Origin of the sequence: Sphingobium sp. EM0848 (assembly GCF_013375555.1) — a bacterium.
Lineage (GTDB): Bacteria > Pseudomonadota > Alphaproteobacteria > Sphingomonadales > Sphingomonadaceae > Sphingobium.
This window is the reverse complement of the sequence record NZ_JABXWB010000005.1, coordinates 224,845-337,581: the sequence shown is the minus strand read 5'-3', so window position 1 is coordinate 337,581 and position 112,737 is coordinate 224,845. Positions and strand designations below refer to the sequence as shown.

Annotated in this window: 114 protein-coding genes and 3 pseudogenes (2 of these 117 cut by a window edge); 66 read left to right on the top strand and 51 right to left on the bottom strand. The window is 61.6% G+C overall.

Going from position 1 to position 112,737, the window contains the following annotated elements; all coding sequences use genetic code 11:
* Together HUK73_RS19925 and HUK73_RS19920 are read right to left on the bottom strand one after the other, a co-directional pair.
* On the bottom strand, window positions 1-662 hold the 5' portion of the coding sequence (locus tag HUK73_RS19925; RefSeq protein ID WP_176593598.1) for an acyl-CoA dehydrogenase family protein. It extends 490 nt beyond the left edge of the window; 662 of the gene's 1,152 nt are visible here — the first part of the coding sequence; its start codon is at window positions 660-662; its stop codon lies off the left edge, out of view.
* An 11-nt stretch (window positions 663-673) separates the two neighbouring features.
* Window positions 674-1,855 (bottom strand): acyl-CoA dehydrogenase family protein, encoded by a 1,182-nt coding sequence (locus HUK73_RS19920; RefSeq protein ID WP_176593597.1) that lies wholly within the window; start codon window positions 1,853-1,855, stop codon window positions 674-676.
* Between the two features lie 86 nt (window positions 1,856-1,941).
* Between HUK73_RS19920 and HUK73_RS19915 the strand changes: the two genes are divergently transcribed.
* Window positions 1,942-2,565 carry a glutathione S-transferase family protein gene (locus tag HUK73_RS19915; protein WP_176593596.1) on the top strand — a complete coding sequence of 208 codons (624 nt, stop codon included), beginning with the start codon at window positions 1,942-1,944 and terminating at the stop codon, window positions 2,563-2,565.
* Between the two features lie 42 nt (window positions 2,566-2,607).
* On the opposite strand, the gene HUK73_RS19910 is transcribed toward HUK73_RS19915, so the two are convergent.
* The 5 genes from HUK73_RS19910 to HUK73_RS19890 are packed head-to-tail and all read right to left on the bottom strand — an operon-like array spanning window position 2,608 to window position 8,346.
* The gene (locus HUK73_RS19910) at window positions 2,608-3,876 is read right to left on the bottom strand and encodes an MFS transporter (RefSeq protein WP_176593595.1); all 1,269 of its coding nucleotides are present in this window, start codon (window positions 3,874-3,876) and stop codon (window positions 2,608-2,610) included.
* The gene (locus HUK73_RS19905) at window positions 3,873-4,739 is read right to left on the bottom strand and encodes a MaoC/PaaZ C-terminal domain-containing protein (protein ID WP_176593594.1); all 867 of its coding nucleotides are present in this window, start codon (window positions 4,737-4,739) and stop codon (window positions 3,873-3,875) included. The genes HUK73_RS19910 and HUK73_RS19905 overlap by 4 nt, the downstream gene beginning before the upstream one ends.
* Window positions 4,740-4,749: 10 nt before the next feature.
* Window positions 4,750-5,916 carry an acyl-CoA dehydrogenase family protein gene (locus HUK73_RS19900; RefSeq protein WP_176593593.1) on the bottom strand — a complete coding sequence of 389 codons (1,167 nt, stop codon included), beginning with the start codon at window positions 5,914-5,916 and terminating at the stop codon, window positions 4,750-4,752.
* A gap of 11 nt (window positions 5,917-5,927) precedes the next feature.
* Window positions 5,928-7,076: an acyl-CoA dehydrogenase family protein gene (locus HUK73_RS19895; protein ID WP_369805578.1), complete on the bottom strand. Its 1,149-nt coding sequence runs from the start codon at window positions 7,074-7,076 to the stop codon at window positions 5,928-5,930.
* Between the two features lie 28 nt (window positions 7,077-7,104).
* Window positions 7,105-8,346, bottom strand: a complete 1,242-nt coding sequence (locus HUK73_RS19890) for a hypothetical protein (protein ID WP_176593591.1) — start codon at window positions 8,344-8,346, stop codon at window positions 7,105-7,107.
* A gap of 125 nt (window positions 8,347-8,471) precedes the next feature.
* Between HUK73_RS19890 and HUK73_RS19885 the strand changes: the two genes are divergently transcribed.
* The 10 genes from HUK73_RS19885 (at window position 8,472) to HUK73_RS19840 (ending at window position 20,315) form a co-directional block, all read left to right on the top strand.
* A complete protein-coding gene (locus tag HUK73_RS19885) occupies window positions 8,472-9,374 on the top strand; it encodes an SDR family oxidoreductase (RefSeq protein WP_176593590.1) in 903 nt (300 codons plus the stop codon).
* A gap of 14 nt (window positions 9,375-9,388) precedes the next feature.
* A complete protein-coding gene (locus HUK73_RS19880) occupies window positions 9,389-10,309 on the top strand; it encodes an NADP-dependent oxidoreductase (protein WP_176593589.1) in 921 nt (306 codons plus the stop codon).
* A 93-nt stretch (window positions 10,310-10,402) separates the two neighbouring features.
* On the top strand, window positions 10,403-11,731 hold the full coding sequence (locus HUK73_RS19875; RefSeq protein ID WP_176593588.1) for an aromatic ring-hydroxylating dioxygenase subunit alpha: 1,329 nt from the start codon (window positions 10,403-10,405) through the stop codon (window positions 11,729-11,731).
* A 17-nt stretch (window positions 11,732-11,748) separates the two neighbouring features.
* The gene (locus tag HUK73_RS19870; protein WP_176593587.1) at window positions 11,749-12,237 is read left to right on the top strand and encodes an aromatic-ring-hydroxylating dioxygenase subunit beta; all 489 of its coding nucleotides are present in this window, start codon (window positions 11,749-11,751) and stop codon (window positions 12,235-12,237) included.
* 17 nt (window positions 12,238-12,254) lie between these two features.
* Entirely contained in the window at window positions 12,255-13,166 is a 912-nt protein-coding gene (locus tag HUK73_RS19865) for a VOC family protein (protein ID WP_176593586.1), read from the top strand.
* 4 nt (window positions 13,167-13,170) lie between these two features.
* Entirely contained in the window at window positions 13,171-13,959 is a 789-nt protein-coding gene (locus HUK73_RS19860) for an SDR family NAD(P)-dependent oxidoreductase (protein ID WP_176593585.1), read from the top strand.
* Window positions 13,960-14,955, top strand: a complete 996-nt coding sequence (locus HUK73_RS19855; RefSeq protein ID WP_176593584.1) for an amidohydrolase family protein — start codon at window positions 13,960-13,962, stop codon at window positions 14,953-14,955. It begins immediately after the preceding gene.
* Complete coding sequence (locus HUK73_RS19850) at window positions 14,952-18,440, top strand: indolepyruvate ferredoxin oxidoreductase family protein (protein WP_176593583.1); 3,489 nt, start codon at window positions 14,952-14,954, stop codon at window positions 18,438-18,440. The genes HUK73_RS19855 and HUK73_RS19850 overlap by 4 nt, the downstream gene beginning before the upstream one ends.
* Before the next feature lie 203 nt (window positions 18,441-18,643).
* On the top strand, window positions 18,644-19,486 hold the full coding sequence (locus HUK73_RS19845) for an SDR family NAD(P)-dependent oxidoreductase (RefSeq protein WP_176593582.1): 843 nt from the start codon (window positions 18,644-18,646) through the stop codon (window positions 19,484-19,486).
* A gap of 61 nt (window positions 19,487-19,547) precedes the next feature.
* The gene (locus tag HUK73_RS19840) at window positions 19,548-20,315 is read left to right on the top strand and encodes an enoyl-CoA hydratase-related protein (protein WP_176593581.1); all 768 of its coding nucleotides are present in this window, start codon (window positions 19,548-19,550) and stop codon (window positions 20,313-20,315) included.
* Between the two features lie 92 nt (window positions 20,316-20,407).
* Here HUK73_RS19840 and HUK73_RS19835 read toward each other — a convergent pair whose 3' ends face one another.
* From HUK73_RS19835 to HUK73_RS19825, 3 genes are all read right to left on the bottom strand, one after another.
* On the bottom strand, window positions 20,408-21,544 hold the full coding sequence (locus HUK73_RS19835) for a thiolase family protein (protein ID WP_176593580.1): 1,137 nt from the start codon (window positions 21,542-21,544) through the stop codon (window positions 20,408-20,410).
* 13 nt (window positions 21,545-21,557) lie between these two features.
* Window positions 21,558-21,995, bottom strand: a complete 438-nt coding sequence (locus tag HUK73_RS19830; RefSeq protein ID WP_176593579.1) for a Zn-ribbon domain-containing OB-fold protein — start codon at window positions 21,993-21,995, stop codon at window positions 21,558-21,560.
* Between the two features lie 75 nt (window positions 21,996-22,070).
* The gene (locus HUK73_RS19825; protein WP_176593578.1) at window positions 22,071-23,285 is read right to left on the bottom strand and encodes an acyl-CoA dehydrogenase family protein; all 1,215 of its coding nucleotides are present in this window, start codon (window positions 23,283-23,285) and stop codon (window positions 22,071-22,073) included.
* Window positions 23,286-23,441: 156 nt separating this feature from the next.
* On the opposite strand from HUK73_RS19825, the gene HUK73_RS19820 reads away from it, so the two are divergent.
* The 3 genes from HUK73_RS19820 to HUK73_RS19810 are packed head-to-tail and all read left to right on the top strand — an operon-like array spanning window position 23,442 to window position 28,064.
* Complete coding sequence (locus HUK73_RS19820; RefSeq protein ID WP_176593577.1) at window positions 23,442-24,620, top strand: acyl-CoA dehydrogenase family protein; 1,179 nt, start codon at window positions 23,442-23,444, stop codon at window positions 24,618-24,620.
* Between the two features lie 18 nt (window positions 24,621-24,638).
* Window positions 24,639-26,795, top strand: a complete 2,157-nt coding sequence (locus tag HUK73_RS19815; RefSeq protein ID WP_176593576.1) for a CoA transferase — start codon at window positions 24,639-24,641, stop codon at window positions 26,793-26,795.
* A 27-nt stretch (window positions 26,796-26,822) separates the two neighbouring features.
* Complete coding sequence (locus tag HUK73_RS19810) at window positions 26,823-28,064, top strand: cytochrome P450 (protein ID WP_176593575.1); 1,242 nt, start codon at window positions 26,823-26,825, stop codon at window positions 28,062-28,064.
* A 66-nt stretch (window positions 28,065-28,130) separates the two neighbouring features.
* Here the strand turns inward: HUK73_RS19810 and HUK73_RS19805 are convergent, their stop codons facing one another.
* Window positions 28,131-28,928, bottom strand: a complete 798-nt coding sequence (locus HUK73_RS19805) for an enoyl-CoA hydratase/isomerase family protein (RefSeq protein WP_176593574.1) — start codon at window positions 28,926-28,928, stop codon at window positions 28,131-28,133.
* Between the two features lie 87 nt (window positions 28,929-29,015).
* On the opposite strand from HUK73_RS19805, the gene HUK73_RS19800 reads away from it, so the two are divergent.
* From HUK73_RS19800 to HUK73_RS19785, 4 genes are all read left to right on the top strand, one after another.
* A complete protein-coding gene (locus HUK73_RS19800) occupies window positions 29,016-29,312 on the top strand; it encodes an acyl-CoA dehydrogenase family protein (RefSeq protein WP_176593573.1) in 297 nt (98 codons plus the stop codon).
* A gap of 55 nt (window positions 29,313-29,367) precedes the next feature.
* Complete coding sequence (istA, locus tag HUK73_RS19795; RefSeq protein ID WP_082430708.1) at window positions 29,368-30,864, top strand: IS21 family transposase; 1,497 nt, start codon at window positions 29,368-29,370, stop codon at window positions 30,862-30,864.
* Entirely contained in the window at window positions 30,861-31,628 is a 768-nt protein-coding gene (gene istB, locus HUK73_RS19790) for an IS21-like element helper ATPase IstB (RefSeq protein WP_054944222.1), read from the top strand. Before istA ends, istB begins: the two co-directional genes overlap by 4 nt.
* A 129-nt stretch (window positions 31,629-31,757) precedes the next feature.
* A complete protein-coding gene (locus HUK73_RS19785) occupies window positions 31,758-32,681 on the top strand; it encodes an acyl-CoA dehydrogenase family protein (protein WP_255326592.1) in 924 nt (307 codons plus the stop codon).
* Window positions 32,682-32,925: 244 nt separating this feature from the next.
* Here the strand turns inward: HUK73_RS19785 and HUK73_RS19780 are convergent, their stop codons facing one another.
* Together HUK73_RS19780 and HUK73_RS19775 are read right to left on the bottom strand one after the other, a co-directional pair.
* Window positions 32,926-33,450, bottom strand: coding sequence for a MarR family winged helix-turn-helix transcriptional regulator (locus HUK73_RS19780; RefSeq protein WP_176593571.1), 525 nt, complete (start codon window positions 33,448-33,450; stop codon window positions 32,926-32,928).
* A 191-nt stretch (window positions 33,451-33,641) separates the two neighbouring features.
* The gene (locus tag HUK73_RS19775) at window positions 33,642-34,121 is read right to left on the bottom strand and encodes a MarR family winged helix-turn-helix transcriptional regulator (RefSeq protein ID WP_176593570.1); all 480 of its coding nucleotides are present in this window, start codon (window positions 34,119-34,121) and stop codon (window positions 33,642-33,644) included.
* 169 nt (window positions 34,122-34,290) lie between these two features.
* Between HUK73_RS19775 and HUK73_RS19770 the strand changes: the two genes are divergently transcribed.
* From HUK73_RS19770 to HUK73_RS19750, 5 genes are read left to right on the top strand one after another with little or no spacing between them, the layout of a single operon-like run.
* Window positions 34,291-35,424: a hypothetical protein gene (locus tag HUK73_RS19770; RefSeq protein ID WP_176593569.1), complete on the top strand. Its 1,134-nt coding sequence runs from the start codon at window positions 34,291-34,293 to the stop codon at window positions 35,422-35,424.
* Between the two features lie 10 nt (window positions 35,425-35,434).
* Window positions 35,435-36,487, top strand: coding sequence for a phosphotransferase family protein (locus tag HUK73_RS19765; RefSeq protein WP_176593568.1), 1,053 nt, complete (start codon window positions 35,435-35,437; stop codon window positions 36,485-36,487).
* A gap of 16 nt (window positions 36,488-36,503) precedes the next feature.
* Window positions 36,504-36,977, top strand: a complete 474-nt coding sequence (locus tag HUK73_RS19760) for a hypothetical protein (protein ID WP_176593567.1) — start codon at window positions 36,504-36,506, stop codon at window positions 36,975-36,977.
* Complete coding sequence (locus HUK73_RS19755; protein ID WP_176593566.1) at window positions 36,974-38,209, top strand: phosphotransferase family protein; 1,236 nt, start codon at window positions 36,974-36,976, stop codon at window positions 38,207-38,209. Before HUK73_RS19760 ends, HUK73_RS19755 begins: the two co-directional genes overlap by 4 nt.
* Entirely contained in the window at window positions 38,206-38,988 is a 783-nt protein-coding gene (locus HUK73_RS19750) for an enoyl-CoA hydratase/isomerase family protein (protein ID WP_176593565.1), read from the top strand. The genes HUK73_RS19755 and HUK73_RS19750 overlap by 4 nt, the downstream gene beginning before the upstream one ends.
* A gap of 44 nt (window positions 38,989-39,032) precedes the next feature.
* Here the strand turns inward: HUK73_RS19750 and HUK73_RS19745 are convergent, their stop codons facing one another.
* Window positions 39,033-39,344 (bottom strand): non-heme iron oxygenase ferredoxin subunit, encoded by a 312-nt coding sequence (locus HUK73_RS19745; RefSeq protein ID WP_176593564.1) that lies wholly within the window; start codon window positions 39,342-39,344, stop codon window positions 39,033-39,035.
* A 58-nt stretch (window positions 39,345-39,402) separates the two neighbouring features.
* Here HUK73_RS19745 and HUK73_RS19740 point away from each other — a divergent pair, with 58 nt between their 5' ends.
* The 3 genes from HUK73_RS19740 to HUK73_RS19730 are packed head-to-tail and all read left to right on the top strand — an operon-like array spanning window position 39,403 to window position 42,306.
* Window positions 39,403-40,962, top strand: a complete 1,560-nt coding sequence (locus tag HUK73_RS19740; protein WP_255326445.1) for an AMP-binding protein — start codon at window positions 39,403-39,405, stop codon at window positions 40,960-40,962.
* Between the two features lies 1 nt (window position 40,963).
* On the top strand, window positions 40,964-41,416 hold the full coding sequence (locus HUK73_RS19735; RefSeq protein ID WP_176593563.1) for a MaoC family dehydratase: 453 nt from the start codon (window positions 40,964-40,966) through the stop codon (window positions 41,414-41,416).
* Entirely contained in the window at window positions 41,413-42,306 is an 894-nt protein-coding gene (locus HUK73_RS19730; protein WP_176593562.1) for a CoA ester lyase, read from the top strand. Before HUK73_RS19735 ends, HUK73_RS19730 begins: the two co-directional genes overlap by 4 nt.
* A 182-nt stretch (window positions 42,307-42,488) precedes the next feature.
* Here the strand turns inward: HUK73_RS19730 and HUK73_RS19725 are convergent, their stop codons facing one another.
* Entirely contained in the window at window positions 42,489-43,229 is a 741-nt protein-coding gene (locus tag HUK73_RS19725) for an antibiotic biosynthesis monooxygenase (protein WP_176593561.1), read from the bottom strand.
* 14 nt (window positions 43,230-43,243) lie between these two features.
* Window positions 43,244-44,005, bottom strand: coding sequence for a glucose 1-dehydrogenase (locus HUK73_RS19720; protein WP_176593560.1), 762 nt, complete (start codon window positions 44,003-44,005; stop codon window positions 43,244-43,246).
* A gap of 97 nt (window positions 44,006-44,102) precedes the next feature.
* On the opposite strand from HUK73_RS19720, the gene HUK73_RS19715 reads away from it, so the two are divergent.
* From HUK73_RS19715 to HUK73_RS19700, 4 genes are read left to right on the top strand one after another with little or no spacing between them, the layout of a single operon-like run.
* Entirely contained in the window at window positions 44,103-44,897 is a 795-nt protein-coding gene (locus HUK73_RS19715) for an enoyl-CoA hydratase/isomerase family protein (protein ID WP_176593559.1), read from the top strand.
* 4 nt (window positions 44,898-44,901) lie between these two features.
* A complete protein-coding gene (locus HUK73_RS19710; RefSeq protein ID WP_176593558.1) occupies window positions 44,902-46,413 on the top strand; it encodes an acyl-CoA synthetase in 1,512 nt (503 codons plus the stop codon).
* Window positions 46,406-47,206: an enoyl-CoA hydratase/isomerase family protein gene (locus HUK73_RS19705; protein WP_176593557.1), complete on the top strand. Its 801-nt coding sequence runs from the start codon at window positions 46,406-46,408 to the stop codon at window positions 47,204-47,206. The genes HUK73_RS19710 and HUK73_RS19705 overlap by 8 nt, the downstream gene beginning before the upstream one ends.
* A 1-nt stretch (window position 47,207) precedes the next feature.
* On the top strand, window positions 47,208-48,392 hold the full coding sequence (locus HUK73_RS19700) for a CaiB/BaiF CoA-transferase family protein (RefSeq protein WP_176593556.1): 1,185 nt from the start codon (window positions 47,208-47,210) through the stop codon (window positions 48,390-48,392).
* Between the two features lie 95 nt (window positions 48,393-48,487).
* On the opposite strand, the gene HUK73_RS19695 is transcribed toward HUK73_RS19700, so the two are convergent.
* From HUK73_RS19695 to HUK73_RS19665, 7 genes are read right to left on the bottom strand one after another with little or no spacing between them, the layout of a single operon-like run.
* The gene (locus HUK73_RS19695) at window positions 48,488-49,654 is read right to left on the bottom strand and encodes an epoxide hydrolase family protein (protein WP_176593555.1); all 1,167 of its coding nucleotides are present in this window, start codon (window positions 49,652-49,654) and stop codon (window positions 48,488-48,490) included.
* Window positions 49,651-50,853: a phosphotransferase family protein gene (locus HUK73_RS19690; RefSeq protein ID WP_176593554.1), complete on the bottom strand. Its 1,203-nt coding sequence runs from the start codon at window positions 50,851-50,853 to the stop codon at window positions 49,651-49,653. The genes HUK73_RS19695 and HUK73_RS19690 overlap by 4 nt, the downstream gene beginning before the upstream one ends.
* Window positions 50,850-51,821, bottom strand: coding sequence for a hypothetical protein (locus tag HUK73_RS19685; protein ID WP_176593553.1), 972 nt, complete (start codon window positions 51,819-51,821; stop codon window positions 50,850-50,852). Before HUK73_RS19685 ends, HUK73_RS19690 begins: the two co-directional genes overlap by 4 nt.
* Before the next feature lie 3 nt (window positions 51,822-51,824).
* Window positions 51,825-52,658 (bottom strand): oxidoreductase, encoded by an 834-nt coding sequence (locus HUK73_RS19680; RefSeq protein WP_176593552.1) that lies wholly within the window; start codon window positions 52,656-52,658, stop codon window positions 51,825-51,827.
* Window positions 52,655-53,116, bottom strand: a complete 462-nt coding sequence (locus HUK73_RS19675) for a nuclear transport factor 2 family protein (RefSeq protein WP_176593551.1) — start codon at window positions 53,114-53,116, stop codon at window positions 52,655-52,657. The genes HUK73_RS19680 and HUK73_RS19675 overlap by 4 nt, the downstream gene beginning before the upstream one ends.
* Complete coding sequence (locus HUK73_RS19670; protein WP_176593550.1) at window positions 53,113-54,255, bottom strand: nitronate monooxygenase; 1,143 nt, start codon at window positions 54,253-54,255, stop codon at window positions 53,113-53,115. The genes HUK73_RS19675 and HUK73_RS19670 overlap by 4 nt, the downstream gene beginning before the upstream one ends.
* A gap of 1 nt (window position 54,256) precedes the next feature.
* On the bottom strand, window positions 54,257-55,369 hold the full coding sequence (locus HUK73_RS19665; RefSeq protein ID WP_176593549.1) for a CaiB/BaiF CoA-transferase family protein: 1,113 nt from the start codon (window positions 55,367-55,369) through the stop codon (window positions 54,257-54,259).
* Window positions 55,370-55,469: 100 nt separating this feature from the next.
* On the opposite strand from HUK73_RS19665, the gene HUK73_RS19660 reads away from it, so the two are divergent.
* Genes HUK73_RS19660 through HUK73_RS19650 form a run of 3 tightly spaced genes read left to right on the top strand, consistent with a single transcriptional unit; the run spans window position 55,470 to window position 57,782 of the window.
* The gene (locus tag HUK73_RS19660; RefSeq protein WP_176593548.1) at window positions 55,470-56,594 is read left to right on the top strand and encodes an acyl-CoA dehydrogenase family protein; all 1,125 of its coding nucleotides are present in this window, start codon (window positions 55,470-55,472) and stop codon (window positions 56,592-56,594) included.
* A complete protein-coding gene (locus tag HUK73_RS19655) occupies window positions 56,591-57,028 on the top strand; it encodes a nuclear transport factor 2 family protein (protein WP_176593547.1) in 438 nt (145 codons plus the stop codon). Before HUK73_RS19660 ends, HUK73_RS19655 begins: the two co-directional genes overlap by 4 nt.
* Window positions 57,012-57,782: an enoyl-CoA hydratase/isomerase family protein gene (locus tag HUK73_RS19650; RefSeq protein ID WP_176593546.1), complete on the top strand. Its 771-nt coding sequence runs from the start codon at window positions 57,012-57,014 to the stop codon at window positions 57,780-57,782. Before HUK73_RS19655 ends, HUK73_RS19650 begins: the two co-directional genes overlap by 17 nt.
* Here the strand turns inward: HUK73_RS19650 and HUK73_RS19645 are convergent.
* The gene (locus HUK73_RS19645; RefSeq protein ID WP_176593545.1) at window positions 57,769-58,989 is read right to left on the bottom strand and encodes an MFS transporter; all 1,221 of its coding nucleotides are present in this window, start codon (window positions 58,987-58,989) and stop codon (window positions 57,769-57,771) included. The genes HUK73_RS19650 and HUK73_RS19645 overlap by 14 nt on opposite strands.
* Before the next feature lie 44 nt (window positions 58,990-59,033).
* Window positions 59,034-60,092 (bottom strand): aldo/keto reductase, encoded by a 1,059-nt coding sequence (locus HUK73_RS19640; protein WP_176593544.1) that lies wholly within the window; start codon window positions 60,090-60,092, stop codon window positions 59,034-59,036.
* Between the two features lie 309 nt (window positions 60,093-60,401).
* On the opposite strand from HUK73_RS19640, the gene HUK73_RS19635 reads away from it, so the two are divergent.
* From HUK73_RS19635 to HUK73_RS19625, 3 genes are all read left to right on the top strand, one after another.
* Window positions 60,402-62,735, top strand: a complete 2,334-nt coding sequence (locus tag HUK73_RS19635) for a TonB-dependent receptor (RefSeq protein ID WP_176593543.1) — start codon at window positions 60,402-60,404, stop codon at window positions 62,733-62,735.
* 58 nt (window positions 62,736-62,793) lie between these two features.
* Complete coding sequence (locus HUK73_RS19630) at window positions 62,794-63,573, top strand: enoyl-CoA hydratase-related protein (RefSeq protein WP_176593542.1); 780 nt, start codon at window positions 62,794-62,796, stop codon at window positions 63,571-63,573.
* A 73-nt stretch (window positions 63,574-63,646) separates the two neighbouring features.
* On the top strand, window positions 63,647-64,732 hold the full coding sequence (locus tag HUK73_RS19625; RefSeq protein WP_369805576.1) for an NADH:flavin oxidoreductase: 1,086 nt from the start codon (window positions 63,647-63,649) through the stop codon (window positions 64,730-64,732).
* Window positions 64,733-64,991: 259 nt separating this feature from the next.
* Here HUK73_RS19625 and HUK73_RS19620 read toward each other — a convergent pair whose 3' ends face one another.
* Genes HUK73_RS19620 through HUK73_RS19610 form a run of 3 tightly spaced genes read right to left on the bottom strand, consistent with a single transcriptional unit; the run spans window position 64,992 to window position 67,531 of the window.
* The gene (locus tag HUK73_RS19620; RefSeq protein WP_176593540.1) at window positions 64,992-65,786 is read right to left on the bottom strand and encodes an SDR family NAD(P)-dependent oxidoreductase; all 795 of its coding nucleotides are present in this window, start codon (window positions 65,784-65,786) and stop codon (window positions 64,992-64,994) included.
* A complete protein-coding gene (locus HUK73_RS19615; RefSeq protein WP_176593539.1) occupies window positions 65,783-66,883 on the bottom strand; it encodes an NAD(P)-dependent alcohol dehydrogenase in 1,101 nt (366 codons plus the stop codon). The genes HUK73_RS19620 and HUK73_RS19615 overlap by 4 nt, the downstream gene beginning before the upstream one ends.
* Window positions 66,884-66,898: 15 nt before the next feature.
* Window positions 66,899-67,531: a cysteine hydrolase family protein gene (locus tag HUK73_RS19610; RefSeq protein WP_176593538.1), complete on the bottom strand. Its 633-nt coding sequence runs from the start codon at window positions 67,529-67,531 to the stop codon at window positions 66,899-66,901.
* A 270-nt stretch (window positions 67,532-67,801) separates the two neighbouring features.
* Here HUK73_RS19610 and HUK73_RS19605 point away from each other — a divergent pair, with 270 nt between their 5' ends.
* The 5 genes from HUK73_RS19605 to HUK73_RS19585 are packed head-to-tail and all read left to right on the top strand — an operon-like array spanning window position 67,802 to window position 74,843.
* Window positions 67,802-70,075 carry a TonB-dependent receptor gene (locus HUK73_RS19605; protein ID WP_176593537.1) on the top strand — a complete coding sequence of 758 codons (2,274 nt, stop codon included), beginning with the start codon at window positions 67,802-67,804 and terminating at the stop codon, window positions 70,073-70,075.
* Between the two features lie 12 nt (window positions 70,076-70,087).
* Window positions 70,088-71,488, top strand: a complete 1,401-nt coding sequence (locus HUK73_RS19600) for an aldehyde dehydrogenase family protein (protein ID WP_176593536.1) — start codon at window positions 70,088-70,090, stop codon at window positions 71,486-71,488.
* A 16-nt stretch (window positions 71,489-71,504) separates the two neighbouring features.
* Window positions 71,505-72,728: an NAD(P)/FAD-dependent oxidoreductase gene (locus HUK73_RS19595; RefSeq protein WP_176593535.1), complete on the top strand. Its 1,224-nt coding sequence runs from the start codon at window positions 71,505-71,507 to the stop codon at window positions 72,726-72,728.
* Window positions 72,729-72,771: 43 nt separating this feature from the next.
* Window positions 72,772-73,701: a 3-keto-5-aminohexanoate cleavage protein gene (locus tag HUK73_RS19590; protein WP_176593534.1), complete on the top strand. Its 930-nt coding sequence runs from the start codon at window positions 72,772-72,774 to the stop codon at window positions 73,699-73,701.
* Window positions 73,702-73,727: 26 nt separating this feature from the next.
* The gene (locus tag HUK73_RS19585) at window positions 73,728-74,843 is read left to right on the top strand and encodes a CaiB/BaiF CoA transferase family protein (RefSeq protein ID WP_369805575.1); all 1,116 of its coding nucleotides are present in this window, start codon (window positions 73,728-73,730) and stop codon (window positions 74,841-74,843) included.
* 372 nt (window positions 74,844-75,215) lie between these two features.
* Here HUK73_RS19585 and HUK73_RS19580 read toward each other — a convergent pair whose 3' ends face one another.
* On the bottom strand, window positions 75,216-76,844 hold the full coding sequence (locus HUK73_RS19580) for a transposase (protein ID WP_218036409.1): 1,629 nt from the start codon (window positions 76,842-76,844) through the stop codon (window positions 75,216-75,218).
* A gap of 325 nt (window positions 76,845-77,169) precedes the next feature.
* Here HUK73_RS19580 and HUK73_RS19575 point away from each other — a divergent pair, with 325 nt between their 5' ends.
* On the top strand, window positions 77,170-77,898 hold the full coding sequence (locus tag HUK73_RS19575) for an META and DUF4377 domain-containing protein (protein ID WP_176593533.1): 729 nt from the start codon (window positions 77,170-77,172) through the stop codon (window positions 77,896-77,898).
* 510 nt (window positions 77,899-78,408) lie between these two features.
* Here the strand turns inward: HUK73_RS19575 and HUK73_RS19570 are convergent.
* From HUK73_RS19570 to HUK73_RS19560, 3 genes are read right to left on the bottom strand one after another with little or no spacing between them, the layout of a single operon-like run.
* Window positions 78,409-78,597 (bottom strand): hypothetical protein, encoded by a 189-nt coding sequence (locus tag HUK73_RS19570; RefSeq protein WP_176593532.1) that lies wholly within the window; start codon window positions 78,595-78,597, stop codon window positions 78,409-78,411.
* Window positions 78,594-79,004, bottom strand: a complete 411-nt coding sequence (locus tag HUK73_RS19565; protein WP_176593531.1) for a hypothetical protein — start codon at window positions 79,002-79,004, stop codon at window positions 78,594-78,596. The genes HUK73_RS19570 and HUK73_RS19565 overlap by 4 nt, the downstream gene beginning before the upstream one ends.
* Window positions 78,973-80,757: a chloride channel protein gene (locus HUK73_RS19560; RefSeq protein ID WP_176593530.1), complete on the bottom strand. Its 1,785-nt coding sequence runs from the start codon at window positions 80,755-80,757 to the stop codon at window positions 78,973-78,975. Before HUK73_RS19560 ends, HUK73_RS19565 begins: the two co-directional genes overlap by 32 nt.
* A 73-nt stretch (window positions 80,758-80,830) precedes the next feature.
* Here HUK73_RS19560 and HUK73_RS19555 point away from each other — a divergent pair, with 73 nt between their 5' ends.
* The gene (locus HUK73_RS19555; RefSeq protein ID WP_176593529.1) at window positions 80,831-81,244 is read left to right on the top strand and encodes a MarR family winged helix-turn-helix transcriptional regulator; all 414 of its coding nucleotides are present in this window, start codon (window positions 80,831-80,833) and stop codon (window positions 81,242-81,244) included.
* 499 nt (window positions 81,245-81,743) lie between these two features.
* Here the strand turns inward: HUK73_RS19555 and HUK73_RS19550 are convergent, their stop codons facing one another.
* Window positions 81,744-82,172 (bottom strand): Rrf2 family transcriptional regulator, encoded by a 429-nt coding sequence (locus HUK73_RS19550; RefSeq protein WP_176593528.1) that lies wholly within the window; start codon window positions 82,170-82,172, stop codon window positions 81,744-81,746.
* A 107-nt stretch (window positions 82,173-82,279) separates the two neighbouring features.
* Between HUK73_RS19550 and HUK73_RS19545 the strand changes: the two genes are divergently transcribed.
* The 9 genes from HUK73_RS19545 to HUK73_RS19505 all read left to right on the top strand — a co-directional run bounded on the left by HUK73_RS19545 (window position 82,280) and on the right by HUK73_RS19505 (window position 90,016).
* Window positions 82,280-82,705, top strand: coding sequence for a group III truncated hemoglobin (locus HUK73_RS19545; RefSeq protein ID WP_176593527.1), 426 nt, complete (start codon window positions 82,280-82,282; stop codon window positions 82,703-82,705).
* Window positions 82,698-82,973, top strand: coding sequence for a DUF1971 domain-containing protein (locus HUK73_RS19540; RefSeq protein WP_176593526.1), 276 nt, complete (start codon window positions 82,698-82,700; stop codon window positions 82,971-82,973). The genes HUK73_RS19545 and HUK73_RS19540 overlap by 8 nt, the downstream gene beginning before the upstream one ends.
* A gap of 44 nt (window positions 82,974-83,017) precedes the next feature.
* On the top strand, window positions 83,018-84,229 hold the full coding sequence (hmpA, locus tag HUK73_RS19535) for an NO-inducible flavohemoprotein (protein WP_176593525.1): 1,212 nt from the start codon (window positions 83,018-83,020) through the stop codon (window positions 84,227-84,229).
* 11 nt (window positions 84,230-84,240) lie between these two features.
* On the top strand, window positions 84,241-84,705 hold the full coding sequence (locus tag HUK73_RS19530; RefSeq protein ID WP_176593524.1) for a hypothetical protein: 465 nt from the start codon (window positions 84,241-84,243) through the stop codon (window positions 84,703-84,705).
* A 316-nt stretch (window positions 84,706-85,021) separates the two neighbouring features.
* Entirely contained in the window at window positions 85,022-85,201 is a 180-nt protein-coding gene (locus tag HUK73_RS19525) for a hypothetical protein (RefSeq protein ID WP_255326444.1), read from the top strand.
* Between the two features lie 214 nt (window positions 85,202-85,415).
* Window positions 85,416-87,476, top strand: a complete 2,061-nt coding sequence (locus HUK73_RS19520) for an FUSC family protein (RefSeq protein ID WP_255326443.1) — start codon at window positions 85,416-85,418, stop codon at window positions 87,474-87,476.
* Complete coding sequence (locus HUK73_RS19515; protein ID WP_176593522.1) at window positions 87,473-87,697, top strand: DUF1656 domain-containing protein; 225 nt, start codon at window positions 87,473-87,475, stop codon at window positions 87,695-87,697. The genes HUK73_RS19520 and HUK73_RS19515 overlap by 4 nt, the downstream gene beginning before the upstream one ends.
* 1 nt (window position 87,698) lies before the next feature.
* Window positions 87,699-88,598, top strand: a complete 900-nt coding sequence (locus tag HUK73_RS19510) for an efflux RND transporter periplasmic adaptor subunit (protein ID WP_176593521.1) — start codon at window positions 87,699-87,701, stop codon at window positions 88,596-88,598.
* Entirely contained in the window at window positions 88,592-90,016 is a 1,425-nt protein-coding gene (locus tag HUK73_RS19505) for an efflux transporter outer membrane subunit (RefSeq protein WP_176593520.1), read from the top strand. Before HUK73_RS19510 ends, HUK73_RS19505 begins: the two co-directional genes overlap by 7 nt.
* Window positions 90,017-90,064: 48 nt before the next feature.
* Here HUK73_RS19505 and HUK73_RS19500 read toward each other — a convergent pair whose 3' ends face one another.
* Window positions 90,065-90,436, bottom strand: coding sequence for a hypothetical protein (locus tag HUK73_RS19500; protein WP_218036663.1), 372 nt, complete (start codon window positions 90,434-90,436; stop codon window positions 90,065-90,067).
* A 293-nt stretch (window positions 90,437-90,729) separates the two neighbouring features.
* Here HUK73_RS19500 and HUK73_RS26570 point away from each other — a divergent pair, with 293 nt between their 5' ends.
* Complete coding sequence (locus HUK73_RS26570; protein ID WP_218036791.1) at window positions 90,730-90,894, top strand: hypothetical protein; 165 nt, start codon at window positions 90,730-90,732, stop codon at window positions 90,892-90,894.
* A 26-nt stretch (window positions 90,895-90,920) separates the two neighbouring features.
* On the opposite strand, the pseudogene HUK73_RS27295 reads toward HUK73_RS26570, so the two are convergent.
* The 4 genes and pseudogenes from HUK73_RS27295 to folE all read right to left on the bottom strand — a co-directional run.
* Window positions 90,921-91,040, bottom strand: a pseudogene (locus tag HUK73_RS27295) (hypothetical protein); the annotation flags it as partial.
* A gap of 115 nt (window positions 91,041-91,155) precedes the next feature.
* Window positions 91,156-91,768, bottom strand: a pseudogene (locus tag HUK73_RS19490) (peroxiredoxin).
* Between the two features lie 135 nt (window positions 91,769-91,903).
* Complete coding sequence (locus HUK73_RS19485) at window positions 91,904-92,602, bottom strand: RNA polymerase sigma factor (protein WP_176593517.1); 699 nt, start codon at window positions 92,600-92,602, stop codon at window positions 91,904-91,906.
* Between the two features lie 10 nt (window positions 92,603-92,612).
* The gene (gene folE / locus HUK73_RS19480; RefSeq protein ID WP_176593516.1) at window positions 92,613-93,260 is read right to left on the bottom strand and encodes a GTP cyclohydrolase I FolE; all 648 of its coding nucleotides are present in this window, start codon (window positions 93,258-93,260) and stop codon (window positions 92,613-92,615) included.
* A gap of 163 nt (window positions 93,261-93,423) precedes the next feature.
* On the opposite strand from folE, the gene HUK73_RS19475 reads away from it, so the two are divergent.
* Together HUK73_RS19475 and HUK73_RS19470 are read left to right on the top strand one after the other, a co-directional pair.
* Entirely contained in the window at window positions 93,424-93,951 is a 528-nt protein-coding gene (locus HUK73_RS19475; protein ID WP_176593515.1) for a DUF4142 domain-containing protein, read from the top strand.
* Window positions 93,948-94,295 (top strand): hypothetical protein, encoded by a 348-nt coding sequence (locus HUK73_RS19470; protein ID WP_255326442.1) that lies wholly within the window; start codon window positions 93,948-93,950, stop codon window positions 94,293-94,295. Before HUK73_RS19475 ends, HUK73_RS19470 begins: the two co-directional genes overlap by 4 nt.
* Window positions 94,296-94,388: 93 nt before the next feature.
* Here HUK73_RS19470 and HUK73_RS19465 read toward each other — a convergent pair whose 3' ends face one another.
* Window positions 94,389-94,769 carry a hypothetical protein gene (locus HUK73_RS19465; protein ID WP_176593514.1) on the bottom strand — a complete coding sequence of 127 codons (381 nt, stop codon included), beginning with the start codon at window positions 94,767-94,769 and terminating at the stop codon, window positions 94,389-94,391.
* 140 nt (window positions 94,770-94,909) lie between these two features.
* Between HUK73_RS19465 and HUK73_RS19460 the strand changes: the two genes are divergently transcribed.
* The 3 genes from HUK73_RS19460 (at window position 94,910) to HUK73_RS19450 (ending at window position 97,588) form a co-directional block, all read left to right on the top strand.
* On the top strand, window positions 94,910-95,758 hold the full coding sequence (locus HUK73_RS19460) for a LysR family transcriptional regulator (RefSeq protein WP_176593513.1): 849 nt from the start codon (window positions 94,910-94,912) through the stop codon (window positions 95,756-95,758).
* Window positions 95,755-96,237, top strand: a complete 483-nt coding sequence (locus HUK73_RS19455; protein WP_176593512.1) for a DUF6306 domain-containing protein — start codon at window positions 95,755-95,757, stop codon at window positions 96,235-96,237. Before HUK73_RS19460 ends, HUK73_RS19455 begins: the two co-directional genes overlap by 4 nt.
* 292 nt (window positions 96,238-96,529) lie before the next feature.
* Entirely contained in the window at window positions 96,530-97,588 is a 1,059-nt protein-coding gene (locus tag HUK73_RS19450; RefSeq protein ID WP_255326441.1) for a pepsin/retropepsin-like aspartic protease family protein, read from the top strand.
* A 418-nt stretch (window positions 97,589-98,006) separates the two neighbouring features.
* Here HUK73_RS19450 and HUK73_RS19445 read toward each other — a convergent pair whose 3' ends face one another.
* The 6 genes from HUK73_RS19445 to HUK73_RS19420 form a co-directional block, all read right to left on the bottom strand.
* Complete coding sequence (locus tag HUK73_RS19445) at window positions 98,007-98,771, bottom strand: cation diffusion facilitator family transporter (protein WP_369805572.1); 765 nt, start codon at window positions 98,769-98,771, stop codon at window positions 98,007-98,009.
* A gap of 316 nt (window positions 98,772-99,087) precedes the next feature.
* The gene (locus HUK73_RS19440; RefSeq protein ID WP_176593511.1) at window positions 99,088-99,438 is read right to left on the bottom strand and encodes a hypothetical protein; all 351 of its coding nucleotides are present in this window, start codon (window positions 99,436-99,438) and stop codon (window positions 99,088-99,090) included.
* 72 nt (window positions 99,439-99,510) lie between these two features.
* Entirely contained in the window at window positions 99,511-100,278 is a 768-nt protein-coding gene (locus tag HUK73_RS19435; RefSeq protein WP_176593510.1) for a glucose 1-dehydrogenase, read from the bottom strand.
* Window positions 100,279-100,281: 3 nt separating this feature from the next.
* Window positions 100,282-101,163 (bottom strand): aldo/keto reductase, encoded by an 882-nt coding sequence (locus HUK73_RS19430; RefSeq protein ID WP_218036662.1) that lies wholly within the window; start codon window positions 101,161-101,163, stop codon window positions 100,282-100,284.
* Between the two features lie 2 nt (window positions 101,164-101,165).
* Complete coding sequence (locus HUK73_RS19425) at window positions 101,166-101,420, bottom strand: tautomerase family protein (protein ID WP_176593508.1); 255 nt, start codon at window positions 101,418-101,420, stop codon at window positions 101,166-101,168.
* A gap of 4 nt (window positions 101,421-101,424) precedes the next feature.
* A complete protein-coding gene (locus HUK73_RS19420; RefSeq protein WP_176593507.1) occupies window positions 101,425-101,913 on the bottom strand; it encodes a cupin domain-containing protein in 489 nt (162 codons plus the stop codon).
* Between the two features lie 141 nt (window positions 101,914-102,054).
* Here HUK73_RS19420 and HUK73_RS19415 point away from each other — a divergent pair, with 141 nt between their 5' ends.
* Together HUK73_RS19415 and HUK73_RS19410 are read left to right on the top strand one after the other, a co-directional pair.
* Entirely contained in the window at window positions 102,055-102,966 is a 912-nt protein-coding gene (locus tag HUK73_RS19415; protein ID WP_176593506.1) for a LysR family transcriptional regulator, read from the top strand.
* Between the two features lie 264 nt (window positions 102,967-103,230).
* On the top strand, window positions 103,231-103,566 hold the full coding sequence (locus HUK73_RS19410; protein WP_176593505.1) for a hypothetical protein: 336 nt from the start codon (window positions 103,231-103,233) through the stop codon (window positions 103,564-103,566).
* Between the two features lie 340 nt (window positions 103,567-103,906).
* Here HUK73_RS19410 and HUK73_RS19405 read toward each other — a convergent pair whose 3' ends face one another.
* The 5 genes from HUK73_RS19405 to HUK73_RS19385 form a co-directional block, all read right to left on the bottom strand.
* Window positions 103,907-104,143 (bottom strand): DUF5818 domain-containing protein, encoded by a 237-nt coding sequence (locus HUK73_RS19405; protein ID WP_176593504.1) that lies wholly within the window; start codon window positions 104,141-104,143, stop codon window positions 103,907-103,909.
* A gap of 459 nt (window positions 104,144-104,602) precedes the next feature.
* Window positions 104,603-105,340, bottom strand: a complete 738-nt coding sequence (locus tag HUK73_RS19400; RefSeq protein ID WP_176593503.1) for a glycosyltransferase family 2 protein — start codon at window positions 105,338-105,340, stop codon at window positions 104,603-104,605.
* Between the two features lie 8 nt (window positions 105,341-105,348).
* Window positions 105,349-106,176, bottom strand: coding sequence for a 4,5-DOPA dioxygenase extradiol (ygiD, locus tag HUK73_RS19395; protein ID WP_255326439.1), 828 nt, complete (start codon window positions 106,174-106,176; stop codon window positions 105,349-105,351).
* A 14-nt stretch (window positions 106,177-106,190) separates the two neighbouring features.
* Window positions 106,191-106,778, bottom strand: a complete 588-nt coding sequence (locus tag HUK73_RS19390; RefSeq protein WP_255326438.1) for an ester cyclase — start codon at window positions 106,776-106,778, stop codon at window positions 106,191-106,193.
* Window positions 106,779-107,040: 262 nt separating this feature from the next.
* Entirely contained in the window at window positions 107,041-107,676 is a 636-nt protein-coding gene (locus HUK73_RS19385; protein ID WP_176593502.1) for a TetR/AcrR family transcriptional regulator, read from the bottom strand.
* A gap of 140 nt (window positions 107,677-107,816) precedes the next feature.
* Here HUK73_RS19385 and HUK73_RS19380 point away from each other — a divergent pair, with 140 nt between their 5' ends.
* The 6 genes and pseudogenes from HUK73_RS19380 to HUK73_RS27290 form a co-directional block, all read left to right on the top strand.
* A complete protein-coding gene (locus tag HUK73_RS19380; RefSeq protein ID WP_176593501.1) occupies window positions 107,817-108,824 on the top strand; it encodes an NAD(P)-dependent alcohol dehydrogenase in 1,008 nt (335 codons plus the stop codon).
* An 85-nt stretch (window positions 108,825-108,909) separates the two neighbouring features.
* Window positions 108,910-110,385 carry an aldehyde dehydrogenase family protein gene (locus HUK73_RS19375; protein WP_176593500.1) on the top strand — a complete coding sequence of 492 codons (1,476 nt, stop codon included), beginning with the start codon at window positions 108,910-108,912 and terminating at the stop codon, window positions 110,383-110,385.
* A 42-nt stretch (window positions 110,386-110,427) separates the two neighbouring features.
* Complete coding sequence (locus HUK73_RS19370) at window positions 110,428-110,607, top strand: hypothetical protein (protein WP_176593499.1); 180 nt, start codon at window positions 110,428-110,430, stop codon at window positions 110,605-110,607.
* A 119-nt stretch (window positions 110,608-110,726) separates the two neighbouring features.
* Window positions 110,727-111,293: a carboxymuconolactone decarboxylase family protein gene (locus HUK73_RS19365; RefSeq protein WP_176593498.1), complete on the top strand. Its 567-nt coding sequence runs from the start codon at window positions 110,727-110,729 to the stop codon at window positions 111,291-111,293.
* Between the two features lie 131 nt (window positions 111,294-111,424).
* On the top strand, window positions 111,425-111,643 hold the full coding sequence (locus HUK73_RS19360; protein WP_176593497.1) for a methylated-DNA--[protein]-cysteine S-methyltransferase: 219 nt from the start codon (window positions 111,425-111,427) through the stop codon (window positions 111,641-111,643).
* A gap of 44 nt (window positions 111,644-111,687) precedes the next feature.
* A pseudogene (locus tag HUK73_RS27290) lies at window positions 111,688-111,996 on the top strand (proline hydroxylase); the annotation flags it as partial.
* Between the two features lie 201 nt (window positions 111,997-112,197).
* Here HUK73_RS27290 and HUK73_RS19350 read toward each other — a convergent pair.
* A protein-coding gene (locus HUK73_RS19350) for an oxygenase MpaB family protein (protein WP_176593496.1) crosses the window boundary here: on the bottom strand, window positions 112,198-112,737 show its 3' portion. 318 nt of this gene lie beyond the right edge of the window; the window shows 540 of its 858 coding nt (coding positions 319-858); the start codon falls outside the window, past its right edge — the gene reads right to left on this strand; its stop codon occupies window positions 112,198-112,200.

Sequence of the window (112,737 nt, the reverse complement as noted above, 5' to 3'; positions counted from 1 at the left end):
TCGTCAAAGCTGATTTCGCCCGTGTTGGAGGCATTGACGCCCATCTTCTTGAGTGCCCGCCCGCGCTTGAAGCCGGGCCGGTCGGCCTCGACAATGATCATCGACAGCCCCTTGGAACCCGGCTCGTCCCCGGTGCGGGCGACGACCATGAAGGCGTCGGCGATCGAGGATTGCGAAATATAGGTCTTGGCGCCGGTGATGACATAGTCGTCGCCATCGCGCCGCGCGGTGGTGCGGATGGAGGACACGTCGCTGCCGCTGTCCGGCTCGGTAATGGCGAGGCCGAACAGCATCTCGCCGCGCACCATCGGCGGCAGATATTTCCGCCGCTGCTCCTCATTGGCGGAGCGATAGAGGATTTCACAGGTGCCGTCCGCGATCAGCGATGGTGCCATCGCCGCGCCCGCCGGGCTGTAGCCGATCTCCTCCGCGATCACGAGCCGGTGCAGGAAGTCGCCGCCCGGACCGCCATAGGCTTCGGGAATGTCCACGCCCAAAATGCCAGCTTGCGCCGCCTTCAGCCAGAAGCTGCGGGGAATGGCATGATTCTCCACCCACTGGTCGACATTCGGCTCCACTTCCGTCGCGATGAAGTGGCGCACCGTTTCCCGGAAGATCTGATGTTCCGGGGTCCAGAGGGATTCCGTCGTCTGATAAGCCATGTCCACTCCCTTTATGATGCACCATAGCCAAGCTGCCGCCCGGCCAGATCAAGCAAGATTTCCTCCGACCCGCCGCCGATGGCGACGACGCGGACTTCGCGGTAAATGCGTTCGGTGAGGGTGCCCCGGATGAAGCTGGCACCGCCCAGCACCTGCGCCGCTTCGCGCAGTACCTGTTCGAACATGCGGGTCGCCTGCACTTTCAGCAGGGCAATGTCGGACGCGGAATCGAGTCCTTGGTCAAACTGCCATGTGTTGAGGTCGACCGAAGCCTGCGTCGTGTCGATCCGCCGCTTCATGTCGGCCAGTTTTGACCGGATCACCGGATGCGATCCCAGTTTCTGCCCGAAGGTTTCGCGCTGGTTTGCCCAGTCCACCGCCTCCTCATGCGCGATGCGGGCGAAGGCGGTGCACTGCTGGGCCGCCTGTATCCGCTCCCAATTGAAATTGCGCAGGATCGGCTTGAAGCCCTTATTCTCCTGCCCCAGCAGATGGTGCACGGGTACACGCACATCGTCGAAATGCAGCGTCGCCGTATCGCCCGCATGCCAGCCCATCTTCTTGAGCGACGTGCGAGTCAGGCCGGGGCTATCGCCGGGGATCAGCAGCATGGAGATACCCCCCATGCCGGGGCCACCGGTGCGCACGGCGGTCACGAACCAGTCGGCGCGCATGCCGTTGGAGATGAAGGTCTTTGATCCGTTGACGATGAAGGTATCGCCCTCCCGCCGTACGCCGGTCTTGAGCGCGGCGACATCCGACCCGCCCGAAGGCTCGGTAATAGCGATGGCGAGGATATCCAGCCCGGCCAGGATGCGCGGCGCAACCGATGCGGCGAGGTCCGGATCGCCATGCTCGATCAGCAGCGGCATGGCGACGGCATGGGTGAAGAGGCCGGACTGCACGCCGCCCGACCCGCAGCGCGCGGTTTCATCGACCAGCACCAGCTTGTGGAAACTGTCGATCCCCTCTGCCGTGCCGCCCAGTTGCTCGGGAAAGCCGAGGCCCAGCAAGCCTGCTGCACCCGCTTTCTCGTGAAAGGCGCGGGGCACGATGCCGGCCTCTTCCCAGGCCTCGACATGAGGCGTCGCCTCCCGCGCGATGAAGGCGCGAACGCTGCTGGACAGGGCTTCGTGGGTTTCGCCGTAAAAGGGCGAACGACGGCGCCAATCATCATAGTTGTTGCCGGTCATGCCGGTGCGTCCTCTCCATGGCTGATCTTATTCGCTAGCATATATTAAACCAGCGTGTTAAATCGCGGTCAAGCCGGGAGAGAGACATGCTGACAATTTATGGAACCAAGCCGAGCCGCGTTGCCCGTTGCCTCTGGGCGCTGGAGGAATTGGGGCTGCCCTATACCCAGGTCGCGGTGCCCGACAGCAAGGCGGACAGCTTCCTCGCGCTCAACCCGATGGGCAAGGTGCCGGTGCTGGTCGATGGCGATTTCGTCCTGACCGAGTCGGTCGCGATCACCGCCTATCTGGCGACGCTGACGTCGAATGCTCTGCTGCCGACCGATGCACGGGCGCGGGCGCGGATGGACCAGTGGACCAGCTGGGCGATTACCGAGGTGGAGTTTCATTTCACCGTGATGGTGCGCGAAATCCGCCGCGCCGGGCAGGCGGGCGAAGCGCCTGATGGCGGCCTTGTCGGGGCCTGCCTCAAGGAGGTGGCCGATACGCTGGGCGCGCTGGAAAAGCATCTGGCGGCGGGCAATGCCTATGTTGCCGGGGACAGCTTTACGCTGGGCGACATCAACACGGCTTTCCCGATCGCAGGCATCGCCCCGCGCATTGATATGAGCGCCTTCCCGGTGATCAGCGACTGGCTGGCGCGCTGTACGGCGCGGCCGGCATGGCAGCGGGTACAGGCGATTGACGACAGCGCACTGATGGCGGCGTGACGGGGGTGGAGAACGGACATAGCGTTCAAAGCTCCCCTCCCTTCAGGGAGGGGAGCTGCGCTCATCGAACAACCGCCGCGCATGGCGATATGCAAGGATGAACAGCAGCCCCGATACCAATGTGAAGCCCGTCGCGGCCGTCAGCGCCCAACGCAGGCTTTGCGCGCCGAGAGCGGGCATCAACCCGTCGCTCACCATGCCGACGAACAGCGGGATCAGTCCCTGTCCGATCAGCGCATTCAGCACATTGGAGCAGGCCCCCGCCATGCCGCGCTGGCGCGGCGCGCAGACGCTCTGCATCGTCGCCTGAAAGGCGGGGGCATAGACTACCGCCAGCCCCATGCCGATGAAGCAGGCCAGCAGGGCCAGGCTGGTCGACCGGCTCCACAACATGGTCAGCAATACGGGCACCAGCAACAGATTGGCGGCAATGCAGAGCCACACCGGCGCCGCCAGATGCCGCACCGCCAGCCGGTTGCCCAGCCAGCCGCCGATCACCATGCCGATGATCAGCCCGAAGCTGGCGGCGGGTCCGAAGAGAAAGCCGACCTGTGCCTGATCCATGCCATGCAGGCGGATGAAATATTGCGGAAGCCAGATCAGCATGCCCAGACTGCTGAACACGCCGAAAGACGCGGCCCAGCACAGCCAGACATAGGCTTTGTTATGCCAGAGCTGCGCCATGGTCCGGGCGAAGGGGATGGGCGCCTGCGTCTCACCATCATATTGACCGCGTTGCGCGTCGGGCATGAAGCAGAAGATCAGCACTGCCAGCACCAGCCCTGGCACCGCCCCCACCCAGAAGGCCGCACGCCAGCCATGATGGGCCGCGATCCAGCTCGCCGCCATGAAGCTGGCCAACATGCCAATATTGCCGCCGACCTGGAACAGTGCGAGGGCCAGCGACCGGCGCTGCGGCGGGAAATGATCGCTCAGCAGTGACATGCCCGCCGGATTGGCGCCGCCCTCGCCAATGCCCACGCCCGCGCGTGCCATGGCGAGCAGGGCAAAGCTTTTCGCGAAACCGCAGAGCGCCGTCATCCCGCTCCACAGCGCGATGACGAAGGCGATCAGCCACCGCCGGCCATGGCTGTCGGCCAACCGCCCGAAAAGGAGGCTGGCAACCGCATAGACCAGCACGAAGGCCGGTCCCGTCAGTAGCGCATATTGGGTATCGCTGAGGCTGAATTCCACCCGCAGCGGTTGCGACAGCACGACCACCAGCAGGCGGTCATAATAGTTCATCAGGTTCATCGCCGCGAGCAGGGCCAGGGCGATCCACGGCGCGGCCCGCGTCACGTTGCCCGTCATCCGATCTCAGCGGTACAGCGATCGAGCACCATCAGATTGTCACGATTGGGCACCACCGCCCGGAAGCGGACCGTGCCCGCCCCCCCACTGGACAATCCGCCCCAAAATTCAAAGCGGATGCGATCGCCCGGCAGCACCGGACGGCTGAAGCGCACCGCCATCGATCCCAGCCGCTCGGGCACGAAATCGCAGAAGTGGCGCAGCAGAGCATAGCCCGCCATGCCTTTGGTCGACAGGCCATGCAGGATCGGACGGGGGAAGCCGCCGATCTTCGCGACTTCAGGATCGATATGCAGCGGGTTGAGATCGCCCGAGAGGCGATAGATGAGCGGCTGGATTTCGGTCGCCTGCACCTCCAGCGCGCTGTGGGGCGCTGTTTCGGGCAGCTTTTCCAATTCCGCCGGTACCTCGCCCCAATCGCCGCAACCGCCGTCGCCGCGCATCATCAGCGTGTTGGTGACCGTTGCGATCTTCTCCCCGCTGTTCGCGTCGATCACATATTTGCGCTGATGCACCATCGCCCCGCGCTCGCCCAGATCGCGCACGCCCATGATGAAATGTTTGCCGATGATCCGGCCCTCGGGCGCCAAAGTGCCATGCATTTCCAGCCGCTGTTCGGCGTGGAGCAGCTTCTTCCAGTCAATGCCATAGCGTGGATCGCGCATCCACATGCCCGGATGACCCAGCACATTGGCATAGGTGGGCGATGCCTTCAGCCGCTCCTCGAACAGATAATCAATATGTTTGGGATCAAGCGGTTCCGATCCGAAACCTACGCCCAGCGCGTAGAGGATCGTGTCCTTGGCGCTATAGGCCTGCTCGGTATCGGGAAAGACCCGGGTGACGACTTTCTGAAGATCCATGGGGTCCCTCTCAATAGCTTTTCGGCAGGCCGAGAACTTTCTCGCCGATGAAGCTCATGATCATCTGTTCGGTAACAGGCGCGATGCGCAGCAAGATGCTTTCGCGGAACAGCCGTTCGACCTGATATTCCTTGGAATAGCCCATGCCGCCATGGAACATCACGGCGCGGGTGCAGGCGTCGAACCCGGCGCGGGCAGCCAGGAATTTGGCGCTGTTCGCCTCCGCCCCGCAGCTTTTGCCGTTATCGTAGAGCCAGCCTGCGCGCATCACCATCCAGAAGGCGGATTCCAGCGCCATCCAGCTTTCCGCAAGTGGATGCTGGATGCCCTGATTCATGCCGATTGGCCGCCCGAAAACATGGCGGTCCTGCGCATATTGGGCGATCCGCTTCAGCGCGCCCTGCCCATTGCCCACCGCCTCCGACGCGACAAGGATACGCTCCGGGTTGAGCGAGTGCAGAACGTAATGAAAGCCCTTGCCTTCTTCTCCGATCAAATCTTCATCCGGCACGAAATAATCGTCGATGAAGGTCGCATTGGAATCGACGGCATTGCGGCCCATTTTCGGGATGCGCCGGACCTCGATCTTGCTGTGATCGAGATCGGTGTAGAAGAAGCTCATGCCATCGGTCGGCCGTTTGCACTGATCCTTGGGCGTGGTGCGCGCGAGGATCACGATCTTGTTCGCGACCTGACCCGATGATGTCCAGATTTTTCGCCCGGTGATGCGGTATCCACCCGGCACCTTGGTCGCGAACGTCTTGATGCTGGTCGTATCCAGACCCGCATCGGGTTCGGTCACGCCGAAACAGGCCTTATCGGTCCCGGCGATCAGGGGCTTCAACATCCGCTCCTTCTGTTCCGGCGTACCGAAGACGACGACGGCATGCGGTCCGAAAAGGTTCAAATGGATGGTTGACGCCGCTGAATAACCACCAGAGCCCTGACAGATCCGGTTCATCATGATCGCCGCTTCGGTAACGCCCAGGCCCGATCCGCCCAATTCCTCCGGCATGGTGATGCCCAGATAGCCCGCCTTGGCCAGCGCGGCATGGAATTCATGAGGAAAATCGCCACTCTGGTCGAGTTTCGACCAATATTCGTCGCCAAATTGATCGACGATGCGACCAACGCCGTCGCGGACCGATTGCTGGACTTCATTCAGTTCGATTTCCATGACTGTCCCTCTCAGGAGAAGAGCTTGCGGCTGATGATTTCGCGCATCACCTCGGATGATCCGCCCGCAATTTTGCGGATGCGGCTGTCGATGAAAGCGTGGGCGATGGGATATTCGAGCATATAGCCGGCGCCCCCGTAAAATTGCAGACATTCGTCAGCGATCCGCCATTGCAGTTCGCCCGCCAGCATCTTGGCCATGGCGGCGCTTTCGCCGTCAAGCGTGCCTTCGGTCGCCAGTTCGACACAGCGGTCGACGAACACCTGCATCGCCTGGGTCTGTGCGGCCAGTTCGGCGATCTTGAACCGGGTGTTCTGGAAATCAGACACCGGTTTGCCGAAGATCATTCGATCCTTGGTATAGGCGATGGTCGTGTCCAGCATCCCCTTGCACATGCCGATGGCATGGACGGCGATGGACAGGCGCTCCTCGGCCAGATTGTGCATGGCGATGCCCATGCCTTGTCCCTCCGCGCCGATGCGGTTGGCGACGGGCACGCGGACGTCGGAAAAGAAGAGTTCGGACGTGTCCTGCGCGAGCAGGCCGAATTTCTCCAGATTGCGCCCGCGCGAAAAGCCCGGCCGGTCGGTTTCCACCACGATGAAGGTCATGCCGCGTGCGCCTGCCGCCGGATCGGTTTTGCAGGCAAGGATTACGATGTCGGCGAGCTGACCGTTGGAAATATAGGTCTTCTGCCCGTTGATCACATAATCGTCGCCGTCGCGCACGGCGTTGGTCTTGATGGCCTTGAGGTCGCTGCCCGCGCCTGGTTCGCTAAGACCCAGCGCGGCGATGCATTCACCCGATACCATGCCCGGTATCCAGCGCGCCTTCTGATCCTCGCTCGCAAAATTCAGGATGTAGTTGGCCGCCATGTCCGAATGAACGGCAAAACCCGGCCCGGTCGCCCCGGCATAGCCCAGTTCCTCGGTGAAGACGGCATTATATTTATAGTCCGCCCCCGCGCCGCCGAACTGTTCCGGCGCGTTGGAGCAGAGGAAGCCCGCTGCTCCCGCCTTGCGCCATACCTCCCGCGACACGACGCCATCCTCCTCCCATTGGCGGTGATAGGGGGTGATTTCACTGTCGATGAAACGGCGCACTGCCTCGCGGTACATCTCATGTTCTTCGCCATAGATCGGGCGCGGTAGGGTCTTCACAGGTCTGTCTCCATGTCGGAAAAGCGGGTCAGGCGATGCCTCGCCCAGTGAGGCCGCCGTGATTGCCCTGCGCTTCAAAGCCATAAGGGGCGTAGCGGCCGTTCAGGAACACTTCAAACTGGGCGCGGCCATGGCGCATCCTGCCATCTGGCGCGGTCAGCGTGATGCGGGCATAATGTTCGACGCCATAGACGGTCTTGGTTTCGCCATTGCCGGGGAAGCGATGCTCGCAAGGTTGCTGCGAGAAGTCATATTCGTCCCATTCCATCGCCGGACTGCGGCCGTGCCAGCTATGGATCGTGCCGCCGTCGTGCCAGGCCCCGACATGATAGCCGATCTGGCCCAGCACATGGGGCGGGTGGAGACAGTCGATGGCGACCGTCCAGCTTTCGCCCTTCACATCCTTCAGCGTTACAACGCCATCGGTCACCGACCGGGTGCCCGGCCGCCAGTTGAGCCGATGGTCGTAATCGGTCAGTTCCAGCTTGCCGCCGTCCCAGCCATGGTCGATCGACCCTTCGAACGGCACGCCGAATGCGTCGTTCAGCACGGTCCGCTCGCCATCCGGCCCCTCATGGAAATGGAAATAGGCGGAAAGGTCCTCCGCTTCGAGGAAGCAGGAAAATCTCAGCGCACGGGGAATGCTGGGCACATCGACAGGCGGCAGCCATTGCGGCGCGACGCCCAACGGCGGACGGCTTTCATAAACACCCCAGGACCGGTCGCGCGATCCGCCCCAGGGCTGGCTTTCGGGCATGTCGAACCGTTGGCCGGCGATCTCCATCCAGCCGGTGCAGCGCCCGACCTGATGATAGCGGCTCTGGTCGGTGGTGAAGCGCCCGGCCCGCACCGCGCGGTGATGCATGGCAAGATGGCAGGGGGATAGGCCCCGCCACATGATGTCGAAGGCAATCTGCGATTCATTGGGCTCGCAGATGAGGCGGATGGTCTTTAACGGCTCGACAAATTCGAATCGCAGCGGGCCGATGGCGACCGAAAAATCGTCGCGCCAGATGCGGCTGAGGCGCAATGCGCGCTGCACGCCCCGGATATTGCTGTTCACATAGCCGCCGATGATATTGCTGTTCGGCGCGACCCGCATGCCGGTCCAGATCGATGCGCCCGACTCCAGATCATAGGCCAGGAAATAATAGCCATCGTCCCAGGCCGGGTCGGAGTTGGGAACATAGGACATGGGATAAGGCGTTGCATGGAACGGATATTCGTCCGCCGGCGTCAGCGCCATTTTCTCGAATATCTCTTCGGCCATCTCTCTTCCTCCGGCGCGGCTGCCCGTTGACAGGCCCGTCATGCTCAAATAAGCCGTGATGCATATAGTTTGCAACATTACAATTATGATGTGTCCTATTTTTTGTGAAACGCATGGAGAGGCCAATGGGCATTTGTGAAGGACGGGTGGCGATCGTGACGGGGGCAGGGCGCGGTGTAGGCCGCGCCTATGCGCTCAAGCTGGCGGAGGAAGGCGCGAAGGTCGTCGTCAATGATCTGGGCGGCACGGCGTCGGGCGTGGGTGCCGATCTGAGCCCCGCGCAGGAAGTGGTCGAGGAAATCCGCAAGGCTGGCGGTGAGGCAGTGGTCAACGGCGCCGACGTGTCCGACTGGGAACAGGCGCAGGGCATGATCCAACAGGCCATCGACACGTTCGGCGGGCTGGACATATTGGTCAATAATGCGGGCATTTTGCGCGACCGCATGATGGTCAACATGACCGAGGAAGACTGGGACATGGTGATCAAGGTGCATCTGAAGGGCACTTTCGCGCCCTGCCATCATGCCGCCAATTATTGGCGCCTTGAAAGCAAGGCCGGGCGCCAGCGCGATGCGCGAATCATCAACACCAGCTCCGGTTCTGGGCTGTTCGGCAATATCGGGCAGGCCAATTATGGCGCGGCGAAGGCCGGCATCGCCTCCTTCACACTGATCACCGCGCGCGAGCTGTCGCGCATCGGCGTGACCGTGAATGCGCTCGCGCCTCGCGCCCAGACCCGCATGACCGAAAGCCTGCGCGAAGTGTCCGGCGAAATGCTGGAACGGCGCGACCCTGAATGGATCGCCGCCCTAGTGGCCTTCCTGTCCAGCCCGGCGGCCAGCGACATCACCGGCCGAATCTTCGCGGAGGTCTGGGGCTTTGGCTATACGGTGGGCGATGGCTGGAAACATGGTCCCCGCGCCGCCGCGTCGCGCGATGCGAAGGAGGTTGAAGGCCCGCTGCGCCATGCGCTCGCCGCTGCCGGTTACAATGCCGGCATCGAACGCGACTCTTTCGTCAATCCCTGAAGCGGGAGGTCCCCATGAAGATCATCCGCGCCCATGAGTTCGGCGGACCGGACAGGCTGGTCATTGATGAGGTCGACCAGCAGGAGCCGGGACCGGGCCAGATCCGCCTGCGCGTGCAGGGGATCGGGGTCAATCCGGTGGACTGGAAGCTGTTGAGCGGAAAAGCCCCAGTGCTTCCGCCGCTGCCTCTCGTGCCGGGCGGCGACGTTGCTGGAATCGTGGACGCGGTGGGGGATGGCGTCGAAGGCTGGAGCGAGGGTGATCCGGTCTTTGCCCATCCCGGGCTGATGGGCGGCTATGCCGAGTCGATCCTGGTCGATGCGGCGGCCTGCGCCGTCAGCCCCAAGGGCTTGCGCGCGAGGGAGGCGGCCAGCCTGCCGCTGGTGGCGCTCACCGCCTGGCAGGGATTGCTGGCGGACGGGCGCGACCTCTCCGGCCTGCATGTGCTGGTTCATAATGCGGCGGGCGGTGTGGGGACGGTGGCGGTGCAGATCGTCAAGGCCAAGGGCGGCCGCGTCAGCGGCACAGCCTCGACGGCGAATGCCGCTTATGTCCGGTCGCTCGGCGCTGATGACGTCGTCGACTTCCGCAGCGAGCCGGTCGAGGGCCGGGCGCAGGACGTCGACATCCTGCTCGACCTGGTCGGCAATTCCCAGGAAAGCGGCCTCTGGTCGCTGGTGAAGCCGGGCGGATCGGTTATCCGCATCGCCGGCGGTCCCAAAGCGCCCGATGTCGAGGAGGTCGATGGCGTCCGTGCCTATAAGGTGCGCGTGCGACCCAATGGCGGCCAGTTGCGCGAGATTGCAGTGCTTGTCGAGCAGGGTGCGCTCAAGGTCGAGATTGCGGCGACTTACCCCTTCCCCCAGGCCGCCGACGCCCTGCGTGCCAGCATGGCGGGACATATCCGGGGCAAGATCGTGCTGGCCGTCGATTAATTGAAATAGAGGCCAAAAGCCTGTTGCGAAAAAGGTTCGCATGCGTATCATGTGCGGGTGAATGGTCGGATTCGACCAGATAAGGAGAGAGACATGGCCCTGTATGATCCAGTCCGCGAGGAATTGGTGAAGGCAGATCCTGAAAAGGGTAGTTTTCGCGTCCACCGCAACGCTTATCGCAGCGCAGAGGTTTTCGAGGAGGAGAAGCGGCAGATTTTCTCCAAATGCTGGCTCTATGTCGGCCACGACACGGAATTGAAGAAGAAGGGCGACTATTTCTCCCGCCGGGTCGGCGGACGCGACCTGATCTTCATCCGCGACAAGAAGGGCGATGTGCGCGCCCATTACAACACATGCACCCATCGCGCGGCGAAAGTGTGCCGCGAACGCCATGGCAATGCGCGCAACTTCACCTGCCCCTATCATGGCTGGGTCTTCAGCTCCGAAGGCAATCTGATCTCGCAAAATGCCCAGACCGGCTATGCCGAGGGGATCAATGAGGACGGCCACCTCAACCTGCGTTCGGTCGAGCGGCTGGAGCAATATCGCGGCTTCTGGTTCGTCAATTACAATCCGAAAGCGATCAGCCTCTACGATTATCTGGACGGCGCCCGCGACCAGATCGACGCGCTGATGGACCAGACCGAAGGGCAGCAGATCATCCTGTCGGGCGAGCATACCTATTCGATCCGCGCCAATTACAAGCTGCTCTGCGAGAATAGCTATGACGGCTATCATCTCTTCCCCGTCCATGCCTCTTACTTCGACTATCTGCGCGACCAGATGCTCGGCACGCCGGGCGAAGGGCTGATCGACAAGACGCTGGCGACTTATAACAGCGCCGGTTGCGCGCGGGCGCTGGGCAATGGACATGCAGTGCTGGACAGCTATGTGCCGACCGGCCGCCCGGTGGCGCAATGGCTGCCCTCCATGGGGCCGGACGTCAAGGATGAGATTGAGGCGCGCTACGCCAATCTGGTCAGCCGTCTGGGGGAAGAGCGCGCCAAATATATTGCGGAAACGCAGAAGAATCTGGTGATCTTCCCCAATCTCGTCATCAACGACATTCTGTCCGTCACGGTCCGCATCATCGAGCCGGAATCGGAAAACAAGATTCGCGTCACCGCCTGGGCGATGGGACCGGATGATGAGAGCGAACAGCTTCGTGCGCTGCGGCTCGACAATTTCGTTTCCTTCCTCGGCCCGGCCGGTTTCGGGTCGCCCGACGACATTGAAATGCTGGAAATCTGCCAGGACGCGGCCGACCACACGCCGATTGAATGGAGTGAAATCTCCAAGGGCTTTGGCAAGGCGGCCAACCCGCTCTACGCCGAAGGGCCGCCCGACGATGAGATTCAGATGCAGGCCTATTGGACCATGTGGGATCGCGTGATGCGCGGCATCGACACGCTGGAAGCATAAGCGAACGGATAAGAAAAATGACGATGAACCGCGCAGAGGTAGAGGATTTTCTGTTCCACGAGGCGGAGTTGCTCGACGCCTGGCAGACGGAGGCATGGGCGAACCTCTATACCGAGGATTCGCTCTATGAGGTGACGTCGCCCGCCTGCGACGATCCGGTGGGGGCGGACGCGCGCAACACGCTGTTCCTGATCTCCGACAGGATCGACCGCATCCGGGGCCGCGCCGTCCGCCTGACCAAGAAGACGGCCCACGCCGAATATCCCCGTTCCAAAACCCGGCACATGATTTCCAATGTCCGCGTGCTGGGTGGGGAGGGCGACGAAACCAGGGCGCGGGCCAATTTCGCGGTGTTCCGCACCAAGGAGGATACCAGTACCATCTATATGGGCGAGGCTTTCTTCACCCTCGTCCAGACCGGCGATGGCGTGCGTATTCGCCACAAACGCTGCGTGCTCGATCTCAACAGCCTCTATAATCAGGGGCGGCTTACCATCATCCTGTAACGGCAAAGGGCAATAAAATGGGTGTCGATTTCCGTTACCGCCGTCTCGGCTATCTTGCGCTCAATGTCAGCGACATTGAAAAGTCCACGACCTTCGCGACCGAAGTTTTCGGCATGGACCAGTCGGGGGAGGGCGACAAGGGCGCCCGCTTCTTCCGTATCGGCCCGTCGCATCATGACATCATGCTGATACCGGCGGACCAGCCGGGCTTCGTCCGGTCGGCCTGGGAACTGGAAAGTGAGGAAGATCTGGACAGGGCGCTGGCCCATTATCAGCGCATCGGCCTGTCGCCGCAGCTCATTCCGCAGGAAGAGGCGAACATGCTGGGCCTCGAGCGGGCCTTCCGCATTGTCGAGCCGCAGCTCAATACCGTGTGGGAATATTATGCGCGGATGAACTACACCACCGTCCCGCGCACCAACACCCTCACCAATTTTCAGGGCGGCAAACATTACGGGCTGGTCATTCCCGACTGCAAGGCCGTGACCGACTATATGGTCGAGAATATGGGCTTCCTCGTCTCCGACTATCTGGAGGGGTGGAAGGCATCGCTGCTGCGCGCCTGGCCCAATCCCAACCATCACAGCTTCGCGCCGCTGCAATTCCCGGCACCCCGGCCGACCTTCCATCACCTGGCCTTCATGGTCAATGAGATTGACGACATCGGCAAGCTGTTCAACCGAATCAAGCGATTCGATGTGCAGATTCAGTTCGGCATTGGTCGTCATCCCACATCGGGCAGTATTCACCTTTATATTTACGACCCCGACTATTTCGTATGGGAATATACGCTGGGCATGGAGCAGTTCCCAGAAGACGGCGCGCGCGAACCACGCCGCATGTCGGCGGACCCGGCCAATCTCGACCTGTGGGATGCGGTACCCGAAACCGTTCATGCCGGGAAATTCCCCGGTCTGGTGACGGGCTGACGCGATGGGCAATCTCCAGGAAAAAATCGCCGTCGTCACCGGATCGGCGCGGGGCATTGGCAAGGCCATAGCGACAAGGCTGGCACAGGAGGGCGCTGCGCTCGTCCTGTCGGACATCAACGGCGACGCGCTGGAAGGGCTGTGCGCCGAGCTTGAAGCGGCCGGATCGCCCCGCGCCATCGCCCATGCCGCCGATCTCAGCAAGGAGGAGGGCGCGCAGGCACTGCTCGCCGCGACGCTGGAGGCGCATGGCCGGGCGGACATATTGGTCAATAATGCGGGCGGGGGCGTCATTCGCCCCTTTCTGGAGCATACGGCCGAAACGCTGCGCCAGACGATCGACCGCAACCTCTGGACCACCATCTGGTGCACCCGCGCCTTCCTGCCCGGCATGATCGGGCGGCAGCATGGCCGCGTCATCAATATTGGCGCGGATTCGGTCCACACCGGCACCTACAGCCATGCCGGATACAACGCCGCCAAGGGTGGGGTGCATGCGCTGGTGACGGGGCTGGCCTTCGAGTTCGCCAAGGAGGGCGTGACCTTCAACGTCGTTTCGCCCGGCGGCGTGCTAACCGAGGATTTGCAGGCGATGATGTCCGACGATCCGGCGACGCTCGCCAAATATAAGATGAGCGTCCATCCCCGCGAAGTCGCCAAGCGGGAAATCCCCTCCCAGCGCTTCACCGAAATGCGCGAGGTTGCCGCCTATGTGGCCTTCCTCGCCAGCGACGATGCCGGCGCTGTCAACGGCCAGATTCATTCGATCAACGGCGCACAGTGGATGATGTGAATGGTCATCGACTTTCACACCCATTTCATCCCTGCCGCTTTCCCGGCAAAGCCCGCCGGGATCGCAGAACCCGCTTGGCCGACCCTGCGCCCGGCGGCGGATGGCGGCGCGACCCTGTTCGTGGGGGATAGCAAGTTCCGCGATTTCGAACCGCTCTATTGGGATGTGGATCGGCGGATCGCCGCCATGGATGCGGCCGGTGTCGATGTACAGGTCATCTCGCCGCTGCCCGAACTTTTCTCCTATTGGCTCGCGCCGGAAGCTGGCCTGATCCTGACCGACGCGATCAACCGGGCGGGCGCGGACATGGCGGCCCGTTCGGGCGGGCGGATCAAGGCCATGGGCATCCTCGCCCTGCAAGACCCGGCGCGGGCGGCGGCACAGGTGGCAGAGGTCGCGGCGCTCGGCCTGTCGGGGATTTTCCTTGGCAGCCATGTGAACGGCCAGTCCATCGCCGCAGAATGCTTCCATCCGGTGCTGGAACAGGCGCAGCGCCACAATCTTCCCCTCTTCATCCACGGCATCAAGCCGGGCGGGCTGGAGCGGATCGAAGGTCCGGCGCTGATGGGCGCGGTGGTAGGCATCCCCTATGAAGGGACGATGGCGCTCGCCGGGTTCATGGCGACCGACATTTTCGCGCGCTTCCCCCATCTTCAGATCGTCTTCGCCCATGGCGGCGGCATGATCGGTTCGGTAATTGACCGGATGGAACTGGTCTGGCGCAAATTCCCCGGTGCCATGCAATCGGCGCTCAAGGAACCGCCGACCGCCTATGCCCGGCGTTTCTGGTACGACACGGTCGTCTTCTCGCCCGAAAATCTTGCCTATCTGGCCGCCCGCTTCGGCGCGGACCGGATCATCGCAGGCAGCGATGGTCCCACCGAAATCGGCCAGACCGACCTTCCCGGCTTCCTCGCGGCCACCGGACTATCGCAGGCCGATCGCAAAGCCATTCTCGGCGGCAATGCCGCCCGCTTGCTGGACATAACGACATGACAAAGACTGCTGCCGTCCGTCTCGACGACAAATATACGCAGGATGAAGGGAGGATCTACATCTCCTCCAACCAGGCGCTGGTGCGCCTGCCGATGATGCAGCGCCAGCGCGATCTGGCGGCGGGGCTGAACACGGCAGGCTATATCACCGGTTATCGTGGTTCGCCGCTCGGCATTTACGACAGCAATCTCTGGGCCGCCTCCGCGTTGCTCAAGGAAAATCATATCCGCTTCCAGCCCGGCGTGAACGAGGAACTGGCGCTGACCTCGATCCGCGGTACCCAATGGCTGCATTATTATAACCAGGCCAAATATGATGGCATCTTCGCCATCTGGTATGCAAAGAATCTGGGCGTCGACCGCGGCTTTGAGGTGATGCGCCAGGCCAATCTGGAGGGCAGCGCCAAGCATGGCGGCGTGCTGGTCATCGGCGGCGATGACACAGGCGGGAAGTCCACCGTCACCGCCACCTCCTCCGACCCGGTGTGGAAGGCGGCGCTGATGCCCATCCTCTACCCGGCGAATACGCAGGAATATCTGGACTATGGTCTGCTTGGCTGGGGCCTGTCGCGCTTCGCGGGTGTCTATACCGCCTTCAAGGTCGTGACCGACACGATCGAGCGGACCTCAACTGTCGATGTCGATCCTGCCCGCTCGCTGCCGGTCCTGCCCGATTTCGACATGCCTCCCGGCGGCGTCAACAAGATCAAGGGCGATATCATGCCGCTGCCTATCGAGCGGCGCCTGGTGGAATATAAGCTGCCCGCCGCGCAGGCATTTGCCCGCGCCAATGGTTTCGACAAGATCATTTTCGATAGCGACCGGCGCGAACTGGGCATCGTCACGGCGGGTAAGCCTTATCTCGACGTGCGCGAGGCACTGAACGAACTGGGTATTGATGAAAACCGGGCGCGGGCGCTTGGCATCCGCCTCTACAAGCTCGGCATGACTTTCCCGATCGAGCCGGAGGGCACGACCGCCTTCGCTCGCCGCCATCGCGAGGTGCTGGTGGTCGAGGAAAAGAGCGCCTTCATCGAGGAGCAGCTGATATCGCTGCTCTATGCGATGCGGGCGGATGAACGTCCCGGAATCACCGGCAAAGCCGACCCCAGCGGCGCGCGGCTGATCCCCGATTTCGGCGAAACCACGGTCCATCTTGTCATCGATGTGCTGATCGCTCGCATTGAGGCGCTGGGCATTGCCGACGAGGCACTGAAGGAGCGCATCACCCGCATCCGCGAGGCCAAGTCGAAAGTGCACGCCATCAAGCCGACCGGCCTGATGCGCACCGCCTTCTTCTGCTCCGGTTGCCCGCATAACACCTCGACCCGCACGGTGGATGGTAGCCTGACCTTCGCGGGCGTCGGTTGCCATGGCCTTTCCGCCATGTTCATGCCGGATCGTCCCACCGAATGGTCGGCGCAGATGGGCGGGGAGGGGATGCTCTGGGCGGGGCTGCACCCCTTCATCGACGTGCCGCACGCCTTCCAGAATATCGGGGACGGCACCTATTTCCATTCAGGGCTTCTGGCCATCCGCGCCGCCGTCGCGAGCGGGGCGAAGATGACCTACAAGCTGCTGTACAATGACGCGGTCGCCATGACCGGCGGTCAGCCGGTGGACGGCACGCTGACAGTCGAATCCATGGCGAACCAGGTCTATTGGGAGGGTGTGAAGCCCATCGTCATCGTCACGGACGAGCCGGACAAATATCCCGCCGGCATCCGCTGGCCCGAAGGCACCACCATCCGCCACCGCCGCGAACTGGAGGAGGTCCAGCGCGAGATGCAGCAGATGCCCGGCGTCTCCGCGATCATATACGACCAGACCTGCGCGGCGGAAAAGCGGCGCCGGCGCAAGCGGGGCAAATTCCCCAACCCGCCCAAGCGCGTCTTCATCAACCAGGAGGTGTGCGAAGGCTGCGGCGATTGCAGCAAGAAATCCAACTGCGTCTCGGTCCAGCCGGTCGACACCGAATTCGGCCGCAAGCGCAAGATCGACCAGTCCCAGTGCAACAAGGATTTCTCCTGCCAGGACGGCTTCTGCCCCTCCTTCGTCAGTGTGCTGGGCGGCGAACCGCGCAAGTTCGGCGCGGCCTTCCGCGATGAGGAACTGGTCAGCGTCTTCGGCGTCATCCCGGCGCCCGCTAAAGCACGGCATGACGATGTCTACAACATCCTGCTGACCGGTATTGGCGGCACCGGCGTCCTCACCGTCGCGGCGATTGCGGGCATGGCCGCGCATCTCGATAACAAGGGCGCATCGGTGATGGACATGACCGGCATGGCGCAAAAGGGTGGCGGTGTTCTCAGCCACATCCGCATCGCGCCCTCGCCCGAACAGCTGCATGCGCCGCGCCTTTGGAACCAGTCGGCAGATCTCGTCATCGGCTGCGACATGGTGGTCACCACTAGCCCCGCGACGTTGGATATGGTCGCGCCCGACACGCAGATCATCGTCAACACCGAAGTCGTGCCGACCGCGCAGTTCCAGTCGAACAACGCCATCAATTTCGGTCCGGAAAAGCAGCTCGAAGTCCTGCGCAGCGTCGTGGGCGATCATGTCGAGGGCATCGACGCCACCCAGATCGCGACCAAGCTGATGGGCGACAGCATCACCACCAACATGTTCATGCTGGGCTATGCGGTGCAGAAGGGCTTCGTGCCGCTCAGCATCGCGTCGATCGAGGAAGCGATCAAGCTCAACGGATCGCAGGTGAAATCGACGCTTCAGGTGTTCAACTGGGGGCGGTTGGCGGCCCATGATCCGGCGCGCTTGCAGGACTATATCGCCCGCACCGGCATCCATTCGACGCAGGAACCGTTGTCGCAGGATCTCGACAGCCTGCTTGCCCGTCGCATCCAGCATCTGACCGACTATCAGAATGCCGCCTATGCGCAGGGCTATGCCGATTTCGTCGCCCGCGTCCGCGCGGCGGAAACGGCGGCGGGGCTTGGCGGCGACCTCAAGGTCACGACGGCTGTGGCGCGCACTCTCTCCAAACTCATGTCCTACAAGGATGAATATGAGGTCGCCCGCCTCTACAGCGCGCCAGAGTTTCGCGAGCGGCTGGAACAGAGCTTCGAGGGCGATTATAAGCTCAAGGTCCAGCTCGCCCCGCCGCTGATCGCGCGCCCGGCCAAGCCCGGCGGCGAACCGAAGAAGATAGAGTTTGGCCCATGGATCTTCACTGGCTTCAAACTGCTGGCGAAGATGAAGGGCCTGCGCGGCGGTGCTTTTGACATTTTCGGCAAGACCGCCGAGCGCAGGATGGAGCGCCGCCTGATCACCGACTATCGCACGCTGATCGAAGGGCTGCTGCCGCGCCTCTCGCCCGGTTCGCAGGCACAGATCGCCGCCATCGCCGAACTGCCCGACATGGTGAAGGGCTATGGCCATGTGAAGGACGCCAATGTCGCGCTCTATGAGGCGGAAATCGCCAAGCAGGTCGCCGCACTGGACGCGCCGGTCGCAGCCGCCGCCTAGAGCATTTTTTAGTCAGATGGGATCATCTGACGACTCGGAAAATGCGGAAAACAAAAGATAATGAGAGCATGGTGCGATTCAATCTGATCGGAACATGCTCTAGCCTGTCGCACGACCTACTCCTGCGAAAGCAGGAGTCCAGTCCTGCCGTCTGAACTGGATTCCTGCCGCGCAGGAACACAATGAATTGAGGAGGCGCCATCATGAGCCGCACAGTTCTACTAACCGGCGGCGGCCGGGGACTGGGGCGCGTCATGGCCCATGCGCTGGCGAGGGATGGGCACAGCCTGCTCCTCTCCTCCCGCAGCGAAGATACGCTGATCGCGACCGCTGCCGAATGCCGCGCATTGGGCGTGGCGAAGGTTGATTATGTCCTTGCCGACCTCGCCGTGGCGGGGGAGGCGGAACGGCTGGCCGATGTCGCGCTCGACCGTTTCGGCACGATTGACATTCTCGTCAACAATGCCGGCATCGCGATCAACGAGGTGTCGAAGGACTATCTCACCAATCCCTATCGCTTCTGGCGGTCGGACCGGACGATCATCGAGCGCTATCTGGCGATCAACACGGTGGCGCCCATGATCCTCGCGATCCGGCTGGTGGATCAGATGAAAGCGCGCGGTTGGGGTCGGATCGTTGCGAACACGACCAGCCTCGATACGATGCTGCGCAGCTCGCTCTACGGCGCGTCCAAATCGGGGCTGGAGGCAGAAACGGCGATCATGGCCAATGACCTTGCGGGCAGCGGCGTGACCGCCAATGTCCTGGTTCCCGGCGGCGGCTGCGGGTCGCGGATGACCGATGAAATGGGCTTACCCCGGAAGGCGGTGCTGCCGCCGGAGATTATGGGGCCGCCCATGGCGTTCCTCGCCTCGGATGCGTCCGACGGGATCAACGGCCGCCGCATTCAGGCGCGGCTCTGGGATGCGGCCCTGCCGCCGCTCGAAGCGATGGAACAGGCCGGCGACGTCATTGCCTGGACCGGCTGCGGTATCCAGGGCGTCCAGCCCGCCGCCACGAAGCTGAGCGCACCCGGCCGTTATTGAAATGGCCAAACCTCCGCTCGAAGCGAACCGAGGTGGTTTCAATCTGATAGGGGAGCCGGTGATGGACTATTGCCTGATCGAGCGCGACGGGCCGATCCTGATCGTGACGATGAACTATCCGGAAAAGCTGAATGCGCTGGTTCCCGAATCGCACGAACAGATGGCCGCGATCTTTCGCGATTATGAGGCTGACCCGGCTCTGCGCGTCGCGATCTTGACCGGCGCGGGCCGCGCCTTTTGTGCCGGATCGGATATCTCGGCCTATGTCGCGGGCACCAATCGTCCGCTGCCGCCGGAGGGTGGGGGAGGGCTGACCCACAACCGCGCCCGGACCAAGCCGGTGATTGCCGCCGTCAATGGTCTGGCGATGGGCGGCGGCTTCGAGATTGCTTTGGCCTGCGACATCATCGTCGCTGATGAGCGCGCCGCCTTCGCGCTCCCCGAACCCAGGGTTGGCGCAGCCGCCATGGGTGGCGGCCTTACGCAACTGGCGCGCAAGCTGCCCGCCTCCATCGCCATGCAACTCGCGCTGACCGGCGAGCGGATCGATGCGGCCCGCGCCTATGCGCTGGGTCTGGTGTCGGAACTGGCGCCCGCAGGTGAGGCGCTCTCCGTCGCGCGCAGGCTCGCGGGTCAGATGCTGGAGGGCGCCCCGCTCGCGGTTACAGCCTCCCGCCGGATCGTCCAGATGACCCTTGAAGGCGCCTCGCTGGAGGAGCTCGACCGGCAGGAAGCCGCACTGCGTACCCAGGTCATGGCCAGCGCTGATTTCGCCGAGGGCATGGCCGCCTTCATGGAGAAGCGCAGGCCGCAATGGACGGAGCGCTGAATAGGGAATCGTCGTTCCCGCGCGGGCGGGAACCCATTTCCTGAGCGTTTATGGGAGATGGATCCCCGCCTTCGCGGGGATGACGTTACGCTTTACGCTTTCTCGAAAATATGCACCGCCGCGCTGGTGCCGAGGCCAACCACATGGGTCATGCCGATCTTCGCGCCCTTGACCTGACGCTCGCCCGCCTGACCGCGCAGGTGGAGGGCGATCTCATACATGTTCGCGATGCCCGTTGCCGCGATCGGATGCCCCTTTGACAGCAGCCCGCCCGACGCATTGACCGGGATCGAACCGGCCAGCTCGGTCGACCCGTCACGGATCATCCGCACGCCTTCGCCCTCGCCGCACAGCCCCAGATTCTCATAATGCTGCAACTCGACCGAGGCGAAGCAGTCATGCAGCTCGACCAGATCGAGATCCTTGGGATCGACCCCTGCCATCGCATAGGCTTTCTGCGCCGCCAGTCGGGTCGGCCCGTTGACATCGTGCATGATCGGATCGCGCTCCTGCCACGGCGCCGAAGCCATGGCCGAGCCACGGATGCGGATCGCGCGATCCATCAGCCCGCGCCGTTTCACCTGCTCCTCCGACATGACCACTGCCGCCGCCGCGCCGTCGACATTGACCGAGCACATCAGCTTGGTCAGCGGCCAAGCGATCGTCTCCGCCTCCAGCACCATGTCGAGCGGCGTTTCCTTGCGCAGGAAGGCCTTGGGATTCATCGTCGCATTGTGATGGTTCTTGACCGCCACCTGCGCGAAGTCCGCCTGGGCTGCGCCAGTGCGCGCCATATATTCGACGCCCGATTCCCCGAATACCGCGGGCATGGTGGCCGATCCCAAAATCCCCTCGGTCGGGATCGCGCCCGGCGCCGCCCCGCCCAGCATGCCCAGCCCCGTCATCTGCTCGACGCCGAAGCAAAGCACTGTGTCGAACTCGCCCGCCTTGATCGCCGTATAGGCCATGCGCACCGCCGAAGCGCCGGTCGAGCAGGCATTGACCAGATTGACGATCTGCACGCCGGTCTGGCCGATCTGCTGCAACACGCGCTGACCGATCATCGTTGTGTAATTGCTGCCCGAAAAGACCGCCTGCACGTCCTTGATGGTGATGCCGGCCTCGTCCAGCGCCTCCAGCGCCGCCTGCGCGCCCAGTTGCGCGGGCGTGCGATGGGGGTAGCGACCGAAATCGATCATGTGGATGCCCACAATGTAAATGTCACTCATGAAAGGGCACTCCTCAGGCCGAGACCGGTTCGAAATAATGGGCGATATAGCTGTTGCCGTCCTTGTCCTTGCGGCCCAGCGCATCGTCGAAACACACCCGCACGCGCTGGCCGGGGGCGGCATGTTCCGGTTCGAACCCGGCGGTGTGACGCAGCGTACCCTTCACCGTTGGCCCGCCGTCCAGATCGACCACGGCGGAGATGAAGGGCACCTCCACCCCCGGAAAGCCGCGCCGCACGATCACCGCCGAATGCAGCACGCCCTCTGAGGCGGGAATGAAGCTCTCCAGCACATCGGCCCGCCCGCCGCAGCGTCCGCAGGCGACCCGCTCGCTATCGGCATAGGTCGCGCCGCAGGCAGTGCATTTCTGGGCGATCAGGCTGGGCTGGCCCGCCGCATCGATGGTGATGAAGGGAAAGGCCGGACGCGGCGCATCAGTGCTGAGGCTCATAGGCTCGACTCTCGATTTGCATGTTTATGATACACATACGAACTATATGGGCAAATGCGTGCCCGTCAACAGGAATCACTTCCAGCCACGGGCAGCACGCCATTCGGCCTGCCGCTTCAGTTCCACCTTGGCGATGGTTTCGCGATGCACCTCGTCGGCGCCTTCGCCGATCCGCACGGTGCGCATATGCGCCCACATTTCCGGCAGCGGCGTGTCATAGCTGAGACCCGCGCCGCCATGGAACTGCATCGCCCGGTCCAGCACCTTCAGCGCCACATCGGGCGCCATCACCTTCAATTGCGCGATCTCGCCGCGCACCGCCTTCATGCCCTGCTCCTGCATCCGCCGCGCAGTCTGCACGATGAAGGCGCGGCAGGCGTCGATCTCGATGCGGCTGCGGGCAATGGCATCGGTCACGACCTGCCGCTCGACCAGCGGACGGCCGCCGATGATGCGCTTTTCCACCCAGCTGCACATTTCCATCATCGCCCGTTCCGCCGCGCCGATCGCGCCCATGCCGAGCTGGATGCGCCCGACGCCCAGCGTCGCTTGCATCATCAGAAAGCCTTCGCCTTCCTTGCCGATCAGGTTGCTGGCGGGAATGCGGACATTGTCGAAGATCAGGTCGCAATGGCCAAAGGGTGCGTCATCATAGCCCATCACCGTCTCGATCCGGCCGAGGCTGAGGCCCGCCGCCTCGCGCGGCACCAGCACCATCGAATGGCGCGCATGGCGCGGTGCGTTCACATCGGTCGCGCCCAACACCAGGAAGAAGCGGCATTCGTCCATCGCCCCGCCGGTCGCCCAGCTCTTGACCCCGTTCAACACATAGTCGTCACCCTCGCGCCTGATCTCGAATTTGAGGTCGGTGGGGTCGGACGAAGGCACGTTGCGCTCGGTGATGGAGATGCAGGACCGGATATCCCCCGCCACCAGAGGCTTCAGATAGCGCTCCTTGAGTTCCGCCGACGCATGGTTGTTCATGGCGGTGCTGTTGGAAATGGTGCCGGTATAGCAGTTGAAGATTTCCGGCCCGTGATTGCACCAGTTCATGATCTCGCAGATCGGCGCATAATCCATCAGCGACAGGCCGCGCCCGCCCAGCTCGACCGGCATGGGGAACAGCCACAGCCCCTTTTCCTTCGCTTCCGCCCGCAGCTGGCGCATGATCGGCGTATAGGTCCAGCGATTTTCCGCCGCCTGCAGCTGCTGATGATGCTCATGCTCTGTCGGGATCACCCGCTCCAGCATGAAGGCTTCTACCTGCCGGACCAGATCTTCATTCGCCATGGCTCGCTCTCCCAAGTGATTTTCATATTGCGCTAGCGTATCATCTGCTACATCACAATAGTGAAACCGCGTCGAGGGAATCAGCCGGACCAGTTCGTGCGTCCATCGACCGGCAAAACATGACCGATACCTGCGTATCGGCAATGGAGGATGAGGATGAGCGGCGTTTTCCTGAAGCTGGACCCCCGGAATTTCGAGACCGAAGACAGCCCCTATGGCGAAGAAATGGAGATGTTCCGCGCCACCGTGCGCGCCTATTTCGAGCGGGAGGTGGAGCCGCGCTATCGCGAATTCGAAGAATCCGGGACCGACCGCGCGATCTGGAACAAGGCGGGCGAATATGGGATCCTGGGCGCCACCATCCCCGAAGCCTATGGCGGCCCCGGCGCGAATCGCTTCTCGATCATGGTCGCGGCGGAAGAACTGGGCTATTCCCCGGCGGGTGCGACGGCCGGCTCCTTTATCGGCACGGACATCTGCACCAATTTCCTGGTCGACTATGGTACGGAGGAGCAGAAGCAGACCTATTTTCCCCGCATCATGACCGGCGACTGCGTGCAGGCCATGGGCATGACGGAGGCGGAATCGGGCTCGGACGCTTTTGCCGCGCGCACCACGGCGGTTCGCGATGGCGACGAATGGGTCATCAACGGCAGCAAGATCTACATTTCCAACGGCGCCAAGGCCGATATCGTCTATGTCCTGTGCAAGACCGCCCCGGAGTTGAAGGCCAAGGGCATGAGCATGATCATCGTGGAAAAGGGCACGCCCGGCTTCACCCAGCACCGCATGATCACGCAGGGTTACAAGGGCGGCGACACGGGCGAATTGTTCTTCGACGATGTGCGCGTGCCTGTGAGCAATCTGGTCGGCCCGGAAAATGGTGCGGCGGCGATGTTCGTACCCAATATGGCGCTCGACCGGTTGCAGATCGTCGCCCGCTCCATCGGCGCGGCGCAGCGGGCGTTCGAAATGACGCTGGAACATTGCCAGAATCGCAAGCTGTTCGGTCAGCGGCTGATCGACTTCCAGAACACCCAGTTCGTCCTTGCCCAGATGGAGACGGAAATCCGCGTCGGCCGCGCCTTCTATAATTCTCTGCTGCGCAAGGTCGTGAACAACAGCATCACCGATGCCGAAAGCTCGATGGCGAAGATCTGGTTGACGGAACTGGAATTCCGCACGCTCGACAATTGTGTGCAGCTCTGGGGCGGACAGGCGTGGATGGACGATCATCCGATCAGCCGCATGTTCACCGCCGCGCGCGTGCAGCGCATCTTCGCCGGCGCGACCGAATTGATGAAGGATGTTCTGGGCCGCCGCTACACGCGCTGATCGAGGGGAGGAAGTCTGATGAGCGCAGCCGGTTTGCTGGAAGGCCTCAAGATCGTCGATCTGGGCGTGGGTATGGCCCCCGCGCTGACGGCGAAGATGCTCGCCGAACTCGGCGCGAGCGTCACCCGGATCGAGCCGCAGGGCGGAGACCCTTTTGCGGCCATCTATCCCGCCTATGCGGTCTGGCACGGCAAGGCCGCCCGCGCCGCGCCGGACGCGCTGGAAGGGTTGTTGGCGCAGGCCGATGCCTGCCTGATCGGCGGGGAGGATCATCCCGACCTGCCCCGCCGTCGCGATGCCGCCGACCTGGTGGCGCGGCATCCGCATCTGGTCGTCCTTGACATGACGGACGGCCCTGCGGACACAGCCTATGTCGGCCCATCGACCGAATTGCTGGCGCAGGTGCGCAGCGGGCTGGTGTGGGAACAGGAACCGGACCGGCCGATCATCAACGCCTTCGAGCCCGGCACCTATGGCGCGGCCCTGTACGGGTTGGTCGGCCTCCTCGGCGCGCTGTTCGAGCGGGAGGCATCGGGGCAGGGGCAGCTCGTCACCACATCGCTCTTCGAAGGGGCGCTGCCCTGGATCGGCACCTATTGGGCGAAACTGGAAAAGCCGACCCCCATGGCCGATTTCGTCATCCCGCGCGGCGTCGCGCCGCTCATCTTCCGCACCCGCGACGATCGCTTCATCCATATGGCGATCGGCGGGGCGGGGTCAAAATATGGCTTCTATCAGGCGCTGGAGATTGATGATCCCACCGTCCTGCCCGGCGACAGCGGCATGCCCAAACCGGGCGGCAGCCGGAAGGATTTCTTCGGCGATTACGATCTGCTGGCCGCTCATGTGGCGAAGAAGGATTGCGACGATCTGCTCGCCCGCATCTGGGAACGCGGCCTGCCCGCCGAGGAGGTGCAGTTGCCCGGCGCCTGCTGGTCCGACCCGCAGGTCATCCATAACCGCATCATCGTAGCGGAAGCGGACGGCACCCGTCATGTCGGCCTGCCCTTCGCCGCCGTGCCGCTGGGCGAGGGCGCGGCCAAGCGCGCGCAAAAGGGCCGCAAGCCGCTCGAAGGGCTGAGGGTCGTCGATTGCGGCGCCTTTGTCGCAGGGCCGCTCGCGGGCGTGGCGCTGGCTGATCTGGGCGCTGACGTGGTCAAGGTCGAGGCCAAGCAGGGCGATCCCAACCGCTCGATCTTCAAATCCTTCGCCGTTGCAAACCATGCCAAGCGGGTGATCGGCGTCGACCTGAAACATGCCGATGGGCTGAAGGTGGTGCGGCAACTGTGCGCGGGCGCGGATGTGGTGATGAACAATTTCCGCCCTGGCGTCGCAAGGCGGCTGGGTGTCGATCCGCAGAGCCTCAGCCAGGTCAATCCCGCGCTGATCGCGCTGGAGGCGCCTGCCTTCGGCAATGAAGGTCCCGCCGCCGCCAAGGCCGGGTTCGACATGGTGATGCAGGCCTGGACCGGTCATGAGGTGAAGGCGGCGGGTGCGGGCAATGATCCGCGCTGGAACCGCACCAATCTGGTCGACATTGCGGGCGGCATGATCGGCGCGGTCGCGGTGATGGCGGCGCTGCTCCACCGTGAGCGCACCGGGCGCAGCGTCTCGCTGGAATCGCCGCTGTGCAATGCGGGCATCTATACGCTGTCCGAACTGATCCAGCGCCCCGATGGCAGCTTTGCCGGCATCCCGGCGCTGAGCGCGAGCCTTAGCGGTTATACTCCGCTCGAATGCCTGTATGAAGCGGCGGACGGCTGGGTCGCCATCGTCGCACGGGGGGAGCGGGCCGTCGCCGGCCTGCGCAACGCCCTCGACCTGCCCGAGCTGGAGGAAGGGCTGATCGCCGCCCGTGTCGGCCGGCTGGACCATGCTCAGCTCAAGGTCGCGCTCGAACCCCATGGTGTCTGGGTGGAGGCCTGCCGCGACGGCAAGGAACAGCAGATATTAACTGACCCGGACCTGATCGCTCGCGGCACCATCCGCGCGACACAGCATGCCGCCTTCGGCCAGATCAACGAGATCGGCACCGCTTTCTCCCTATCGCGTTCGGCTCTGGGCAATGACCTGCCCGCGCCGATGCCGGGGGCGCATACGCGGGAAATGCTGGCCGCGCTTGGCTATGCGGAGGAGTCGATCGAGAGCCTCTACACAGAGCAGGCCGTGGCGTGACAGGATAAGAAAAGGGAAGGGATGAAGATGAACGTGCAGGACTATGTGGATGTCGACCTGACCAACGCCCCGCGTGAGCGCGGCAAGGCGATGATCGACGATCTCGACCATATTCGCGACCAGACGCCGGTCTTCTGGAGCGAGCAGTCGCGATGCTGGTTCATCACCCGCCATGCCGATGTGGTCGATGCCTTCCAGCGGCGCATCCCGGTCACCAATGATGGGCGCATGTTCCCGGTCTTTCACCTGATCCCGCCGGAGCAATGGGACGCGCGCATTCCCACGCTCGTCAAATATTCGGACCTCTGGATCACCAGCACCGAGGGCGAGCGCCATGCCCGCCTGCGCTCGTTGCTGATGAAGGCGCTGAACCGCAAGATCGTCGAGGGCTTCCGCCCCTTTGCCCGCGCCCGTGCGGAATCGCTGGTCGACAAGATGATTGCCGAGGGCGAGCTGGAGTTCAACGAGGGCATATCGCGCGCCATGACCGGCGACGTGTTGTTCCAGCTGCTCGGCATGCCGCCCGAACTGACGCCGGAGCTGCGCAACTGGGCGACCTGGCTGATGGAAGGGGTGGGGGCGACCGTACCGACCGCCGAACGGCTGGAGAAGGCCAATTTGGCGCTCGAAAAGATGAACGAGGCGGTCGCCATCGAACTGGAAAAGCGCCGCACCGATCCGAAAGAGGATTTCCTCACCGGCCTGCTCAATGCGTCGGAGGGGGAGGACCGCCTTTCCTATGACGAGATATTGGCGCAGATGCATGTCGCGATCGTAGCGGGCCATGACACGACGATGAACACCATCACCCTGTCGGTCGAGGCTCTGGCGCGCGACCCCGAAGCCTGGGCCTGGGTCGAGGGCAATCAGGACAAGATGCTCGACATCGTGACCGAGCTTCAGCGCCATATCGCCATGGTCGGCGGCCAGCCGCGCCTCGTCTATGAGGATTTCGAGCTATATGGCCACAAGATCCGGAAGGGCGACATGATCGCCGTGCTGATCGCCACGGCCAATCGCGACCCGGCGGTGTTCCAGAATGCGGACCGGATCGACTTCACCCGCGACAATCGCGGATCGATGGTGTTCGCGCCGGGCGTGCATTTCTGCCTCGGTCATCATCTCGCCAAGATGCAGCTCACTGAATTTCTCGGCGCGCTGGTGCGCAAGGTGAAGACCATTGAGGTGCTGGACGAAGCGCTCGATTTCCTTCCGGTATGGGTCTTCCGCGGTGTGTATCAGATGAACGTTCGCGTGACGGCGCGATAACACCCTATTCCGTAAAATAAGGGAGTGCTCCTGCCTGCGCAGGAGCACGAAACCTGCAGAAACCGATCAGCACCCCCCGAAAACCGGGGGGCGCTTCTCTGTAAAAGCAGTGATCGCCTCGACGAAATCCTCCTGCATGGCGACCTTGCCCAGCATGGCGATCTCCGCGTCCAGTGCTTCGGCCAGCGTGCGCTGCTGCCCGCTCTGGAACAACGCCTTTGCCCCCTGCGCCGCCGCCGCCGGTCTGCTCGCGATCCGCCGCGCCACCTCCTCCGTGCGCGGCTCCAGCGCCTCGTCCGCCACTACCCAGTTCACCAGATTGTAGCGCTCCGCCGTCGCCGCATCGATCCGCTCGGCCATCAGCGACATCTGCATGGCGCGGGCGAGGCCGATCTTGCGCGTCAAGGCCCAGCTCTCGCCATGGTCGGGTGTATGGGCCAGATCGAGCTGCGGCAGGCTGAACTTCGCACTATCCGACGCGACCACCAGATCGGCCAGCAGAACGATCTGCAGCGCCACACCAATGGCGTGCCCGCGCACCGAGGCGATCACCGGCTGCGGCACACGCTGCATCGCCAGCGCCAGCGGCTTGGACAGGCTGCTGACCGCCTGCGTGAACCGATCATACCGGACCTGCGGATCGGGCGAGAGCCAGTCAGCGATATTGCCGATGTCGCCGCCGGCGGAGAAATGCTTGCCCTTGCCCGCGATCACCACCACCCGCGTCGCTCCATCCTCGGCCAGCGCCTCGAAAATCTCCGTCAGCCGCCGCGTCATCGCGTCATCGATGGCATTCATCCGGTCGGGCCGGTCGATCATGATCGTGCAGATGCCTTCGCCGTGCTCGATGGAAATCCGATCCATATCCCTCTCCCTTTTCGCTTGTCGGTCCCGGTCGGGCCATGTAGTGATCAAGCATATTATCATAAAGCGAACAAGATCGGAGAGGCCATGCCGTTAAATATCGATCCCGACATTTTCACTGACGGGCATGAGACGTTTCGCCGCACCGTCCGCCATTTCTTCGAGACGCAGGCCGATCCCTTCGCGGAACAATGGGATGAGGATCACGCCATCCCGCGCAGCTTCTGGTTGAAGGCGGGTGAGGCGGGAATACTCGGCATCGGCGTGCCGGAGGAATTTGGCGGCCCCGGCGGCGATTTCCTCGACCGTGTCGTGATGACTGAGAACGGCGGTGCAAAATTAGACCACGGTGGCGGCGGCGAAGTGCTGCTGCGGGCGGCGTAAAAGTCGTCCACTTTGCCTTCTTTGCGCGAGCAGGGAGGGCGTGGAGATATATACCGTGGATCTTTACCTGAAGGTGCGTCTTGCTTGCGCGGGCGGCATGAGCCAGCGTGAGGCGGCGAAGCATTTCAACGTATCGCGCGACACGGTCCGCAAGATGCTGTCGTATTCGGAGCCCCCCGGTTACCGCCGGACGGCGGCGGTGCGGCGGCCCAAGCTGGAAGCGTTCGTTCCGATCATCGATGCATGGCTTGATGGTGACCGTCAGGTTCCGCGCAAGCAGCGTCATACGGCGAAGCGGGTATTTGACCGCCTTCGCGAAGAGCACGGTTTCACCGGCGGCTACACGATCATCAAGGATTACATCCGACAGCGCGAGCAGCGCAGCCGGGAGATGTTCGTGCCGCTGGCGCATGCGCCCGGCCATGCCCAGGCAGATTTTGGTGAGGCCATGGTCGAGATCGGCGGTGTTGTGCAGAAGGCGCATTTCTTCGTGCTCGATCTACCGCACAGCGACGCCTGCTACGTGCGCGCCTATCCCGCTGCCGTTGCCGAGGCATGGATGGACGGCCACGTGCACGCCTTCGCGTTTTTCGGCGCGGTGCCGCTGTCGATCGTCTACGATAACGACCGCTGCCTGGTCTCGAAGATCCTGCCCGACGGCACGAGGCAGCGCGCCCGGCTGTTCAGCGGCTTCCTGTCGCATTACCTGATCCGCGATCGTTACGGCCGTCCCGGCAGGGGGAACGACAAAGGCAGTGTTGAAGGGCTGGTCGGTTATGCTCGCCGCAACTTCATGGTGCCGATCCCCCGGTTCGCGACGTGGGAGGCGTTCAACCTGTGGCTCGAGGAGCAATGCCGCAAGCGTCAGAACGACCGGCTGCGGGGCGAGAGCGAGACGATCGGCGAGAGGCTGAAGCGCGATCTGGCGGCGATGCAGGAACTGCCGGCTGCCCCGTTCGAGGCTTGTGACCAGACCAGCGGCCAGGTCTCGTCGCAGGCGCTGGTGCGTTACCGGACCAATGATTACTCGGTGCCGGTGCGCTTCGGCCATCAGGAGGTATGGATCCGGGGCTATGTCGGCGAGGTGGTGATCGGCTGCCGGGGCGAGGTCATTGCCCGTCATGTGCGCAGCTACGAGCGCGAGGACGTGATCTTCGATCCCATCCATTACCTTCCCCTGATCGAACAGAAGATCAATGCGCTCGATCAGGCAGCGCCCCTGCAAGGCTGGCACCTGCCCGAAGCGTTTGCAACGCTGCGCCGCCTCATGGAAGCTCGTATGGGCAAGCATGGTCGGCGCGAGTATGTGCAGGTGCTGCGTCTGCTGGAGAGCTTCACGCTTGCCGATCTGCATGCGGCCGTAAAGCAGGCTCTCGATATCGGGGCGATCGGCTTTGATGCCGTGAAGCATCTCCTGCTGTGCCGGGTGGAGCGCCGACCACCCCGATTGGACATGGCGATCTATCCCTATCTGCCCAGAGCCAGGGTGGAGACGACATCGGCGCGCTCCTACATGCAGTTGCTCTCGGGCGATGCGAAGGATGCGGCATGAGCAGTCCGTCCCCCGAGCTGTTACTGGCCAGCCACCTCAAGACGCTCAAGCTACCAACCTTCCTGCGCGAGCATGACAAGCTGGCCCGGCGATGCGCGGCCGAGGGCGCAGATCACGTCCGCTACCTTGCCCGGCTTGTCGAACTGGAGCTGATCGACCGGGAACGCCGGATGGTCGAGCGCCGGATCAAGGCTGCGAAGTTCCCGGCCGCCAAGAGCCTCGACAGCTTCGACTTTGCCGCGATCCCCAAGCTCAACAAGATGCAGGTGCTGGAACTGGCACGCTGCGACTGGATCAACCGCCGCGAGAACGTCATAGCCCTTGGTCCCTCGGGAACCGGCAAGACCCATGTGGCGATCGGCCTCGGCCTTGCCGCCTGCCAGAAGGGCCTGACGGTCGGCTTCACCACCGCGTCCGCGCTGGTCAGCGCGATGATGGAGGCACGCGACGAACGCCGCCTTCTGCGCCTCCACAAGCAAATGGCCGGATACAAGCTCCTCATCATCGATGAACTGGGGTTCGTGCCGCTCTCGAAAACCGGCGCGGAACTGCTGTTCGAGCTGATCTCGCAGCGTTACGAGCGCGGCTCGACGCTGATCACCAGCAACTTGCCGTTCGACGAGTGGACCGAAACGTTCGGCTCCGAGCGCCTGACAGGCGCGCTCCTCGACCGGCTTACCCACCACGTCTCCATACTCGAGATGAACGGAGAGAGCTATCGTCTGGCCCAAAGCCAGGCGCGCAAGGCACGCTCCAACCCCTGACAGAAAAGACCATCCGTGTGTTGGCGACCCCCACTCGGGCTACGCCCTCGCGGCGCTCGCCAGCACACGGATCACCCGGCCTGATTTTGCGCCGCCCAATGGCCGACTTTTACTCCGCCGTTGACAGTGATGACGCAGGAAATGGGCTATTCCATCTCCGGCGCCAGCATCGGCCCAGCCTTCCAGCGCGACCAGATGTGCGAACAGTTGATGGACTTCGGCACGGAAGAACAGAAACGTCAATGGCTGCCGAAAATGGTACGCGGGGAATGCCTGCTCGCCTTCACCGTGACCGAGCCGGATTCGGGCAGCGACCTTGCCTCGATCCGCACGACGGCGGTGCGCGACGGCGACGATTATGTAATCAACGGCGCCAAGACCTATATTAGCGGGATCGCCGACGCCGACCTGTTCATGGTCGCGTGCAAGACTGATCCGTCGGCCGGATCGCGCGGCATTTCGATCTTCCTTGTCGAGCGTGACCTACCGGGCCTGGGCATCGGGCGCATCCTCAGGAAAATGGGCTGCCATGCCTCCAATAACGGCGAACTGCTGTTCGACAATGTGCGCGTGCCGGCGAGCAATCTGTTCGGCCCCATGAATGGCGGGTTCAAGGTGCTGGTGAAAAGCCTCAACCGTGACCGGCTGATGTGGAGCATCATTGCCCATGCCGCCGCGACCCGCGCCTTCGACCTGACCGTCGAGTTCGTCAAGAACCGCCGGGCTTTCGGCCAGACCATCTTCGACTTCCAGAATACCCAGTTCAAGTTGGCCGACATGAAGGCGGAACTCGACGTCGGCCAAGCCTATATCGACCATTGCCTGCGCACCTACGAGCGCAAGGGAGAGGTCGACATGGGCGAGGCGACCGTCGCGAAACTATGGCTGCCGGAAATGGAAGGGCGTGTACTCGACCAGTGCGTCCAGCTTCATGGCGGGGCGGGCTATATGCATGAATATCCGGTGTCCCGCCTGTTCACCGCAGGCCGCCTGCATCGCATTTTCGCGGGGACGGCGGAGATCATGCGGCTTCAGATCGGGCGGGCGCTATAGACCCGTTCTTCGTTACCTCAAGGGCATGATCCGAGAGATTGGGCCGGATCATGCCCTTCCACCTTTGCAGGCCGACTGGTCCTAGTGTGGTGGATTTGAAATGCGCTTCATTATAGCGGCCAGATGGGGAGCGTATTTCAAATCCATAAACCACACTGGAAACATATATTTGCTAGTGACCCTGACGAATCTGAAGTTCGTTTAGCGCCCGCCCAATAGTGTGACGAACTTCAGCTTCGGGTCACTAGAGGGGAGAAGGCTCCTCCGCTTCCTGTGGGTTCTCCTTGCCGGTCCGCCGTTTCCGGTAATGATCATCCATCTCGATGAGATTGCGCTTCATCCGGTGCAACACATCCTCGGCAAAGAGGATTTCTTCCGCGGTCACACAGTCCATCATGTCCCGGTTGAGGGCGGTCGACCGGCTTTGCATGCCGTCGAGCAAAGCCTGTCCCTTGGCTGTGATCGCGACCCGCTTGGCGCGGCGGTCGACCGGATCGGCCTTCCGCTCGACATAGCCGGAGGCTTCCATCCGGTCGAGCAATCCCCCCAGCGCCACCTTGCCGATATCCAATATCTGGGCCAACTCGGTCTGCATCATCTCGTGATTGGAATCGCTCAACAGGTTGGTGAGTACCCACCATTGGGACCGGGTAATGCCCAGCGGCCGCATGACCTTGTCCACAATGGTCCGGCGCAGTCGTGATACATCATGCAGCAGAAACCCAAGACGGTAACGATTGGCATCAGGGGGCGTCGGCAGATCGTCCATATTCTGTCCTTCCGCTGCCGCTGGGGCAGGGGGTCCTCCGCAATATTGCGGATATAAGACCAATACATCCGCACCAAAATAATACGCAAGCGAAATTTATGGATACGCAATATAGCGGACAAGCCTCATCGCACGGGCGATCAGCTCGCGTGCCTGCTATGTATATGAAAGTTGAAGAAAAAGGGAAACGCTCAGCCGCCGCTGTTGCGCAGTTCCGCATCCATTTCGATCAGCCGCTTCTTCATGCGGTGCATGATATCCTCGGCCAGCCGGACCTCTTCCTCGCTGATGTCGCGCAGGGTTTCGCGATTGAGGTCAGCGCCCTGCTCCTGCATCTGTTCCAGCACTTCCTCGCCCTTGCGGGTCATGACCACGCGCTTGGCGCGGCGGTCGGCCGGATCGGCCTTGCGCTCGATATAGCCCGACGCCTCCAGCCGGTCGAGCAGCCCGCCCAGCGCTACCTTGCCGATGTCCAGCACATTGGCGAGTTCGGTCTGCACCATTTCATGACTGCTGTTGCGCGACAGATTGCTGAGGACCCACCATTGCGAGCGCGTGATCCCCAGGGGTTTCAGCGCCTTGTCGATGACCGTGCGGCGCAGGCGCGACACGTCATGGATCAGGAAACCCAGGCGAAACTGGCTGGCGACCGGCGTGTCCGTATAGTCCATCGTGCGAAAAGTCCGAAAAATTACCCTCTTGGCATGAGGTTCGCCGCCTATTCTGTCAAGAAAATTGCGCGGATGCAATATATACACATGCAGATGGTATGCATACGAACTTCTATTGACCTGACCTTTCTTCGCCCATATGCCTTGGAGCATAATGAGGGAGAGAGATGTGCTGACTCCGCTGGACGAGACGCTGCACCATCAGGCGCCGCTGACCTTCGACCATGTCCATTCGACCGATCACCGATTCTATGACCGTCAGCTGATGGGCGGCTTCCGCGCCGATGGCGAGATCGCCTTTCTGGCCGGCATCACCATCTTCAAGAATATGAATGTGATGGAGGGCTTCGCCATGGTGCAGGCCCGGTCGAATCGTCAATATAATGTCCGCCTGACCCGCCAGCTCCGCCCCATGCCGGACAGCGAGGCGCGGATCGGTCCGCTGTCGCTCACCGTCATCGAAGCCTTCAAGACGCTGTGTTACGAGCTGGAGTCGGGCGACTATCCCATCTCGCTCGATATGCGTTTCGATGCGATGCTCCCGCCGCGGCTGGAACATCCTCATGTCTCGCGCGGCGACGGGCGGCTGCACACAGACTATCTGCGCTACAACCAGCTTGGCCGGGTCAGCGGCCATATCATGGTGGAGGGCGAGCGGTTCGAGGCAGGCGACTGGTTCGGCTGGCGCGACCATAGCTGGGGCGTGCGGCCCGGCGTCGGCGGCTTCGAACCGATGACCGGCACGCCCAGCGCGGGTGGCGTTGCGTCCGCCTCGCGCACCGGCGGCAAGGGGCTGTTCCTTGTCCATGCGGGTTTCCGCGCGGGGAAGCTCGGCGGCGCGGTCCAACTGATCGAGGATGGCGAGGGCAAGCGCATCTACACAGAGGGCGAAGTGCGCGAAGGGGAGGGCGATCCCATCGAAGTCACCGACATCGCGCATGACGTGATCTTCAAGCCCGGCACTCGCGTCTTCGACCGGATGGCGCTCGACCTGACGCTGGCCGACGGCCGCCATATCCCGATCGAGGCACAAGCGGTCGGCCGTCCCTGGGTCTATCGCGGTGGCGGCTTCGACGGCGGTTTCACGGACGGGCAGGGGCAGGGTGTCTGGCGTTCGCGCGATCTGGCGTTCGAAATCGACAGCTACGACATCAGCGACCCGGAAGCCGTCATCCTGCCCGATGGTAGCAGCGCCACCCCCAAGCATCGCGAGCAGCTTGCCACCTGCAAGATCGGTGGCGAATCCGGCAACGCCTATATCCCGATGTTCGTCATCGGCCCCCAGCCGCGTTTCGGCTTTTGAGGGACAGCATATGATCGACCAAACATCCCTATCCGACTATTTCGCCGCCCATATGGGCACGGGCGTCCGTGTCACCCGCTTCAAACGCACCTTCCCCGGCATCAGCCGCGAAACCTTCCTGGTCTGGACCGACGAAGGTGGGAAGGAAGGCGGCTATGTCTTTCGCACCGATGCGCTGGGTGGCCCTATCTGCCCGGTGCCGCTGGAATATGAATATCGTATCATCAAGGGCCTTTATGCGACCGCCGTGCCGGTGGCCGAGCCGCTCTGGTTCGACGCCGCGCCGGCGCTGACGGAAGGGCGCCCGGTCATGGTCCGTCGCATGGTTGACGGCAGCAACGACCTGCCCGGTCTCTATGATGAGGGCTCGGAGGCCGCCGCCCGCCGCCAGCGTGTCGCGCTCGACCATGCCGAAAAGCTGGCCACGCTCCATTCGCTCGACCTCGAAGCGACCGGCTTCACCGCCTTTGTCGACATGCCCGCCTCTGCCGCGGATTGCGCGCGTTTCGACTTCGATCGCTGGATGGGCATTTTCCGCGAGGTTCGCACAGATCCCTTCCCCCTCGTGACCGAGGCCGCCTATTGGCTGAAGGAGCATCTGCCCACCACCGCCCCGCGCATTTCGCTGTGCAAGGGCAATAATGGCATGGGCGAGGAAATCTGGAAGGACGACAAGATCGTTGCCCTGTCCGACTGGGAACTGGCCTTTGCCGGCGACCCGGCGCAGGACTGGGCTCTCTCGCAGGGCATGCTGACGCTGGGCGACGCGGAAACCACGCTGCGCCATTATGAGGACGTCGCGGGCTTTCGTATCGATCGATCCAGCCTCGATTTCTACCGCGTCTGGGAAGTGTGGAAGGCGGTGCCGACGCTCAACAATGGTCTGCGTCCCTTCCTGTCGGGCGAAAATCCGCGTGTGCCCCGGCTCAATCTCGGCTTTGGGCGGGTGAAGCTGTTCGAACAGCTGCTCGCCATGATGATTGGCAAGCCGATCGACGAAGCCGCCCATATCGTCGCGGAGTGGCGCAAAAGCCCCTACCGCCCCGAAAATGCAGCCAATTGAAGGGAGAGCGGACGCCATGATGCCGACAACCCAGCAGATGCTCGCGGCGGTGCAACTCGCCCTTCAGGAGCATGTCGCGCCGAAGATCGACGACCAATGGGCGCAAAGCGCACTGCGCAGCGTCGACGTGATCCTGAATCACCTCCAGGCGCGCGTGCCGGTCGAAGGGCCGATGCTGCATGAGGACAGTCGTGAACTGGTCGCGCTGCTCGCTTCCGCCCGCGATCGACTATCCTATGACGAGCCGGCGCTCGCCGCTTTCCTGAGCGAAGCGCCCGCCCTGCTCGACGGCTATGCCCGCGTAGACGCGCTTCAGCTGCTCAACCATAAGGGCCGCGAAGCCGTCGACGCGTTGCTGCACCATTGCCATGCCCGAAAGGGCGATGCCGCCGCGGCCGCCGTCCATGCCGATCTCCATGCCTGGCTGCTCAAACATGCCGACAGGGAAAGCGGCTTCTTCTTCCCGACCTATGTGGGGAGGCCGGTGTGAACGATCCTCTGTTGGGTGAGAAGCTGCGCAGTATCCTCGCCGCCGTCCGCGCCGACCTGAAGCCGCAGCTTCCCCAAGGCAATCCCAGCCTGCGCTGCGACCTCATTGAAATGATGCTCGCCCGCCTCGCGGTGGAGGCGGAGGAAATCGCAGGCCCAACCCCCGGCGTCGCCGCCGAAGCCGACTGGCGCAATGCCCATGAGGCGAAGATCGCCGCCATCCTCGCTGCGCCCGTCACCTCCGCCGGATCGGGCGCCGAACTGGAAATCCCCGCCGAAACCTTCACCTGCTGGTTCGCGGACAAGGACCCGTCGATTCGGATCGACAGGGTGACGACGGTTCCCGGCGGCCGGTCCAAGGGTACGATCCTGCTGGATAGCGCGGATGGCCGCCAACTGGTCATCCGCCGCGACTTCGCCGCCGCTGTAACCGGCACCTCCGTCACCGAGGAATTTCCGGTGATCAAGGCGGTCCATGGCAAGGGCCTGCGGGTCCCCGAACCGCTCTGGCTGGAGGATAGCCCGCAAGCCATTGGCGGCCGCTTCATCGTCTTTGAACGGCTCGCCGGTTCCTCGATGGGCACCCTCTTCTCGACCGACGCGACGCCCGCCTTTTGTCGCGACTTCGCCGCCGAACTGGCGAAGCTCCACAGCCTCGACATTGACGCGCTGGACCTTGCCGATAGCCTGCTCTACGGCCGCGCGGAGCATCCGGTTCGCGCCCATGTCGAAAGCTATGAGCGCCGTTATCGCAACGGCATGGCGCCCGTACCGCTGATCGACGCGGCCTTCGCCTGGCTCCATGAGCAGCTGCCCCGGATCGGCCATGAACGCCGCCTCGTCCATGGCGATGCGGGCTTGCACAACACGCTGGGGGAGGGGGACCGGCTCACCGGCCTGCTCGACTGGGAGTTCACCCATGCCGGCGACCCCGCGGAGGATCTGGCCTATTGCCGCTTCCTCGTCTCCCGCGTGCTGCCATGGGAGGAATTCATGGCCGCCTATCGCGACGCGGGTGGCCCCCCGGTCAGCGAGGTGCGCATGGCCTTCTTCACCGTCTGGCGCACACTGTTGCTCTCGGTGCTGACCGGCTTTGCGCGGCACAGCTATGACAGCGGCGTGGACCGCGACCTGCGCATCGCCTCCATCGGCTGCAACACTTTCCCCAAGCAGTTGCGCGACCTCGCCAATGATCTCGCCCCAATGATTGCGAAAACGGAGATGCAAGCATGAGCGACCCCGAACTGAGCTTCGTCATCGACGGTCCCATCGCCCGCGCGACGATCAACCGGCCGCATGCCATGAACGCGATGAAGAACGGCATGTGGGAGACTTTGGGCGACCATCTGCGCGCCATCGAATTCAACCGCGACGTGCGCGTGGTGCTGATCACCGGCGCGGGCGACAATTTCTGCGCGGGTGGCGACGTCAAGGAATTTTCGACCACGCTGGGCATGACTGATCTGGAACGCGCCAATCACTGGATGACCAGCGGCGACAAGGGCAACCAGCTTTTTACCATGATCGAGCGCATTCCCCAGCCGGTGGTGACGCGCATCCGGGGCATGGCGGCGGGCGGGGGGCTTGCCATGGTGGCGGCGGCGGACCTCGCCATCGCCTCGGACAAGAGTCGGTTCCTTGCCGCCCAGATACGGGTGGGTGTCATCCCGGACTCAGCACTCAGCTATAATCTGGTGCGCAATATCGGCCCGAAGCGCGCCAAGCAGATTGCCTATCTGGGGGATATTTTCGGGCCAGGCGAGGCGCTGGATTTCGGCCTCATCAACTGGGTCGTTTCCGATGAAGAACTGGATATCCATACTGAAAAGCTACTCGCCCGTATCGCACAACTGCCACAGGAGGCACTCGGCCGTACCAAGCGTGCCATGAACATTGCCCATCGCATTTCGGTGGTCGATCATCTGGCGCAGGAAACCATCGACATCGGCGCGGTGGTTGCCCATCCCGATTATGCGGAGCGGGTCACAGCCTTCATGGAACGCCAGCGCTAAGCCAAATCTCTAACGTGTTCCTGCCCTCGCAGGAACACGAAATCTCATAAATCCACAAAGACCTCATCCCCTTCGATCCGAATCGGGAAAGTCTTGAGCGGATCCATGCAGGGCAGGCGGCACGGCTCACCGGTCTTGATGTTGAAAGCGCCGTCATGCCAGGAACAGATGACCTGCCCGTTCTCGATATAGCCGTCTTCGGACAGGCTTGCCTCGCCATGGGTGCAGATATCGGACGTGGCGAACACTTCATCACCGATCATGTAAAGCGCCAGCGCCGGATGGTCCGCAACCTGCGCCTTGAAGATTTCCCCATCCTCCAGATCGGACAGCTGGCACGCCTTCACCAAACCCATTTGCAACGCCTCTCCAAAGATACTATTCTGCATTATGCACTAGCGAACTATACGCATCATGCTAGAAGAGTTCAACGGTAAAACCATGCACAGCCATCCCGACCAGCATCCCCGCAAATGGGCGAAATCCGACCCCGATCGGCCAGCGATCCTCTACCCCTCACTGGATGTGACGATTCGCTATGGCGAGCTGGATGCGCGCGCCAATCGCTGCGCCCATCTGCTCCGGGCGAGAGGACTCAAGCGCGGCGATCATTTCGCGATGCTGGTGGAAAATCTGCCGGTCTTTCATGAACTGGTCTGGGCCGGGCATAATGCGGGCCTCTATTACACCGCGATCAGTTGGCGTTTCCATGAGGATGAGATCGCCTTCATCATCGGCAATTGCGGTGCGCGGCTGGTCTTTTACAGCGCCCGGCAGGCAGCGCTGGTCGACCGGCTGAAACCCCGCTTCCCCGACCTTGCCTTCATCGATGTCAGCGACGGCAGCTATGCGGCGGACTTCCCCGCGACCCCCATCGCCGATGAAAGCCGCGGATCGGACATGCTCTACAGCTCCGGCTCCACCGGCCGGCCCAAGGGCATCAAGCAACATTTGCCCGACAGCGGCATAGACGGGCTGTCGAAGATGTTCGCCCTCTATGCGGACCGCTATGGCTGGGGGGAGGACACGGTCTATCTGATGCCCTGTCCGCTCTATCATAGCGGCCCGATGCGCTTTGCCATGGCAATGCAGCAGATCGGCGCGACGCTGATCGTGATGGAGGCGTTCGACGCGGAGCAGGCGCTGGATCTTGTCGCGCGCCACGGCGTCACCCATGCCCATTGGGTGCCAACGATGCTGGTGCGCCTGCTGAAACTGCCCGCGGAGGTGAAGGCGCGCTATGACCTCTCCTCGATCCGTACCATCATCCACGGCGCGGCCCCCATCGCTCCGGACGTCAAGCGCGCCGCGCTCGACTGGTTCGGTCCGATCCTGGAGGAAAGCTATGGCGGGACGGAGGGCAACGGCCTCACCATGATCAGCTCGACGGAATGGCTGGCCCATCCCGGATCGGTCGGCCGCCCCTTTCTGGGCGCGGTGCATATCCTGGACGATGAAGGCTGCGAAGTCCCGACGGGACAGGTCGGCACAGTCTGGTTCTCCGGGGGCCCCGGTTTCGCCTATCATCAGGACCCGGACCGCACGGCGGACGCCCATGATGCGGACGGGCGCAGCACGCTGGGCGACATCGGCTATGTCGATGCAGAGGGCTATCTTTATCTCACCGACCGGCGCGCCAGCATGGCGATCTCCGGCGGGGTCAATATTTTCCCGCAGGAGGCGGAAAACCGCCTGATCTCCCATCCCGCCGTGGCGGACGCCAGCGTCTTCGCCGTGCCGGACGAGGATATGGGGGAGGTGCTGCACGCCGTTATCCAGCCTTTGGACCCAGCCGCCGACACCGGCGCGCTGACGGACGACCTCCGCGCATGGTGCCGCGCCGGGCTGGCTTCGATCAAATGCCCACGCAGTTGGGAATATCGTGCCCACCTGCCGCGCCACGACACCGGGAAAATCTATGCGCGCCACCTCAAGGATGAATGGCTGGCGCGCCACGGCAAAAAAGGAGGATGACATGGCAGGAATCTGGTTCGACGACATGGTGGTGGGGCAGCGGTTCGATCATCCCATCCGCCGCACGGTGACGGAAACGGACAATGTCCTCTTCACCGCGATGACGCACAATCCCGCGCTGCTGCATCTGGACGAGGAATATATGAAAGGCACCGAATTCGGCGCCCGCATCGTCAATTCGGCCTTCACCCTGGGCCTGATGGTCGGCATTTCGGTGGGCGACACGACGCTGGGCACCGCCGTCGCCAATCTTGGCTGGGACGAGGTGCGCTTCCCCAAGCCCCTGTTCCACGGCGACACGATCAATGTGGTCACGGAAGTCATCGACCTGCGCGAGTCCAAGTCGCGCCCCGAAGCCGGGATCGTCACCTTCCTGCATCAGGCCTTCAACCAGCATGGCGACCTTGTGGCTTCCTGCAAACGCTCCGGCCTGCAAAGGCGGAGGCCCGCATGAGCCTGCCTCTTCGCTCGATGCTGTTCATCCCCGGCGACAGCGAAAAGAAGATGGCAAAGGCGCCGACATGCGGTGCCGATGCGGTCATTCTCGATCTGGAGGATTCGGTCAGCCCGGAAAACAAGCCGCTCGCGCGCAGGCTGGTTCCGGACTTCCTGCGTACCACGCCGCGAGGACAGCGGACGGTGCAATATTGGGTGCGGGTCAACCCGTTCGACACTGGCCTGACGCTGGACGATCTCGCCGCGATCATGCCCGGCGCGCCCGACGGCATCATGCAGCCCAAGACCAATGACCCGGGGGATGTGCGCCGCCTGTCCCACTATCTCGACGCGCTGGAGGCGGTGCACGGGCTGGAACGCGGATCGGTGAAAATCCTTCCCGTCGCCACCGAAACGGCCATCGCCCCCTTCACCCTCGGCCAGTTCGCCACGGCCGGTCTGGATCGGCTCGCGGGCCTCACCTGGGGCGCCGAAGACCTGTCCGCCGCGCTCGGCGCCAGCACCAATGTCGATGCCAGCGGCGAATGGGCCTTCACCTATAAAATGGCGCGCTCGCTCTGTTTGCTGGCTGCCCATGCTTCGGGCGTGCAGGCGATCGATACCCTCTACGTCGACTTTCGCAACGAGGAGGGGCTGCGCGCCTCCTGTCGCGCCGCCCGTGCCGAAGGCTTCACCGGCCGCATCGCCATCCACCCGGCCCAGGTCGCGGGGATCAACGAAGGCTTCATGCCCTCCCCGGAGGAGGTGGACCACGCCCGCCGTGTCCTCCAAGCCTTCGCCGCCCATCCGGGCGCGGGCACGGTGGGGCTGGATGGCAAGATGGTCGACATTCCCCATCGCAAACAGGCTGAACGCACCCTTGCCCAAGCGAGAGCCTTTTCGCCGTGAGCGAAAAGGCTCTCGCTTATTGCTGTCGCATTTTCCGGGCCGTTGACCGTCAACGGTCAACTTGAAAATGCTCTAATGCCTTTGGTGGCGCCTAGAGTTTGAGCGCCACCGCCGTTCGTTTCGAGCAAGGACCGAGAAACATCCAGTTTTGCCGGTTTCTCCCCTTAGCTCGAAACGAACGGCTATCCAATCCCATGCAGTCGCCGGGGAAAGCGCGTGATCCCCAGCTCCGGTCGCAGCCGCCCCTCAATCTGCGGTGGCAGCGCCCCGAACACGATGGTCCGGCTGTCCGCGACCTGCAAGATCTGCCCCATGACCGGCCCACAATTGCCCATATGCGCGAGCATTGCGTCGGGATCGCGATACACGTCCAGCGCCACGCAATTGCCGTCGGGATCGAAGAACCACTCATAACCCAAAGTCCCCGGATCACGCTCGCAGGCACGCTCATGGGATTGCCGCGCCAGTTCCCGGAACGCCTCCGCCTTGCCCGCATGCGGCCGGAACCAGGCGAGCGCGCAGACCCGCTCGTCCCCCGCTGGCGGCACGCGATGCGGCACCGGCTCATTCATCCGCCCGAAGGCCCGAGGCCCCACATAATCGACCGTGCCCAGCTTCAGCCGCATCCGCTCGCGCACCGCATCTGGCACATCGCCGGCAAAGCTGATCCGCAGATCGGCCTGCTCCATCACGCCCGACACGCGCCCATCCAGCATCTTTCCATGCAGCGCCATGGCGGGGGGATCGTCATAGACCTCGATCACATAGGCCTGCTGTCCATCCGCGCTCAGATACCACTCATAATAATGCGTCCCTGTAATGTCGGGCAAAATTGCCTCATGGCAGGCCCGCGCCGCCGTAACGAAAGCGTCCGTCCGCCCCTCATGCACCGTGATCGACACGAAGCCGTATATCTTCTCCATATTGCCCCTCCCGCTCAGACCGCCGTGCCGCCGTCGACCGGCAAGGCTACGCCGTTGATGAAACTCGCCTCATCAGAAGCCAGCCACAGCACCGCGTCGGCCACTTCATGTGGCCGTCCGGTGCGCTGCGCGGGAATGCGCGCGGTCAGCATCGCGAGCTTGTCCTGCGCCTGCGCGAAGCCCGACTCGACCAGATCGGTCATCACCAGCCCCGGACAGACCGCATTGACGCGAATCCCCCGCGCCGCATTTTCCAGCGCCACGCATTTGGTCATGCCCAGCACCGCATGCTTGCTGCCATAATAGGCGCTGCACCCCGGACTGCCGCGCAAGCCCGCCACCGACCCGCAATTGACGATGGCTCCGCCGCCGGACGCCAATATCGCGGACACCTCATATTTCATCGCCAGCCAGGTGCCCGTGACGTTGATCGCCATCACCTGCTCGAACATGGAAAGCGCCGCATCCTCGACGAACAGATTCACCGTCCCGGTAATGCCCGCATTATTATAGGCGACATGCAGCCCGCCAAAGGCCTCCACGGTCCTCACCACCATCGCCTCGACCGACTCGGCCTGGGTGATATCGGTCCGCACAAAGTCCGCCACGCCGCCCGTCGCGCGGATCGACTCGACACCCTCCAGCCCCTCCGTCTCGCGCCGCCCCGCGATCATCACCTTCGCGCCCTCGGCGGCAAAGGCCTGCGCCGTCGCCAGGCCGATTCCGGACGTGCCACCCACCACCAAAGCCACCTGCCCGGCAAAGCGATTTCGCATATTGTCTCTCCATGGTCCGTTTCCCACGACGATACGGATTGCAAAATAAGTTCGCAACATTATCATACACAGGCAATCAAATTCGGAGAGGGGCCAAATGGCAAGCGATTTCACGTCCATCATCTATGCCGAGGAAGGCGAGGTCGCGACGCTGACGCTGAACCGCCCGGACGTGCTCAATTCGATGGACGAGGTGATGACCGGCGAAATCGTCTCGGTCGTCGAACGGCTCCGCCGCCCCGGCAAGCTGCGTGCCCTCGTCATCGCCTCGACCGGGCGCTGCTTTTCCGCAGGCGGCAATTTCGACGAAATCCATCGGCTGATCGAAGATTATGACGCCCGCATGGACGCCTATGACAATGGCCGCCGCGTCATCCACGGCATGGCGGAAATCGCCGTCCCCGTGGTCGTCGCGCTGCAAGGCGATGTCTATGGCCTCGGCACCTCGCTCGCTCTGTCGGCGGACATCATCATCGCCTCGCGCAATGTCCGGATCGGCGACCCGCATGTGAAGGTCGGGCTGGTCGCCGGGGACGGCGGCACGCTGGTCTGGCCCGCCGCCTTCGGCATGCTCAAGTCCAAGCGCCACCTGCTCACGGGCGATCCGATCGGCGCGGAGGAAGCCCATCGGCTGGGCGCCATCAGCGAATTGGTGGACGATCCCGAACAGGTCTTGCCCCTGGCGCGGCAACTGGCGGCCAAGGTCGCCGCGCTTCCCCCGCTCGCCGTCCAATATACCAAGCGGGCGCTCAACCATTCGATGCAGCGCGCCGCGCTCGACCATTTCGAATTCGCCATGGCGCTGGAGCAATATGCCATGACCAGCGAGGATCTGAAGGAAGCCCTCGCTGCGCTCAAGGAGAAGCGCGAAGCCCGCTTCCAGAACCGCTGATCCCATGCATCCGCGCGATCACAGCCATGACAGCCGCCCCGCCATCATCATGGCGGACAGTGGCGGGACGGTCAGCTTTGCGGAGCTGGACGCCCGCGCCAACCGCGTGTCGCACCTGCTGCGCGCACGCGGGCTGCAAGCGGGCGACCGCATCGCGCTCTGGATCGACAACAGCCCTTATTATCATGAAATTGCCTGGGGCGCCTATAATGCGGGCCTGCTCTTCGTTCCCATCAGCACCCGCCTGAAAGCGGAGGAAGCCGCTTATATCGTCCGCGACAGCGGTTCGGCCCTCCTCTTCGCCTCGCCCTCGGTCGATTGCGCGGGAATGGCAGCGATCCTTGGGGAAGAAGTCGAGATGCTGATCCTCGGCGACAGCTATGACCGTGCCGTGGCGCCGCTGCCGACGACGCCTATCCCCGACGAAACCCGTGGCAGCGCCATGGTCTATTCCGCCGGAACCACCGGCCGTCCCAAGGGCATCACCCCCCATCTGACGCCCGCCCCGATCGGGGAACCGCACCCGCTCACCACCACCCTCATCGACCTGTTCCAGCTCGACGCGAACACCATCTACCTGTCCCCCGCGCCACTCTACCACACCGCGCCGCTCAAATGGACGATGGCGGTGCAGCAGGCGGGGGGCACCGCCGTCATCATGGAAAAATTCGACGCTGCCGCAGCCCTGCGCGCGCTCGAAACCCACCGTGTCACCCATAGCCAATGGGTCGCGACCATGTTCGTGCGCATGCTGCAACTGGATGAGCAGCAGCGCCGCTTCGACAACAGCGCTCACCGCTTCGCCATCCACTCCGCCGCGCCCTGCCCGGTGCCGGTCAAGGAAGCGATGATGGATTGGTGGGGACCGATCCTGCATGAATATTATGGCGGCTCGGAATCCGTCGGCCAGACCGCCATCGGTCCGCAGGAATGGCTGCAAAGAAAAGGCTCGGTCGGCCGCGCCACGCGGGGTATCCTTCACATCGTCGACGAAGCGGGCCATGAACTCGGCCCCCACCAGACCGGCCTTGTGATGTTCGAGGGCTGTGGCGGCTTCACCTATCATAACGATCCGGAAAAGACCGGCCGCGCCTATGATGCGCGCGGCTGGGCGACCTTTGGCGACATCGGCCATGTCGATGAGGATGGCTATCTCTTCCTCACCGACCGGCGCGACTATGTCATCAATGCGGGCGGGGTGAATATCTATCCGCAGGAGGCGGAAAATCTGCTCAGCACCCATCCCGCCGTGCAGGACGTCGCCGTCTTCGGCGTCCCCAATGCCGAATATGGCGAGGAGGTGAAGGCGGTCGTCCAGCCCCGTGACCCGGCGGCGGCTGGTCCGGCGCTGGCCGGGGAACTGATCGACTGGTGCCGCGCCCGCCTCGCCACCAACAAATGCCCGCGCAGCATCGACTTTGAAGCCGACATGCCGCGCGAACCCACCGGCAAGCTGCTGAAACGCTTGTTGAAGGCACGCTACTGGCCGCAGCCTTCAGGAGAAAATCATGTCTGAGCCTGAATTGCTCACCCAAATCGATGAGGGCATTGCCCGCATCAGCTTCAACCGCCCCCATGCCCGCAACGCGCTGACGCCAGCCATGGTGCAGGCGATGATCGCCTTCCTGCGGGAGTGTGAGCGCCGCGACGATGTGCGCGTCATCCTGCTGACCGGGACGGGCGACCATTTCATGGCGGGCGGCGACGTCAAGGCCTTCGCGCAGGCCGCCGACGCTGCGCCGGAGGATCGTCGCAGCCAGTTCGAAACGCTCGCGCTCGACACGTTGCCGCTGTTCGCGCTGATGGAACGGATCGCCAAGCCCATCGTCGCCAAGGTGCGCGGCGCCTGCGCGGGGGCCAGTGTCGGCTATGTCGCCGCCGCCGATTTCGTGGCGGTGTCGGACACGGCGCTGTTCATGGTCGCCAATGCCGCCATCGGCACCAGCCCGGACGGCGCGACCAGCTGGCACCTTCCCCGCATCGTGGGCCTGCGCAAGGCGAAGCAGATGTGCCTGCTGGGCGACCGGCTGACCGCGCAGCAGGCGTTGGAATGCAGCCTCGCCAACTGGCTCCATCCCGATGCGGAACTGGACGCGGCGGTGGAAAAATTGCTCCGCCGCCTCGCCAATGCGCCGACCGTGGCGCTGGGGCAGGCCAAGCTGCTGCTCAATGCGGCGCCGGGCAATGCGCTGATCGACCAGCTGGCGCTCGAAGGACAGGCGGCGGGGCTGTGCTGCGCGACACAGGATTTCGCGGAGGGCGTTACCGCCTTTGTCGAGAAACGCGCACCGAACTTCAGGGGATATTGAGATGGCGGGGATGTTGGAGGGGATCAGGGTGCTGGACGTGACCCGCTTTGTCGCGGGCCCGGCGGCGACCGTTCTGCTGGCGGATCTCGGCGCGGATGTGATCCGCATCGAGTCCCCTGGCGGTGCTGAGGATCGCAGCACCTTGCCCTTCAAGGAGGGCTTTCATGGCGGGGTCGGCTTCACCCAGCTTGGCCGCAACAAGCGCGGCCTGTCGCTCGATCTGTCCAAAGAGCAGGGCAGGGCGGTGTTCGACCGACTGCTCACCACCGCCGACATTGTCGTCGCCAATCTGCCGCGCAGGACGGCGGCCTCGCTTGGCCTTGACTATGAGCGGATGGCGGCGATCAAGCCCGACATCATCTTCGTCCATATGACGACCTTCGGCAATGACGGACCCTATGCCGATCGGCTGGGCTTCGACGCGATCGCGCAGGTGATGAGCGGCCTCACCGCCATTTCCGGCGAACCGGGCAAGCCGATGAAGCACAACTCAGCCTGGGTCGACATGAGCACTGGCTTCCTCGCCGCCTTCGGCGCCATGGCCGCGCTGCATCACCGCAACCGCACGGGGGAAGGGCAGAAGGTCGAAACCAACCTGCTGCAAACCGCGATGACGGTCGGCAATTATTTCCTGTTCGACCAATATTTCAACGCGACCAATCGCACCGGCACCGGCAACCGCGCGCAATCGGGCGGCCCGGCGGACCTGATTCAGACGAAGGATGGCTGGGTCTATATGGTTGCGCTGGGCGACCCCATGTTCCGCCGTTTCATGCGGATGATCGGGCGGGAGGATTTGCTGGACGACCCGCGCTTCGCCAATGATGATCTCCGCGCCGACAATGGCGCGGCCTTGAGCGAGATTGTGACGGCATGGGCGCGGCAATATAGCAACGCCGAAATCCTGCCCATCCTGGAAGCCAACCGCATCCCCGCCGGTCCTCTGCTGACCCCGCAGGAAGCGCTGGACGACCCCCATGTCCGCGACCAGTTCATCGTGGAGGTGCCGGTCGATGGCCTCTCCAGACCCGCACCCTATATCAAGCCGCCCGTCACCTTCAGCAAGACGCCTGGCATCATCCGCAAAGGCCCCCCACGCCCCGGCGAAGATGCCGGCAATGTGTTGAAGGAAGCCGGTTTCACCCCGGAGGAAATCACCGCCCTGCGCGATCAGAAGATCATCTGAAATCGGCTTCCTGCCGTCGTCACATTGCATCCGTTCGCTCGAAGCGAACGGATGCAATGTGACTCCACTATAGAGTCAACTATGTCGCCCAAATTCTAACGTAGGCTCTGCAACCCCGCCCGGACCTCCGCGACAAAATGCTCCGGCTGCTCGAACGCCGCGAAATGCCCGCCCTTGGCCGCGCGATTCCAATAGATGATGTCGGAAAACACCCGCTCCGCCCAGCGTCGGGGCGGCCGCCGCATCTCCCTGGGGAAGATACTGCACGCGACCGGCAGGCTGATCGGCGCATTGCCGAAAGCGCTGCGAAAACTCTCCCAATAGAGCCGTGCCGAAGCGGCTGCGCTGTCGGTCAGCCAGTAGAGCATGATGGTATCGAGCATCGCATCCCGGCTCAGCGCCTGCTCCGGCTCTCCTTCATTGTCTGTCCATGCCTGGAATTTCTCGTAAATCCATGCCGCCTGCCCGACCGGCGAGTCCGCCAATGCATAGCCCAGAGTCTGCGGCCTTGTGCTTTGCTGGGTGGAATAGCCCAGCCCACTCTGCTTGTGGGCCTCCGCGACATCCCGCGCCTCTCGCGCTTGCGCGTCGGCAAAATCTTCATCCTCCGGCGGAAAGCACACCACCATGTTGAGGTGGATGCCCACCAGCCCCGGCAGCTTCTGCGCCGCCATGGCCCGCGTGATCGCCGACCCCCAGTCGCCCCCCTGCGCGACATAGCGATCATAGCTGAGGCGCTGCATCAGCGTTCCCCAGGCCTGCGCGATCCGCTCGACGGTCCATCCGGTCGCGACCGGCTTGTCCGACAGCCCATAGCCGGGCAGCGAGGGGATCACGAGATGAAAGGCATCCTCCGCCCGCCCGCCAAAACGGGTCGGATCGGTAAGCGGTCCGATCACCGCCAGAAACTCCAGAAACGTCCCTGGCCAGCCATGGCTCAATATCATCGGCATGGCCCCTTCATGGGGCGACCGGACATGCAGGAAATGGATGCCGAGGCCGTCGATCAGCGTCCGATATTGGGGCCAGCCGTTGATCTCCGCCTCGCATCGCCGCCATTCATAGCCGCTCCGCCAATAGTCGACCAAGGATCGCATCCGGTCGAGCGGCACCCCTTGCGACCAGTCATCGACCGTCTCCTTCTCTGGCCAGCGCGTCCGTTCCAGACGCAAGGCCAGATCATCCAGCGCGGCCTGCGGCACATCGAGGGTGAAGGGCAGGATCGCTTCACCCAGCGCTGGGTCGAGTGGCGGCAGAATCATGACTCTCCTCCCAATCTTTCGAGCAGTTCGGCAAGGCGGAACAGCGCTTGCCGCCGATGCCAGCGCGCCATGCCGAAGCGCACATCGTCGAAATGCCCTTCCTCCAGATTGCGCACCGCCTTGTGACCCATCACCCCCAGCCGCAGCTGCCCCCAGAGCAGATAGAAATCGATCTGCTCTTTCGGCGGCAGCCATCCCCCGGCATGTTCATAGGCCGCCAGAAAATCGGCAAAGCTGCCCATACTCCACGCCGCATACCAAAGATAGGCGAGGTCCGCCGCCGGTGTCCCGACATGCGCGAACTCCCAGTCCAGCACCGCCGACACCCGGTCGCCCTCGACCAGCATATTATTATAGTTGAAATCGTCATGCGTCAGCGCGGCCGGCCCATAGGCCCGATCCCGATGTCGGTCGATCCAGTGGAAACAAGCGTCCATGATCGGATTGCCTTCCTCCAGCGCTCGCCAGTCCGCCCAATATTCGGCAAATTGCGCATCGAAAAAAGCGTCGCCTTGTGGCTGATCCCTTCGCGGCCAGTCGTCCACCGGCACCGCATGTACCTTCGCCATGCAGGCGGCGGTATCGGCCAGCAGCGCTGGATTGGGACCGGGCGGCACATAGATGCTCCCGACCGGTGCCCCGGAAACGCGGGCAAAGACAATGAAGGGATCGCCGAGGACCCCGCCCGTCGGTTCAAGGGCAAAGGGCTGCGGAATCCGCGCCCCATTGTCCCAGAGCAGCCGCAACGGCCCCCACTCATCGACAACGGTGGTGCCCAGATAATTGTTCGCGCTTCGATCGACCCGCAATGCCAGATCGGCGGGCAAAGCTCTCGCACCCTCCAGCGTGACGAGCACGGTCTTCTTCGACATGCCCCGTGACACGGTTTGCGCGGACTGCACGCGAATATCGCCTTCCCCCGACACCGCATGGTTGAGGAAATCGGCCAGCCTCTCGCGGTCCAGAACATCCTCCATGGCGGTCCGCGGCCGGAAGTCGCGCTCCGTCAGGGCAGCGGCTTCAAAGGCCTGCTGATAGGCATTTTCCTGCGCCACCGATCCGCGCGGCAGAGCGAGAGTCTCCTGCGCAATGACTTCGCCCAGCAGGACCGCGATGGAATCCTTGGCCGCCGCATCTGCATCCAGTCGTCCCACCGCGTCGCGTATCAGTCGCAATTGATTGGCCGTCGCCGTACTCATCTATATGGCCCTCCCAGGCTGGAACTGCGCCCGATCTCGACCAGCCCTTCGCCCGCTTCCCCGGTTTCTATCAGGCGGAGCGGGCAGAAATTCTCGACGATGTGGAACGCAGCCTTGCCGCCCGGCGCTTCGGACAGCAGCGGCACATGGGCATAACGCCTCGCCACGTCGCTCTCGATCGTATAGCGACTGCCGAAGATATCCTCGACTTCATGGATCAACCGGGCGCACAGCCCGTCCGCCATCTCGCCTTCGCTGCGCACCTCGATATGGCGCAGCGCACGAGGCCCTTCGGCGTCGACCACATAACCTTCCTTCGCTACCAAGCCGGGGCGATGGGTGGTGGAAATGGTCTTGATACCGAAACTGCGGCCGGGAAAATTCATCCCGCACCAGTTATGCGTGAGCCCACCGGAATCGCAGCGCATGACCCAGCTATGGTCGCGATAGCCGCTGCCGCTGATGCTCTGTTCGCTTCCATCCGCGAAGCGGACGCGGCCATGCGTGTTCAGCGCCTGCTGCTGGTGATTATAGGGCAGGTTGAGGCCCAGAGTCATCACCTCCTGAAAGGACGGGGCAGGATTGCCCGCGGTCCGGCAGGCGACATAGTCGAAAGTCGGCTGCCGCGCGGTGAAGACCAGTTCCAGATCAATCTCGCCCGTCCTCAACGCCAGGTCGAAACGCTTGTGCGGTTCCGCAAAGTGCAGCGACAGTGCGCCATCTCCGATCGTCCGCGCATATTCATAGTTCGCCGGAAAGGCCGTCATATTGGCATAGCGGATCGAGCGCCCGGCAATTTCCAGATTGGCGGTATAGCGCGCCCGGTCATGCCCCGGCTCATGATTCAAATGGATCACGGCAAAGGCGTCGCTTTCCGGCGCGATCAGGATGAAGAAATAATTCTCCTTGTAACGCAACTGGGCGAAGGCGGGGACCGGGTGAGGCAGGTCGTCATGAATGGTCGTCATGGATCATTCACCTTCGGGGAAATCGGCCAGCGGGGCGACCTGTTCGCTCCAGCCAAGGTCAGCGATCTTGGCCTCCAGTGACTTCACGATGGTCGGCCAGGCCTGCCCGCCCAGCACCAGACGCAGGGGCGGCGTATCGCCCAGCACCGTATCGACGATGATCCTCGCACCCCGCGCCGGATCGCCGCGCTGCTGGCCGTTGCTGGCGGCATAGGAGCGGCGCTGCGCCATGGTCGTCGCATAGTCGGCAATCTCGCTGGCGGGGAGGTTGATCGACCGGCCGAAGAAATCGGTGCGGAACGGTCCGGGGCAGACGATCATCGCCCGAACGCCCAATTCCGCCGCTTCCGCCGCCAGCGCTTCGGTCAGCGCTTCGAGCGCGGCCTTGCTGGCGGAATAATAGCCCGACCCGGCAAAGCCCCGTGCCCCGGCGGTAGAGGAAATGTTGACGATGAAACCGGAGCGGCGCGCCCGCATCTCCGGCAGCACAGCGCGCATCAAGGCGGCGGGACCGAACAGATTGGTATTGAATTGCCGCTGGACTGCCTCTTCATCAGCCTCCTCAATGGTGGATAAAAAGCCATAGCCCGCATTGTTGATCAGCACGTCGATTGCGCCGAAACGATCAAGCGCGGCGGTGATACTGGCTTTGATCTCCTGTGCGTTCGTGACATCAAGCTGGACGGGAAGAAGCCGTTCTACAGAGATTTCCGCGAGCATGGCGACATCTTTGGGCTGACGCGCGGCGGCGACGACCTGATCGCCGCGCGCCAATATCTCCTGGACCAGCGCGCGGCCGAAACCGGAAGAGGCGCCGGTGACAAACCAGGTTTTCATACGACCTCTCCTCCCGCCAAGGTGTAAAGGCGCGGGCTGGAACCATGTTCATGCGTGATCCGCCAGCGGCCGTCGTCACCGCGTATCCAGATCAGCGTCATGCGGAACTGCTTGGCGAAATCATCGCCACTTTTGGATTTACCGAACCAGTCGGCGCTGACCGACATCCAGGCGACATCGCCCTTTCGGAATATCCGTGGCTCTTCACGAAAGACGAAACGGATTTCGCTATATTTCTCGAGGACTTTGTACCAGCCGACCGCATATTGATCCCAGCCGATATAACCTTCCAGCGGCGGAGCGACATCATAGGCGGTGAAGGCATCGTCCATCTGGTAGAGATGCTCGACCTTCGACCGGTCGAGCGTGCCGCCGCTTCCATCATATTGGCGCCGATACTCCTCCAGCAGCGCGGCCAGCACCGCCAGTTCCGGATCGTCCTGAATGCCCTGGTTCATGCGTCCATCCAGCCGTGCATCCGGTCGAGCGCGTCCGCGAAATCCTCCATGAATTCCTGAACGACGGTGCGGGCCGACTTGGCGCTGGTGACAAGGCCGATGCCCTGACCCACGCCTTCGGTCAGCAGCGCGCGCGCCGCTTCATTGCCGCCGTCGACCGCCTTTTCCGCCAGTTGCAGCGCGCGGTTGGTCAGCAAATGCTGAAAAGGCATGGGAAGCGCGCCGGGGCTTTCCGGCCCCTCCCATGCCTCGTTCCAGGCCGACTTCAACTGGCGAGCGGTCTTGCCGGTCATTGCCCGCGAGCGCAGCGTGTCGCGCGACCGGGCCGCGAGCAGCCTTTCGCGCACCGCCGGATGCACATCGCTTTCGGCCGTGGTGAGCCAGACCGACCCGGTCCACGCCCCGGCTGCGCCCATGGTCATCGCCGCCGCCATCTGCCGCCCGGTGACGATGCCGCCGGCAGCCAGCACGGGAATATCCTGGCCGCTTTCCTCCAGCATGCGGACGACTTCGGGTACCAGCACCATGGTCGACACCTCGCCGCAATGGGCAGCGGCTTCCGTGCCTTGGGCGACCAGTACATCGACGCCTGCGTCGATCTGGCGCAGGGCATGGTCCTTGGAACCGATCAGTGCGCCCACGGGCACACCTGCCGCCTTGCATTTGTCGATCATGAACCGGGGTGGCTTGCCCAGTGCGTTGACGAACAATTTGATCGGATGGCGCAGCCCTTCGTCCACCATGCGTTCGGCGGTATCGAGGAAATGGCTGATTTCCCGGTCCTCGTCGGCGTCGACGGGGGTGTGGGTGTCGATGCCATATCGGCCGAGCAGATTATCGACGAACTGGCGGTGCCCTTCGGGAATCTGGGCTTCCAGCATGTGGGTGGTGACGGCATGCGCGTCCCGGTCGGCCATATTCTCCGGCACGGCGATGTCGAGACCATAGGGCTTGCCATCGACATGGGCGTCGATCCAGTCCAACTCGATCTTCAACTGATCCGGCGTCATCTTGCCGTTGGTCGCGCCGAACACGCCGAAGCCACCCGCGCGGCTGACAGCGGCCACCACGTCGCGGCAATGGCTGAAAGCGACCAAGGGGAATTCCACCCCGACCAGATCGCAAAAGCGGTTCTTCATCTCACTCCACTCCCCATATTTTCATGATGTCGTCGATGTCCTGGCCGGGCTGCGGCGGCGGATGCGCGATGGCGCCGGGTGTCCGGCTGAATTTCGGACCGGGCGCCGCCTGAAGCTGGCCGTCGAGAATGGTAAAGCTGCCGCGCTGCGTCAGATGCGGATCATCGGCCAGTTCGTCGCTGGCGAGAACGGGCGCGACGCAGGCTTCCCCTGTAAAGCTGCGGTCCCATTCGTCGCGCGTCCGCTGGGCGATGATGGCGGACACTTTCTGTTTGAGGCGGGGCCATGCATCCGGGTCCATCTGACGGTCGAAATCGGGATCGTGCGCCACGCCCAGCCCTTCGCGAAAGGCGCGGTAGAATTGCGGCTCTATCGCGCCGACCGAGAGGAATTTGCCGTCCTTCGTCCGATAGACATTGTAGAAATGCGAAGCCCCGTCAGAATAATGGCTGGCGCGCCGGTCGGTGAAGAGGCCGTTCGCCTTCATCGTCAGCGACCCCATCAGCTGGAGCGCGGCCCCTTCGATCATCGCGGCGTCGACCACCTGCCCCTTGCCGGAGCGTTGCGCTTCATAGACGGCCGCCAATATGCCGAAGGCAAGATACAGCCCGCCGCCGCCCATATCCCCGACGAAATTATTGGGGATGGTGGGCACGTCATCCGCCGGGCCGATGCTGTGCAGCGCACCAGAGAGGGCGATATAATTGATGTCATGTCCCGCATGATGGGCACGCGGGCCGGTCTGCCCCCAGCCGGTGATGCGGCCATAGACGATCCTGGGATTGCGGGCGAGGCAGATTTCGGGCCCGACGCCCAGCCTCTCAGCGACACCGGGACGGTTGGGTTCGATGACCGCATCGGCCTTCTCGATCAGGCGGAGGACGGCTTCGACGCCGGCGGGGTCCTTGAGATCGATCACGGCTGAAAGCCGCCCCCGATGCAGAAGGTTGCGGCGCGGATCAAGGCCATAATGGGCGGTCGATCCGTTCGGCCGGTCGATCTGCACCACCTGCGCGCCGAGGTCGGCCAGCAGCATGCCGCAAAACGGCCCCGGCCCCAGACCGGCGAATTCCACAACGCGCAGGCCTTTCAGCGGCCCCTGTCTGTCGCTCATCGAATCGCTCTCCTGTCGTTGATTTTTGTCTCGACCCAGTTAGATCGCAAGCATATAATGCTCTACATAACGATTTGTGACGAAAGAGGAGAGAAATAGGATGGCGCGTATGGGCTATGGTGAGGAGCATGACGCCTTCCGGCATACGGTGCGGAGCTTCCTGGATCGCGAGCATGAACCTCATTTGCGCCACTATGAAAGCATGGGTGGGCTGGATCACGCATTCTGGAAGAAGGCTGGCGCAGCCGGATTGCTGGGCCTGGCCCACACTGGCGAGGGCGATTTCACTTATTATGCGATCATGGCCGAGGAACTGGGCCGGACGGCGGGTAGCGCCACGACCGGCAGTTCGCTGATGTCCGATGTCGCGACCTATATCCTCGTCGGCCATGGGACCGAGGCGCAGAAGGAAAAATATCTGCCCGGCGTGCTGACCGGAGAATGGACGCAGGCCATGCCGCTGACCGAGCCGGGGGTGGGCAGCGATGCGACCGCCATCACCGCCACGGCGATCCGGGACGGCGATGATTATGTCATCAATGGCGAGAAATATTTCATCTCCAACGGTGCCAGCGCCAATCTTCTCTATGTCGTTGCCAAGACCGATCCGTCCAAGGGCGGGCGTGGCATGAGCGTGATCATCGTCGAAGCGGATACGCCCGGCGTCACCCAGGCCAAGATCCCGATGATCGGCTGGCGGCAGGGCGACACTGGCGCGCTCAATTTCGACAATGTGCGGGTGCCCGCCACCAATCTGGTCGGCGTCGAAGGCGGCGCCATGAAAATCCTGATGGACACGTTTCTGGAGGATCGCATCCAGATCGCGGCGCGCTGTCTGGGGGCAGCGTCGAAGGCGCTGGAACTGACGCTCGACTATGTGAAGCAGCGCAAGGTGTTCGACCAGCGTGTCATCGATTTCCAGAACAGCCAGTTCATGCTGGCCGATTGCCGCGCCGATATCCGCATCACCGAAACCTTGGTGGACACCGCGATGATCCGGCTGCGGAACAAGGAGTTCAGCTTTGAGGATGGCGCGATCCTGAAATTATGGGCGACGCAGATGGAGGGGCGCGTGCTGGATCGCTGCGTGCAGCTTTTCGGTGGCGCGGGGTTGATGGATGAAAATCCGATTGCCCGTATGTGGACGGCCTCGCGCATCCAGCGCATCTATGCCGGGACCGACGAATTGCAGAAAGTCGCCATAGCGCGGGGCCTGCTCGCATGAGCGGTGAGACTATTGCGGCCTTCGCGCGCCGCTATGGCGATGCCTGGGCCAATCCGGATAGTGAACTGTTCGTTGCGCTGTTCGCGCCCGACGCGACCTATCGCGATGATCAGGTGGGGCGGTTCAGTGCCGGCCATGCGGAACTGCGCGCCTTCCATAGCCATTTCGTGTCGGCCATTTCCGATATTCGCATGGACTTTCCCCGTGCCTTCGGATCGGGTTCTGATCTCTGCCTGGAATGGACATTTTCGGGGCAGCAGACCGGCATCTATCATGGCCGCCCGCCGACCGGCATCGCCTTTTCGGGCGTGGGCGTGGCGGTCATGCGCTTGACGGAGGATGGTCTGATCCGTTCAGTGGTTGATTATTATGACAGCGGCGCCGTCAGGCGGCAGCTGAGCGAGGAAAGGGCAGGGGATGACGGTCAGGGTTGAATGGCACGATGCCGTGGCGGTGATTATGCTGGACCGCCCGCAAACCAAAAATGCCATTACCGACGAGATGCGGCGGCAGCTCTGGGAAGCCTATGAGGATGCCGCGCTGGATGCTTCGGTGCGTGCGGTGGTACTGACGGGAGCGGGCGGGGACTTTTGCTCGGGCGCCGATGTCGCGAGCTTTGGCGGCGGCGGGATGCCGGGATCGCTGGGGCGGATGCATGAGCTGGGGCGGATCAACCGGGCCATCTATCATTTGAAGAAGCCGACCATCGCTGCCGTTTCGGGCGTCTGCGCGGGAATGGCCTGGGGCTTTGCCTTGAGCTGCGATTTCGTCTTTGCGTCGGAAAATACGAAATTCGTGCAGGTTTTCCGCAATGTCGCGCTGGCGCCCGATGGTGGGTCTGTGTGGTTGCTCAACCGGCTGGTGGGGCCGATGCGGACCAAGGAGCTTTGCTATAGCGGCCGCCCGGTGCGCGCCGATGAGGCGCTGCGTTTGGGGCTGGTACTGGAGGTGCTGCCGCGGGAGGAATTGCTGCCGCGTGCCTTGGCCTTTGCGCAGGATATGGCCAATGGTCCCGGCATCTCGATCGCCTTGACCAAGCGGCAGGCCGATCTGGCGGCGACCCTGTCCTTCGACCAGTTTCTGGAGGCGGAGCATGTGATGCAGCCCGTCGCCAGTCGGTCGGAGGATCATGCGGAAGGCGTCGCCGCCTTCTGCGAAAAGCGCAAGCCATCCTTCAAAAGTGCATGAGGTCGGGGCGGTCCTGCGCGACCAGTCGCCGCGCCCGGATGAACATCAGGCCTGACAGGAGGCAGGTCACCATGCCTGCCATCATCGCATAGCGCAGGCTGTCCGCACCGAAGACGGGCTTCCAGTGATCGCTGAGCGCGCCGACGAGAAAAGTCGTCAGCGCGCCGCCAATGACCGCATTGGCGCAATTGGAAATGCCCGCCGCTGTGCCGCGAGTATGCGGTGCGCTGACCGCCTGATAGGCGGCGGAAAAGCAGGGGGAATAAAGGACGCTGACGCCGGTGCCAAGGAAAGTCGCGGCCAGCGCCAGTTCCTTAGATGGCGCCAGGAAGATCATCAGATAGAGCGGAAACAGGCTGAAGGCGTTCCAGATGGAAAAGCGGATCAGCGCGTCCGTGCCCTTGTCCGCCAGCCTGTTGCCGATCCAGCCGCCGCCGATCAGCCCCAAGGCCATGCCTGCCGCCATCAGCGGCCCGAAGATCAGGCCGACTTCCCGCACGGTCATGCCATGGCTGCGGATGAAGAAGCTGCCGAGCTGATTGACGAGGCCGACATTGACGAAAGTGACGACCGATCCGGCAGCGATCAGCCAGACCAGTGGCCGGTTGCGCCAGACATCGGCAAAGGTCGAGCCGCGTCTCTCCGCCAGTCGCTGGATAGCCATGCGTTTGGGCTCCCGGCCTTTCCAGAGGATCAACAGGGCGAGGAGAAGGCCGGGCGGTCCGGCGACGAGAAAGGCGGGTCGCCAGCCATATTCCGATGTGATCCAGCCGCCGATTGTCCACGCCAGCAATATGCCTGCCATGCCCCCGGCATAGAAAATGCCCATGGCCAGCGGGCGCTTTCGCGGCGGGTAGCTGTCGCTGATCAGTGACATGGCGGCGGGGACGATGGCGGACTCGCCTGCTCCCACGGCGGCGCGGGCGAGGGCGAGTTGCGGGAAGCTCCCGGCAAAGCCGCAGCCGATGGTGAAGATGCTCCAGAGACCCAGCGATCCCGCGACCAGCCGGGATCGGTTCCATCTGTCGAGCAGCCAGCCCGACACCATGCCCAATATGCCATAGATGAGGACGAAGGCGGCCCCGGTCAGCAGGAACAGCTGCGTGTCGGACAGATGGAACTCCGCCTTCACCGGTTCCGCCACAACGGCCATCATCAGCCGGTCGACATAGGCGAGGCCGTAGGCGGTAGACAGCAGCGTCAGCATCAGCGGCCCCCCCATCGTTCGGGGCTGTATATCCGCGCGCATGATCAGCGGGCCGACCGGGTGAAGCTCTGCCCATTGATGGTCAGGCCGGAATAGCTGTTGGCGACGGCCATGGGCAGGAACTCCGCCGGGAAATTGAGCGAAGGTTGTGAGGCCGCATCGAGCCGGGCGATGGCCGCAGGGTCGAGCGACAGGTCAAGCGCGGCCAGATTATTGTCCAGTTGCGCCATGGTGCGGGCGCCGATGATCGGCGCCGCGACGCCCGGCCGGACCAGCAGCCATGCCAGTGCCACACAGGCCGGCGTCGCGCCATGGGCGTCGGCGATGGCCTTCACCAGATCGACGACTTCGAAGGCATGGTCGCTGAAATGCCGCGCCAGACTGTTCGCCCGGCCAGCGGATTCGGCTTGCCGGTTGTCACGGTCATATTTGCCGCTCAGCAGCCCGGATCGCAGTGGTGACCAGGGCGTGATGCCCAGATTCATCGCCTGTGCCATCGGCACCAGTTCGCCTTCGACCGTCCGTTCGAGCAGGGAATATTCGATTTGCAAAGCAATCAGCGGCGCCCAGCCTCTCAACCGGGCGATCGTCTGTGCTTCGGCCACTTTCCATGCGGGTGTATCGGAAAAGCCGATATAACGGACCTTGCCCGCGCGCACGAGGTCGTCAAGTGCGGCCATGGTTTCCTCGATCGGGGTGAAGGGGTCCGCCCAATGCTGCCAATAGAGGTCGATATAGTCTGTACGCAGCCGCCGCAGGGACGCCTCGCAGGAGGCTATGATCGCCCGACGACTTGCCCCGCCGCCATTAGGGTTGCCGGGCTCCATATTGCCGCTGAACTTGGTCGCGAGAATGATTCTGTCGCGACGACCGGCATCGAGGGCGAACCAATCGCCGATGATCGTTTCGGAATTGCCGCCGGTGTAGATATTGGCGGTATCGATGAAGTTGCCACCTCGGTCGACATAGGCATCCAATATGGCGCCGGCATCCTTCGTCTCGCTGCCAAAACCCCATTCGGTGCCGAATGTCATGGCACCGAGGCAGAAAGGACTGACCTTCAGGCCAGATCGGCCCAGCGTTACATAATGGTCAAGCGGCATCGCACCTCTCCTTGTGCTTCGTGATTATTTCTTGATCCCAGGGCTTTGGTGAAAGAAGGCGAATCAGAAAGTTCCTCTTCTCGCGGTCTTCGCCTGGCCCGCTTTTGTCGGAACAGTCGTTCCATCCGGGCACGATCACCCGGCATTGGCGGAAAATCCCAATAAATATGTTTATATTCAAATATTTAAATTAGTTTTGCCTTTGCATTTGCAAAGCGTCACGAAAACGGTCATCTTATATATAGTCAGCGAGCGTACCGAACTGACAGTTATAATCAATACAGATTACCAAATCAGGAGGAGGATGGGATGAGGCGGTTCAAACCCGTGCATGCTTTGGCCATGACGACGTGCTGGGCAAGCGTCGCGCCGGCTTTTGCACAGGATCAGGCACCCCAGGCCAATGTGGGGGTGGCCGATATCATCGTGACGGCCAACCGGCGTGCGCAAAATCAGCAGGATGTTCCGATCGCGGTGAGCGCCGTGACCAGCGAAATGGCGGCAAAGCTGGGCGTCACCGATATTGCGACGCTGACCAATGTCGTGCCCGGCTTTACTTTCAATCGGCAGAGTTCGGGCGCGCAGCCCTTTATTCGCGGTGTCGGCAACCAATCGGCAACAATCGGCAACGAACCGTCCGTGGCCATGTTCGTGGACGACGTCTATATTCCGACCAGCAACGCGGCGATCTTCGAATTCAACAATATCGATTCGGTCGAAGTGCTGAAGGGACCACAGGGCACGCTGTTTGGCCGCAACGCGACGGGTGGCGTGGTCCACGTCCATACGCGTGAGCCGTCGACCAGCAAGGCATCCACCGATTTCGAACTGGGATATAGCAATTACGACACGGTGACCGCCAAGGCCTATGTCAACCTGCCGGTGACGGACAGCGTCGCGGTGAATGTCGCGGCCTACCGGGTCAATCAGGGCGAAGGCTGGGGTCACGACATCTATACCGGCGACGATATCTTCACGCGTCAGGCCTGGGGTGTCAGGGGTAAGCTTCTGTTCAATATTGGCGAGAAGACGGAACTGCTGCTGTCGGGTGGCTATAATTATCAAAAGGGCACGGCAGGCATGTCGTTCCGCACGGTCGAGGGCTTTGCCGGCCGCGCGGGCATCACGCCGGAACAGGCTGGCGCTGGTTTCTATGACGGCATGACCGGAATCGGGGACTATTATAAGGCGAAGTTCGCCATGGGGTCAGCAAAGCTGACCCATGAACTGGGCGATGTACGCTTTGTCAGCATCACGGCCTATACCGATACCAAAAACCCGAACCATTATGACATCTCGGCCTTTCGCGGCAATTTGACCGCTGACTACAGGCAAGAGGAGTGGGCCTTCACTCAGGAAGTCCAGCTCATGTCATCGGAATCGTCGAAACTGCAATGGATCGTCGGCGGATTCTATCTGAAGGATGCGGCGCTGTTCGATGGCATCTTCACCGGTCAGGGACCGGCGGCGGGAACGGCGCAAGGCGGAAGGAATCTGGGACCGGCGGTTCCGGCCGGCCGCTATTCCAGTTCTCATGCGCGGCAGCGGACCGAATCCCTGTCGGCCTTTGGGCAGGCAAGCATGGAAATCCTGCCCGCGCTGACAGCGACCCTTGGTCTGCGCTATACTTCCGACAAACGCTCCATCGAGGATAATGGCGGTGAATTCGGCATCATCGGGGGCGCCGTGCTGGCTTCTTCCGGGCCTTTCCCCGACAGCCGCCGGTTCAACAAGCTGACAGGCCGCTTTTCGCTGGACTATAAGATCAACGATGATCTGATGGTCTATGCCGCCTTCAACCGTGGTTTCAAGAGCGGCGTCTATTCGACCTCCAGCTATAATAGCAGCACGCGCGCAGTCGTGGCGGCGGTTCTGCCGGAAACGCTCGATGCCTATAGCGGTGGCTTCAAGAGCGAATGGTTCGACCGCATGGTGCGGCTCAATGTCGAGGGTTTCTATTACAAGATCAGCAATGCCCAGTTGCAGAATAACCTGACCAACCAGGCCGGCACGGAAATCCGCAATGCGGGCAAATCCCGTCTCTACGGCTTCGAAGCTGAACTGACGGTGCAGCCAACTTCCGCCCTGACGATCATGGGCAGCGTGTCGGTGGTGAACGGCAAATATACTTCCTTCCCCGGCGGGCCGACCTATTTCCCGCAGGCGCCCAATGCGCAGATTCCGATCCCTCAGGGGTGCGCGAGCAATCCGCTGATTTTCCCGGCGGGCGGGGGTGGCCCTGTCTATCCCACATCGGCCAGCGCGCCTTTGGTGGCGGTAGCGGGAGGATGTGACCTCAGCGGCAACAAGACCTTGCAGACCATTCCCTTCGCCAGCAATCTAAGCATCATCTACTCCATCCCACTCGGACAAGGCTCGGTTGATCTGTCAGGCAACTGGCTGCACACCGATCCCTATTATTTCGAGCCGGACAACAATCCCTATACCCGGCAAGGACAGGTGGATCTCATCAACAGCGCGATCACCTGGAACAGTGGCAGCGGATTGGGCGTGCGGCTGTGGGTGAACAATCTGACCGACAAGAAATATTATTCCTACATCGCCAATAGCGGCACATCCGGCGTCAAGGGATCGCCGGCGGCGCCGCGCACCTATGGCGTCACGCTGACCGGCCGTTTCTAAGGGGGACGGGCAGGGGGAGTGTTGTGGCACTTCCCCTGTTTTTTTAAAAGGAGCGCGCATGCAATTTGTCGACGTCAAACGGGACGGAGCCGTCACCACTGTCACGCTGAACCGTCCCGACGTGATGAACGCCATCAATATCGAGATGCATCATGAGTTGCAGGCTGCCTTCGATGCTTTTGCAGTCGATCCCGATCAATATGTCTGCATCGTGACCGGGGCAGGGGAGCGGGCCTTTTGCGCCGGGTCCGATCTCAAGGCGGCCGCAGAAAGTGGATTGCCGCCCGAATATCCCCACAGCGGCTATGCCGGGCTGATCGAGCGGTTCGACTGCCCCAAACCCTTCATCGCGGCGGTCAACGGTGTGGCGCTGGGCGGCGGGTTCGAGGTGGCGCTGGCCTGCGACATCATCGTTGCGTCGGACAAGGCGAGTTTCGGCTTACCGGAGCCGCTGGTCGGCGCGGTGGCGCTGGGTGGTGGGTTGCATCGCCTTGCCCGGCAAATTCCGTTGAAACAGGCCATGGCGACCATATTGGCGTCGCGTCGCGTTTCCGCCGCCGACGGTCTGCGCATGGGCTTTGTCAACGAGGTCGTGCCCGCATCGGATTTGGCCGCCGCCACCCAGTGTTGGGTGGACGATATCTTGCGCGCCTCCCCGGTGTCGGTGCGGACATCCAAGGCGGTGGTCCATCGCGGCTTGCAGGAGGACAGCGTTGAAACGGCGATGCGCCATCAGAAACATTATCCTGAATTCATCGCCTGGCGCGCGAGCGAGGACATTAAGGAAGGTCCGCGTGCCTTTGCCGAAAAGTGCAAGCCCGTCTGGACCGGACGCTGAGGCGAAGAAAGTCATTGCCAGTAATTGGTTCGCTAGATTACTAATGATTCGAATCTGAATGGAGTCTCAAACCGTGTCCGCCATCCTTGCCGATCCGATTGCCTTTCCTCGTGGACCGGCCTGGCGTAATCGCATTGCCCTTGCCCCGCTGACCAACTGGCAAAGCCATGATGACGGCACGTTGGGGCAGGATGAATATGATTTCCTGACCAAGCGGGCCGAGGGCGGCTTTGGTCTGGTGATGACCTGCGCGGCGGCAGTGCAGAAGAACGGCATTTCCTTTCCGGGCCAGCTTGCAGTCTATTCCGATGATCATGTCGAGGGGCTGGCGCGGCTGGCCGAGGGGATCAGAGCGCGAGGGGCGGTGTCGGCGGTCCAGCTGCAACATGCCGGATCGCGCAGCAATCCCGAAATCAGCGGGGAGCAGGCGGTGTCGCCCTTCGCCTATGCCAAGCGCAATGTGCGGGCGATGACCACGGCCGAGGTCGAAGCGCTGATCGAGGATTTCGTGACGGCGGCAGTGCGCTGCGAAAAAGCGGGCATCGATGGTGTGGAGCTGCATGGCGCCCATGGTTACCTGCTGTGCCAGTTCCTGAATGCTCAGGAAAATCATCGGGATGACGGCTTTGGTGGTAGCTATCAGAACCGCACGCGCATCTATCGGGAGATCATATCGGGCATTCGTGCGGTCACGGGGCCGGATTTTCAGCTGGGGGTTCGCCTCTCGCCGGAAAAATATGCCTATGCGACGGGCGAAGCGATCGCCTTTGCCGAGGAGCTTCTGGGCGGTGGGCAGATCGACTATCTCGACATGTCGCTATGGGACAGTTTCAAGCTGCCCGACGACAGCCAATATCATCCTGCACGGCTGGTTGATCTGTTCGGTCATATGCCTCGCAGCGGCGGTACGAAATTGGGTGTGGCTGGGCATATATTCTCGTCCAGCGATGCGCAGGACTGTTTGAACAGCGGCGCCGATTTCGTGTTTTTCGGTCGTGGGGCGATATTGCATCACGATATGGCGCGGCGGGCCATGGAAGAGCCGAATTTCGTGTCCAAGACCTTTCCCGTGACGCGGGCCTATCTGGCGGAGCAGGGGGTAGGGCCAGCCTTCCAGAAATATCTGGCGACTGGCTGGTCCAACTATGTTTCGGATTAGAGTGATTTCAAGTCAGGTGGAGCATCTGACGGCTCGGAAATCACCGAAAAAAAGAAAATTAGAGCATATCTTGATTCGGACTAATCGAGATATGCTCTAGCGACCCGAATCTGAAGTTCGTCACACTATTGGGCAGGCGCTGAACGAACTTCAGATTCATCAGGGTCACTAGCAACTATATGTTTCTAATGTGGTTTATGGATTTGAAATACGCTCCCCACCTGGCCGCTATAATGAGGCCTATTTCAAATCCACTACACTAGGTGAGCAGGTTGGCAGGGGGCAGGAAAGCGTCCTGATTGGTGGCCGACAGGCCGCCATCGACGACCAGCAAATGACCGCTGACCTTGCGCGCGCCAGCGCTTGCCAGAAACAGGGCAGGGCCGACCATGTCTTCGGGCTGGGTCCAGCCCTTGATCGGGGCGATATCGCCATAAAAGTCGAACAAAGCTTGGTTGTCTGGCAGGAAGTCGGTTGTCATCCGTGTGAGAACCGGTCCCGGCAAGATCGCGTTGATCCTGATACCCACCGGCCCCAGTTCGCAGGCCAGCGTCTTCACCATCTGGTTGAGCGCGGCCTTGGACGATCCATAGGCGCCGCCATAGGGCGTGCCGCCCTGCCCCCGGATGGACGACAGGATGATGATATTGCTGCCGGGCCGTTTGGTCATGCCCGGCGCCAGAGCCTTGACCAGCAGCAGCGTCGCGCCTGCATTCACCATGAAGGTCTGGCGCCACACATCCATCGGCAGGTCGATCAGGCTTGACGGTGGTGGCGAAAAGGCGGCGTTGCTGATCAATATGTCGATCAAACCTCGCTCCAGCGCCTTGGCTGCCAGCGCTTCGACGGCCTGCTGATCACCCAGATCGGTGGGGACCGCGAGCGCCTGACGGCCTGTTGCTCTCACCTCGCATGCCACCACTTCCAACTCATCGGCAGAGCGGGCGGCGAGGACCAGATCGGCCCCCTCCTCCGCAAAGGCAAGCGCGATGGCGCGGCCTATGCCACGACCGGCCCCCGTAATGAGGACGCGCTTGCCCATGAGCGCGCTCAAGGCTGCTCTCCGAAAGTCAGGATCGGCTTGATCGTCTTGCCGGAATTGGAATCCGCTACCGCCTCATTGATCCGATCGAGCGGGTAGAAGGCCGACAGCCGGTCGATCGGGAAGCGGCCTTCCAGATACCAGTCGACCAGTTGGCGAATGAGGAGCGCCGGGTCGCAATCCCCATTCACCACGCCGCGGATGACGCGCCCGCTGATCAGCGGGAGGATATTGAGCGTCACTTCCTGCTGCTTCGATGCGCCAAGCAGGACGCAGGTGCCGCGCTCCTTGAGCGCGCCGACGGCTGCCGCGATCAGTGCGGGCACGCCCGATGTGTCGACGGCCTGATCGACTCCGCCCAGCGCTTGCAGGGTTTGCGCCAGATCCTCGCGCGAGGTGTCGATCGTGTCGGTAGCACCCAGTTCGCGGGCGAGCGTGAGACGGGATTCGACGCGGTCGATGGCAACGATGCGGCCCGCGCCCAGAGCCTTTGCGGCCATGACCGCCGACATGCCGACCGCACCGGTGCCGAAGACGGCGATGCTGGTCTGCGGGCCGGGTTTCAGCACGTTGATGACCGTTCCGGCGCCGGTGGAAAGCCCGCAGCCGAGCGGGCCAAGCAGTTCCAAGGGCGCATCCTGCCGGACCTTGATGGTGTTGCGCGGGCTGGACAGGGCATAGGTGGCGAAGGAGGATTGGCCGAAAAAGGTACTGCCCAGTACCTTCCCCCCTGCGTCGTGAAGTGTCGCCGATCCATCCGGGCGGGCACCGCGAAAGTTGAGCAGCGGATAATTTTGGCAATAGGCCGGATGATGTTCCGTACAGGGCGCGCATTCGCCGCAAGTGTTGAAAGTCAGGACGACATGATCGCCGGGCCCAAAGCCGATGACATGGGCGCCGACAGCCTCGACGATGCCTGCGCCTTCATGCCCCAGAACATGGGGCAAGGGCAGCGGCATGATCTGTTCGATGATGGCGAGATCGGTATGACATATGCCCGTCGCGACCAGCCGGACCAGTATCTCATCGGGATTGGGGGCGACCAGGTCGACATCTTCGACCGTGAATGCACCATGGGGCTGGCGGGCGACGGCGGCTTTGATTTTCATGGCGGTTTACTCTCCCTAAATGGCTGGGTCTGCTGCCTCGGAAAATTGCTGGATGGCTGCGTCTGTCGTGATGACTTCGCCGATCACCGCCGCGGCATTCAGCAGGGCGGCGGCATGTTCTTCGTCGGTCAGGGCGGCGGTCGCATCGGACAGGAATCGGACACGATAGTCGCGCATGGCCGCGTCGCGGGCGGTGCTTTCGCAGCAGCAATTGCTGATGGTGCCGGCCACGAAAATATCCTCCACGCCTCTTTCGCGCAGCCAGCCATCCAGATCGATCGCGGCGTTCACGAAACAGCTGAAGCGATATTTGTCGAAGACCAGATCCTCGTTGGCAACGTCCAGGCCTTCATAAAGGCGATGGCCTGACGCCTGCGGGTGGAGATGCGCCGCGCTCTGAGAGGACAGGCTGGACTCGAAGCGTTGCCAGTCGGGCTGGCGCGCGCGGCCATGATCGACAACGCTATGGCGCGACCAGCAGATGGCGGCTCCCGCGCGCCGGGCGTTGCTCACGATTCGGTTGATGGCAGGCACGATTTCGAGCGCGTGAACATTGGGGAAGAGGGCCTGTTCACCGACAAAGGCCGATTGCATGTCGACCACGATGATCGCGGCGCGCTTGGGATTGAGCGCCGGGAAACGATTCATCAGGCCGCTGCGAGCCGATGCCCAATCCGGAATGTGGAGTGGATGCATGGCTTGGATCAACGCCGATAAGGTGTTTTGCAGGGCTGCGCTATGCCCGATGAACAGTCATAGGTCCGCGAAATCCCGCCCGAATTGCCGATCATGTGGCTCTCCTGCTTCACTCGATAGGTTTTCCATTTTATTGTAATACAGCGTATTATTATTCAGTTGACAATATGCTGCTTTTAGAGTGATTGCTACTGGAAATAAACGACTGTTGGGAGGATGCTCATGCTTAAACATGTGCTGTTGACGTCGGCTTCGCTCTGCGCCGTGATGGTTCCGCAATTCGCTTTAGCCCAAGCCAATCCGCCGGCCATTGCGGACATCATCGTGACGGCTCAGAAGCGCGCGGAAAATATGCAGGATGTGCCGATCGCGATCTCGGCGGTTCCAGCCAGCGCGCTTGCCGAGTCGGGCATCCGGTCGACTCAGGATCTGGCGCAGTCGGTCGCAGGCCTGAATGTCACGCGCACCACCGAAGCGACGGTATTTACCCTGCGCGGCATCGGGACGCAGGGCGGTTCGACCGGGCAGGATGGCGCGGTCGCGACCTTCATCGACGGCGTCTATATGCCTTCCATGGCGGGTGCCACCTTCGCGCTCAACAATATCGAACGGATCGAAGTGCTGAAGGGACCGCAGGGAACGCTCTACGGTCGCAACGCGACGGGCGGCGCGGTCAATGTTATCACCCGGACACCGCAGCAGAAATTCTCGATGGATGCGTCCATCGGCTACGGCAATCTTGAGACAATGGAAGGCAATCTTTACGCCACGGGTGGTCTGGCCAAGGGTGTCGCGGCAGACATCGCGGTCTATTATCGTAATCAGGACAAGGGGTTTGGCGAGAACCGCGTCATCGGAACGGACGTCAATAAATCGCGAGACTTCATCGTTCGTAGCAAATTGCTGTTCGAACTTGGTCCAGATACGAGTCTGACCCTGGCGGGAGATTACGGGCATACCAAGGGATCGCTCGCTATCGCCTATCGTCCGGTGCCGACATCCCAGCTGGTGGATGGGACCGGTTACGCGCAGTTTGTTGCCAATGGGAACGGCTATTACGATTCGCAAAGCGAATTCAATCCGGTGGTGGACACCAAATCGTTCGGCGGGTCGGCAAAATTCCAGCATGGCTTTGGTGATTTCACATTCACCAATATTCTTGCCTATCGCGGTGCTAAGGGTTTCCAGCGGGTTGATGTGGATGCAACGGCTCTGAAGATTGTCGATGCGCCGCTCTATAACAAGGAAAAGCAGTGGACGGAGGAGCTTCAGCTTTCCTATGACAGCGGCCCGATCAAGGCGATCGCCGGTTTCTTCTACATGGACGCGAAGAGTCAATATGATCCCTTCCAGATCGCGGGGCTCGCCATCAGCGGAGAGACGGGGGGGCTTTCTGACCGGCTGGTGATCTATTCCGCGCAAAAGACCCGTTCCTATGCCGGTTTTGGCCAGCTTACCTGGGAATTTGCGACCGATACCAATCTGACGCTGGGTGCCCGCTATACGGTGGACAAGCGGAGGCTCCACGCGGATCAATATTTTGGCATCGGCATTCCGCTGCCGGACGCCTATTGCTCGGCCTATTGCCGTCCTGACGGCACGCTGTTCCCGCTGGGGACGATCGATCAGGCCAAGACGTTCAAGAAACCGACCTGGCGTATTGCGCTCGATCATCAATTCGGCCGCGATCTCATGGTCTATGCAAGCTATAGCCGGGGGTTCAAGAGCGGCGTCTATAATCTGACCTCTCCGGCCGACGCGCCGGCACGGCCGGAAACACTGGATGCGGGTGAACTGGGTTTCAAATCGACGCTGATGAACCGTATCCGGTTCAATGCTGCTGCCTTCTATTATAAATATCAGAATATTCAGGCATTCCAGGTCAATGGTGCCAGCACGACGCTGACCAATGCCGCTTCGGCTAAGATCTATGGCTTCGACTTTGATTTCCAGGCGGAGATTGGTGCAGGCTTCTCCCTGTCCGGCAGTGGCGCCTATTTGCATCACCGCTATGGTGATTTCCCGGTGGCGACCATTTCCTACCTCCAGCAGCCGGCCGGTGCGCCGACCTATGCAGGTTATACGCCGGGGCTGGGCAATTATGTCTATCCCAATTGCAGCAGCGCTGCGGACAGGGGGCAATTTTATTGCTCGGCCACTGGTAACAAGCTGGTCAATACGCCGGATTTCACGCTCAATCTGACGCTCAATCATCAGGTTGAACTGGCGGGCGGCACGCTCAAGAGCAACTTTAACTGGTCCTATAATAGCGGCTTCTACTGGGCCGTGGATAATCGGTTGAAGCAGCCCAAGTTCAGCCTGTTCAACGCCCAGATGATGTGGGTCGCGCCGGAGGAACGGTGGAACATCCGTGGCTGGGTCCGCAATCTCACCAACAAGAAATATCTCTTGTCGTTGAACGAAAATGGCACGGGGGATGAGGCTGTTCCTGCACCTGGACGCACCTATGGCGTATCCCTGGGCTTCCATTTTTAAGAGGTGAGACTGATGGATAGCTTTCATCTGGTGATTGACGGAAAGCTGGTCGATGGCGCGCAGACGATGCCCGTCATCAACCCCGCGACGGAGGCGTCCATCGCTCATTGTCCGCGCGCCGACGAGGTTCAGTTGAACGCGGCGGTCGCGGCGGCCAAGGCGGCTTTCCCGGCCTGGTCCGGTTTACCGATCGAGGAACGGCGCGCCGGGCTGATCAAGGTTGCTGATGAAATGGAGGCGCGGCTGGACGAGCTCAGCCGCCTGCTGACGGCGGAACAGGGCAAGCCGCTTGACAAGGCGGTGGAGGAAATCGCCGGTTCCGCCTTCATCCTGCGCGCGCTCGCCAACCTCGACCTGCCCGAACGGACGGTGCAGGAGGATGAAAAAGGCCGCTTCGTCGAGCAGCGCTATCCCCTCGGCGTGGTCGCGGCGATCACGCCCTGGAATTTCCCGATCTCGCTGCTGCTGGTGAAGGTTCCGCCGGCCCTGCTGGCGGGCAATACAGTCGTCGCCAAGCCCGCGCCGACCACGCCGCTGACTTCGCTGCGGATTGCGGAGATGTTCAACCGTCACCTACCGGCAGGCGTGTTCAACATGATCGTTGATGCCAATGATCTGGGCAGTGCGCTGACCGCTCATCCCGATGTCGCCAAGGTGTCTTTCACCGGCTCGACCGCGACGGGGAAGAAGGTGATGGCCAGCGTGTCGAGCTTGCTCAAGCGCATCACGCTGGAACTGGGCGGCAATGATGCGGCCATTGTGCTGGACGATGTCGATCCCAAGGAAGTGGCGAAAAATCTGTTCGAAGGGGCGATGGTCAATTCCGGGCAGGTCTGTCTGGCGATCAAGCGCGCCTATGTGCATGCGTCGCAATATGATGCGGTCTGCGACGAGCTGGCGGAACTGGCGCGGCTGGCCGTGGTCGACGAAGGGACGCAGCAGGGCGCGCAATATGGCCCGCTCCAGAACAAGGCGCAGTATGACAAGGTGCGCGAAATGATTGCCGAGGCCGCCGATCACGGCAGGGTCATCGGCGGTGAGACGCTGGATCGGCCCGGCTATTTCATCCGTCCGGCCATTGTGCGCGATATCGACGATGATGCCCGCATAGTGCGGGAGGAGCAGTTCGGGCCGGTGCTGCCGGTGCTGCGCTATACGGAACTGGACGACGCTATCGCCCGCGCCAACGACACGGACCAGGGGCTGGGCGGCACGGTGTGGGCCAAGGACAAGGCGCGCGCGCTGGATGTCGCCGGTCGGCTGGAAACCGGCATGGTGTGGATCAATAGCCATATGAACATCAATCCTTTCATCTCCATGGGCGGTGCCAAGCAATCGGGCATGGGGCAGGAATTGGGGCAAAGCGGGCTGGAGGAATTCACCCAGCGCCGGCTGGTCTTCGTGCCTGCCTGAGCCTTTGGAGAGCAAGATGACCTATGATGTGGTGATTGTCGGCGGCGGCCAGGGTGGGGCGAGCGCGGCGGTGCTGCTCCGGCAACTGGGCTTTGCCGGCAGCATCGCGATTATCGGCCGGGAACAGGAAGCGCCCTATGAACGGCCGCCCTTGTCCAAGGAATATATGCTGGGTCAAAAGAGCTTCGATCGGCTTTTGATCCGTCCGGTGGACTATTGGGCGGACCATCATATCGACCTGTTGCTCGGCTGCGAGGCGGTGGCGCTCGATCCGGCGGCAAGGCAGGTGAGGCTGCGCGATGGACGGTCGGTTGGTTATGGCGACCTGATCTGGGCAGCGGGGGGCGATCCCCGGCCGATGAACTGCCCCGGCAGCGACCTGCCCGGCATCCATGCTGTACGCGACCGGGCGCATATCGACGCGATCCTGTCGGAACTGCCCGATGTGGAGCGGGTCGCCATTGTTGGCGGGGGCTATATCGGGCTGGAGGCCGCGGCGGCGCTGCGGGCGATGAGCAAGCACGTGACGCTGCTCGAAGTGCTGCCACGCGTGTTGGCGCGCGTGGCGGGGCCGCAGCTTTCGGCCTTTTTCGAGCAGGAGCATCGAGCACAGGGTGTCGACCTGCGCACTGGAACGGGTGTGACCGCCTTCGAGGGCCATGGCCGGCTGGAGGGATTGCGGTTCACCGACGAAAGCCTTGTCCCAGCGCAACTGGCGATTGTCGGCATTGGCATCATCCCGGTTGTTGGTCCGCTGCTCGCGGCGGGGGCGGAGGGGCATAATGGCGTGGAAGTGGATGAGCATTGCTGCACCAGCCTGCCCCATGTCTATGCGATCGGTGATTGTGCGGCCCATGCCAATCCCTTTGCCGATGGCACGGTGATCCGAGTGGAGTCGGTCCAGAACGCCAATGATCAGGCGACATGCGCAGTGAAGGCGATCATGGGTGAGCCCCATCCTTATCGTGCCACGCCCTGGTTCTGGTCCAACCAATATGATCTGCGCCTTCAGACGGTGGGTATTTCCGCCACGCATGACCAGACGGTGCTGCGCGGCGATCCAGCGACGCGCAGCTTTTCGGTCGCCTATCTGAAGGAGGGGCGCATCATTGCCCTCGACTGCGTCAATCAGGTGAAGGATTATGTGCAGGGCCGCAAGCTGGTGGAGGCGGGCGCCCATATCGCTGCGGAAGATCTGGCCGATGTTTCACGGCAATTGAAAAGCCTGTCGCCGGCCTGACAATGCGACAGGACGCATCACCGGCTTCAAGAGGATAGGAATAGTGGCAAGAGGTAAAGTCATCATCAGCTGCGCCGTGACGGGTGCGATCCATACGCCAAGCATGTCGCCGCATCTGCCTGTCACGGCCGCGGAGATCGCCGAGTCCGCCATCGGCGCGGCCGAAGCCGGGGCGGCGATCATCCATCTGCATGCGCGCAATCCCCTGGACGGCAGGCCGGACCAGAATCCCGACCTGTTCGAACCCTTTCTGAAGGTGATCAAGCAGCGCAGCGATGCCGTGATCAACCTGACCACCGGCGGCCATCCGTCCATGACCCTGGAGGAACGGCTGCGTCCGGCGACCCGGTTCCAGCCGGAGGTCGCCTCGCTTAACATGGGGACCATGGGCTTTGGTCTGTTTCCGATGCTGAACCGGTACAAGGACTGGAAATATGACTGGGAACCGCAGGTGCTGGAAGCCTCGCGCGATCTGGTGTTCAAGAACACCTACAAGGATATAGAGGGGCTGCTGGCGTTGCTGACGCCGCTGGGTACGCGGTTCGAGTTCGAATGCTACGACACCAGCCATCTCTATAATCTGGCGCATTTCCTGGACCGGGGATTGGTGAAGGCGCCGCTGTTCGTTCAAACCTGCTTTGGCATATTGGGCGGGATCGGCAGTCATCCCGACGATGTCATGCATATGAAGCGGACCGCTGACCGGCTGTTCGGCGATCAATATGAATGGTCGGTCCTGGGCGCGGGTGCGCGCCAGATGGGCATTGTCGCCATGGCGGCGTCGATGGGCGGCAATGTGCGCGTCGGACTGGAGGACTCGCTGTGGGGTGGTCCGGGTAGGCTGGCCGAAACCAATGCCGAGCAGGTGCAGCGTGCGCGGGAGATCATCGAAGGTATGGGCCTGTCGGTGGCGACACCCGATGAGGCGCGGGAAATTCTGAAACTCAAGGGGGGCGACCGCACCGCCATTTGAGCGCGGCGGTTTCGGATGGGAATGACGTGACGAAAGCAAGAAGCGGTCCGCTGATCGGCGTGAAGATTTTGGAAATGGGCGGCGTGGGTCCCGGCCCCTTTTGCGCGATGATGCTGGCGGACATGGGGGCGACCGTGTTGCGGGTCGAACGGACCGGCGCGCCGCCCGCCATCCCGCCGATCGATCCGGCAAAGAATCTGCTCCATCGCGGGCGTGAGATCATCAGCCTCGACCTCAAGGCAGCGGACGGCATCGAAAAGCTGCTGTCTCTGGTCGATGCGGCCGATGTGCTGCTGGAAGGGTTCCGGCCGGGGGTGATGGAAAGGCTGGGGCTGGGACCGGACATCTGCCTCGCGCGTAATCCTGCGCTGGTCTATGCGCGCATGACGGGCTGGGGGCAGGATGGCCCGATGGCGCATCTTGCCGGGCACGACATCAACTATTTCGCTATGTCGGGCAGCCTGATGCTGTGCGGACGGAAAGATGAAATTCCCTCGCCCAACCTCAATCTGGTCGCCGATATGGGCGGTGGCGGCATGTTGATGGCCTACGGTATCGTTTGCGGCGTGCTGGAGGCGCGATCAAGCGGGAAAGGGCAGATCGTCGATGCCGCGATGACCGAGGGGACGGCGCTGCTGGCGGCGATGATCCATGGCTATCGCGCCATGGGACGCTGGACCGACGATCGGGGCGTCAATCTGCTCGACAGCGGGGCACCCTTCTACGACGTCTATCAGACGGCGGATGGCCAATATATGGCCGTGGGGTCGATCGAACCCAAATTCTACGCGGAACTGATCGCGGGGCTGTCGATCGATCCGTCGGCTTTTCCGGGCCAGCATGACAAGCAAGCCTGGCCCGCGATGAAGGCGCGTTTCGCGGAGGTTTTTGCGGGCAAAACCCGCGCGGAGTGGGAAGGCATCTTCGCGGACCGCGATGCCTGCGTCACGCCGGTCCTCTCTCCCGACGAGGCGGCGACGCACGCCCATTCCAGGGCTCGGGGCATGTTCGGGCATCGGGAAGGGGTTCTTCAGCCCATGCCTGCCCCCCGCTTCAGTCGCACGCCCGGAGCTATCGCCTCGCCACCACCCGCGAATGAAACGGAATGGTGTGAAATCGACAGATGCTGGTTCGGAGAGTAAATAACGCACCAGGAAGGTGAGAATTCCTGTACTTTACAGCAGTCGTCAATGTACATGATAAATCGTTATGAACCGCTGTCCCCAGTTTACTACAATCTTTTCCACAAAAACGTGGATGGATTCCGCGATGCAGGTCTATTCGATAATCCAATGTTCGCGGAAGAGAAGCTACTTCATTTTCATGGGCGGTCCCGCCGTCTGCGTTTCGTCTTTGATCGATATCCGTTCAGAGCGCGTAGTCTATCTGCACCCAGAATTTCCTCATGTTCGCGTTGTCGGTGAAGCTTGCAATGCCTTGGCGCTCATAGTCTGTTGATAGGCAGCGAAGCAGGCCCTTGGCCAGATACGTAAGCGGGGCAAACTCCCGGGCGGTCAGGCGGGAGCGGCGCTGACGAGGTCCGGCAGCCATGGAACGGATGGCGCGCCGGGAACGGCGAAGCGATCACCGAGGAATTGGTAGAAGGAGACGCCAAGCTTGGCACAGGTTTTGATCAGGCCGAGCATGATGTCGCGAGCGATCCGTCCTTGTTCGCTAACGGTGCCACCGGAAATTTTGCGCTTGGTGACAAAGCTGCGGATATCGTTTTCCGAACCGTTGGTATGCAACGGGATTTCGGGACGTGTCAGAACGCGCAGGAGATCGTTTTTCTGGCGGTAGAGGCGTGCCAATTGCCGATCGAGCATCACAAAGCCGGTTTTGCGGGCAAAGATCCGGTCAAAACGAACCCTGAGGGCACGGCCCCGTTTGGGATCCGGATGCTTTTGCCAGGCTTTGAGATCGGCGTAGAACCACCAGATCAACGTGCGGATGAGTTCGAGCGCTTCACGATCTTTCTTCGAGCGGGGATGGAGTTTGTGGACCAGCCTTTCTGCATGTACCCAGCACAACGCATGGTTGCTGCCGACGCGGAACTGACCGGCGCCATCGGAGACGATAGCTGTGTCGCCGAGCAGACCTTGTTCGCAAAGGGCGCCCCATAGCGCGCCTTCGGTCGCGACCTTGGTGGGATCGGGCGTGACGCTCAACTTGTCAAAGCCCAGCGCGCAAAGATGCGCCTGCCACGCCTCGGGGCTCTCAAAATGCTTGGCTTCGTGGGCTTCCAGCACGGCAATCGGTTCGGACGCGAGGTTCATCTCGCGCATTTTGGCTAGCGCTTCGTCGTTGACGACAAAATGGCTGATGCCCGCCTGAAGAAGATTGAGAAAATTGCGCCGCGATTTGGAAAAGCTGCTGCGAAACACCGCGAAGCGCCGATCCCCAAGATGGGTGACATACCCATTCTTGCGAGCATGCGGAGCGGAAGTGTCGTCGACATTGATCCATTGCGCCGTGGAAATCCCCGTGGCTAAAATCGCCCGATCTTCGGCAACCAGATCGTCGAGCCCACGGCTGAGCAGTCGTACGACCTGGCGTTTGGAAATGGCCAAACCCATCCCGTTCAACATCGAGCACAGCCGTTCGCTGGTGATCTGACCTTGGAAATGACCCGCCGTGATAAAGCGCCGTAGCTCGGGGCCAAAGCCTCCCAAAATGCCCGCCGGCAACTCTGCTGCGATCCGCTTACCATCAGGACCCCGCCAAATCTCGCGACGATAGCGGATGACGTCAACTTCAAGCCGAAGATCCTGCACCAAGACGTCTTCGTAACCCTTGAAACGTGAGCCATCAGGAACTGCCGCTTTCAGCGTCACATCCCGGCTGACGGTGAGCTTCGATTGCACCGCCCCACGCCTCCGCTTGCTCCGCTTCTTCCCCGGTGTCGGTGACGTCGACTTCTCCATCCCCGATGGCTTCGACTTGAAGCGGGGACGCGGCGGATCGCCCTTCAATCGCGCAATCTCGTCCCGTAATGCCTGGATCTCCAGCTTGTCAGCCGCCCTCTCGATCAGCAGATCCTGGTTCGTCGCTTCCAGACGGTCGCAACGCTCAACCAGCGCAGCAACAACCCGACGAATATCCTCCTCGCCTCTTGTACCGCCAATGTCGTTGCCCGAAGTCATCGGCAGTGTGAATCACGCCAAACCAACCTTGTCCAGTCCCCCTGCCCGGAAATTTGCCCCGCTTACGCCAGATACCGCGCATCCCTATGAAATAGCGTCGAAAACCGAAAATTGACTGGGGTCGCGATAGGTGCCTATTATAACCCCATGGAAACATCGAAATCAACGTAATTTCAATTGCGTATGGATGATCCCGTGGGGATCTGCGTCGACGCCGATCGGCACCCGCGACTCCTGCGATCCTGTCAATCGTACAACATTAATGACATATTCGGTTCAGTCCTTATTCTCCAAAGGGGCAGGCAACAACGATAGGGAGTTTTTGATGATCTTTGACTACCGGGTTGCTCGAACGGCCATTGGGCTGGCGGTCTTATGCTCGGCTGCTGTTGCCACAGCCGCGACCAAACCCGCCTCGCAACCGCGTAACATTTTCGCGCTTGCCGCCAATCATTGGGATCTGGTGGAATGGACAGGAGGGCAGGTGCCCCAGGGCAAGCGGCTCCGGCTCGATTTCGATGCCAAGAGGGGCAGCTTCTCCACCGAGACGATGTGCAACCGTGCGGGCGGCGCTTATCGGGTGAAGGGGAAGACGATCCGCTTGGGCAACGCCAAGGGGCAATTCGCCAGCACAATGATGGCTTGTCCCGAACCGGCGATGACCGTGGAGCGGGCCTATACGCAGAGCCTTGCCGCTGTTCGGACCTACAGGATCGAGGGTAACCGGCTTGTGTTGCGCACTGCCAAGGGGGAGAGCCTGACCTATCAGGCTGCGCACAAGCCCGCCGCTGATGCGCCGCGCAAGCTCATCTACGTTTCCGCCGATACGAAGCCATGCACCGGTGTTGCTCCGATGACCTGTCTCCAGGTCCGCGAGAAGGAGACCGACGCCTGGCAGCTTCATTATAGCGGGATCGTCGATTTCGATCCGCAGCCGGGCATCGAGTACCGCCTTCGGATCGTGGAGGAGAAACTAGCCAACCCACCTGCGGACGCATCCTCTATCCGTTGGACTCTGGATCAGGTGATTGAGCAGCGGGTCGTGAACCGGTAAATGGCGTGTACCTCTCGTTGCATATGGCGGCGAGAGGCGTTCGGTGCGCGCGCTTATTTGTTCACCTCTATCCTGCTCTGTGTTAGCGTTCGGCCCTGGACCAAATGCCCGTGAAAGAGCCGAAATCTGTCGATCGGCGTCGACGCAGATCCCTACGGGATCATCCATACGCAATTGGAATTACGTTGATTTCGATGTTTCCATGGTATCATAATAGATGTCTATCGCGACCCCCCGTCAATTTTCGGTTTTCGACGCTATTTCATAGGGATGTGCGGTATCTGGCTAAGGGCCTGCTTCACTGCCTATCAGCAGGCTGGAGGTTGGGGATGTCGACTCTTTGTGGTCGTTTGGCTGCCAATTTTCTGCTCTCTGCTGCGGACCGTCCCCTTTTCCTATCCGAAGGTTCCCGATTGGCCGTTTCCAGAACCACGGCGCGGCGGTAAGCGACTTAGGAAAGCAGCCACATCGGGTTGAAGAACGCCGCCGTGCCGCAGATGGTTGGGACCGTCAGGGCGTCAATATGATATTGATCGCAAGCCGTACATGCTGGCGGCTCTGCGCCGGTTCACTGATGCCCGGGAATGCTTCGCGTCGCAACCGTCGCACCAGAATGCGCAACGCCGCCCGGTCAGGCTTCTGGCGTGCACCGACGATAGCGAGCAAGGCAGGATAGTTCCATCCCGGCGCAGCCATCATCTGCCGCTCCGCTTGGCGCTGTCAGCTGATCCTTCCGGATTGCCGCTGGAGAACCACAGAAATAGTGTACCGAACAAGGCGCATAGTGCGCTCAGCCTGACAAACTCGCTGCGGGTCAGGCCGCTCAGGAACAGGATCGATAACAGGGTTAAGACGATGAGCGCCGCCCAGGCGGGATGATGCAGCCTGCTGGCAAAGGTGGACGCGAGCCAGCACAGCACGCCAGCAGCCAAGGCGCTTGCGGCCACAAGGGCGATGGACTGGACGATGATCGCGATGACAAACATCGGCAGCGTCTCCTTGTTCAGACGCTGCCGCCGCCCCAGCGCCGGCAGCATCTTCTCGAGACATTTATATCGTATTACGATATAAATGTCAAAGCGGGCGGTTTGCCATGGATTTTCCAATTGGCCGTATCCGTTCCGTTTCGCTGTTGCGACGCTTGTGCCGCGCCTTGAGCAGATCCTGCCGCGTCAAAATGCCAATCACCTTTCGACTGTCTCGCTCTACGATCGGGATGCGGCCAATGCCGGATTGGACGATCATGTCCGCGACCAGGCCGCTCGTGCTATCGGGAAAGGCGACGGGTTGCGATGCATCCGATAGACTTTCCGCCAGGGTAACGGGCCGGGCAATGCCTTCCACCTGCCAGCGCAATATGTCGCTGCGCGATACCAGCCCAAACAGGCGACCCGCCCCATCCACGACCGGATAGCTGCGGTGCCGAGCCCGCTCCTCAAAAAAGCCGATTGCCGCTTCAACCGTCATGTCGCCCGAAAGCGTATCGGGGCGCGTCGTCATCAATTCGCGCACCTGCATCAGGTCGAGCGCATCGACGCTATATTCCTGCAGGATATGCCGTCCGCGTCGCGCGATCTTCTCGGTCAGGATCGACCGGCGCATCAACAGGACGCTGACGGCATAGGCGCTCACAGAGCCGGCGACGCACAGCGGCAGGGCCTCAAAATGGCCAGTCAACTCGGCAGCGAACAGTGCCCCCGTCAACGGTGCACGCATGGCGCCGCTCATGATGCCCGCCATGCCGATCATCGCCCAGAACCCGGCATCGCCCGGCAAATAATGGCCCACCAGGCAACCGAGCGCGCCGCCCAGGATCAGGAGCGGAGCCAAGACGCCGCCCGATGTTCCCGACCCCAGCGCAATCAGCCAGACCAGCGCCTTGATCAGCAGAAGCGTTATGACCGCCCGAACCTCAAGGCTGTTTTCCAACAAGGCATGAATATTGGCATAGCCCGCCCCCAGCACATGGGGATCGATGAGGCCGCCCAGCCCCACCACCGCCGATCCCAGCGCGGGCCACCACATCCAATGGATCGGCAGGCGATGAAAGCTGTCCTCGATCCGGTACAGCGCCTTCGACAGCAGGGATGCTTCTGCGCCCAGAAGCATCCCCAGCCCGAGAGCACAGCCGAGCGGCAGGAGGCCACCGGGCGTATGCAGATCGGCCGCGAACATCGGGCCGCTTCCGATGAGCCAGGGCCGCCAGGCGAAGGATGTCAGCACCGCCAGTACGACAGGCACGAAGCTGCGCGGTTTCCATTCAAACAACAGCACTTCGATCGCAAGCAATATGGCTGCAAGCGGCGTCCCGAAAATCGCCGCCATCCCGGCCGCTGCTCCTGCAACCAGCAACGTCTTGCGCTCAGCCGCGCTGAGATGGAAGCATTGGGCGAACAGCGATCCGATCGCGCCGCCCGTCATGATGATTGGCCCTTCCGCGCCGAAGGGACCCCCGCTGCCTATGGAAATGGCGGAAGAAAGCGGTTTGAGGATGGCGACCTTCAGGGAAAGCCGGCTTTCCCCGAACAGAATTGTCTCGATCGCTTCGGGAATGCCATGGCCGCGAATCTTCTCCGACCCAAAGCGCGCCATGAGGCCGACGGCAAGGCTGCCGATCAGGGGGATGACAAGAACAGCGAAACCAGCGGCAAAGTCCGCCATGTCGACATCCTGCACCGACAGGCGCCCGCGCCAGAAGATGTTGGTGGCGAGCGCAATGAGCTTGAGCAGGACCCAGGCCCCGGCCGCTCCACCACTTCCAGCGACGAGCGCCATCGCGGCCAGCATGATCATCCGGCGATCCGCGCTGTGATCGCCAAGATGAGCCTCTTCAGTGGAAGCGGAGGCTTCCCGAATCATGCGAAATCCTTCTTTGTGGAACAGGTGCAATGCAATTATATCGTAATACGATATATATCAAGAGAAGGTGATCATGGAGGTTGATAACGCCGCCCTGAAGGACGAAGATTATGAGGCGCTGGCAGAATTCCGATTTGCACTGCGCCAGTTTCAGGCGTTCAGCGACGAACGCGCGACCGAGATGGGGCTGACGCCGCAACAGCATCAGGCCCTGCTTGCCCTGCGCGCTGCACCTGCGGAGGATGCGACGGTCGGCTTCGTGGCAAAGCGTTTGCTGCTGAAACCGCACAGCGCCACGGGCCTTGTCGATCGGCTGGAGAAATCGGGTCTGGTGACGCGTCACGCAACGGCAACGGATCGGCGTCAGGCCCGATTACAATTGACGCCAAGCGCCCTGGAATTGCTGGCCGGCCTGTCAGCAACGCACAGGGAGGAAATCAGGCGCTTGCGCCCGCTGTTGCAGAATTTGCTGGCGCGCTTTGGATGAACTCAAGCGACAATTGACCGATGCCGATTTTTCCGGCTTCAGTTTACGGCAATCCACGTCTGAGCGACCGGCTTTGGCGCTCTACCGAACAGCCGCTGCTTGCCCTGACCTAGCTGATTCGAGAATGTCGACTTGGCGGAGAACAACGCAGGAAAGCTGGCGTACCTCAAGGGGAAAAGCCTCCGCCCTTTACCCGACAAACACTGCAATTGTAGAACAGCCTTAGGCTGAACACTTAGTCCACAACAAAAAGGCCCGTCTTTTGGCCGCAGGGCTTGCTGCAAAGCCATTCGTTGCAGAGCGCGTCATTGTCGGAAGCATGGTTCTCCTCGCAGTCGATATGATGTCGCTGAATGATGGGTCTTCACTGAGCAGTTCTTCCAATAGGTAAAACGCATGCGTCAAAGTGCAACGCCACCGTGTGGAATGGGTCGGCTCCACTTCTTACGGCTATCTCGCAGACGCTGGCTCCAGCTCCATTGGGATGACCGGCGACGCACTATCGTGAGTCGATCGAATCGAAGATGTCCTTGAATCGGGCAGGTTCCGTTACGAGATCCGCAAGCGTGTAACGATCGAGCACGGCCAGAAAGGCGTCTAGGGCTTCTTTCAGAACGCCGGTCAATCGACAGGCCGGCGCAATGACGCAGTTCCCGCAATCCACCAGATCGAAACCCCCTTCGGTATGGCGCACCAGCTCGCCCAGATTGATTTCCGCCGGTTTCCTCCCGAGGCGGATTCCGCCTCCGCGTCCTCTGAGACTCTCGATATATCCGGCTCGCGCCAGGTCGTTCACGACCTTCATCAGATGGTTCTGCGAAATGTCATAGGCCTGTGCGACCTCTGCGATTGAAGACAGGCGGTCCGGTCGTGCGGCGAGATAGAGCAGCACGCGCATCGAATAGTCCGTGAAGAGCGTCAGCTTCATGACCGATTCGGCCCATTTTCAATCATGTCTGGATAATATGCATCAGCATTGCATCTTTCAAATGGATGTTATAGATGCATTTACAATACATGATTGGAGCTTGAGTCGTGAATGGCCTTTCACGTATCGACGAAAGGGGTCTGCAGAGCCTGGTGGAGGCTTTCTACGCCCGCGTTCGAGCCGATGCCGAGCTTGGCCCGATTTTCAACGATGCGGTGCTTGACTGGCCGGAGCATCTGAAGAAGTTGACCGCCTTCTGGTCGTCGGTGATGCTCGCAAGCGGGCGCTATAAGGGGCAACCCGTTGCCGCGCACCAGAGGCATATGGCGCGGATTTCGCCAGAACTTTTCGATCGCTGGCTGTTGCTCTGGAGGCAGGCGACCGATGAGATGATGGCCGCGAACGCTGCCGCAGCCCTTCAGGCCAAGGCGGCGCAGATTGCCGAAAGTTTGCAGCTCGCCATGTTCTTTCGGCTGTCCCGCGATCCAGTGCCAGACGAGGATCGGCAAGAAGGGAAAGCGCGTCATGGCTGATGTCCGACCCTATCGGTCCACGCCCGTCTTCGATCAGGATACGCTTCCTGCCGCTCTGCGCGCCCGCCATGCCACGAAGGCGGGTGTATGGGGGGTGATAAGGGTCCTGGAGGGGCGCCTTCAATTTACCTGTCTGGATCCTGCGTCGGAATCCGTCCTGACCCCCGGCAGCCCGGGTGTCGTGTTTCCCCAGCAACCGCATTTCGTGACGCCTCTCGGCCCCATGAAGATGCAGATCGACTTCTACGATCAGGCGCCCTTTCCCTGACCGGCCAATTCGCAACGCCAATTTCAGCACAGGAGGAGATATCGATGTCGCAGCCCCTCAGCGAACAGACAATTGCCCTTGTCAAAGCCACGGTGCCCGCGCTGGAGGCTCATGGTCTGGATATCGTTCATGAGATGTATTCGCGCATGTTCCAGAACCCGGATATCCGCGATCTTTTCAATCAGTCGCACCATGGCGATGCGGGTTCTCAGCCCCGCGCCCTGACCGGGGCCATTCTGGCCTATGCCAGCAATATCGACAATCTCGGCGCACTCGTTCCGGCCGTCGAACGGATCGCGCAGAAGCATGTGGGCTTGCAGATCCTGCCGGAGCACTATCCCCATGTGGCTGAAGCGTTGCTGGGCGCGATCAAGGCGGTACTCGGGGATGCGGCCACGGAGGAGATTTTGGGCGCCTGGGGCGAGGCCTACTGGTTCCTCGCCAACATCCTGATCGCGCGTGAAGAACGCGTCTATACCGAGCAGAAGGAGACGATCGGGGGCTGGAACGGATGGCGCGATTTCCGCGTGGAGGAGGTCGTCCGGGAGAGCAGTGTGATCAACTCCTTCGTGTTGCGTCCTGTCGATGGCAATCCCGTCATGGCGCACCGGCCAGGGCAATATCTGACCTTCTGGTTCGAGATTCCCGGCCATCCACCGGTCAAGCGCAACTATTCGATCTCGGCTGCTTCCAACGGCCAGACCTACCGGATTTCGGTCAAGCGCGAGCCATTGGGACTTGCCTCCGGCTGGCTCCATGATGAAGTGAGGGTCGGAACCATTCTCAAAGTGGCTGCACCTGCCGGTGAATTCTTCCTGGCCGACCATGTCGAACGGCCGGTGGTGCTGCTTTCGGGCGGTGTAGGCCTGACTCCGATGGTGGCCATGCTCGAGGCGCTGGTCGCAGGCGGGGCCGAGGCTCCCATCTACTATATCCACGGCACCCACGACCGGGAGACGCACGCGATGCGCGACCATGTCCGTGCCGTTGCTGCCGAGGGCAAGACGGTCAAGGTGACAGACTTTCACCAGACCCCGCTCGCCGATGAGGTTGAAGGCCGCGACTATGATGCGGCCGGAATCATCACCGATGAATGGTTGGTCGCCAACACGCCGGTCGCCGACGCCGACTATTACATTTGCGGTCCGCGTCCGTTCCTGCGCCACGCGGTCTCTACGCTTTCGCTGACCGGTGTTCCGTCGGCACGCATCCACTATGAGTTCTTCGGTCCTGCCGATGAATTGCTGGTGGCCTGAGTGAAAGGACGATGGACGACATCACCATAGCGCGGACCATCCACGTCATCGCGATCCTGCTCTGGATCGGGGGTGTCGCGTTCGTCACGCTCGTGGTGATGCCGTCCATTCATGGCAGCAATCCACCGGAGGAGCGGCTCAGCGCCTTCCACCGGCTGGAAGGGCGCTTCGCCATGCAGGCGCGCATCTGGATATTGCTTGCAGGAAGCAGCGGTTTCTGGATGATCTATCGAGCGCAGATGTGGGAGCGGTTCGCTGATCCGCACTATTGGTGGATGTATGCCATGCTGTGTGTCTGGCTCATCTTTGCTGTGATGCTTTTTCTGATCGAGCCGCTGTTCCTGCATCGGCGCATGAAGCGGTCCGTTCGGTCCGTTGCCGATTTCAGGCGCATGGAGTGGATGCATCGCCTGCTACTGGTCTTCGCGCTCATCACGGTAGCTGGTGCGGTGGCGGGCAGTCATGGATTGATCTGATCCCCCCTTCCATAGCTGATCTGTCGTTCGGAGCACGAGAACTCTTGGATATTCGGGCTGATGTCCGATCGGCAGGACTGCGACTCTCGCGCGGGGGCTCTTCAAAATGTTCGATCACAGGTTTTGAAGTCAGCCTGCAAAAACATTCGTTTGCGCGATGCGTAAAGGTCGGCCAACATCGCGAACCAGGCCGTCATAGTGAAGACCGCTTCGAAGGCTGTTCCTGGAGGAGAGGATGCCCATGAAGGGGCAGCGATCGAAGCCGTCAGATACACACCCACCTTCTAACCGGCACCATGTGGTGTGGACTCTCATTATGGCGGCCGCAGCCTATGGCATATACTTCCTGCATCAGCATCGCGTCGTGACGGAAGAGCAACTGATGCTGTTCATCTTCGTCCTGGTGCCGACTGCAGCCTTTCTGCTTTCGGGACATGGTCAGGACCAGTCCAATGACGAAGAGGTCGTCCGGAAGGACAGATCTGGAAGCCGATAATCTTCATCCATTGTGATCCGGGCTTCGCGGATGCCGTTCTGCAATCTCCATTTTGAGGGAGTGCATTGCGGTGGTGCAATATTATTGCAGTCAGCCATAAATATTTTGATCTATGGATTGGTGACGAGCATCATTAGGCAGGCCGATGCAAAGGGGGTCATGAGCACGATCATGCTCGATCGTGACAATGTCCATTATGTCACGGTTGCCAGAAATGACGATGACGCTCACGGGCGAAAAGAGGCCCCTGCAATTCCCTGCACTGCACATCGACCCGCAGAAGCTGCTCTTTTCGCTGAGCAGCTTTCTGGCGGCGGCGATCACTTTGGCCATTGCCTTCTCCGCCAGTCTGCCGCGACCCTGGTGGGCGCTGTTGACGGTCTATGTGACGGCGCAGCCCATGGCGGGGGCGTTCAGGCCCAAGGCTCTCTACAGGCTGGGGGGTATCGTCGCGGGCGCGGGCGTCACCATCCTGCTGGTGCCCAATCTGCAAAATTCGCCGGAATTGCTTGTCCTGTGCCTCGCCGCCTGGACCGGATTCTGTATCTATCTGGCTGTGCTGGACCGGACGCCGCGGGCCTTCCTCTTCCAGATGGCGGCGTTCAGCTCGGCAGTCATCAGCTTTCCCTATCTGGACGATCCCGGCAACATTTTCGACACGACCATCGCGCGGGTCGAGGAAATGACGGTGGCGATCCTGTGCGTCACGGCTGTTCACGCGCTGCTCCAGCCGTGGAGCGCGACACCGGTCATCCGCGCCCGCGCGCAATCCTTTCTGGGGCATGCCCGCCGCTGGACTGCCGAGGCGCTCGGCAGCCATCATAGCCGGCTGGAGAATGAGCACCGGCGGATGCTGGCGGCGGACGTAACCGAATTGGGGATGATCGCCGTTCACCTGCCCTTCGATCAGCGCTGGGCGCCAGCAACGCGGCGGCGGGTGATGGCGTTGCAGCAACATCTGGCCAATATCCTGCCGCTGGCTTCGGCGGCGGCGAACAGGCTCGATCTGCTGCGGGAAAATGCTGCGATCCCTACGGAACAGGCCTTACTGCTGGACGATATTATCGATTGGCTGGTGAGCGGGGACGCCAGCCTTCAGCAGCTTCGGCCATTGCTGCAACGGTGCGAGGCGATGGCTGTCACGGCGGAGGGGCCGGGTGACTGGACGTCCCTGCTGACGGCGAGCGCCTGCGCGCGCATCGCGGAATTTCTGGTCGAACTGGCGGCGAGCCACCGGCTTGTACAAAGGATCGGCGCGCCGGGACGGCCCGCATTAAGGGCTGAGCCCTCTTCGTTCGCGCTAGCCCGCGACCATGGTGTGGCGGCGCTGGCCGGCCTTGCCACCGCGACGGCGCTCATCATCTATTGCGCGGTCTGGATCCTGCTTGCCTGGCCGAATGGATCGGCAACGGCTGCTTTCGCGGCGCTCATCACCTGCTCCTTTGCGGCCCAGGATGATCCGGCCCCGGTGATCGGCCGTTATCTGCTCGCGACGCTCAAGACCTTTCCGCTGGCCGCCCTCTATCTCTTCGTCATCCTCCCCAGGGTCGATGGCTATGAGATGCTCATTATGACCCTCGCTCCGGCCTTGCTGTGGATGGGCTATATTCAGGCGGATCCGAAGCGGTCGCCCCAGGCGCTGCCGATGTTTTCCTGCTTCATCGTCGCCATGGGTTTCCTCGCCCGCTTTCAGGCAGATTTCGCGCTGTTCGTGAATACCGGGCTGGCGCAGCTTGGGGGCATCGTCACCACCCTGGCGGTCACGCGGCTGTTCCGGTCGGTCAATGCGCTGTGGACGGCGCGGCGCATCCTGCGCGCCAATTGGGGCGATCTGGCACAGCTGGCCGATATTCGTCGTCCGTTCCGGCCCGAACGCTGGACCGCCATGGCCATCGACCGGCTGGGACAGGTCGCCGCTCGCATGGCCGTTGCCGCGCCGGGGGATGCGCTGCATAGCGCAGATGGCCTGGCAGACCTGCGCATCGGGCGCAATATCATCCCGATCCGCCGAGCGCTGCCCCATGTACCGCATGATGCGCGCCATCGGCTCGGCACTGTATTGGCCGGGTTAGCGACCTTCTATGGCCTGCGCTGGAGGGAGGGGCATGCCAATCCTCCACCGGCAAGCCTGTTGGAACCGATTGACCGTGCGCTGCAGGCGTTGCTCGCCCTTCCGCTGGATGAGGCGCGCCGCCGCGCGCTGCGTGCGCTGGTGGGGATGCGCTGCAACCTTTTCCCGAAGGCTGGTCCTTTGACGATGGAGGGCGGGGGGTGATCGAGGAGATCCACCTGCTGGGCGTCTACATGCCCGCCGCACTCGCCTGGGGTGTATTGGCGGCGGTGTCTGTCTATCTGCTGCGCGCGCCCCTCCAACGGCTACCGATCGCCCGGTTGCTCTGGCATCCCAGCCTGTTGGAACTCGCGCTCTTCATCCTGTTCTGGTGGGGGCTGTCCGCCTTTGCCGATGCCTTTCTCTATCGATGGTTCGCTTCCTGATATGCTGCATCGCCAAAATCTCCTGCGTTCGATCGTGACGCTGCTCGTCCTGCTCGTCATTCTGGGGGGCATCTATGCATTATGGCTGCGTTATCAGGTCGAGCCAGTCACCCGCGACGGCAAGGTGCGCGCTGACATGGTGCCGGTGGCGGCGGATGTGAGTGGCCTCGTCACGGACGTGCGTGTCAGCGACAATCAGCCCGTGGAAAGGGGTGACATCCTGCTCGTGATCGACCGTCCGCGCTATCAGCTGGCACTCGAACAGGCGGTGGCAAATGTCGCCAGCCAGCAAGCGGCACTGGCCCAGGCGATCCGCGAAGACAAGCGTAATCATGCCATGGCGGAGGTAATCGCGGTGGAAGTCGTCGAACAGGGGAGGGCGCGTGTTGATCAGTTGCGGGCGGGCATCGGCCAGGCGATCGCTGCCCGCAACCTCGCTCGCTTCAATCTCGACCGCACTTTCGTTCGCGCGCCGGTCGATGGAACGGTCGCCAATATGTCGCTGCAACCTGGCGTCTACCTCACCGCAGGCAAGCCGGCGCTCGCTTTGGTCTATGGCAAGTCCATGCGGGTGGAGGGCTATTTCGAGGAAACCAAGCTGCCGGCCATTCGCGTCGGCGATCCCGCCAGCATCTATCTGATGGGTGTTGCCGACGAGGTTGAAGGCCATGTCCAGAGCATCGCCGGCGGTGTTGAGGATCGCGAGCGCGGCGGGGTCGATGGGCAGCTCGCTAATGTGAACCCGTCCTTCACCTGGGTTCGGCTGGCGCAGCGCATCCCGGTTCGGGTCACGATCGACAGGATCCCGCCGCAGGTGCGGATGATTCCCGGGCAGACGGCGACGGTGATCGTCCATCCCCGCAATGATGGACGCAGCGTCCACAGGAGCCTGCCATGGTGAGGCGGGTTTCTCCTCTCCTCCTTGCGGCCATGCTGGCGGGCTGTGCGACCGTCGGGCCGGACTATCATGTTCCCGAAGCCGCTATGGTCAACGCACCGGGCGCGCAGGGCCATTTCCTCTCCGGCACACAGGTTACCAATATGGCCCCGCTGCCTGATCATTGGTGGAAGCTCTATGACGATCCGGTGCTGGATGATCTGATCGCCAGGGCGTTGGAAGCGAACACTGATCTCCGCGTGGCGGAGGCCAATCTCCAGCGCACGCTCGCCTTGCTGGATGCCCGAGGTGCGAGCCGGGAGATTCAGGGCAGTCTGACCGCGGAAACCAGCTATGCGCAAAGATCGGCCGAAGCCGAGTTGCAGCATGTCCAGCCGCCAACCCGGCAGATATACAATGCCGGTATTGCAGTCAGCTATGACCTCGACCTGTTCGGCGGTCTCAGGCGGGGAATCGAGGCGGCGAGCGCCGATACTGAAGCCGCCATCGCGGCTCGCGATCTGGTGCGTATCAATGTCGCGGCGGAAACGGCGCGTGCCTATGCTGACCTGTGCAACAGCGGCTTTCAGCTCGATGTGCTGGGACGTTCCATCGCCCTTCAGGAAAGGGGGGTGCGTCTGACCGGGGTGTTGATCCGTTACGGTCGTGCCGCACCCTACGAGCTGGATCGCCGGAAGGGCGCGCTGGACAGCAACAAGGCGCGCCTGCCTCGCCTGGCGGCCCGCCAACGCAATGCGGTCTTTCGCCTTGCCGCCTTGCAGGGGCGGACGCCAGATCAGGCTGATATGGAGCTGCTCGGCTGCCGCCATCCGCTGGAACTGGCGGATGTCCTGCCCGTCGGTGACGGTCAGGCGCTGCTGAAACGCAGGCCCGACATTCGTATGGCAGAGCGCCGTCTGGCCGCCTCCACCGCACGCATAGGTGTCGAAACGGCGGCGCTTTATCCCGATATCCGCCTGGGGGCGTCAGCCGGATCGACCGGTGCAGCGGTCGACTTTCTTTCGCCGCTCACCAACCGCTTCGGCTTCGGCCCCCTCATAAGCTGGACACTCAATCGCCATGCCGCCCGTGCTAGGATTGCCGCTGCGCAGGCGCAGAGCAGCGCTGATCTCGCAGGTTTCGATGGCGTGGTCGTCAAGGCGTTGCGCGAGGTGGAAACGGCACTCAGCAATTATGCGGCGGGGATCGACCAGCAGCAAAGCCTCAAGCAGGCCCGGGACGAGGCCGCACGGATGGCACAGCGTACGATCCAGCTTCGCCGCGGCGGGAAGATCGCCGAGCTTCCCGCGCTGGAGGCCGAGCGCGATCTGATCGCGGCTGAGCAGGCGGTGGCCGAAAGTCGGGCGGCGATAAACGAGGATCAGATCACGCTGTTCCTCGCCCTGGGCGGCGGCTGGGCGGACATATCCGCAAAGGAGTGAAACGTCCTTGATCCAATAGAGGAACAGCTCGGTGGTTCATGAAGCGTGTCAGCGTTCGTCTATATCGCGGCTTATTGTGGCGTTGACTGCCTTCCCGTCCTCCAGATGCAACAGCACCGTCCAGACCGCGTCTGCGGGGTAATAGTCGTTTAGGACGATCCGCTCGGAATAGGTGCATCTGGCCAGCCGGGGGTCGCGGTTATCGCCCGAGCATCGTGCGCCGGCGTTCTGGAGGGTATCGAGGGCATTCCAGAACAGCGTTCCTGGTGGTACGGCGCGCACGAGAACCGCATCCGTGTTACGAATATCGGCATACCATCGATAGTCGCTCTCGAGTCTCTCGAACGTGAATGGATGGGTCGGCGTGGAGTTCGCCTGAAGTGCAGGCGATGCTGTCACAAGTAGCAGCGACATGAGCATTCGATATTTCATGGGCTATCAGCTTTTCGTTGGAATTTATGACCATTGTTGATCTGGAGCAGCCCGGAGTGAGGAGCTTTTTTCCTACTCTCGGGAACTGGCGCTTATTCATCGGATAATCGCGCCTGCAACGCTGCGATGCAGATTGCGATGGCGTCGGTCCGATGTGTTCCGGTCCACTCACCTCGCTCGCCGCAGACATGAATGTCATCTCCATGCGCCTCGATCCAGCAGCCTGCGGGAACAAGTGTCATCGCCGCAAATCTCGAGCCTGAATATCGCAGGGCGCGTGCGTGAGTTCCATCACACTGACGCCAAACGCCTACCGCAATCATCTCTACCATGAGGTTCAGGCCGCGATCGGCGGTCGTTACCTCTACGTCTCGATGAAGGGGTTCTTCACAGGACGGCAGACCGTTTGCATTCGACCATCGCCGATCGCGTACACCCATCCGTGAAGCGTGAACTCCTTCGACCCCTCCCAGGCATGACGCACGATCGGATTTGCCGACAAGGCACTGTTTTGCGTTCTGACGTCGCATTTGCAAAGATCGTTCGGGCTGATCGGCTTTGGTCCGTTTTGGCATTTGCGACCCCGGTACACCTCCCGGATCGGCGCCAGCCAATGGCCGATTGCGGTCGAACAGTGAGGCAAGATCGATAGCGTCCGGCTCAAGGTCTGGGAGCTCGCGTGCCTCGCCTTTCCCCATTCGTCCAGCCTATTTCTGCAGGTCAACGATGCGGAGGTACGGCTTGAGCGTCCTGTAGCCCTGGGGGAACTGGCGGACAGCCTCCTCCTCGGACAGCTTGGGAGAGATCACGACGGGAACTCCCGGTGACCAGTTCACGGGGGTTGCAATGCTGCGCGCATCGGTGAGTTGAAGGCTGTCGATCGCGCGCAGAATTTCCGAGAAATTGCGACCCGTGCTCGGAGGATAGGTGAGGATCAACCGGACCTTTTTTGGAAGGATCGATCACGAACACCGATCGAACCGTCACGGTGGGATCGCTTTCGGGGTGGATCATGTCATAAAGCGTCGAAACTCGCGCGTCGGGATCGGCGATCATGGGGAAATCGAGGACCGCGTCCTGCGTTTCACGAATGTCTTCCTCTGGGTCGACGGAGAGGCCGATGGGCTTGATCTGCCGCCTGTCCCATTCGGGACGAAGCCTGGCGACTTCGCCCAGCTCGGTGGTGCAGACCGGCGTGAAGTTCTTGGGATGGCTGAACAGCACGCACCAGTTCGACCCGAGCCAGTCGTGGAAGCGGATGCGACCGTGCGTGGATTCCTGCTCGAAGTCGGGGGCGATCTGTCCGAGTTGTATCGTCATGGTGCCTCCATCATTCGCGGCTAGAATGAGGCAGGTGGATCAATCAAACAAGCGAATGTTATTTATAGTTAAAGACAATAATATTGTTCTGTGAAGATCGTTTCTTGGGAGTCCGCCTGCGGTCCTGAAAGGACCTTAGCCCGATGCGGGCGTACGGTCGCACAAGACGGCAATGACACGCTCGGTCAGTGACGCGCAATGGATACCCGCGAAGGGGAAAGCACCGACCAGGCTCGCCCGCAGTTCCGGGGCAAGCGCCTCGCGCAAACGGCGTCGCGCCCGGAGCAGCCGCGTCTTTACCGTGCCAGGCGGGATATCGAGCGTTTCCGCAACTTCATCAACCGTCATCCCCTCGACCTCGCGCATGACGAAGACGAGCCGGAAATCAGGGGGCAGAGTTCCGATCGCGACCTCCAATATCCCGCGCATCTGCTTGATCGCCATCGCGGCCTCTGGCCCCTTTTCCTTCGATCCGTTCATCAGCCTGTCCCGATAGACATCGAGGTCGGTTACCGATTCCGCATCGAGCCGCGCAAGGCGGCGGCGCGCCGCCCGCGCGCGGCCCAGTGCTTCGTTGATGACGATCCGTGTAAGCCAGGTCGACAGCGACGCCTGACCGGCGAACCTGTCGATCGCGGCAAAAGCATGGAGATAACCACTCTGGACGGCGTCCTCCGCTTCGGCGCGGTTGCCCAGAATGCTCCACGCCGCGCGAAACAGGCGTTGATTGTTGCGTTCGGTCATGAGCCGGACGGCGGCAGGGTCTCGCATCCCGACACGCCGCGCCAGGTCGATGTCGGTCAGTGCCGCGATATACAATGCCGAAGCCGTCATCACCTTCCTCCTAACGCGTGCACCGCGCGAGCGGGAGCGTTTCCAGCAGTTCGCGGCGCAAGTCCGCATCCGCATCAAAATCACCGAGCCAGCATTGCGACACCATCGAAACGCCGTGCTGGTTGACGCCGCGGCTCGACATGCAACCATGCGCCGCCTCGATCACGACGGCAACGCCACGCGGCTTCAGAGCGCCATTCAGCGTATGCGCGATCTGGCTGGTCAATCGCTCCTGTAACTGCAGGCGCCGCGCATAGGCATCGACCAGCCGCGAGAGCTTCGAGATTCCGACCACGCGACCATTCGGCCGGTAGGCGACATGCGCCACGCCGGTGATCGGCGCGAGGTGATGCTCGCATGTCGAAACCAGCGGGATCGACCGGAGCGCAATCACGCCCTGATAATCCGCCGCTTCGGTGAAGGTGCGCTCCAGCAGCGTCGCTGGGTCGATCGTATAGCCGGCAAACCATTCGCGCCACGCCCGGGCGACCCGAGCGGGCGTGTCAGCCAGGCCTTCGCGATCGGGGTCTTCGCCCGTCGCGATGATCAGCGCGCGAACAGCCCGCTCGATGGGGGAGCGTCGCGGCCGAACCAGCGGCAGTGAAGTGGCCGTATCCGTAACAGGTTCGTCGGTGATGGCGTCATCATAATAGTCCATGCAAAATAATCCCGCTGCTGTGGCTGTCTATTGGATGCCGCAGTCGCGGCCAGGTTCCCCGATCACATTCATGCCGCGTACCGGGAACCTTGCTGCCCGCGCGGCATCCAATATCGCATGCGCCCGGAATCGTTCCGTCGCGCCAGGACTGGGGACAGGACAGATGCGGAACACAATCTCACTCATGCTCGGTGCCATCGGTCTGGCGACAGTTTCCAGCGTCGCGCTATCACAGGACGGACATATCAACGACGCGCAGATTGCGCACATCGCCTATACAGCTGGCGCGATCGACGTCGAAGCGGGGCGTCAGGCGCTGGCGAAATCAAAAAATACCACGGTACGCGCATTCGCCTCGACAATGGTCCGCGACCATCAGGCGGTGAACGACCAGGCGCTCGCACTGGTCAAGAAGCTCGGCGTCACGCCCGAAGGGAACGCGACCAGCACTGCGTTGACCAAACAGGCGGCCAGGGAGCATGAGGCGCTGGCAGGGCTAAGCGGCGCCCAATTCGATCACGCCTATATTGCGAATGAGGTGGCCTATCATCGCATCGTGAACGGCGCGCTCCGCGACACGCTGATTCCAGGAGTCCGGAATCCCGAGCTCAAATCGCTGCTTCAGACCGGTTTGACCTTGTTCGGCGAGCATCAGGCTCATGCCGAGCATCTCGCGGCCAGCCTGAAATGACGCCCGGTGCCGGCATGGCGGGGCCGCATCTCGCCGCCATGCTGGCGGTCGTCCCACTCTTTCTTGGGACGACCGCCACGGCGCGGGACACGCACAGGACGCACATGGTCGTCATCGAGAGGATGAAATTCGGTGCAATGCCGGCCGGGTTGCGCGTCGGCGATACGCTTCTGTGGGTCAACCGGGACATGTTTCGCCACACTGCCACCGCGCGCGACAAGAGCTTCAATGTCGATCTGATGGCCGGGAAAAGCGGGACGATAGTGCTGAAACGGCCGGGGACGGTGGCGTTCTACTGCACCTTTCATCCGGGAATGCAGGGCCTGCTCAGCATCGCGCGTTGAAGCCACATAATTTAATAAGGATCTGTAATTTGCAGTCGTTTGGTGGTCGTCCCTCGGGCCCCGTTCCAGGACCTTGCATGCCGCTGTTTCGATTCATGGTCCAGGCTTCCTTGGCCGGTACAACCTGCCTTTCCACTTGCGCGCCGGCTCTGGTTTTCCGGTTTTGTTAGTTAGTTGGATAGTCAACGGCCATGCGCTGTAGATCTCTGGTGGCGGATCGACCTCATCATAATGTTGATAAGGCCTGCGCGATGCTTGCTGCTCGATGTCTACAGCGATGAATGCGCCCATGGCCACCGCGACGACGAAGCAGATCATGGAGGGCATCAGGCCGTCACTGATATACCCTCGCCGATGGAGGATCGCGATGCCTGTAGCCAGGCCAATCGTCAGCAGCGTTAGCGAGATGGCAAGCCAAGAATACACTCTTCTTGAATGGAAGGGTTCTGGCCTGAATGGACCTTGATGTTTCATGGCTGGCTCACGTCGAAGGTCGAAATATTGCGGGGTTAGTTGCTGCCATTGCCGTCTCTCCTTGTGGCCTCATCATCTTCTTGCTAGTACACATGAAGCAAATGAATATTATTGTGCTTTGAGTGCAAGGATCTGCATAAATGGACATCAGCATCGCCCGCACCTTCCTCGAGGTGGTGAAGACGGGCAGCTTCGTGGGTGCCGCCAATAATCTTCATCTCACGCAGACCGCTGTCAGCGCTCGCATCCGGGTTCTTGAGGAGCAGCTTGATCGACCGGTCTTCATTCGCAACAAGGCCGGGGCTAAGCTGACGCCGGCTGGCGAACAGTTTCTTCGCTTCGCCACGACCCTTGTGCAGGTCTGGGCGCGTGCGCAGCGTGCGGTTGCGCTCCCTCCGGGTCGTGAAACGGTCGTCACGGTCGGGGCTGAACTCAGCCTCTGGAGTCCATTGCTGCGGCACTGGCTGTTGTGGATGCGGCGCGAGTGCGCCGAAATCGCCGTGAGCACGCATATTGAGGCCTCTGAGCGCTTGATGGAGCAGGTCCAGGATGGAACGCTCGACGTGGCGGTACTCTATGCGGCCCCCAGCAGGCCGGGTGTCGTCGCTGAGTTGCTTTTCGAGGAGAAACTGGTGCTCGTCAGGACGACCCCGACTCATGCGTCGCTGGCCCCCGAGGATCATGTGCTGATCGACTGGGGCGAGGAATTCGCTGCCAGCTATCAGGCCGCTTATCCCGATCAGCCCAATGCGGTCGTGTCGATCAGCTATGGCCCCCTGGCGCTGGATTATATCCTGGCGACGGGCGGCAGCGGCTATTTCCGGAAGGGCTTCATCCGCCCTTATCTGGAGGAGGGGCGGCTCGCGCTGGTGCCGGGGAGCCCCGAATTCTCCTATTCGGCCTATATGGTGCACTCGACCAAGGCGGATCCCGGCGTGATGGATCGTGTCCGGGCGGGACTTCATGCGGCAGCGGCGATAGCGATATGACGAACGAACCCTCTTCTCCAGTATGTTACGGTGCTGGTGCGGACGACAGCTATATGGGCTATGCGTCGCGCGACGAGATACTGGCGGCATTGAACGAACTGCTTGAGGCTGAGCGGGCAGGGGCTCGTGTCGCACTGGCCAGTAGAAAGTCGATGCAGGACGTCCGCTTTTCAGAGCTGATGCGGATCGTTCGCGCAGATGAAGCGCGCTGGTGCGCCATGCTGTCGCGTCAGATCCGGCGACTTGGCGCCCTCCCGTCCCGTCGAACTGGCGCATTTTATGGCAGGGCGATGGACATCGACGATCCTCGTGAACGCACCATCTTCCTCAATCGCGGTCAATCCTGGGTGGTGCGCAAGCTCGACGCCCTGATGCCGCGGGTCAGGGACGAAGTGCTGCATGCGAACTTGCGCAAAATGGCTGAAAAACATCGGACGAACATCGATCTGGCAGAAGCCGTCATTCAAGAGGCTGGTTGATCGGTCCGTAGGATATGTCGCATCATATGCGGTCGGCAATCACGTTCGGGTGGATCAGGATTGCGAACGGTTTTATCGTGAAAACGGAATATTCAACAATAATAGCTATATAAAAGTGCAATAATATTCATTTGATTTAGTGAATGGCTTCGACAAATAGCATCCACGATCAGAAAATAAGATCGACGGGGGATGCAATTTGTTGAGACGGTTTTTCAGTAGATCGACTTTGCATGTAAAGGATGCTGCCGTACGCCGAGCGGAAGGAGCGATCGACGATGCCTGGGGGGTAATGGACCTGCCGAAACGTCGAATGATCTTCGCGCCAGTGAAATTGAATGATCGGACGATCGCTGCTCTGGTCGACAGTGGTACCTCTCGAACCATCATCAACGGCGGTCTGGCCAAGGAATTGGGGCTGGTGCCGCTGGGCGAGACGTCCGTCACCTCCTTCACACGCAGGGTCGCTGGCCTGTGTTATCGTGCCGAAAGGATCGAACTGGCTGGCATGGTCCTGAAGGATTTCGTTTTCGACAGCTATGGAACGGCGGAAATCGAGGCGCTGTCGCGCCAGCGCATCCCTTTGATATTGGGTCGGGACATACTGGGGAAGGTCGATGCGGAGGTCGACTTCGTCAAGGATCGCGTTCGTTGGGTTTCGATGGAAGCAAGGCGAGGTTTCCAGGCGGATCTTATATTACCCTTGCATGGAGAGCGGGCTGCCTTTCCATCGATCGATGTGACCCTTGAAAAAATGCCGCGAGAAAGGGCACTGCTCGACCTGGGTAGCGACACGCCAATTACCATGGCGGCGGATTTTGCCCATGAGCACGGCCTACTCAAAGAAAGACGCCAATCTTCGGCAGTATCCATAGGTCTGGAAGGCGTACTCACCAATATCACATTTTCGCTTCGGAACGTGAAGATTGGTGACTTCGAACTGCGTGATGTTCCGGTACACGCAGTCGAGAACTGGAAGCTTGCTCAGCCTATATCTCTGGGATGGCCTTTGTTTCAGGCATTCCGCATGGTCCTGAGTTTGGGTACAAAGACTTTGGACATGAAGGTGGACAGACATATCCTCGTTTCCGAAATCCCGAGAGACAGGCTGGGAATTTCGGGCCGCCGTGAGGAGCAGCGGCTTGTTATATCCCACGTCGCGCCATGGAGTCCTGCCTGGCACGCCGGATTACGGGCAGGTGATGTGGTGGTCAGTGTCGATGATCGCGCGATCAGCAGGGATTACCCGGGCCTTGGAGAGCGTATTGGCTTTCGCGCTGCAGGGAGCAATATTCGCCTTGGCCTTGCCGGGGGGCGGGATATCGATCTGATGTTGATAGATTATTTCTGACGATCAGGGCGGGCACTGCTGAGCGACGGATGCGCGCAGATCTTCGCTGTTAAAGTCGTCGACGGTTGCATCTTGATTGGCGAAGTCGCTGCCCCGCCGCTATGGTGATGATATCGGGGATGAAGCGATGATTCTTCAGCGTCAATTGGATCACCTGGGGTGCCGGGGCGGAGTCGGCCAGAGCCGCCGGGGCTACGAAAAGCGCGACAGTTCCGGCGAGCATATATCTGATCATGCTTTACTCCGTCGATGGCCCGCCTTGACGCACTCACAATCGAGACGTGAGCAGCGTGCGCCTGCGGTCGCTCCTGCCCCAAAACAGGCAAGCTGGAAATCAGGCGATCCAAAGTTTGGTGAAATGTAATATAATGATCGAGTGACGCGATATTCCTACGCGGTCCAGCCCGCAGCAGCCGGGTCAAGTTCGACTGCTCGCTTTTGCCGTTCGCGCCTCGCTCAATATTTCGAAAGCTTCCTTGATGACATAGGCGCCAATGGCAGCGCCAACAGCCAGATCGAAGTAATGAATCTGCGTCGCCAGCACGGCGATGCCCGAAAGGATCACAGCGGCATTGGCGATGATGTCAGCCCTGGTGAATATCCATGCCGCTCGCATATGAACCTCTTTGCTGCGCTGCCTTGCCAGGAGCCGCAGCACAATGATGTTCACGGCCAGCGCCGGAAGCGAAATGGCAATCATCCAGGCGCCCTGCGGCGAACCACCTTCGAACAGTCGCCGGATCACGTCGATCACAAGGCCCGCGCCGAGAAGGAGAAGCATGAAACCGCTGATCGTGGCCGCGTTCGCCTTGAAGCGGCTGCTTCGGCCAATGGCCGCGAGGGCGATCGCATAGACGCAGGCATCGGACAGCATATCCAGACCATCGGCCACGAGGCCCGTCGAATTGATGGTGATCCCGCCGCCAACTTCCATCGCGAACATCAGTGCGTTCAGCGCAAGCGCCGTCCAAAGCGTGGGGCGCTGGTCTTGCGTGTCAGCCGGGATCGGTTCGCATCCGCAGTTTGTCATGCCACTATCCATATTGATTTGACCGGAATGGGCAATGGCGCTGCGGTTTCGCAGCAATAGGCTGAATAGCTGCGATTGACGATGGCCTATAAGGAGTTCGATGAATACAGTCGAACGCGGCCAGCGTTCATTTGCATATCGCTTGCGCGCCACAGGTCGTATCTCCTTGTTTCGATAGTATATATGCAAGCTCAGAAGATGTTATGTGCATTTTCCCATGCCTCGCGATCGCTGTTGCGCTTGGCTTGGCAATGATGTTTTCTTCGGTAGTCGTCCGGGCGCAGTCAACCCGACTGGACGACCTGGTAGGAACTCGCGCGGTACAGGGGGAGGGAGAACTCCAACGTCGCGGCTACCGAAACGTCGGTGGCGAGAAAAGCGACGACCGCAACCATTCCTATTGGTGGAACGACGCTCGTCGCCAATGTGTCTCGATCGTGACGATAAATGGCCGGTACAGCTGATCACTTCAACCCCCATCACGGATTGCGGACGGCGTGCGGTTCGCTGGGAACGCCGTCCTTTCCGCCCTGATCGCCGTGATCGTCCGGCTGCTGGTTATGTGGCGCCCGATGAACTGTCGCGTGCCTGCCGCAACGAAGCTGCGGCGGCCTTCGACCGACGAATCGGGGAGATAACGGCTAACACGCTGATCAGACAGTCCAGCGGCTATCTGGTACAAGGTTGACACGATCGCCGGGACAGCAAGAAAGGCACCAGATTCTTCAATTGCCGTTTTGATGAAGACGGCAGATTTCTTGGTGTTGGCTGAACGGGCAGTCACGGCGATACAACTGCGCTGGCGCTGCCAGCGACCCATTAGAGACGCTCAGTACTCGGCCTCGCGTTACTGGGAGCGGACCTTCCGCAAAGGACGGTAGGCCCGCCCAACTCAGTGTGCGGTAAAGCCGCCATCGACCGGAAGTCCCACGCCGATCACGAAGCTCGCGCCTGGGCTGCATAGCCACAGCACTGCTGCGGCTATCTCGTCGGCACGGCCTGGCCGTCCGATCGGCTGCTGCTTCATGATCTCGGCCATGGCGTCAGACTGGTCGGCAAGCATATCCTGCACCATTGGTGTGTCGATCGTGCCAGGGCAGACGGCGTTGATGCGGATGCCTCGCGGTGCATATTCCACGCCAGCGCTTTTGGTCATGCCGAGCACCGCATGCTTGGTGCCATGATAGGAGGCGCGCTCCGGCAATCCTACCAATCCGCCAAGTGATGAGCAGTTCACGATCGCCCCCGAGCCCTGCTCTCGCATCACGCGAAGCTCATGCTTCATGCACGCCCATACGCCTCGCTGGTTGACAGCAGTGACTCGCTCGTAATTGTCCAGAGGTTCGTCAGCGGCATCGGACGGTGGCACCTGGATGCCGGCATTGTTGAACGCCATGTCAAGCCGGCCAAACTCAGCGAAGGTGCGATCAACCATCGCGGCCACCTGGGCCTCGGCGGCAACATCACAGGCAAAGCCCATCGCGATGCCGCCTTCGCCTGTGATCCGCTTCGCTTCACGATCGGCCAGCGAGCCATCGAGATCGGCAAGGACGACCGCCGCGCCGCTCGCCGCAAAGGCGCGCGCTGTGGCGAGGCCCATTCCCTTGGCCGCACCGGTAACGAGTGCGACCTGTCCCTTGAAGTTATAGATCGGGTTCATGGCTTAGCGCTCCGTCGCCGCGGCGGGCCGGCGCTTCTTGCCGAAGACCGGGAAGGCATTCGCCTCGCCATAGTCCATATCAGTGGTAGCGTTCTTCAGAGCGGTCATATCTTTGTCGGAAATCACGAAGTCCAGATCGGTGTTGCTGCGCATATGATCCTGGTGGGTGGTCTTGGGCAGCGGAAGAAGGCCCAGTTGCAGGCAGTAGCGAATGCAGAGCTGCGCTACGTCGACGTCATACTTGCCGGCCATCGACGCAAGCCGGTCATTCTTCATCGCCGCGCCATGCGCGACCGGCGAATAGGCTTCCATCAGCAGGTCTTCGTTCCTGCAATAGTCGATGAGGTCGAACGGCGTGTTGCCCACATGCGCGAGTACCTGGTTGACCATCGGCCGAACGCTGCCGTTCGCGAACAGGTTTTCGAGGTCGGCCCGCTCAAAGTTTGAGACGCCGATCGCTTGGAGCTTGCCCGCGGCATGTGCCTCTTCCAGCGCACGCCATGCCTCCAGATTGCCCGCGTCATAATCCCCGCCGTCACGAAATTCGGACCATGGTTGGGGACTGTGGATCAGCATCAGGTCGATGTGGTCGACGCCTAGTGCGCGCAAGGAGGCATCGATGCGATCCCTGGCGTCTGCAAAGCTTTTGGACTCGGCGGCGAGTTTTGTCGTAACGAAGATCTCATCGCGCGCGATGCCGCTGGCGCGCAGGCCTTCCCCTACGCCTCGCTCATTGCCATAGGCTTGCGCGGTGTCGATATGGCGGTAGCCAAGAGTGATGGCTTCGCGCACGATCGGCACGACGGCGCTATCGCCGATGCGCCAGGTCCCGAGGCCGAGTTTCGGAATTTGGATGCCGTTGGACAGGGTGAAGCTTTCTTCCAATATCATGGCTTGTTCCTTTGATCCGAGGGGAGCGGGCCATAGCCCGGAGCTTTGGTGAGTTGCCCCCATTTGCTGAGAATGTTGGGGTCGTAGACGTGCTTACTCCAGTCCTCGGGGGCGATTTCCTCGAAGGCGACCGAGGCAGCATCTTCGCCATAACCGAGTATCTCCATCACGCCTCGCGAGAGGATGTCGGTGAGGGCCTGCTTCTGCGCATCGGATTTGCGCGGCCACAGCTTGACGACGACGTGCGGCACCGCCTCAACCTTTGCCCAATGGCGCAAAATATTCCTCGTCGGTTACCTTCTCCATCCAGGTGACGGGCGTGCCATTCACCGATTCCTGGATCGCGATGTGGGTCATGGCTTCAAGCGGCGTCGCACCGTGCCAGTGCTTGTGTTCGGCCGGACACCACAGGATGTCGCCGGCATGGAACTCAAACTTCGGGCCGCCCGCGATCTGGGTCCAGCCCACACCTTCTGTGACGATCAGCGTCTGGCCGGCTGGATGTGTGTGCCACGCGGTACGCGCTCCGGGCTCGAAATGGACGATCGCGCCGGAGACACGCGACGGCTCCTCGCGCTGGAACTGTCCGGTGATCGTAGCCTTGCCCGTGAAGAACTCTTCCGGTCCGTCAACGGTCTTGAGCTCTGCCTTGCTGGTGATGTCCATCGCTCTCTTTTCCTCCTGTGCCTGGGCGGCGTTCGTCGAAACAAGAAGTGCGGCCAAAATCGCGGCGAACCTAACCATGGCGCGTCCTCTCTGGATGAGTGCCCGCAGCAAGCGAGCGGGCCGTGAACTCAGCATTTAATGCTCCCGCCGCGCGAGGATTAGTCCCGTCCGAAGCAATGAGCTGATGAACAGTGCTCAACAATATGATAGAGCATGCCCATGCAGATCAGCCGTGCCGACCTTGCAGATTTCGCTTATTTCATTGCCATTGCCAAGCACCTCAGCTTTAGGCGGGCGGCACTGGAGATGGGCGTTACGACATCTGCCCTGAGCCACGCCATTAGCGCCCTGGAAACGCGGCGCGGCGTTAGATTGTTGAACAGAACGACAAGGAGCGTCACTCTCACCGCAGCAGGCGAGGAACTCTGCGCAATGATCGAGGGGCCTCTGGATATTATTGGCCAAGCTGCCGAAAGTCTGAACCGCTTTCGGGATGCGCCTGCAGGGCGGGTGCGCATCAATGTGCTGGAAGATGCGGTGGCGCTCCTGCTCGACCCAGTCATGCCGATCTTCGTCGACCGCTATCCGGAGGTGGAGGTTGACATCAGCGTGAGCAATCGCCTCGTCGACGTCATAGGCAGCGGCTTTGATGCCGGTATCCGCTATGGCGGCACCGTGCCGGAAGACATGATTGCGCAGAGGCTTTCCCCTGATATTCGGTGGATGGCGGCAGCTTCGCCCGCCTATCTCGATCGTTTCGGTGCACCGGCAAGCCCGGCCGATCTGGCACAACATCGCTGCATCCGCATCCGGCTCGGCAATGACAAACTCTATCAGTGGGAGTTCGAACGCGGCGATGACGTGGTAGCGGTCGCGACGCCCGGTCCGCTGACGGTGGATGCCAGCCATGTCGCGCTCGGTCTGGGCATGGGTGGCGTTGGCATCATTTATGGCGCGGAGCCCGTTCTTTCCCCCTACCTAGAAACCGGCGCCTTGAAGATCGTACTCGAAGATTGGGTATCGATGGGGGCTGGATTCCACGCCTATTATTCGGGCCGTCGGCAGGTTCCCACAGGATTGCGGCTCCTAATCGACCTCATCCGTGAGATCCGCCCGCTTGGCCGCTTATGATTAGCTTTGCTTCGTGGATCGGCCCTTCCCAGACGTTCAGCAGTCAATTTCTGGCACCAAGCTGCGGACAGCTAGGTTTCCCGTCCGCGACGCGCACGATTGGCCGAATCCAGAATGGCGGGTTCGGGGAGGGAATTCAGTAAGCTATGATGCGCGGCGAGCATGGTTTTCAGCACCGCCAGTCGACGGGCTGCCGTCTTCGCTAGGGCCACCCCGCGCGATGTGCCATATCGACGCGAATCGATATAATAAGGGGAGGGTCGTTTGCGCTTTCAAAATCAGATGAACGGGTATGTCGAAGTGTGCAGTGCGCCATTTTTGTGGGCACTCTTGTTCGGGCCGCTTTATTTCGTGATCAAGGGCGTCTGGCGGCACGTTATTCTGTATTTCATCATCAATAGCGTGCTGATTTACACCGCATTCTGGTCCGGTTGGGCGGGAAATGATCCGGGCAGAACCCCCATCGTCACCGCCGTTGCCATTGCGGGGGCCATCCTGCCGTTTCTGATCTATCCCTTCATCGCCCGAGATATCATCCGCTACCACTTTCTGCGGCAGGGTTGGGTCGAGCTAAACAAAGACGGATCACCAAGAGATTGATCCAGCTTCACCTGTCTCAGCATTCCATGAGAAATGGCGAGGGCATTTGACCCTCGCGTCGTTATTTCCACCTTCATGTGATCATTATGGGCATGGATTCCGTGCTGCTGTTGTTCTGGGCTGTGAACCGGCGTCAAAGCGGAACCCCGCCAAAGAAACGCATACTACATTCATTTTATTGCCTATGCGCCTGAGGCACGGAGTTAAGACCAGCGCCTGCAGGTAGCCCGCTTCGGCGCCGATCCACATTCAGTCCGACGCAATGAGTGTTGCGATCACCTTAGCCTCCTCATGATATGAGCGACCCTATTAGCGGGGGAAGCGCAGGCAAGCGACCGCCCTACATTCCGGCTGTATCCCTGATCGCTTTCAGCGGTTCAACGGCTTCGATCCAGTTAACCGCGAGCGCCTGTGCGCCCGTTCGAATGCCTTCGACCAGGACATTATTCTGGAGAAGGTGGCCAACATCCTTGAGCGTGCCGATCTCCCAGAAGGCGCCATCCCGCGCACGGACATACAATCCGGCCACTCCGGCCAGCAAGACGCCTTCAAGGCGAAAATATGAACCGATATTCATGCACGGCTATTTAGAGAGGATCAGTGGCATTACCATGACGGTGCAACGTGCCGTGCTTTGCACGAGACAAAATGCCCCTCACACCCAGATTTTGATCTCCTTGGCTGGTTCAAAGCCGATTCTACCGCACTCAGGGGCTTCGCCTGACCGACGATCGTGTGACACAAGTCATTGCGCCCGCAGGCCGCCCGCTTCCGCCGCATGCAAATTTGCCCAACCCGATCGCGGACAGCATAAATCTGCCACACGACGCGCGCGAAGGCCCGTTCGGCCGCCGCACAGCGCCATCGACTAAGATTATGCCCTCGCCATCGCAACACGGGTCCGTGAAGCGGCGCGGGATGCCTTGCCCTGACTTCCTCCAAGGTGGCGGATGCGCAGTCGAGAATGTCGAACGGGATGGTTAGCGGCCGGATATTAGGAAGCCTCCCTTGGGTCCGCGAAACAGAAATCCGCCGCTCACCGAATGTCCTCATAGCTTCTGGTAGCGGGCCTGCCTCTGAAAACGACAGAAAAATAGTTCGCAAAATAAAGGCTCGCGATTTTGGCGAAGCCTTGCTTCTTCATACGACGTCCTGATGTTGGCATGACGAAACGGGGCGAAAAAAGCACTTTCCCCTGCGCCTTGGCACGTTTGCCTATGTCCACATCCTCGCCATAAAATTCAATCGAGCTGTCAAAGCCGCCCATCTCTTCCAGGGCGTCACGACGGATCGCGAAATTGCCGCCGACCATCAGATAACCGGTGATCCAATAGAGCGGCCGCGCCGCAACGAACCAACCAGTGGAGATGGCATTACGAATGCCACTGAGGTCGTAAAAGCTATAGGGGCCGGACAAGCAGGCAAGGTCCCCGCACTTGTGGAACTGTTCCCAGATTTGTTCGATCCAGCCTGGTGGCGGCCGTGTGTCGGCATCGACATAGGCCAGGATGTCGCCAGTAGCAGCAAGAAAGCCGCGCTGGCGGGCACGGGTAATTCCTTTTTGAGCCTCGAACACGTAAGTCACCGCCGGATAGCGATCGATCACTTTCTTCGTGTCGTCTGTGCTGTTGTTGTCAACGACAATGATTTCTACCGCCTTGCCCGCCACATTCCGCATGATCGCGTCAAGACACTCGGGCAGATACTCTTCTTCATTATAGGCAGGGATAATGAGGCTGATCGTAGGCCTTCGCGTGTGGATCATACCTGTCATGGGTATTTTTAGTGCCCCAATATCCAGTTGCTGGCTAGCCCATATGGTGAGAGGCAGGCGTCCATTCCGAAGCCATAGCAGGTCATGGAAAGCGACCCCAGTGCATGACCACGTATCAGGGGGGCTACCTTTTCGTTCGATACAGCGCCGAGCCCGGCGATATAGAGCAGCGGAATGAAGTGATCCGGCGTAGGCACCGCCTGGGCATAGTCCGGATGCGTCATAGCCTTGAGCAGGTCGCCCGGCGCCTCCGCCATCAGGCCGGCGACATGGTCGTCGAAACGTTCCGCCCAGGGTTCGCCGGCCTCCGGCTTGTTCCATTGGATACGGCGAAGATTATGGACGACATTGCCGCTCGACAGGATGAGGATGCCGGCATCCCGCAAAGGGGCCAGCCGGGCGCCCAGATCGATGTGATATTCCATCGGTTTCGGCGCGTCGATCGACAACTGGACGACAGGAATATCCGCATCGGGGAACAGATGGGCAAGCACGCTCCATGTCCCATGATCCAGACCCCATTGGTCAATGTCGGCCCCGACCCAATGGGGCTCGGCGACTTCTGCCACTTCCTGTGCCAGTTCGGGCAGACCCGGTGCGGGATAGTCGAACGCGAACAGTTCATCGGGGAAGCCGTGGAAATCATGAATAGTGCGTGGGTGGGGCATGGCCGTCACGGTCGTTGCGCCGATGAACCAGTGCGCTGATATGCACAGGATCCCCCGCGGCCGGGGCAATATTTGGCCGATGCGACGCCATGCATCGGTATAAACGTTATGTTTCAGAGTGTTCATCGGGCTGCCATGCCCGATGAACAATGCCGGCATCCGGGCCATGTCGCCCGCCACCGTTACTGGGTCACGCCGATCTGCTGCATCAGGGTAGCATTGTCCCAGAAGAGATATTCTTCGCTCATGCTACCTTCCTTGTTCCAGTGACCTAGGGTCGCCATGGGAAGGTGGTAGGCCTTGCCGGTCGGCTGGATGACCTTCCCGTCGGCCAGGACCATCGGTTTCGTGAAGGTGCCGTCCAGATAGCCCATCACACTGGTCCATTCGCCCTCTGCCGTACCGAAGCGGACTGGATGTTCGGTGATGCGGTTATCGGGAGCGAACGTCCACATGAACTTCAATTCCTTGATGTGGTCCGGTATGCCAATGGTGGTGTGGCCATCGGGATAATGAACGATGATGTTCTGGGCATGGCTCTTGTGGAGATCCTCCCACTTCTGTTCCGTATAGACCCGGAAATCGAGATCATCGAAAGTGCGCAGGTTCTTTGCCAGGGTTTCGGGCATTCCAGGAATTGCCGGAGCGGGTTTGTTGACGCCGGTACCAGGCCAACGCTCCTGCTTCACCGCCGCCATCGAACCGGTGGGAAGAGAGGCCAATGTGACCAGTCCAAGCAGCGTCACGATATTGATCCCACGATTCTTCATCCGAACTCCCTCCCTTTGCCTGTCCAACACTGGAAACGGGTTGTGATGGAATGAGGTTGTCATATTCCGAAATCAATACAAGCCGGATTCTCGAGGCTGAAGCCTGATCGTTTGAGGTGGAAGCGCTCTGCGCTTGCCCACACGACCAGCATATCTGTGACCCAGCGATAATCCCCAGCATGGTGATCTTCGCTTTGTCTGCTACCCTGCGGGAATATTGATCATATGCCCTCCGACCCTCGTCGCGCCACAGGCCCGTCGCCTAACGGGCGCCAACAGGGTCGGGCCATTGCGCGGCCAGAATTTCTGGCAGCAACTCGCTTAAAAAGATCGAACTATTCGCTCCACGTTTGTCGAACGCGAACTTGTCTTCCAGGGCGAGATGCGCGATGCCGTGCGCGGTGGACCACGCCGCAAGTACGCTGCCCGCGTCGCGTTCGAGACTGATCGTGGCAAGATCGCCGCCGTAGGCCTGAGCCGCCGTTTCTATGAAAGGTGTGAACGCCCGAACTCCGCTGTCAAAGAAGCGGGGATCTTCGCGGTTTACAAGGTCTTTGCGAAACATGAGTCTGAAACGGCCCGGCTCATCCAATGCAAATTCCACATAAGCTCGCGAGAGAGAGCGTAATCGGGCCTGGGGCGTTTCGCCCCGCGGCGCAGCTGCGAGATATTCCCCCAGCTGATTATGAGCAAGAATTGCGACTTCGGTAAGGAGTCCCGCCGCATTTCCGAAATGATGAGCAGGCGCGGCAGGCGAGACGCCGGCACGACGCGCGGCCGCGCGCAGCGAGAACCCTTCAATGCCGTCTTCCCGCAAAATGGAGTCGGCGGCGACGATCAAGGCCTCCTTCAATTCGCCATGATGGTAGCCGCGCTTGGCGGCAGGCTCAATTCGCACTCGCACAGATCCAATCTTTACAATGTTTAAATTCCGACATATCCAAACACTGTTTAGATGATTCGTGGCCCTGTTTCGAGTGAGAAAATGCCGGTCGTCGCGTCGGCAAGCACGCGAAGTTGTGCCGAGAGGGATTTGGGATGAAGGTCGCTGTTGTTAATGCCCCCGCCGGTCTGGAGAATCTGGTCGTCACGAACCTGGCGGAGCCGACACCAGGATCGGGCGAGGTTCTGGTGCGCGTTCATGCCAGCTCTCTCAATTTTCATGACTATGGGGTGGTCCTCGGACGAATCCAGGCAGCAGATGGACGCATTCCCATGTCCGATGGCGCTGGCGAGGTGGTTGCGGTTGGCGCGGGTGTCACGACGCTGAAGCCCGGCGATCGTGTACTTTCCCTCTTCTTTCCCAATTGGCCGGTCGGCAGGCCGACGAAGGATCGCATGACGGGCGTACCAGGCGATCATGTGGACGGCTTCGCGGCCGAACTCGTGGCAGCGCCGGCCAGCGCCTTCACTCGGGTTCCCGAAGGCTGGAGCTATATGGAGGCCGCGACGTTGCCCTGCGCCGCACTGACGGCCTGGCGCGCGCTTATGGTCCACGCGCGGATAAAACCGGGCGATGTGGTGCTGACGCAAGGGACTGGAGGCGTCTCGATTTTCGCACTGCAATTCGCCAAGGCGATGGGATGCGAGGTGATTGCGACCTCTTCGTCGGACGCCAAGCTGGAATGGCTTAAGGAACTCGGGGCCGACCATCTGATCAATTACAAGCAACAAGCCGAATGGGGTCAGGCGGTGATGTCCCTGACCGACGGTCGCGGTGCCGATGTAGTGGTGGAGGTTGGCGGCCCCGGCACCATGGCCCAATCGCTTCAAGCCGTCCGTATCGATGGTCATATCGCGCTGATCGGCGTGCTGACCGGCGTGGCAGGTGTTGTTCCAACAGCGGTAGCGATGGGTAAGAACGTTGCGATCAAGGGCGTCACCGTCGGTTCCCGCGAGGATCAAGAGGATATGATCAATGCATTGGAAGCCAGCGACATCCGTCCCGTCATTGATACAAGCTTTCCCCTCGAAGCGATTGGAGATGCCTTCGCGCATCAGGCGGCCAAGCGACATTTCGGCAAGATCTGCTTGGAAATCGCGTAAGTCTTTCCCGAAACCTAGCGGGGTTTTTTGCCTCAGTTATATTAGATCGTTCTATAGTTTTTATTCGCGATAGATGGAGATTAACATGCGGGAATCACTGAAATTCTATATCGACGGCACTTGGGTCGACCCGACCGAGCCCAAGCGGTGGGAAATTATCAACCCCGCGACCGAACAGCCGGTAGGCGTGATTAATCTGGGCGATGAGAGCGATGTCGACATTGCCGTGGCGGCGGCCAGGCAAGCCTTTCGCAGCTACGGCCGGACCTCGCGCAACGAACGCATCGAATTACTCGAGTCAATTATCGCGGCCTATCAATTGCGCAGCAAGGATCTGGCCGAGGCGATCACGGACGAAATGGGCGCGCCGTCGCCGATGGCCCTGAACCAGCACGCATTGATCGGTTACGTCCATCTATGGACCGCGCTCGAAGCATTGCGAACGTACAAGTTCGAAGAGTTGCGCGGGGCAACGTGGGTAATGCATGAGCCCGTCGGGGTGTGCGCGCTCATCACGCCGTGGAACTGGCCGATCAACCAGGTAGCGGCCAAGGTCGCGCCAGCGCTGGCATGCGGCTGCACCATGGTCCTGAAGCCTTCCGAATATTCGCCCTTTTCGGCGCAAATCTGGACCGAGGTGATGCACGCGGCGGGCGTTCCGGCGGGCGTTTTCAATCTCGTGCATGGCGATGGGCCGACCGTAGGCGCAGCGCTCAGCAGCCATCCCGACGTTGACATGGTTTCGTTCACCGGATCGACACGAGCGGGCGTGGAGGTCGCGCGCAACGCGGCGCCGACGGTCAAGCGCGTCCATCAAGAGCTCGGTGGCAAGTCGGCCAACATCATCCTGGAAGACGCCGACATTGCCGAGGCCGTGGTCGCCGGGGTCAAGGCAGTCACGCACAATTCGGGCCAGTCCTGCAACGCGCCCAGTCGCATGCTCGTACCTGCCTCCAAAATGGCTGAGGCCGTCATTGCTGCCCGCGCGGCCGCAGATAGCATCAAGGCCGGGGATCCCCGATCTGGCGCTGACATCGGACCGGTCGTCTCGAAGGTGCAGTATGAGAGGATCCAGAGGCTGATCGAGCAAGGCATTTCAGAAGGCGCGACGCTCGTGGCGGGCGGTCCCGGCCGGCCCGAAGGAATAGACAGGGGCTATTTTGTGCGGCCAACCGTATTTGCCAACGTGACGAACGACATGGCGATCGCGCGCGAGGAAATATTCGGGCCGGTGCTTTCGATCCTTGGCTATGAGGATGTCGAGGACGCAATCGAAATTGCCAACGATAGCCCCTATGGGCTCGCTGGATATATTCAGGGCAAGGATCCAAAGGTGATCGCCGACATCGCCGCGCGATTGAGGACGGGCCAGGTCGTAATAAATCATCCGCAGCCCGATCCGCGAGCGCCGTTCGGCGGCTACAAGCAGTCGGGCAATGGCCGCGAATGGGGCGATCTGGCTTTCGAAGGCTTTCTCGAAATAAAAGCAATGCTGGGCCACCCACCGCGAGATGCGCAGGAGGTCGAAGCTCATGCCGACGCACTTGAGTCGGCGAAATAGTCAGAACGTCGGCCCGAAACGAAAAAGATCAAGGGCGAGCGTATGTATGGCGACCTACCCTATGGTCAGCAGATTGCGCGCCTCATCGGGGCGGATCTTGCCGACTATCCGGGAGTCACCAAAATCTTCGACAAGGCTCCCATCCTCACCAGACATGACGCTTTCGAGGCCGCGGCCGCACGCGGAGTCCATATCGACAATCCCGCCAACACGGCTGCTTGACGAACTTCCGGCCCGTCCGCCGGAAGTTCATTTCGTGGATCGATAGTCGAAAGGTTGCGTCTATCGGCGAGCATATCGAACCTTGGATCAAACCATCCAAGCCATAGAAAGAATTACATATGAGACTTAGCCAGCCGCGTATCGCGCCATTGCAGGACGACGAACTCACCCCGGAACAGGCCGAGGCGTTGCAGCCCCTGCGGCATGATCCGATGGGCGTGTTGAACGTCTTCCGCACGATCGCCCAGGCGCCTGGAGCGTTGCATCGATTCGGCCAATGGGGAGCTTATGTTCTCCGGCACAACTCCCTCCCTCCCCGCCAGCGGGAGATGGTCATTCTGCGGATCGGCTGGCTCTGCAAATCGGGCTACGAGTGGGCACAGCATGTTGAGATTGGGCTGAATGATGGCCTCTTGGCTGACGAGATCGAGCGGATCAAGCAAGGTCCGGATGCTGGCTGGGATCCGGCGGATACGGCTCTGATCCGCGCCACAGACGAACTTCACGCCGATCAATTCATCGGGGAAGCGACTTGGACCGAACTCGGCCGGCATTTTACGGATAAACAGCGAATGGACCTGGTGTTTGCTGTGGGGAACTACACGCAGATATCTATGTTCCTGAACACATTCGGCGTACAACTCGACGAAGGTCTAACGCTCGACCCCGACCTGAAGGCTTTCTGATGACTTGATAGTGCGGTTTGCTGTCGCAAGCGTGCGAATGTCAGCCTATGGAGCCGCGTTCCTCACCCGCCCCGGTTATGAACTGTTCGGGACGAATATCGCCGTTCAATAGTCGCACCGCCTGATAGGCCATGCGCGGCACTCCGTTCCAGCGCAGCGTCTGGGAAAAGCTGCTGACGATCCCGGCTGGCGAGACGGCGACCTACACGGATCTGGCGAACAAGCTGTCGCCGCTGTCTCATCCGCGCGCGGTCGCCAGCGCCTGTGCCTGTGCCGCCAATCCGATCGTGCTGGCCGTCCCCTGCCACCGCATGGTCCGCAGCAGCGGTGATCTGGTGGGTTATCGCTGAGGCATCGAGCGCAAGCGCGAACTGATCCGGAAGGAAGCGATGGCATGAAGCCGCCTCTGGTGGATTTCATCGCTCCGGCCTCTGTGGATCCGTCCGCAGAGGCACGGATTGCGCACTATCGTTGGGATGCGGTCGCCGCTGAGCTCAACGATGTGGGCTGCGCCGTCCTGCCGAAACTTCTAAGACCTGAGCAGTGCCGTGAAATCGCATCGCTGTATCCGGACGAGAGCCATTTTCGCTCGCATATCATCATGGCGCGGCACGGCTTCGGGAAGGGAGAGTATCGTTACTTCAACTACCCGCTGCCGGACATCATTGGCGACTTTCGCACGGCGCTATATCCGCGGCTTGCCGATATTGCGAAGGGCCGATTCCCGAACGGCGGGTTAGCGGCAAACGACTCGGGAAGGCTGCCAAGGCTCATGAAGGAAACCGCTGCGCCAAAGCTAGCCATTCGTGTTCAGAAGAACAGGTCAAACACTCTATCCAGCGCGAAAGTGCCAAGAAGGGTGGCCACACCCAGCACCCCCTTTCCGAGGATGCAGGTAACAACATTAGCTGTGGTTGAAGGCCCAACGCATCGTATGAGCAATGATGAAGGCACCACCCCGAACCAAGGGCGACGCCAGCGGCCGCGCTGGGAGGTCATGCAACCGCTTCGCCCAAGGTGGCAATATATCGACCGATGCCTGCATCAGCATGGCCTGCGCGGGCCTCATTGCTTTGGACGGCGCCGGTTGCGACAGGATCATGCGGGCGACGTCGTGGGTGCGGGCATCGGCTTTCAACTCCGGCAGGAATGATGCGATCAGCGTTTCTGCCTCGGCACGGTTCTGGGGCACCGGATCGGCCCCGAGCGCGCGGGCGACCTGCGCTGCCTGTTTGAAATAGCAGTCTTGATCGATGCGGCTCATGCCCGGTTCGGCAAAGGCGATCCAGGCGTCGAGGAAACCCATCGCCTCGCAGACATGGACCCAGGCGAGCAGACGCGGATCATTGGCAGCATAGGGCGTACCATCGGGCAGAACACCTTTCACATGCTCATGCACCTGACACACCCGATCAATAGCCGCATCCGCATCAGCCCGATCGCC

Coding starts and splice junctions, on each gene's coding strand:
- HUK73_RS19920 (WP_176593597.1), bottom strand. CDS start 1,855: ATGACCGGCAACAACTATGATGATTGGCGCCGTCGTTCGCCCTTTTAC.
- HUK73_RS19915 (WP_176593596.1), top strand. CDS start 1,942: ATGCTGACAATTTATGGAACCAAGCCGAGCCGCGTTGCCCGTTGCCTC.
- HUK73_RS19910 (WP_176593595.1), bottom strand. CDS start 3,876: ATGACGGGCAACGTGACGCGGGCCGCGCCGTGGATCGCCCTGGCCCTG.
- HUK73_RS19905 (WP_176593594.1), bottom strand. CDS start 4,739: ATGGATCTTCAGAAAGTCGTCACCCGGGTCTTTCCCGATACCGAGCAG.
- HUK73_RS19900 (WP_176593593.1), bottom strand. CDS start 5,916: ATGGAAATCGAACTGAATGAAGTCCAGCAATCGGTCCGCGACGGCGTT.
- HUK73_RS19890 (WP_176593591.1), bottom strand. CDS start 8,346: ATGGCCGAAGAGATATTCGAGAAAATGGCGCTGACGCCGGCGGACGAA.
- HUK73_RS19885 (WP_176593590.1), top strand. CDS start 8,472: ATGGGCATTTGTGAAGGACGGGTGGCGATCGTGACGGGGGCAGGGCGC.
- HUK73_RS19880 (WP_176593589.1), top strand. CDS start 9,389: ATGAAGATCATCCGCGCCCATGAGTTCGGCGGACCGGACAGGCTGGTC.
- HUK73_RS19875 (WP_176593588.1), top strand. CDS start 10,403: ATGGCCCTGTATGATCCAGTCCGCGAGGAATTGGTGAAGGCAGATCCT.
- HUK73_RS19870 (WP_176593587.1), top strand. CDS start 11,749: ATGACGATGAACCGCGCAGAGGTAGAGGATTTTCTGTTCCACGAGGCG.
- HUK73_RS19865 (WP_176593586.1), top strand. CDS start 12,255: ATGGGTGTCGATTTCCGTTACCGCCGTCTCGGCTATCTTGCGCTCAAT.
- HUK73_RS19860 (WP_176593585.1), top strand. CDS start 13,171: ATGGGCAATCTCCAGGAAAAAATCGCCGTCGTCACCGGATCGGCGCGG.
- HUK73_RS19855 (WP_176593584.1), top strand. CDS start 13,960: ATGGTCATCGACTTTCACACCCATTTCATCCCTGCCGCTTTCCCGGCA.
- HUK73_RS19850 (WP_176593583.1), top strand. CDS start 14,952: ATGACAAAGACTGCTGCCGTCCGTCTCGACGACAAATATACGCAGGAT.
- HUK73_RS19845 (WP_176593582.1), top strand. CDS start 18,644: ATGAGCCGCACAGTTCTACTAACCGGCGGCGGCCGGGGACTGGGGCGC.
- HUK73_RS19840 (WP_176593581.1), top strand. CDS start 19,548: ATGGACTATTGCCTGATCGAGCGCGACGGGCCGATCCTGATCGTGACG.
- HUK73_RS19835 (WP_176593580.1), bottom strand. CDS start 21,544: ATGAGTGACATTTACATTGTGGGCATCCACATGATCGATTTCGGTCGC.
- HUK73_RS19830 (WP_176593579.1), bottom strand. CDS start 21,995: ATGAGCCTCAGCACTGATGCGCCGCGTCCGGCCTTTCCCTTCATCACC.
- HUK73_RS19825 (WP_176593578.1), bottom strand. CDS start 23,285: ATGGCGAATGAAGATCTGGTCCGGCAGGTAGAAGCCTTCATGCTGGAG.
- HUK73_RS19820 (WP_176593577.1), top strand. CDS start 23,442: ATGAGCGGCGTTTTCCTGAAGCTGGACCCCCGGAATTTCGAGACCGAA.
- HUK73_RS19815 (WP_176593576.1), top strand. CDS start 24,639: ATGAGCGCAGCCGGTTTGCTGGAAGGCCTCAAGATCGTCGATCTGGGC.
- HUK73_RS19810 (WP_176593575.1), top strand. CDS start 26,823: ATGAACGTGCAGGACTATGTGGATGTCGACCTGACCAACGCCCCGCGT.
- HUK73_RS19805 (WP_176593574.1), bottom strand. CDS start 28,928: ATGGATCGGATTTCCATCGAGCACGGCGAAGGCATCTGCACGATCATG.
- HUK73_RS19800 (WP_176593573.1), top strand. CDS start 29,016: ATGCCGTTAAATATCGATCCCGACATTTTCACTGACGGGCATGAGACG.
- istB (WP_054944222.1), top strand. CDS start 30,861: ATGAGCAGTCCGTCCCCCGAGCTGTTACTGGCCAGCCACCTCAAGACG.
- HUK73_RS19785 (WP_255326592.1), top strand. CDS start 31,758: ATGACGCAGGAAATGGGCTATTCCATCTCCGGCGCCAGCATCGGCCCA.
- HUK73_RS19780 (WP_176593571.1), bottom strand. CDS start 33,450: ATGGACGATCTGCCGACGCCCCCTGATGCCAATCGTTACCGTCTTGGG.
- HUK73_RS19775 (WP_176593570.1), bottom strand. CDS start 34,121: ATGGACTATACGGACACGCCGGTCGCCAGCCAGTTTCGCCTGGGTTTC.
- HUK73_RS19765 (WP_176593568.1), top strand. CDS start 35,435: ATGATCGACCAAACATCCCTATCCGACTATTTCGCCGCCCATATGGGC.
- HUK73_RS19760 (WP_176593567.1), top strand. CDS start 36,504: ATGATGCCGACAACCCAGCAGATGCTCGCGGCGGTGCAACTCGCCCTT.
- HUK73_RS19750 (WP_176593565.1), top strand. CDS start 38,206: ATGAGCGACCCCGAACTGAGCTTCGTCATCGACGGTCCCATCGCCCGC.
- HUK73_RS19745 (WP_176593564.1), bottom strand. CDS start 39,344: ATGGGTTTGGTGAAGGCGTGCCAGCTGTCCGATCTGGAGGATGGGGAA.
- HUK73_RS19740 (WP_255326445.1), top strand. CDS start 39,403: ATGCTAGAAGAGTTCAACGGTAAAACCATGCACAGCCATCCCGACCAG.
- HUK73_RS19735 (WP_176593563.1), top strand. CDS start 40,964: ATGGCAGGAATCTGGTTCGACGACATGGTGGTGGGGCAGCGGTTCGAT.
- HUK73_RS19730 (WP_176593562.1), top strand. CDS start 41,413: ATGAGCCTGCCTCTTCGCTCGATGCTGTTCATCCCCGGCGACAGCGAA.
- HUK73_RS19725 (WP_176593561.1), bottom strand. CDS start 43,229: ATGGAGAAGATATACGGCTTCGTGTCGATCACGGTGCATGAGGGGCGG.
- HUK73_RS19720 (WP_176593560.1), bottom strand. CDS start 44,005: ATGCGAAATCGCTTTGCCGGGCAGGTGGCTTTGGTGGTGGGTGGCACG.
- HUK73_RS19715 (WP_176593559.1), top strand. CDS start 44,103: ATGGCAAGCGATTTCACGTCCATCATCTATGCCGAGGAAGGCGAGGTC.
- HUK73_RS19710 (WP_176593558.1), top strand. CDS start 44,902: ATGCATCCGCGCGATCACAGCCATGACAGCCGCCCCGCCATCATCATG.
- HUK73_RS19705 (WP_176593557.1), top strand. CDS start 46,406: ATGTCTGAGCCTGAATTGCTCACCCAAATCGATGAGGGCATTGCCCGC.
- HUK73_RS19700 (WP_176593556.1), top strand. CDS start 47,208: ATGGCGGGGATGTTGGAGGGGATCAGGGTGCTGGACGTGACCCGCTTT.
- HUK73_RS19695 (WP_176593555.1), bottom strand. CDS start 49,654: ATGATTCTGCCGCCACTCGACCCAGCGCTGGGTGAAGCGATCCTGCCC.
- HUK73_RS19690 (WP_176593554.1), bottom strand. CDS start 50,853: ATGAGTACGGCGACGGCCAATCAATTGCGACTGATACGCGACGCGGTG.
- HUK73_RS19685 (WP_176593553.1), bottom strand. CDS start 51,821: ATGACGACCATTCATGACGACCTGCCTCACCCGGTCCCCGCCTTCGCC.
- HUK73_RS19680 (WP_176593552.1), bottom strand. CDS start 52,658: ATGAAAACCTGGTTTGTCACCGGCGCCTCTTCCGGTTTCGGCCGCGCG.
- HUK73_RS19675 (WP_176593551.1), bottom strand. CDS start 53,116: ATGAACCAGGGCATTCAGGACGATCCGGAACTGGCGGTGCTGGCCGCG.
- HUK73_RS19670 (WP_176593550.1), bottom strand. CDS start 54,255: ATGAAGAACCGCTTTTGCGATCTGGTCGGGGTGGAATTCCCCTTGGTC.
- HUK73_RS19665 (WP_176593549.1), bottom strand. CDS start 55,369: ATGAGCGACAGACAGGGGCCGCTGAAAGGCCTGCGCGTTGTGGAATTC.
- HUK73_RS19660 (WP_176593548.1), top strand. CDS start 55,470: ATGGCGCGTATGGGCTATGGTGAGGAGCATGACGCCTTCCGGCATACG.
- HUK73_RS19655 (WP_176593547.1), top strand. CDS start 56,591: ATGAGCGGTGAGACTATTGCGGCCTTCGCGCGCCGCTATGGCGATGCC.
- HUK73_RS19650 (WP_176593546.1), top strand. CDS start 57,012: ATGACGGTCAGGGTTGAATGGCACGATGCCGTGGCGGTGATTATGCTG.
- HUK73_RS19645 (WP_176593545.1), bottom strand. CDS start 58,989: ATGCTGACGCTGCTGTCTACCGCCTACGGCCTCGCCTATGTCGACCGG.
- HUK73_RS19640 (WP_176593544.1), bottom strand. CDS start 60,092: ATGCCGCTTGACCATTATGTAACGCTGGGCCGATCTGGCCTGAAGGTC.
- HUK73_RS19635 (WP_176593543.1), top strand. CDS start 60,402: ATGAGGCGGTTCAAACCCGTGCATGCTTTGGCCATGACGACGTGCTGG.
- HUK73_RS19630 (WP_176593542.1), top strand. CDS start 62,794: ATGCAATTTGTCGACGTCAAACGGGACGGAGCCGTCACCACTGTCACG.
- HUK73_RS19615 (WP_176593539.1), bottom strand. CDS start 66,883: ATGAAAATCAAAGCCGCCGTCGCCCGCCAGCCCCATGGTGCATTCACG.
- HUK73_RS19610 (WP_176593538.1), bottom strand. CDS start 67,531: ATGAATCGTTTCCCGGCGCTCAATCCCAAGCGCGCCGCGATCATCGTG.
- HUK73_RS19605 (WP_176593537.1), top strand. CDS start 67,802: ATGCTTAAACATGTGCTGTTGACGTCGGCTTCGCTCTGCGCCGTGATG.
- HUK73_RS19600 (WP_176593536.1), top strand. CDS start 70,088: ATGGATAGCTTTCATCTGGTGATTGACGGAAAGCTGGTCGATGGCGCG.
- HUK73_RS19595 (WP_176593535.1), top strand. CDS start 71,505: ATGACCTATGATGTGGTGATTGTCGGCGGCGGCCAGGGTGGGGCGAGC.
- HUK73_RS19580 (WP_218036409.1), bottom strand. CDS start 76,844: ATGACTTCGGGCAACGACATTGGCGGTACAAGAGGCGAGGAGGATATT.
- HUK73_RS19575 (WP_176593533.1), top strand. CDS start 77,170: ATGATCTTTGACTACCGGGTTGCTCGAACGGCCATTGGGCTGGCGGTC.
- HUK73_RS19570 (WP_176593532.1), bottom strand. CDS start 78,597: ATGATGGCTGCGCCGGGATGGAACTATCCTGCCTTGCTCGCTATCGTC.
- HUK73_RS19560 (WP_176593530.1), bottom strand. CDS start 80,757: ATGATTCGGGAAGCCTCCGCTTCCACTGAAGAGGCTCATCTTGGCGAT.
- HUK73_RS19555 (WP_176593529.1), top strand. CDS start 80,831: ATGGAGGTTGATAACGCCGCCCTGAAGGACGAAGATTATGAGGCGCTG.
- HUK73_RS19550 (WP_176593528.1), bottom strand. CDS start 82,172: ATGAAGCTGACGCTCTTCACGGACTATTCGATGCGCGTGCTGCTCTAT.
- HUK73_RS19540 (WP_176593526.1), top strand. CDS start 82,698: ATGGCTGATGTCCGACCCTATCGGTCCACGCCCGTCTTCGATCAGGAT.
- hmpA (WP_176593525.1), top strand. CDS start 83,018: ATGTCGCAGCCCCTCAGCGAACAGACAATTGCCCTTGTCAAAGCCACG.
- HUK73_RS19530 (WP_176593524.1), top strand. CDS start 84,241: ATGGACGACATCACCATAGCGCGGACCATCCACGTCATCGCGATCCTG.
- HUK73_RS19525 (WP_255326444.1), top strand. CDS start 85,022: ATGGCGGCCGCAGCCTATGGCATATACTTCCTGCATCAGCATCGCGTC.
- HUK73_RS19520 (WP_255326443.1), top strand. CDS start 85,416: ATGACGATGACGCTCACGGGCGAAAAGAGGCCCCTGCAATTCCCTGCA.
- HUK73_RS19510 (WP_176593521.1), top strand. CDS start 87,699: ATGCTGCATCGCCAAAATCTCCTGCGTTCGATCGTGACGCTGCTCGTC.
- HUK73_RS19505 (WP_176593520.1), top strand. CDS start 88,592: ATGGTGAGGCGGGTTTCTCCTCTCCTCCTTGCGGCCATGCTGGCGGGC.
- HUK73_RS19500 (WP_218036663.1), bottom strand. CDS start 90,436: ATGCTCATGTCGCTGCTACTTGTGACAGCATCGCCTGCACTTCAGGCG.
- HUK73_RS19485 (WP_176593517.1), bottom strand. CDS start 92,602: ATGACGGCTTCGGCATTGTATATCGCGGCACTGACCGACATCGACCTG.
- folE (WP_176593516.1), bottom strand. CDS start 93,260: ATGGACTATTATGATGACGCCATCACCGACGAACCTGTTACGGATACG.
- HUK73_RS19475 (WP_176593515.1), top strand. CDS start 93,424: ATGCGGAACACAATCTCACTCATGCTCGGTGCCATCGGTCTGGCGACA.
- HUK73_RS19470 (WP_255326442.1), top strand. CDS start 93,948: ATGACGCCCGGTGCCGGCATGGCGGGGCCGCATCTCGCCGCCATGCTG.
- HUK73_RS19465 (WP_176593514.1), bottom strand. CDS start 94,769: ATGAAACATCAAGGTCCATTCAGGCCAGAACCCTTCCATTCAAGAAGA.
- HUK73_RS19460 (WP_176593513.1), top strand. CDS start 94,910: ATGGACATCAGCATCGCCCGCACCTTCCTCGAGGTGGTGAAGACGGGC.
- HUK73_RS19455 (WP_176593512.1), top strand. CDS start 95,755: ATGACGAACGAACCCTCTTCTCCAGTATGTTACGGTGCTGGTGCGGAC.
- HUK73_RS19450 (WP_255326441.1), top strand. CDS start 96,530: ATGGACCTGCCGAAACGTCGAATGATCTTCGCGCCAGTGAAATTGAAT.
- HUK73_RS19440 (WP_176593511.1), bottom strand. CDS start 99,438: ATGGGTCGCTGGCAGCGCCAGCGCAGTTGTATCGCCGTGACTGCCCGT.
- HUK73_RS19435 (WP_176593510.1), bottom strand. CDS start 100,278: ATGAACCCGATCTATAACTTCAAGGGACAGGTCGCACTCGTTACCGGT.
- HUK73_RS19420 (WP_176593507.1), bottom strand. CDS start 101,913: ATGGTTAGGTTCGCCGCGATTTTGGCCGCACTTCTTGTTTCGACGAAC.
- HUK73_RS19415 (WP_176593506.1), top strand. CDS start 102,055: ATGCAGATCAGCCGTGCCGACCTTGCAGATTTCGCTTATTTCATTGCC.
- HUK73_RS19405 (WP_176593504.1), bottom strand. CDS start 104,143: ATGAATATCGGTTCATATTTTCGCCTTGAAGGCGTCTTGCTGGCCGGA.
- HUK73_RS19400 (WP_176593503.1), bottom strand. CDS start 105,340: ATGACAGGTATGATCCACACGCGAAGGCCTACGATCAGCCTCATTATC.
- ygiD (WP_255326439.1), bottom strand. CDS start 106,176: ATGGCCCGGATGCCGGCATTGTTCATCGGGCATGGCAGCCCGATGAAC.
- HUK73_RS19390 (WP_255326438.1), bottom strand. CDS start 106,778: ATGAAGAATCGTGGGATCAATATCGTGACGCTGCTTGGACTGGTCACA.
- HUK73_RS19380 (WP_176593501.1), top strand. CDS start 107,817: ATGAAGGTCGCTGTTGTTAATGCCCCCGCCGGTCTGGAGAATCTGGTC.
- HUK73_RS19375 (WP_176593500.1), top strand. CDS start 108,910: ATGCGGGAATCACTGAAATTCTATATCGACGGCACTTGGGTCGACCCG.
- HUK73_RS19370 (WP_176593499.1), top strand. CDS start 110,428: ATGTATGGCGACCTACCCTATGGTCAGCAGATTGCGCGCCTCATCGGG.
- HUK73_RS19365 (WP_176593498.1), top strand. CDS start 110,727: ATGAGACTTAGCCAGCCGCGTATCGCGCCATTGCAGGACGACGAACTC.
- HUK73_RS19360 (WP_176593497.1), top strand. CDS start 111,425: ATGCGCGGCACTCCGTTCCAGCGCAGCGTCTGGGAAAAGCTGCTGACG.